At 69.7% G+C, this 110,763-nt stretch carries 108 protein-coding genes, 1 rRNA gene and 2 pseudogenes (1 of these 111 only partly in view); 58 read left to right on the forward strand and 53 right to left on the reverse strand.

Annotation, left to right across the window (positions count from 1 at the left end; genetic code table 11):
- The 9 genes from rrf to ACIQ8J_RS07375 all read left to right on the forward strand — a co-directional run.
- A 5S ribosomal RNA gene (gene rrf / locus ACIQ8J_RS07335) occupies window positions 1-96 on the forward strand; the annotation flags it as partial.
- A gap of 75 nt (window positions 97-171) precedes the next feature.
- Window positions 172-816: an HAD family hydrolase gene (locus tag ACIQ8J_RS07340; RefSeq protein WP_403267805.1), complete on the forward strand. Its 645-nt coding sequence runs from the start codon at window positions 172-174 to the stop codon at window positions 814-816.
- A gap of 43 nt (window positions 817-859) precedes the next feature.
- Complete coding sequence (locus tag ACIQ8J_RS07345) at window positions 860-2,065, forward strand: MFS transporter (protein WP_403267808.1); 1,206 nt, start codon at window positions 860-862, stop codon at window positions 2,063-2,065.
- The gene (locus tag ACIQ8J_RS07350) at window positions 2,034-3,209 is read left to right on the forward strand and encodes an acetoin utilization protein AcuC (RefSeq protein WP_403267811.1); all 1,176 of its coding nucleotides are present in this window, start codon (window positions 2,034-2,036) and stop codon (window positions 3,207-3,209) included. Before ACIQ8J_RS07345 ends, ACIQ8J_RS07350 begins: the two co-directional genes overlap by 32 nt.
- Window positions 3,210-3,373: 164 nt before the next feature.
- Window positions 3,374-4,189, forward strand: coding sequence for a phosphatase (locus ACIQ8J_RS07355; RefSeq protein ID WP_403267814.1), 816 nt, complete (start codon window positions 3,374-3,376; stop codon window positions 4,187-4,189).
- Window positions 4,190-4,317: 128 nt separating this feature from the next.
- On the forward strand, window positions 4,318-4,530 hold the full coding sequence (locus ACIQ8J_RS07360) for a helix-turn-helix domain-containing protein (RefSeq protein ID WP_159030439.1): 213 nt from the start codon (window positions 4,318-4,320) through the stop codon (window positions 4,528-4,530).
- Window positions 4,531-4,650: 120 nt separating this feature from the next.
- Window positions 4,651-4,749, forward strand: coding sequence for a 30S ribosomal protein bS22 (locus ACIQ8J_RS07365; RefSeq protein ID WP_003948845.1), 99 nt, complete (start codon window positions 4,651-4,653; stop codon window positions 4,747-4,749).
- A 180-nt stretch (window positions 4,750-4,929) separates the two neighbouring features.
- The gene (locus tag ACIQ8J_RS07370) at window positions 4,930-6,012 is read left to right on the forward strand and encodes an NAD-dependent epimerase/dehydratase family protein (protein WP_403267817.1); all 1,083 of its coding nucleotides are present in this window, start codon (window positions 4,930-4,932) and stop codon (window positions 6,010-6,012) included.
- A gap of 14 nt (window positions 6,013-6,026) precedes the next feature.
- The gene (locus tag ACIQ8J_RS07375) at window positions 6,027-7,082 is read left to right on the forward strand and encodes a lysophospholipid acyltransferase family protein (RefSeq protein WP_403267820.1); all 1,056 of its coding nucleotides are present in this window, start codon (window positions 6,027-6,029) and stop codon (window positions 7,080-7,082) included.
- A gap of 117 nt (window positions 7,083-7,199) precedes the next feature.
- Here the strand turns inward: ACIQ8J_RS07375 and ACIQ8J_RS07380 are convergent, their stop codons facing one another.
- The 3 genes from ACIQ8J_RS07380 to ACIQ8J_RS07390 form a co-directional block, all read right to left on the reverse strand.
- Window positions 7,200-8,372: a DUF5667 domain-containing protein gene (locus ACIQ8J_RS07380; protein WP_403267823.1), complete on the reverse strand. Its 1,173-nt coding sequence runs from the start codon at window positions 8,370-8,372 to the stop codon at window positions 7,200-7,202.
- Between the two features lie 228 nt (window positions 8,373-8,600).
- Window positions 8,601-9,389 carry an ECF subfamily RNA polymerase sigma factor, BldN family gene (locus ACIQ8J_RS07385; RefSeq protein WP_053724590.1) on the reverse strand — a complete coding sequence of 263 codons (789 nt, stop codon included), beginning with the start codon at window positions 9,387-9,389 and terminating at the stop codon, window positions 8,601-8,603.
- Between the two features lie 321 nt (window positions 9,390-9,710).
- Entirely contained in the window at window positions 9,711-10,652 is a 942-nt protein-coding gene (locus ACIQ8J_RS07390; RefSeq protein ID WP_403267826.1) for an HAD family hydrolase, read from the reverse strand.
- Between the two features lie 131 nt (window positions 10,653-10,783).
- Between ACIQ8J_RS07390 and ACIQ8J_RS07395 the strand changes: the two genes are divergently transcribed.
- The 7 genes from ACIQ8J_RS07395 to ACIQ8J_RS07425 all read left to right on the forward strand — a co-directional run bounded on the left by ACIQ8J_RS07395 (window position 10,784) and on the right by ACIQ8J_RS07425 (window position 19,622).
- On the forward strand, window positions 10,784-11,080 hold the full coding sequence (locus ACIQ8J_RS07395) for a glutaredoxin family protein (protein ID WP_403267828.1): 297 nt from the start codon (window positions 10,784-10,786) through the stop codon (window positions 11,078-11,080).
- A 332-nt stretch (window positions 11,081-11,412) separates the two neighbouring features.
- Window positions 11,413-12,186, forward strand: a complete 774-nt coding sequence (locus ACIQ8J_RS07400) for a redox-sensing transcriptional repressor Rex (RefSeq protein ID WP_403267830.1) — start codon at window positions 11,413-11,415, stop codon at window positions 12,184-12,186.
- Window positions 12,183-13,787, forward strand: coding sequence for a glutamyl-tRNA reductase (locus tag ACIQ8J_RS07405; RefSeq protein ID WP_403267832.1), 1,605 nt, complete (start codon window positions 12,183-12,185; stop codon window positions 13,785-13,787). Before ACIQ8J_RS07400 ends, ACIQ8J_RS07405 begins: the two co-directional genes overlap by 4 nt.
- Window positions 13,784-14,743, forward strand: coding sequence for a hydroxymethylbilane synthase (gene hemC / locus ACIQ8J_RS07410; RefSeq protein WP_403267835.1), 960 nt, complete (start codon window positions 13,784-13,786; stop codon window positions 14,741-14,743). Before ACIQ8J_RS07405 ends, hemC begins: the two co-directional genes overlap by 4 nt.
- Window positions 14,740-16,386: a uroporphyrinogen-III synthase gene (locus ACIQ8J_RS07415; protein ID WP_403267838.1), complete on the forward strand. Its 1,647-nt coding sequence runs from the start codon at window positions 14,740-14,742 to the stop codon at window positions 16,384-16,386. Before hemC ends, ACIQ8J_RS07415 begins: the two co-directional genes overlap by 4 nt.
- Before the next feature lie 209 nt (window positions 16,387-16,595).
- On the forward strand, window positions 16,596-17,585 hold the full coding sequence (gene hemB, locus ACIQ8J_RS07420; RefSeq protein WP_403267840.1) for a porphobilinogen synthase: 990 nt from the start codon (window positions 16,596-16,598) through the stop codon (window positions 17,583-17,585).
- Between the two features lie 300 nt (window positions 17,586-17,885).
- The gene (locus ACIQ8J_RS07425) at window positions 17,886-19,622 is read left to right on the forward strand and encodes a DUF4157 domain-containing protein (protein ID WP_403267842.1); all 1,737 of its coding nucleotides are present in this window, start codon (window positions 17,886-17,888) and stop codon (window positions 19,620-19,622) included.
- A gap of 58 nt (window positions 19,623-19,680) precedes the next feature.
- Here the strand turns inward: ACIQ8J_RS07425 and ACIQ8J_RS07430 are convergent, their stop codons facing one another.
- The 6 genes from ACIQ8J_RS07430 to ACIQ8J_RS07455 all read right to left on the reverse strand — a co-directional run bounded on the left by ACIQ8J_RS07430 (window position 19,681) and on the right by ACIQ8J_RS07455 (window position 24,045).
- On the reverse strand, window positions 19,681-20,787 hold the full coding sequence (locus tag ACIQ8J_RS07430; RefSeq protein WP_403267845.1) for a hypothetical protein: 1,107 nt from the start codon (window positions 20,785-20,787) through the stop codon (window positions 19,681-19,683).
- A 39-nt stretch (window positions 20,788-20,826) separates the two neighbouring features.
- Window positions 20,827-21,162, reverse strand: coding sequence for a hypothetical protein (locus tag ACIQ8J_RS07435; protein WP_403267847.1), 336 nt, complete (start codon window positions 21,160-21,162; stop codon window positions 20,827-20,829).
- Window positions 21,163-21,598: 436 nt separating this feature from the next.
- Window positions 21,599-21,832: a hypothetical protein gene (locus tag ACIQ8J_RS07440; RefSeq protein ID WP_403267850.1), complete on the reverse strand. Its 234-nt coding sequence runs from the start codon at window positions 21,830-21,832 to the stop codon at window positions 21,599-21,601.
- Window positions 21,833-22,167: 335 nt separating this feature from the next.
- A complete protein-coding gene (locus ACIQ8J_RS07445; RefSeq protein WP_403267853.1) occupies window positions 22,168-22,956 on the reverse strand; it encodes a DUF4253 domain-containing protein in 789 nt (262 codons plus the stop codon).
- Window positions 22,957-23,002: 46 nt separating this feature from the next.
- Window positions 23,003-23,236 (reverse strand): DUF397 domain-containing protein, encoded by a 234-nt coding sequence (locus ACIQ8J_RS07450; RefSeq protein WP_403267855.1) that lies wholly within the window; start codon window positions 23,234-23,236, stop codon window positions 23,003-23,005.
- Window positions 23,233-24,045, reverse strand: a complete 813-nt coding sequence (locus tag ACIQ8J_RS07455) for a Scr1 family TA system antitoxin-like transcriptional regulator (protein ID WP_403267857.1) — start codon at window positions 24,043-24,045, stop codon at window positions 23,233-23,235. Before ACIQ8J_RS07455 ends, ACIQ8J_RS07450 begins: the two co-directional genes overlap by 4 nt.
- A 112-nt stretch (window positions 24,046-24,157) precedes the next feature.
- Here ACIQ8J_RS07455 and ACIQ8J_RS07460 point away from each other — a divergent pair, with 112 nt between their 5' ends.
- Together ACIQ8J_RS07460 and ACIQ8J_RS07465 are read left to right on the forward strand one after the other, a co-directional pair.
- Entirely contained in the window at window positions 24,158-24,640 is a 483-nt protein-coding gene (locus ACIQ8J_RS07460; RefSeq protein ID WP_403267860.1) for an ATP-binding protein, read from the forward strand.
- Between the two features lie 45 nt (window positions 24,641-24,685).
- On the forward strand, window positions 24,686-25,885 hold the full coding sequence (locus ACIQ8J_RS07465; RefSeq protein WP_403267863.1) for a PLP-dependent aminotransferase family protein: 1,200 nt from the start codon (window positions 24,686-24,688) through the stop codon (window positions 25,883-25,885).
- 26 nt (window positions 25,886-25,911) lie between these two features.
- Here ACIQ8J_RS07465 and ACIQ8J_RS07470 read toward each other — a convergent pair whose 3' ends face one another.
- Window positions 25,912-26,607 carry a DUF4232 domain-containing protein gene (locus tag ACIQ8J_RS07470; protein ID WP_403267865.1) on the reverse strand — a complete coding sequence of 232 codons (696 nt, stop codon included), beginning with the start codon at window positions 26,605-26,607 and terminating at the stop codon, window positions 25,912-25,914.
- A gap of 335 nt (window positions 26,608-26,942) precedes the next feature.
- Between ACIQ8J_RS07470 and ACIQ8J_RS07475 the strand changes: the two genes are divergently transcribed.
- Window positions 26,943-28,313 (forward strand): helix-turn-helix domain-containing protein, encoded by a 1,371-nt coding sequence (locus ACIQ8J_RS07475; RefSeq protein WP_403267868.1) that lies wholly within the window; start codon window positions 26,943-26,945, stop codon window positions 28,311-28,313.
- A gap of 33 nt (window positions 28,314-28,346) precedes the next feature.
- Here ACIQ8J_RS07475 and argS read toward each other — a convergent pair whose 3' ends face one another.
- A complete protein-coding gene (gene argS / locus ACIQ8J_RS07480; protein WP_403267871.1) occupies window positions 28,347-30,107 on the reverse strand; it encodes an arginine--tRNA ligase in 1,761 nt (586 codons plus the stop codon).
- A 157-nt stretch (window positions 30,108-30,264) separates the two neighbouring features.
- On the opposite strand from argS, the gene lysS reads away from it, so the two are divergent.
- Together lysS and ACIQ8J_RS07490 are read left to right on the forward strand one after the other, a co-directional pair.
- A complete protein-coding gene (lysS, locus tag ACIQ8J_RS07485) occupies window positions 30,265-31,992 on the forward strand; it encodes a lysine--tRNA ligase (protein ID WP_403267873.1) in 1,728 nt (575 codons plus the stop codon).
- A 140-nt stretch (window positions 31,993-32,132) separates the two neighbouring features.
- The gene (locus ACIQ8J_RS07490; protein ID WP_403267876.1) at window positions 32,133-32,357 is read left to right on the forward strand and encodes a hypothetical protein; all 225 of its coding nucleotides are present in this window, start codon (window positions 32,133-32,135) and stop codon (window positions 32,355-32,357) included.
- Window positions 32,358-32,375: 18 nt separating this feature from the next.
- On the opposite strand, the gene ACIQ8J_RS07495 is transcribed toward ACIQ8J_RS07490, so the two are convergent.
- The 3 genes from ACIQ8J_RS07495 to ACIQ8J_RS07505 form a co-directional block, all read right to left on the reverse strand.
- Window positions 32,376-33,656, reverse strand: a complete 1,281-nt coding sequence (locus tag ACIQ8J_RS07495) for a DUF2637 domain-containing protein (RefSeq protein ID WP_403267879.1) — start codon at window positions 33,654-33,656, stop codon at window positions 32,376-32,378.
- Window positions 33,657-33,759: 103 nt separating this feature from the next.
- The gene (locus tag ACIQ8J_RS07500; RefSeq protein WP_403267882.1) at window positions 33,760-34,533 is read right to left on the reverse strand and encodes a DUF3558 domain-containing protein; all 774 of its coding nucleotides are present in this window, start codon (window positions 34,531-34,533) and stop codon (window positions 33,760-33,762) included.
- Window positions 34,534-34,567: 34 nt separating this feature from the next.
- The gene (locus ACIQ8J_RS07505) at window positions 34,568-35,413 is read right to left on the reverse strand and encodes a DUF3558 domain-containing protein (protein WP_403267885.1); all 846 of its coding nucleotides are present in this window, start codon (window positions 35,411-35,413) and stop codon (window positions 34,568-34,570) included.
- A 200-nt stretch (window positions 35,414-35,613) separates the two neighbouring features.
- On the opposite strand from ACIQ8J_RS07505, the gene ACIQ8J_RS07510 reads away from it, so the two are divergent.
- A complete protein-coding gene (locus tag ACIQ8J_RS07510; RefSeq protein ID WP_403267888.1) occupies window positions 35,614-36,807 on the forward strand; it encodes an RtcB family protein in 1,194 nt (397 codons plus the stop codon).
- A gap of 678 nt (window positions 36,808-37,485) precedes the next feature.
- Here ACIQ8J_RS07510 and ACIQ8J_RS07515 read toward each other — a convergent pair.
- Complete coding sequence (locus tag ACIQ8J_RS07515) at window positions 37,486-38,526, reverse strand: hypothetical protein (protein WP_403267891.1); 1,041 nt, start codon at window positions 38,524-38,526, stop codon at window positions 37,486-37,488.
- A gap of 569 nt (window positions 38,527-39,095) precedes the next feature.
- Between ACIQ8J_RS07515 and ACIQ8J_RS07520 the strand changes: the two genes are divergently transcribed.
- The gene (locus ACIQ8J_RS07520) at window positions 39,096-39,926 is read left to right on the forward strand and encodes a helix-turn-helix domain-containing protein (RefSeq protein WP_403267894.1); all 831 of its coding nucleotides are present in this window, start codon (window positions 39,096-39,098) and stop codon (window positions 39,924-39,926) included.
- A 138-nt stretch (window positions 39,927-40,064) separates the two neighbouring features.
- Here ACIQ8J_RS07520 and ACIQ8J_RS07525 read toward each other — a convergent pair whose 3' ends face one another.
- Both ACIQ8J_RS07525 and ACIQ8J_RS07530 read right to left on the reverse strand, forming a co-directional pair.
- On the reverse strand, window positions 40,065-40,829 hold the full coding sequence (locus tag ACIQ8J_RS07525; protein ID WP_403267897.1) for an SDR family NAD(P)-dependent oxidoreductase: 765 nt from the start codon (window positions 40,827-40,829) through the stop codon (window positions 40,065-40,067).
- A 188-nt stretch (window positions 40,830-41,017) separates the two neighbouring features.
- Window positions 41,018-41,353: a YnfA family protein gene (locus ACIQ8J_RS07530; protein WP_403267900.1), complete on the reverse strand. Its 336-nt coding sequence runs from the start codon at window positions 41,351-41,353 to the stop codon at window positions 41,018-41,020.
- A 403-nt stretch (window positions 41,354-41,756) separates the two neighbouring features.
- Between ACIQ8J_RS07530 and ACIQ8J_RS07535 the strand changes: the two genes are divergently transcribed.
- Window positions 41,757-42,242 carry a hypothetical protein gene (locus tag ACIQ8J_RS07535; RefSeq protein WP_403267903.1) on the forward strand — a complete coding sequence of 162 codons (486 nt, stop codon included), beginning with the start codon at window positions 41,757-41,759 and terminating at the stop codon, window positions 42,240-42,242.
- Between the two features lie 67 nt (window positions 42,243-42,309).
- Here the strand turns inward: ACIQ8J_RS07535 and ACIQ8J_RS07540 are convergent, their stop codons facing one another.
- Window positions 42,310-43,806, reverse strand: a complete 1,497-nt coding sequence (locus tag ACIQ8J_RS07540; protein WP_403267906.1) for an FAD-dependent monooxygenase — start codon at window positions 43,804-43,806, stop codon at window positions 42,310-42,312.
- Between the two features lie 101 nt (window positions 43,807-43,907).
- Here ACIQ8J_RS07540 and ACIQ8J_RS07545 point away from each other — a divergent pair, with 101 nt between their 5' ends.
- Complete coding sequence (locus ACIQ8J_RS07545) at window positions 43,908-44,489, forward strand: TetR family transcriptional regulator (RefSeq protein ID WP_403267909.1); 582 nt, start codon at window positions 43,908-43,910, stop codon at window positions 44,487-44,489.
- A gap of 136 nt (window positions 44,490-44,625) precedes the next feature.
- A complete protein-coding gene (locus ACIQ8J_RS07550) occupies window positions 44,626-45,072 on the forward strand; it encodes a MarR family winged helix-turn-helix transcriptional regulator (protein ID WP_403268824.1) in 447 nt (148 codons plus the stop codon).
- 116 nt (window positions 45,073-45,188) lie between these two features.
- Here ACIQ8J_RS07550 and ACIQ8J_RS07555 read toward each other — a convergent pair whose 3' ends face one another.
- Window positions 45,189-45,944, reverse strand: coding sequence for a Mut7-C RNAse domain-containing protein (locus ACIQ8J_RS07555; protein ID WP_403267911.1), 756 nt, complete (start codon window positions 45,942-45,944; stop codon window positions 45,189-45,191).
- A gap of 133 nt (window positions 45,945-46,077) precedes the next feature.
- Window positions 46,078-46,917 (reverse strand): NAD(P)H-binding protein, encoded by an 840-nt coding sequence (locus ACIQ8J_RS07560; RefSeq protein ID WP_403267913.1) that lies wholly within the window; start codon window positions 46,915-46,917, stop codon window positions 46,078-46,080.
- Between the two features lie 345 nt (window positions 46,918-47,262).
- Here ACIQ8J_RS07560 and ACIQ8J_RS07565 point away from each other — a divergent pair, with 345 nt between their 5' ends.
- Window positions 47,263-47,694 (forward strand): GNAT family N-acetyltransferase, encoded by a 432-nt coding sequence (locus ACIQ8J_RS07565; protein ID WP_403267915.1) that lies wholly within the window; start codon window positions 47,263-47,265, stop codon window positions 47,692-47,694.
- A gap of 136 nt (window positions 47,695-47,830) precedes the next feature.
- Here the strand turns inward: ACIQ8J_RS07565 and ACIQ8J_RS07570 are convergent, their stop codons facing one another.
- The 9 genes and pseudogenes from ACIQ8J_RS07570 to ACIQ8J_RS07610 all read right to left on the reverse strand — a co-directional run bounded on the left by ACIQ8J_RS07570 (window position 47,831) and on the right by ACIQ8J_RS07610 (window position 59,004).
- Window positions 47,831-48,655 carry a DUF6597 domain-containing transcriptional factor gene (locus ACIQ8J_RS07570; protein ID WP_403267918.1) on the reverse strand — a complete coding sequence of 275 codons (825 nt, stop codon included), beginning with the start codon at window positions 48,653-48,655 and terminating at the stop codon, window positions 47,831-47,833.
- The gene (gene mgtA / locus ACIQ8J_RS07575) at window positions 48,624-51,293 is read right to left on the reverse strand and encodes a magnesium-translocating P-type ATPase (RefSeq protein WP_403267920.1); all 2,670 of its coding nucleotides are present in this window, start codon (window positions 51,291-51,293) and stop codon (window positions 48,624-48,626) included. Before mgtA ends, ACIQ8J_RS07570 begins: the two co-directional genes overlap by 32 nt.
- Entirely contained in the window at window positions 51,277-51,630 is a 354-nt protein-coding gene (locus ACIQ8J_RS07580) for an ArsR/SmtB family transcription factor (RefSeq protein WP_403267923.1), read from the reverse strand. Before ACIQ8J_RS07580 ends, mgtA begins: the two co-directional genes overlap by 17 nt.
- A 67-nt stretch (window positions 51,631-51,697) precedes the next feature.
- Window positions 51,698-53,734 (reverse strand): ABC transporter permease, encoded by a 2,037-nt coding sequence (locus ACIQ8J_RS07585; RefSeq protein WP_403267926.1) that lies wholly within the window; start codon window positions 53,732-53,734, stop codon window positions 51,698-51,700.
- 200 nt (window positions 53,735-53,934) lie between these two features.
- Window positions 53,935-54,747 (reverse strand): molybdate ABC transporter substrate-binding protein, encoded by an 813-nt coding sequence (gene modA, locus ACIQ8J_RS07590; protein WP_403268827.1) that lies wholly within the window; start codon window positions 54,745-54,747, stop codon window positions 53,935-53,937.
- A gap of 199 nt (window positions 54,748-54,946) precedes the next feature.
- Window positions 54,947-55,342 carry a molybdopterin-binding protein gene (locus ACIQ8J_RS07595; RefSeq protein ID WP_403267928.1) on the reverse strand — a complete coding sequence of 132 codons (396 nt, stop codon included), beginning with the start codon at window positions 55,340-55,342 and terminating at the stop codon, window positions 54,947-54,949.
- A 318-nt stretch (window positions 55,343-55,660) separates the two neighbouring features.
- Window positions 55,661-56,060, reverse strand: a pseudogene (locus ACIQ8J_RS07600) (transposase); the annotation flags it as partial.
- 18 nt (window positions 56,061-56,078) lie between these two features.
- Entirely contained in the window at window positions 56,079-56,999 is a 921-nt protein-coding gene (locus ACIQ8J_RS07605) for a hypothetical protein (protein WP_403267931.1), read from the reverse strand.
- 208 nt (window positions 57,000-57,207) lie between these two features.
- The gene (locus ACIQ8J_RS07610; RefSeq protein ID WP_403267934.1) at window positions 57,208-59,004 is read right to left on the reverse strand and encodes a histidine decarboxylase; all 1,797 of its coding nucleotides are present in this window, start codon (window positions 59,002-59,004) and stop codon (window positions 57,208-57,210) included.
- 534 nt (window positions 59,005-59,538) lie between these two features.
- Between ACIQ8J_RS07610 and ACIQ8J_RS07615 the strand changes: the two genes are divergently transcribed.
- Together ACIQ8J_RS07615 and ACIQ8J_RS07620 are read left to right on the forward strand one after the other, a co-directional pair.
- Complete coding sequence (locus tag ACIQ8J_RS07615; RefSeq protein ID WP_403267937.1) at window positions 59,539-59,877, forward strand: hypothetical protein; 339 nt, start codon at window positions 59,539-59,541, stop codon at window positions 59,875-59,877.
- Window positions 59,878-59,903: 26 nt separating this feature from the next.
- Window positions 59,904-60,620 (forward strand): glycosyl hydrolase family 18 protein, encoded by a 717-nt coding sequence (locus tag ACIQ8J_RS07620; protein WP_403268829.1) that lies wholly within the window; start codon window positions 59,904-59,906, stop codon window positions 60,618-60,620.
- Here ACIQ8J_RS07620 and ACIQ8J_RS07625 read toward each other — a convergent pair.
- Window positions 60,598-60,768: pseudogene (locus ACIQ8J_RS07625) on the reverse strand (DUF3631 domain-containing protein); the annotation flags it as partial. The gene ACIQ8J_RS07620 and the pseudogene ACIQ8J_RS07625 overlap by 23 nt on opposite strands.
- A gap of 203 nt (window positions 60,769-60,971) precedes the next feature.
- Window positions 60,972-61,409, reverse strand: coding sequence for a hypothetical protein (locus ACIQ8J_RS07630; protein ID WP_399054262.1), 438 nt, complete (start codon window positions 61,407-61,409; stop codon window positions 60,972-60,974).
- A 321-nt stretch (window positions 61,410-61,730) separates the two neighbouring features.
- On the opposite strand from ACIQ8J_RS07630, the gene hemL reads away from it, so the two are divergent.
- The 8 genes from hemL to ACIQ8J_RS07670 all read left to right on the forward strand — a co-directional run bounded on the left by hemL (window position 61,731) and on the right by ACIQ8J_RS07670 (window position 70,023).
- Complete coding sequence (hemL, locus tag ACIQ8J_RS07635; protein ID WP_403267940.1) at window positions 61,731-63,053, forward strand: glutamate-1-semialdehyde 2,1-aminomutase; 1,323 nt, start codon at window positions 61,731-61,733, stop codon at window positions 63,051-63,053.
- Window positions 63,050-63,736, forward strand: coding sequence for a histidine phosphatase family protein (locus tag ACIQ8J_RS07640; RefSeq protein ID WP_403267943.1), 687 nt, complete (start codon window positions 63,050-63,052; stop codon window positions 63,734-63,736). Before hemL ends, ACIQ8J_RS07640 begins: the two co-directional genes overlap by 4 nt.
- Window positions 63,737-63,978: 242 nt before the next feature.
- Window positions 63,979-65,223 carry a hypothetical protein gene (locus ACIQ8J_RS07645; RefSeq protein ID WP_403267946.1) on the forward strand — a complete coding sequence of 415 codons (1,245 nt, stop codon included), beginning with the start codon at window positions 63,979-63,981 and terminating at the stop codon, window positions 65,221-65,223.
- Window positions 65,224-65,300: 77 nt separating this feature from the next.
- The gene (locus ACIQ8J_RS07650) at window positions 65,301-65,909 is read left to right on the forward strand and encodes a TlpA family protein disulfide reductase (protein ID WP_403267949.1); all 609 of its coding nucleotides are present in this window, start codon (window positions 65,301-65,303) and stop codon (window positions 65,907-65,909) included.
- A 7-nt stretch (window positions 65,910-65,916) separates the two neighbouring features.
- Window positions 65,917-66,678, forward strand: a complete 762-nt coding sequence (locus ACIQ8J_RS07655) for a cytochrome c biogenesis CcdA family protein (protein ID WP_403267952.1) — start codon at window positions 65,917-65,919, stop codon at window positions 66,676-66,678.
- Between the two features lie 3 nt (window positions 66,679-66,681).
- The gene (locus tag ACIQ8J_RS07660; RefSeq protein WP_403267955.1) at window positions 66,682-68,412 is read left to right on the forward strand and encodes a cytochrome c biogenesis protein ResB; all 1,731 of its coding nucleotides are present in this window, start codon (window positions 66,682-66,684) and stop codon (window positions 68,410-68,412) included.
- Window positions 68,409-69,494, forward strand: coding sequence for a c-type cytochrome biogenesis protein CcsB (gene ccsB, locus ACIQ8J_RS07665; RefSeq protein WP_403267958.1), 1,086 nt, complete (start codon window positions 68,409-68,411; stop codon window positions 69,492-69,494). Before ACIQ8J_RS07660 ends, ccsB begins: the two co-directional genes overlap by 4 nt.
- 25 nt (window positions 69,495-69,519) lie before the next feature.
- The gene (locus tag ACIQ8J_RS07670) at window positions 69,520-70,023 is read left to right on the forward strand and encodes an SRPBCC domain-containing protein (protein WP_403267961.1); all 504 of its coding nucleotides are present in this window, start codon (window positions 69,520-69,522) and stop codon (window positions 70,021-70,023) included.
- Between the two features lie 21 nt (window positions 70,024-70,044).
- On the opposite strand, the gene ACIQ8J_RS07675 is transcribed toward ACIQ8J_RS07670, so the two are convergent.
- The gene (locus ACIQ8J_RS07675; RefSeq protein ID WP_403267964.1) at window positions 70,045-70,302 is read right to left on the reverse strand and encodes a PLD nuclease N-terminal domain-containing protein; all 258 of its coding nucleotides are present in this window, start codon (window positions 70,300-70,302) and stop codon (window positions 70,045-70,047) included.
- 88 nt (window positions 70,303-70,390) lie between these two features.
- On the opposite strand from ACIQ8J_RS07675, the gene ACIQ8J_RS07680 reads away from it, so the two are divergent.
- From ACIQ8J_RS07680 to ACIQ8J_RS07690, 3 genes are all read left to right on the forward strand, one after another.
- A complete protein-coding gene (locus ACIQ8J_RS07680; RefSeq protein ID WP_403267967.1) occupies window positions 70,391-71,848 on the forward strand; it encodes a menaquinone biosynthesis decarboxylase in 1,458 nt (485 codons plus the stop codon).
- A gap of 79 nt (window positions 71,849-71,927) precedes the next feature.
- Window positions 71,928-72,830, forward strand: a complete 903-nt coding sequence (gene mqnP / locus ACIQ8J_RS07685; protein ID WP_403267969.1) for a menaquinone biosynthesis prenyltransferase MqnP — start codon at window positions 71,928-71,930, stop codon at window positions 72,828-72,830.
- Between the two features lie 189 nt (window positions 72,831-73,019).
- The gene (locus ACIQ8J_RS07690; protein WP_403268830.1) at window positions 73,020-73,766 is read left to right on the forward strand and encodes a UbiX family flavin prenyltransferase; all 747 of its coding nucleotides are present in this window, start codon (window positions 73,020-73,022) and stop codon (window positions 73,764-73,766) included.
- Here ACIQ8J_RS07690 and ACIQ8J_RS07695 read toward each other — a convergent pair.
- Entirely contained in the window at window positions 73,763-73,888 is a 126-nt protein-coding gene (locus tag ACIQ8J_RS07695) for a hypothetical protein (protein WP_403268871.1), read from the reverse strand. The two genes, ACIQ8J_RS07690 and ACIQ8J_RS07695, sit on opposite strands and share 4 nt — an antisense overlap.
- A gap of 142 nt (window positions 73,889-74,030) precedes the next feature.
- Here ACIQ8J_RS07695 and ACIQ8J_RS07700 point away from each other — a divergent pair, with 142 nt between their 5' ends.
- The 7 genes from ACIQ8J_RS07700 (at window position 74,031) to ACIQ8J_RS07730 (ending at window position 79,990) form a co-directional block, all read left to right on the forward strand.
- A complete protein-coding gene (locus ACIQ8J_RS07700; RefSeq protein ID WP_053728817.1) occupies window positions 74,031-74,480 on the forward strand; it encodes an Lrp/AsnC family transcriptional regulator in 450 nt (149 codons plus the stop codon).
- A 55-nt stretch (window positions 74,481-74,535) separates the two neighbouring features.
- A complete protein-coding gene (gene mqnE / locus ACIQ8J_RS07705; RefSeq protein ID WP_403267972.1) occupies window positions 74,536-75,699 on the forward strand; it encodes an aminofutalosine synthase MqnE in 1,164 nt (387 codons plus the stop codon).
- A gap of 11 nt (window positions 75,700-75,710) precedes the next feature.
- Window positions 75,711-76,235, forward strand: coding sequence for a GNAT family N-acetyltransferase (locus tag ACIQ8J_RS07710; RefSeq protein ID WP_403267975.1), 525 nt, complete (start codon window positions 75,711-75,713; stop codon window positions 76,233-76,235).
- Window positions 76,236-76,323: 88 nt separating this feature from the next.
- Window positions 76,324-76,620 (forward strand): DUF4229 domain-containing protein, encoded by a 297-nt coding sequence (locus ACIQ8J_RS07715; RefSeq protein ID WP_403267978.1) that lies wholly within the window; start codon window positions 76,324-76,326, stop codon window positions 76,618-76,620.
- 417 nt (window positions 76,621-77,037) lie between these two features.
- The gene (locus tag ACIQ8J_RS07720; RefSeq protein ID WP_403267981.1) at window positions 77,038-78,387 is read left to right on the forward strand and encodes a dicarboxylate/amino acid:cation symporter; all 1,350 of its coding nucleotides are present in this window, start codon (window positions 77,038-77,040) and stop codon (window positions 78,385-78,387) included.
- A gap of 189 nt (window positions 78,388-78,576) precedes the next feature.
- Complete coding sequence (locus tag ACIQ8J_RS07725; protein ID WP_403268832.1) at window positions 78,577-79,170, forward strand: TetR/AcrR family transcriptional regulator; 594 nt, start codon at window positions 78,577-78,579, stop codon at window positions 79,168-79,170.
- Window positions 79,171-79,564: 394 nt separating this feature from the next.
- Window positions 79,565-79,990 carry an RICIN domain-containing protein gene (locus ACIQ8J_RS07730; protein WP_403267984.1) on the forward strand — a complete coding sequence of 142 codons (426 nt, stop codon included), beginning with the start codon at window positions 79,565-79,567 and terminating at the stop codon, window positions 79,988-79,990.
- 57 nt (window positions 79,991-80,047) lie between these two features.
- On the opposite strand, the gene ACIQ8J_RS07735 is transcribed toward ACIQ8J_RS07730, so the two are convergent.
- Both ACIQ8J_RS07735 and ACIQ8J_RS07740 read right to left on the reverse strand, forming a co-directional pair.
- A complete protein-coding gene (locus ACIQ8J_RS07735) occupies window positions 80,048-80,290 on the reverse strand; it encodes a DUF397 domain-containing protein (RefSeq protein ID WP_403267987.1) in 243 nt (80 codons plus the stop codon).
- Entirely contained in the window at window positions 80,287-81,144 is an 858-nt protein-coding gene (locus tag ACIQ8J_RS07740; RefSeq protein WP_403267990.1) for a Scr1 family TA system antitoxin-like transcriptional regulator, read from the reverse strand. The genes ACIQ8J_RS07735 and ACIQ8J_RS07740 overlap by 4 nt, the downstream gene beginning before the upstream one ends.
- A 121-nt stretch (window positions 81,145-81,265) precedes the next feature.
- On the opposite strand from ACIQ8J_RS07740, the gene ACIQ8J_RS07745 reads away from it, so the two are divergent.
- Both ACIQ8J_RS07745 and ACIQ8J_RS07750 read left to right on the forward strand, forming a co-directional pair.
- Window positions 81,266-81,706 carry an ATP-binding protein gene (locus ACIQ8J_RS07745; protein WP_403267993.1) on the forward strand — a complete coding sequence of 147 codons (441 nt, stop codon included), beginning with the start codon at window positions 81,266-81,268 and terminating at the stop codon, window positions 81,704-81,706.
- A gap of 69 nt (window positions 81,707-81,775) precedes the next feature.
- Window positions 81,776-82,816 (forward strand): hypothetical protein, encoded by a 1,041-nt coding sequence (locus tag ACIQ8J_RS07750; protein WP_403267995.1) that lies wholly within the window; start codon window positions 81,776-81,778, stop codon window positions 82,814-82,816.
- Window positions 82,817-83,004: 188 nt separating this feature from the next.
- Here the strand turns inward: ACIQ8J_RS07750 and ACIQ8J_RS07755 are convergent, their stop codons facing one another.
- The 4 genes from ACIQ8J_RS07755 to ACIQ8J_RS07770 all read right to left on the reverse strand — a co-directional run bounded on the left by ACIQ8J_RS07755 (window position 83,005) and on the right by ACIQ8J_RS07770 (window position 86,827).
- Window positions 83,005-84,408, reverse strand: a complete 1,404-nt coding sequence (locus ACIQ8J_RS07755) for an MFS transporter (RefSeq protein WP_403267997.1) — start codon at window positions 84,406-84,408, stop codon at window positions 83,005-83,007.
- A 53-nt stretch (window positions 84,409-84,461) separates the two neighbouring features.
- Entirely contained in the window at window positions 84,462-85,172 is a 711-nt protein-coding gene (locus ACIQ8J_RS07760) for a tRNA-dependent cyclodipeptide synthase (protein ID WP_403267999.1), read from the reverse strand.
- Between the two features lie 7 nt (window positions 85,173-85,179).
- A complete protein-coding gene (locus tag ACIQ8J_RS07765; RefSeq protein WP_403268002.1) occupies window positions 85,180-85,800 on the reverse strand; it encodes a 2OG-Fe(II) oxygenase in 621 nt (206 codons plus the stop codon).
- Window positions 85,801-86,296: 496 nt separating this feature from the next.
- The gene (locus tag ACIQ8J_RS07770; RefSeq protein WP_403268004.1) at window positions 86,297-86,827 is read right to left on the reverse strand and encodes a DUF4188 domain-containing protein; all 531 of its coding nucleotides are present in this window, start codon (window positions 86,825-86,827) and stop codon (window positions 86,297-86,299) included.
- A 97-nt stretch (window positions 86,828-86,924) separates the two neighbouring features.
- Between ACIQ8J_RS07770 and ACIQ8J_RS07775 the strand changes: the two genes are divergently transcribed.
- Entirely contained in the window at window positions 86,925-87,566 is a 642-nt protein-coding gene (locus ACIQ8J_RS07775) for a MerR family transcriptional regulator (protein WP_403268006.1), read from the forward strand.
- A 75-nt stretch (window positions 87,567-87,641) separates the two neighbouring features.
- On the opposite strand, the gene ACIQ8J_RS07780 is transcribed toward ACIQ8J_RS07775, so the two are convergent.
- The gene (locus ACIQ8J_RS07780) at window positions 87,642-88,793 is read right to left on the reverse strand and encodes a lipase family protein (RefSeq protein WP_403268009.1); all 1,152 of its coding nucleotides are present in this window, start codon (window positions 88,791-88,793) and stop codon (window positions 87,642-87,644) included.
- A gap of 91 nt (window positions 88,794-88,884) precedes the next feature.
- Window positions 88,885-89,892 carry an AraC family transcriptional regulator ligand-binding domain-containing protein gene (locus ACIQ8J_RS07785; protein ID WP_403268012.1) on the reverse strand — a complete coding sequence of 336 codons (1,008 nt, stop codon included), beginning with the start codon at window positions 89,890-89,892 and terminating at the stop codon, window positions 88,885-88,887.
- Window positions 89,893-90,070: 178 nt separating this feature from the next.
- Here ACIQ8J_RS07785 and ACIQ8J_RS07790 point away from each other — a divergent pair, with 178 nt between their 5' ends.
- The gene (locus ACIQ8J_RS07790; RefSeq protein ID WP_403268015.1) at window positions 90,071-91,816 is read left to right on the forward strand and encodes an AMP-dependent synthetase/ligase; all 1,746 of its coding nucleotides are present in this window, start codon (window positions 90,071-90,073) and stop codon (window positions 91,814-91,816) included.
- Window positions 91,817-92,090: 274 nt separating this feature from the next.
- On the opposite strand, the gene ACIQ8J_RS07795 is transcribed toward ACIQ8J_RS07790, so the two are convergent.
- Complete coding sequence (locus ACIQ8J_RS07795; RefSeq protein ID WP_003967102.1) at window positions 92,091-92,294, reverse strand: cold-shock protein; 204 nt, start codon at window positions 92,292-92,294, stop codon at window positions 92,091-92,093.
- 271 nt (window positions 92,295-92,565) lie between these two features.
- Here ACIQ8J_RS07795 and ACIQ8J_RS07800 point away from each other — a divergent pair, with 271 nt between their 5' ends.
- Entirely contained in the window at window positions 92,566-93,432 is an 867-nt protein-coding gene (locus ACIQ8J_RS07800) for a menaquinone biosynthetic enzyme MqnA/MqnD family protein (protein ID WP_403268018.1), read from the forward strand.
- Between the two features lie 35 nt (window positions 93,433-93,467).
- On the opposite strand, the gene ACIQ8J_RS07805 is transcribed toward ACIQ8J_RS07800, so the two are convergent.
- Window positions 93,468-94,517 (reverse strand): alpha/beta hydrolase, encoded by a 1,050-nt coding sequence (locus tag ACIQ8J_RS07805; RefSeq protein WP_403268021.1) that lies wholly within the window; start codon window positions 94,515-94,517, stop codon window positions 93,468-93,470.
- Window positions 94,518-94,956: 439 nt separating this feature from the next.
- Between ACIQ8J_RS07805 and ACIQ8J_RS07810 the strand changes: the two genes are divergently transcribed.
- From ACIQ8J_RS07810 to ACIQ8J_RS07820, 3 genes are all read left to right on the forward strand, one after another.
- Entirely contained in the window at window positions 94,957-96,774 is a 1,818-nt protein-coding gene (locus tag ACIQ8J_RS07810) for a protein kinase (protein ID WP_403268835.1), read from the forward strand.
- A gap of 134 nt (window positions 96,775-96,908) precedes the next feature.
- Window positions 96,909-101,378: an FtsK/SpoIIIE domain-containing protein gene (locus ACIQ8J_RS07815; protein ID WP_403268024.1), complete on the forward strand. Its 4,470-nt coding sequence runs from the start codon at window positions 96,909-96,911 to the stop codon at window positions 101,376-101,378.
- Window positions 101,375-101,827 carry an RDD family protein gene (locus ACIQ8J_RS07820; protein WP_403268027.1) on the forward strand — a complete coding sequence of 151 codons (453 nt, stop codon included), beginning with the start codon at window positions 101,375-101,377 and terminating at the stop codon, window positions 101,825-101,827. Before ACIQ8J_RS07815 ends, ACIQ8J_RS07820 begins: the two co-directional genes overlap by 4 nt.
- Window positions 101,828-101,981: 154 nt before the next feature.
- Here the strand turns inward: ACIQ8J_RS07820 and ACIQ8J_RS07825 are convergent, their stop codons facing one another.
- The 8 genes from ACIQ8J_RS07825 to ACIQ8J_RS07860 form a co-directional block, all read right to left on the reverse strand.
- Entirely contained in the window at window positions 101,982-102,242 is a 261-nt protein-coding gene (locus tag ACIQ8J_RS07825; RefSeq protein WP_403268030.1) for a WXG100 family type VII secretion target, read from the reverse strand.
- Window positions 102,243-102,384: 142 nt separating this feature from the next.
- Window positions 102,385-102,834, reverse strand: coding sequence for a hypothetical protein (locus ACIQ8J_RS07830; protein ID WP_403268033.1), 450 nt, complete (start codon window positions 102,832-102,834; stop codon window positions 102,385-102,387).
- Window positions 102,835-102,843: 9 nt separating this feature from the next.
- Window positions 102,844-103,299 carry an RDD family protein gene (locus ACIQ8J_RS07835; RefSeq protein ID WP_403268036.1) on the reverse strand — a complete coding sequence of 152 codons (456 nt, stop codon included), beginning with the start codon at window positions 103,297-103,299 and terminating at the stop codon, window positions 102,844-102,846.
- Between the two features lie 2 nt (window positions 103,300-103,301).
- Window positions 103,302-103,565 carry a hypothetical protein gene (locus ACIQ8J_RS07840; protein WP_403268038.1) on the reverse strand — a complete coding sequence of 88 codons (264 nt, stop codon included), beginning with the start codon at window positions 103,563-103,565 and terminating at the stop codon, window positions 103,302-103,304.
- Between the two features lie 18 nt (window positions 103,566-103,583).
- Window positions 103,584-104,465, reverse strand: a complete 882-nt coding sequence (locus ACIQ8J_RS07845; protein WP_403268041.1) for a hypothetical protein — start codon at window positions 104,463-104,465, stop codon at window positions 103,584-103,586.
- A 61-nt stretch (window positions 104,466-104,526) separates the two neighbouring features.
- Window positions 104,527-105,612, reverse strand: coding sequence for a hypothetical protein (locus tag ACIQ8J_RS07850; protein WP_403607767.1), 1,086 nt, complete (start codon window positions 105,610-105,612; stop codon window positions 104,527-104,529).
- Between the two features lie 137 nt (window positions 105,613-105,749).
- Complete coding sequence (locus tag ACIQ8J_RS07855; RefSeq protein WP_403268046.1) at window positions 105,750-106,799, reverse strand: hypothetical protein; 1,050 nt, start codon at window positions 106,797-106,799, stop codon at window positions 105,750-105,752.
- On the reverse strand, window positions 106,787-107,443 hold the full coding sequence (locus ACIQ8J_RS07860) for a hypothetical protein (protein WP_403268050.1): 657 nt from the start codon (window positions 107,441-107,443) through the stop codon (window positions 106,787-106,789). Before ACIQ8J_RS07860 ends, ACIQ8J_RS07855 begins: the two co-directional genes overlap by 13 nt.
- Before the next feature lie 716 nt (window positions 107,444-108,159).
- Between ACIQ8J_RS07860 and ACIQ8J_RS07865 the strand changes: the two genes are divergently transcribed.
- Window positions 108,160-108,615 (forward strand): hypothetical protein, encoded by a 456-nt coding sequence (locus ACIQ8J_RS07865; protein WP_403268053.1) that lies wholly within the window; start codon window positions 108,160-108,162, stop codon window positions 108,613-108,615.
- Window positions 108,616-108,765: 150 nt separating this feature from the next.
- Here ACIQ8J_RS07865 and ACIQ8J_RS07870 read toward each other — a convergent pair whose 3' ends face one another.
- Both ACIQ8J_RS07870 and ACIQ8J_RS07875 read right to left on the reverse strand, forming a co-directional pair.
- Window positions 108,766-109,131 (reverse strand): hypothetical protein, encoded by a 366-nt coding sequence (locus tag ACIQ8J_RS07870; protein ID WP_403268056.1) that lies wholly within the window; start codon window positions 109,129-109,131, stop codon window positions 108,766-108,768.
- Between the two features lie 192 nt (window positions 109,132-109,323).
- Window positions 109,324-109,584, reverse strand: a complete 261-nt coding sequence (locus ACIQ8J_RS07875; protein ID WP_403268059.1) for a WXG100 family type VII secretion target — start codon at window positions 109,582-109,584, stop codon at window positions 109,324-109,326.
- Between the two features lie 235 nt (window positions 109,585-109,819).
- Between ACIQ8J_RS07875 and ACIQ8J_RS07880 the strand changes: the two genes are divergently transcribed.
- Both ACIQ8J_RS07880 and ACIQ8J_RS07885 read left to right on the forward strand, forming a co-directional pair.
- Window positions 109,820-110,080, forward strand: coding sequence for a WXG100 family type VII secretion target (locus tag ACIQ8J_RS07880; protein WP_403268062.1), 261 nt, complete (start codon window positions 109,820-109,822; stop codon window positions 110,078-110,080).
- Window positions 110,081-110,119: 39 nt separating this feature from the next.
- Window positions 110,120-110,763: the 5' portion of a hypothetical protein gene (locus tag ACIQ8J_RS07885; protein ID WP_403268065.1), read on the forward strand. The gene runs 142 nt beyond the window's last position; the window shows 644 of its 786 coding nt (coding positions 1-644); it begins with the start codon at window positions 110,120-110,122; its stop codon lies beyond the right edge, outside the window.

The raw sequence follows: 110,763 nt of genomic DNA on the forward strand, positions 1-110,763 counted from the left end.
GAAACGCCCGGTTACATTCCGAACCCGGAAGCTAAGCCTTTCAGCGCCGATGGTACTGCAGGGGGGACCCTGTGGGAGAGTAGGACGCCGCCGAACAATTTTTGGGGAAAGCCCCGCACCAGGATCCTTCGGGATCACGGTGCGGGGCTTTTCTGCGTTTAAAGTCGAGTCATGCGCTATGACCTCATCATCTTCGACAACGACGGCGTGCTCGTGGACAGCGAGCCCCTCTCCAACACCATCCTGGCCGGATACCTCACGGAACTCGGCCATCCCACCTCGTACGAGGAATCCCTCCGCGATTACATGGGGGCCGCCGTTCACCGCGTACACGATCTGGTCAAGGAGCGGACCGGGGAATCGCTGCCCGCCGACTTCGACGAGATGCTGCACGCCCGGGTCTTCGCCGCCTTCGAGCGGGAGCTGCAGCCCGTAGCGGGGGTCACCGACGTGCTCGGGAAGCTGGTCGCGGACGGGGTGCCGTACTGCGTGGCGTCGTCCGGGACTCATGAGCGGATCCGGGTGGGGCACCGCACGACCGGGCTTGACGAGTGGTTCGAGGAGGAGTGGGTGTTCTCCGCGGAGGACGTCGGGCGGGGCAAGCCGGCGCCGGATCTGTTCCTGCACGCCGCCGAGCGGATGGGGGTCGCGCCCGAGCGGTGTGTCGTGGTCGAGGACAGCCGGCTCGGGGTCGAGGCCGCGCGGGCCGCCGGGATGGCCGTGTACGGGTTCACCGCGATGACGCCCGCCGAGCGGCTTGAGGGTGCCGACGGGTACTTCGAGAACATGGGACAGCTGCTCGGATTGCTCGTGTGATCCATCTACCCAGGAGTAAGTAGCAGCCCTAGGCTGTGCGGCCATGACAGACGCACGCCTGCGGCACGGCAGGGCGTCCCTGGCGGTGAGTTTCTTCGCGCAGGGCATGGCCTTCGCCCTCCTGGTGACCCGCATACCCGCGATCCAGGAGCGGTACGGGATCTCCGACGGGCTGCTGCCCGTCTTCCTTGCGGCCGTGCCGATCCTCGCGGGGGTCGGCAGCGTCTGCACCGAGCAGTTGATCAAGCGGGTCCGGCCGAGCGTGGTGCTGCGGTTCGCCCAGCCCGCGGTGCTCCTGGCGCTGCTAGGCGTCGGCGCGGGCGACCGGATGTGGCAGGCCGCGCTGTCGCTCGGCGCGTTCGGGCTTTCGGTGGGGGCGCTCGACGCGTCCATGAACATGCTGGGGGTCAGCCTCCAGCGGGCGTACGGGCGCAGCATCATGCTGGGCTTCCACGCCTCGTACAGCCTCGGGGGGATCGGGGGCGCCTCGCTCGCCTGGGTGGGGGCGCACTGGCAGCTGCCGCTGCTCGTGTCGTACCTGCCGGTCGTGGCCGTGCTGCTGCCGGGGTGCCTGGTTGCCGGCCGGTGGTACGTCGACGGGGAGCCCGGCGTCGCGGAAGCGGAAGTGGAGGGCGCTGCCGGGGCGAAGCCCGTTGTCTTCCGGCTGCTGCTGCCGCTGTGCCTGGTGATGAGCTTCGCGTACATCGGGGACTCGACCGTTTCCAACTGGAGCGCGAAGTACCTCCAGGACACGCTGGGCAGTTCCGAGCAGCTGTCGACCGTCCCGTACAACGTCTACATGGTCACCACGCTGCTCGGGCGGGCCGCCGGGGACTTCGGGGTGCGGAGGTTCGGGGCGGTGGCGGTGGTGCGGCTGGGGACGGTGCTCGCGGCGGCCGGGTTCGCCGTGGTGGCGGCCGCGTCCGGGCCATGGGTGGGGATGGCCGGGTTCACGCTGCTCGGGTTCGGGCTGTGTGTGATCGTGCCGCAGACGTTCGCCGCGGCCGGGCGGCTGTTCCCGGGCGCCAGTGATGCCGCGGTCGCCCGGCTCAACGTCTTCAACTACGTCGGGTTCCTCGTCGGCTCGCCGCTGGTCGGTGCGCTCGGTGACGCCTGGAGCTACCGGGGGGCGATGCTCGTGCCGATGGTTCTGGTGCTGCTGACGCTGGTGTACGCCCGGTCGTTCGGCTCGGAGGCCGCCCGATACGGTGGCGGGCATGAGCGGCCGCGCACTGTTGATGTGGGATGAAGCTGTCACGCGTTACGACTTCGGACCGAGCCATCCGATGGACCCGGTCCGGCTCGCGCTGACCATGGGTCTGGTGCGGGCGTACGGACTCGACAAGCAGCTGGACGTGGTGGCCGCGCCGCCCGCCGGGGACTCCACGCTGCGGCTGGTGCACCGCGAGGACTACGTGGAGGCGGTGCGGGCGGCCTCCGCGAACCCGCGGGCCGCGGACACCTCGTACGGGCTCGGGACGGTGGACGACCCAGCCTTCGCCGGGATGCACGAGGCCTCCGCGCTGATCGCCGGGCAGTCGGTCGCCGCCGCCGAGGCCCTGTGGGCGGGGGAGGCGGCGCACGCGGTGAACTTCGCGGGCGGGCTGCACCACGCGATGCCGGGCGGGGCCGCCGGATTCTGCATCTACAACGACGCCGCGCTCGCCATCGCGCGGCTGCTTGAGCTGGGCGCCGAGCGGGTCGCGTACGTGGATGTCGACGTGCATCACGGGGACGGGGTGCAGGCGGCGTTCTGGGAGGACCCGCGGGTACTGACGATCTCGCTCCACGAACATCCCCGGCTGCTGTTCCCCGGGACCGGGTGGCCGGAAGAGACCGGTGCGGACGGGCCGGGCGAGGGCTGTTCGGTCAATCTCGCGCTGCCGGCCGGGACCGGGGACGAGGGGTGGCTGCGGGCCTTCCACGCGGTGGTGCCGGAGCTGATCGCCGACTTCCGGCCGCAGGTGCTCGTCACCCAGCACGGGGCCGATACGCACTTCGAGGATCCGCTCGCCCATCTGGCCGTCTCGCTGGACGCGCAGCGGGCGGTGCAGGCGGCCTGCCATGAGCTGGCGCACGAGTACGTCGAGGGGGCGAAGTGGCTCGCGCTCGGCGGCGGGGGATATGCGGTGGTGGATGTGGTGCCGCGGTCCTGGACGCATCTGGTGGGGATCGCGGGGCATGCGCCGATCGACCCGGAGTCGGTGATTCCGGCGTCGTGGCGGGATGAAGTCTTCGCGCGTACGCGGGAGTTGGGGCCGGGGCGGATGACGGATGGGCGGGTCGTGTCGTGGCGGGGGTGGGATGCGGGGTACGACCCCGCGGATCGGCTCGACCAGGCGGTGCTCGCGACTCGGCGGGCGGCGTTTCCGTTGCGGGGGTTGTTGGCGTAGGGCCGGGGGCTCCGCCCCCGAACCCCCGCTCCTCAATCTCCCCCAAGGCCTAAAGGGCCAGGGGGACCCCCATGAGGGGCTTGATAACACGCCTTGTTACGCCAACTGTGCGTTCTCCGGGCCGTTTTGGCACCCCGTACGGGCCGCTGCGGGAGCATCGTCGGGTGTTGAGTACCGGGGCGCTGCGGGCGCATCTTCTGGCGGCCAGGCTGGCCGGGTCCGTGGCCACCTCTCGGGAGGAGAGTCTGCGGAGTTACCGGCTGTTCGCGGCCCGGGATCCGCGGGTCACTCTCGGCCTTGATCCCGAATGGCGTTGGGGCGAGCGGGACTTGCTGCGGCTGATGGCGGACAAGTGCGGGGTCAGCGACGATCCGCTGCACGTCAGCGGGCCCGATGTCATCGACCCGGAGCGGACGCTGGCCGGGCTCGACGCCTTCGCGGCGCGGCTCGGGGCGGTCGCCTCGCGGCGGGGCGCGGTGCTGCTCGGGACCGGGCATCCGCACCGGCTGCTCGGGTTCTACGCCGCGCTGGCGGACGCTTTGTCGGCGGCGGGATGTCCTGTCCTCACCCCCGCGCAGGGTAGCTCTGTCGACATAACGACCCGGTTCGGGGTACGTACGTACAACCTTGACTACGTACGGGGAGTCGCGCTGGTGCGGGAACCCGGGGCACCGGGAGCCGGGGGCGCGCCCGGCGCGCACACCCATTCACCGCTCCCGGTTCGGGTCGCGCTGGGGGTCGCGGCGGGGGGTTTCGGGCGGGTCCCGGACCTCGTGATCGGAGATCACGGATGGGTCTGCGGGGCAGGTCAGCTGGGCATCGAGGCGGTCGGTCTGGCGGACACCGACGACCCCGCGCTGTTCGTCGGCGAGGCCGAGGGGCGGGTGTCCGTGGCCGTTCCGCTTGATGACGCTGTGCGGTCTGATTACTACCGGCCGCTTACTCGCTATGTACTCAATCGAGCGTGTCTGTCACAGTAGGCGGCCGATGGCAGCTCCTCTTCCCCACTCGCACCACCCGCCCCTAGTCTGGGGAGTGAGCGCACAGCGACGTTGAGTCACCGGAGGGGAAGCCGGTGCGCGTTGGGTGCGGAAGGTACAGGTGGGTCATGGCTGCTGGGAGTGACAGGCCTCTCAACGAGGTCAAGTTCCTGACCGTGGCGGAAGTCGCCTCGGTGATGCGAGTGTCAAAGATGACCGTGTACCGCTTGGTGCACAGCGGTCATCTGCCGGCGATCCGGGTGGGCAGGTCCTTCCGGGTTCCGGAACAGGCAGTTCACGAGTATCTCCGCGAGTCTTTTGTGGGGGTGGAGACGGCCTGAGGGAGTCACTCGCTCCCCTCGGATTACGTCCCTCACTCGGCGGCAGGTAGGCTAGGCCGACGTAGGTCGTGTGGGCCCAGACGCCCCGCACCGAGTGAGAAGAAGTGAGCGAGGGTAGTCGTGGGCTCTGTTATCAAGAAGCGGCGCAAGCGGATGGCCAAGAAGAAGCACCGCAAGCTGCTCAAGCGCACGCGCGTTCAGCGTCGCAACAAGAAGTAAGCGAGCGCTGTTCGTGAATTCGCAGCCCTCCCGCCGCATTGTCGGTGGGAGGGCTGCGGCGTTCGCGGAGGCAGTTTCTCGGCCACGCGCCGGTACGTGGTCATCGCCGCGCAACATCCAGCCGCTACGGTGGCGCAGAGGGTGCAGGGGCGTACCGAAGGCCGAAGGAAGGCGCTGATCTTGGGGAAGGTCGTGCTCGTCACCGGAGTGGCCCGGCAGCTGGGTGGTCGCCTGGTGCGGCGGCTCCAGCGGGACCCGGAGGTGGACCGGGTGATCGCGGTCGATGTGGTCCGGCCGGGGCACCGTTTGGGTGGTGCCGATTTCGTTCAGGCGGACATCCGCCAGCCGGCGATAGCGAGAGTGCTCGCCGAACACGGCGTGGACACCGTGGTGCACATGGATGTGACCGGGACGCCGCTGAGCTCCGGCGGCGGGCGTGCCACGGTCAAGGAAACCAATGTCATCGGCACCATGCAGCTGCTCGGTGCCTGTCAGAAGTCGCCGACGGTGAAACGGCTCGTGGTGAAGTCCAGTACGAGCGTGTACGGGTCGGCGCCGCGTGATCCCGCGGTGTTCACGGAGACGACGCCGCCCAAATCGTTGCCCAGCGGGGGCTTCGCGAAGGACGCGGTCGAGGTCGAGGGATATGTGCGCGGATTCGCGCGCAGGCGGCCCGATGTGGCGGTGTGCGTGCTGCGCTTCGCGAACATCCTGGGTCCCGACGCCGACTCGCCGCTCGCCGAATACCTCTCGCTGCCGGTGCTTCCGACGGTGTTCGGCTACGACCCGCGGCTCCAGTTCGTCCACGAGGACGATGTGATCGACGTGCTGCGGATCGCCTCGGGCGAGCCGCGCCGCTCCACGCTCAACAGCGGGACCTTCAATGTGGCGGGGGAGGGCGTGCTGTTGCTGTCCCAGTGCTCGCGGCGGCTCGGGCGGCCCACGGTGCCGGTCCTACTTCCGGCGGTGCGCTGGGTCGGCACGGCGCTCCGGACGGTCGGGGTGACCGATTTCTCGCCGGAGCAGATTCGTTTGCTCACGCACGGCAGGGTGGTCAGCACGGTCCAGATGCGCGAGACGCTGGGGTACGAACCCAAGTACACGACGGCCGAGACCTTCGCGGACTTCGCGCGCAGCCGGGGCCCCGGGCTGCTGCCGCCGGAATCGCTGGCCAGGGTGGTGGACCGGGTGTCGGGGCTGCCGTTCGCGCCCTTCCCCGGCGCGGCCCTCGCCCACGCCACCACCCCTTCGAACGCGGAATGAGGAGCGCACCAACGATGGCGGATGCCAAGGTCATCCCGTTCGACGACGACCGCTCGCGCCAGAGCGCGCAGCGCACCGGCCGTAGGCGCCCGGTCCCGGGCCGCCGCAAGGCCGACCCCGTGGCGCAGCCGCTCGACAGGCCCGCGGCCCCGGTCAGTGCCCTGCCGGGGGCGCAGGAGGCCGTCGAGGAGGCCTCGGGGGCCACCGCGGCGGCCCCCGAGGAGCAGCGCGGCGGCTGGGACCGGCGTATCGCGGGCGGCCTGTCGTTCCTGCGGCGGCGGATCACCGGCGAGTACGACGTCGACGAGTTCGGCTACGACAAGGAGCTCACCGACCAGGTCCTGATGTCGCTCCTGCGGCCGTTCTACGACAAGTACTTCCGGGTGGAGGTGAAGGGCGTCGAGAACATCCCGGCCGAGGGTGGGGCGCTGGTCGTCGCCAACCACTCGGGGACGCTGCCGCTGGACGGGCTGATGATGCAGGTCGCCGTCCACGACCACCATCCGGCCGGGCGCCATCTGCGGCTGCTCGCGGCCGACTTGGTGTTCATGCTGCCGGTCGTCAACGAACTGGCCCGCAAGGCCGGGCACACCCTGGCCTGCGCGGAGGACGCCCAGGCGCTGCTTGAGCGGGGCGAGGTCGTCGGGGTGATGCCGGAGGGCTTCAAGGGCATCGGCAAGCCGTTCGGCGAGCGGTACAAGTTGCAGCGGTTCGGGCGGGGCGGGTTCGTGTCGACCGCGCTGAAGGCGGGCACGCCCATCGTGCCGTGTTCGATCGTCGGGGCCGAGGAGATCTACCCGATGATCGGGAACGCCAAGACGCTGGCCCGGCTGCTCGGCTTCCCGTACTTCCCGATCACGCCGACGTTCCCGTGGCTCGGGCCGATGGGTCTGGTGCCGCTGCCGACGAAGTGGACGATCCAGTTCGGCGAGCCGATCCCCACGGACGGGTATCCGCCGGAGGCGGCGGAGGACCCGATGCTGATGTTCAACCTGACGGACCAGGTGCGGGAGCAGATCCAGCACACGCTGTACAAGCTGCTGGTGCAGCGGAGGTCCGTGTTCTTCTGATGCGCGCCGCTGGGCGTTCGGCTGAGTGTTCTTCTGATGCGTTCTGCTGAGCGCGGGCGGGGCCGGAATCGACGGAGGGGCCGGGTTTCCCCGGCCCCTCCGTGCGTGACTCCGTGCCTATTCCGCCTTGTCCGCGTCGATGCCGAGGCCCGGTAGCAGGCCCGGCAGCAGCGGGGGCAGGGTGACGTCCGGGACCGGGGGTTTGACCGGTTGGCCGGGCTGGCCGGGGGTGGTGCCGCTGGTGCCCGGCTCGAACAGGCCGCCCGTGTTGCCGAGCAGCCCGCCGTTCGACGGGGAGCCGGAGGGCCGCGGCTTGCCGCTGGTGCCGGGTGTGCCGTGGCCGGAGGAGGCGCCCGAGGACGGGGTGGACGGCTGGGTGCTGCCGGAGGAGCCGGCGGGGTGCGAGGAGTCCGTCCGGCCGTGCGTCTGGGACGACGCCTTGGGCAGCATCGACTGGAGCGGCCCGACCTCCTGGTCTATGGCGGCGAAGACCGAGCTCACCTTGTCGCCGACGTCGGTCAGCTGGGCGGGCAGCTTGCCGCGGAGCTTGCTCCAGCTGTCGCGGTGCGCCTGGGCGAAGGAGTTCAGCGCCGCGATGGGGCCGATCGAGCCGTCCCGGGCATACGCGTCGTGCAGCAGGCGGTGGCCCTCGGAGGCGTCGTGCTCCATGCCGCTGAGGGCACGGCGGACCTCCCCGAGCTGCTCGTGGTCGAGGTCGCCCGCGCGGCCCCGTTCCATGAGGCGGCGCGCCTCGGAGAGCCGGGTGGACGCCTGGTCGAGGTAGAGCTCGCCCCGGGCGGCGTCGTCGTCGGCCAGACCGAGCTTGAGGTCTTCCATGCCGCGTTTCAGCCCGTACAGGGAATCACCCGGAAGGGCGTCGGAGCTGGCAGCGGCCACGCCGCTGAACGCGCCCGCGGCCACACCGATGCTGAGCCCGCCCGCCGCGATGCCCTTTGACCAGCGGGAGCGGGGTCGCAATTTCCGGAGCGACGCCGCCCGGTGGGCGCCGCGGCCGGTCCGCTGCTCGGGCACCTGAGGGTCGGCGGCACTGCCGCCGGCGAACATCCGCTCCATCTCGGCCATGAGCAGCGCCCGCTGCTCCACCTTGACCTGCGGGTCCATCTCCGGTTTCGGCAGTTCGCCGAGCCCACCCGCCAGGGTCAACATCCTGCCGGTGTCGGCCTGTTCGGCCCCACCGGTCTCGGGTGTCTCCTGGTCGGCCGCCGAGGCTTCTTCCAGGGCCTGGGCGAAGGCGTTCGCCCGCCGGTGCGCCGATACGTTCGCGATCACTGGCGGCACCTCCTCTCGTCATCACGGTCGACTCCCCAAGGGGCCTGAAGGGTTGCACGCCTTGAGCACATCCACACGATCGAGTGAGCGGCTGTGGACATGGCGTGACCACAGGGAGCCTTCATCCCGCACAACGACGGACGCGGCACTTGGGTTACGGACGGAAGATGATCGGACCACAGCGTCATCAGAGGCTCACCGACGGTGAGTTGGGCCCGTCCGGGCGGGTCAGCGGGCGTCGTCCGGGAGGAGCCGGGCGAGGGTGCGCACGGCCCGGTACTGGAGGGTTTTGATCGCGCCCTCGTTCTTGCCCATGACGCGGGCGGTCTCGGCGACCGAGAGGCCCTGGAGGAAGCGCAGGGTGACGCACTCCTGCTGCTGGGGATTGAGCTTGCGTACGGCTTCGAGCAGGGCGGCGTTGGAGAGGGACTCCAGGACGGAGTCCTCCGGGGAGCGCTCGACCTCGTTGGCGTCGAGCATCTCGCCGGTGGTCACTTCCAGTCGGAAACGGCTCGACTTGAAGTGGTCGGCGACCAGGTTGCGCGCGATCGTGACCAGCCAGGCGCCGAAGTCGCGGCCCTGCCAGGTGAAGGTGGAGATCCGGCGCAGGGCGCGCAGGAACGTCTCGCTGGTGAGGTCCTCGGCCGTCGCCTTGCCGCCGACGCGGTAGTAGATGTAGCGGTAGACCGTGTCGCTGTACTGGTCGTAGAGCCGGCCGAAGGCGTCGGCCTCGCCGGCCTGGGCGCGTTCGACGAGATCCATCATGCGGGCGCTGTCGCTGTCGGCGGTGGGCCGGCGGGCGGTGGGCGTCGCGGACGTGCCCGTGCTGCGGCCGCCGCTCCGTCTACCGACTGCGGCACCACCGTCGGCGAGGGCATAGCAGGGCCCGACGGGTGTTGCGGTGGCGAAGGCAGGGGCGCCGGCGTACGCGGTGGGGACGAAGACGCGCAGGCGGTCGACGACCGCCCCGCGCAGCGTAGCCAGGCCCGAGGCGTCAACCCCGACGTGTGGGTACACGGGACTCCCAGAGGCAGAGCTTCCATCACGTGCAGTGCGGAACCGTTCACCCATCGTGGCGATGTGCGGGTTCCGGATTGCGTCTGAGGAGAATAACGCTTCGTGCAGGGAGCGCTACACCCAGTTGCTCAAATCGTCGATTCCGTCGCTTCTGTTACGTCTATGCGTCTGTTCAAGTCGCGCATCGTGAGCAGAAGTTGATCGATTTGCTTCGTGATCTGTCCGTGACGGAGATCTGTTGTGCCCGGGTGTCGGCAACGGGGCTGGCGGGCCAGGGGGGATGGGGACGAAACCCCCGCAATCGAATATTGAGGCGGCCGACTACCGCCGGCGGCGGTGCAGGGCGACGGCGGCGGCCGTGCCGCCCGCGAGGGCGCCGACCCCGGCGGCGGCCGGGATGCCGACCTTCGCGGCCTTGCGGCCGGTGCGGTAGTCGCGCAGGCGCCACTCGCGGGCGCGGGCGTGCTTGCGGAGTTTGGCGTCCGGGTTGATGGCGTAGGGGTGGCCGACGAGCGAGAGCATCGGGATGTCGTTGTGCGAGTCGCTGTACGCGGCGCAGCGCGACAGGTCGAGCCCCTCGGCGGCGGCCAGCGCGCGGACCGCCTCGGCCTTGGCGGGGCCGTGCAGGGGCTCGCCCACCAGGCGTCCCGTATAGACGCCGTCGACGGACTCGGCGACGGTGCCGAGCGCGCCGGTCAGGCCGAGGCGGCGGGCGATGATCGTGGCGGTCTCGACCGGGGCGGCCGTCACCAGCCAGACCTTCTGGCCGGCGTCGAGGTGGGCCTGGGCGAGGGCGCGGGTGCCGGGCCAGATGCGGTCGGCCATGTACTCGTCGTAGATCTCCTCGCCGATCGACATCAGCTCGGAGACGCGGTGGCCCTTGACGATGGACAGCGCGCTGTCGCGGGCGTCCTGCATGTGCTCGGGGTCCTCGACGCCGGCCAGCCGGAACCAGGCCTGCTGCCAGGCGAACTTCGCGAGCTCGCGGCGCTGGAAGAATTTCCGCTTGTACAGGCCCCGGCCGAAGTGGAAGAGGGCGGCGCCCTGCATCACGGTGTTGTCGAGGTCGAAGAAGGCGGCGGCGAGGTCGTCCCCGACGACGGGGAATTCCGGCTCCGAGGCCTTTTCGGCGGCTTCGGCGCTCGCCAGCTCTGCCAGTTCCTGCGAGGACTTGCGGGCTGCCTCGGCTGCGGCCTCGCCGGCCAGCACGCTGCGTGCTGTCGCCGAGCGCCTACGAGGGGTGAGCCATCCCAGTACGGCCATGTCGTGAGCATAGCCAGTCTGTTCGGAAGTACCCGACTCGCCGGGATGCGATGGCGTGAACTCTCTGCGGCCGCCGCGTTAAACGGACGATCCGGGCTTATGGGTCCGCTCGGGGGTGCGGGGGTTGGAGAATGGGAGGCATGAGTTTCTTGCCGCGACGTACGAAGAAGCAGCCGGGGCGCAGCCCCGCCGAGCGGATGGTCACGCTGATCGGGAAGCCCGGCTGTCATCTGTGCGACGACGCACAGGAGGTGATCGAGGCCGTGTGCGCCGAGACGGGCGCGTCCTGGGAGAAGAAGGACATCACCCAGGACGAGGCGCTCCACAAGGAGTACTGGGAGCAGATCCCGGTCGTGCTGGTCGACGGCGAGCAGCACACCTTCTGGCGGGTGGACCCCGTCCGTCTCAAGGGCGCACTGGCCGGCTGAAGCGAGCCCTGGAGCAGTTCCGGGCGGTGGGCGGCTGAGCAGCGAGATGATGGGGATCGTGATAGTTGCGGTTACCATCATGGTCGTTTTGCTGTGGTTCGGGGGTATCGCTGTGAGGAGAGTGTGCGGCTTTGCCCCCTTCGGGTCCTGAACGGACTGAACCCGTCTGCGGTTCCGCGATTCTCTCGTCAAGTCGCGTGAGCCCGGTCACTTTGCTCGGACAAAGCGGACACCATCTTTGTGCACGCGTTCACAAAGACATAGCCTGCATCCGACGGGGCGGCCCTGGGACGTGTGGCCGCCTGCAGCCCCGCTCATCCCGCAGGAGCACCGTGGCAACTGGCCGAACTCACCGACCGGCGACCCGAAGCCGAGGAATCCCCGAGGCCACCGTCGCCAGGCTTCCGCTGTACCTGCGCGCGCTCACCGGTCTTTCGGAGCGCTCCGTGCCGACGGTCTCCTCCGAGGAGCTCGCGGCCGCCGCCGGGGTCAACTCCGCGAAGCTGCGCAAGGACTTCTCGTACCTGGGCTCGTACGGCACCCGCGGTGTCGGGTACGACGTCGAGTATCTCGTCTACCAGATCTCCCGGGAACTGGGGCTGACCCAGGACTGGCCGGTTGTCATCGTCGGTATCGGCAACCTCGGCGCCGCGCTCGCCAACTACGGCGGCTTCGCCTCCCGCGGTTTCCGGGTCGCCGCGCTGATAGACGCCGACCCCGCGATGGCCGGGAAGCCGGTCGCCGGGATGCCGGTGCAGCACACCGACGACCTGGAGAAGATCATCAGCGAGAACGGGGTCTCGATCGGGGTCATCGCGACCCCGGCCGGCGCCGCTCAGCAGGTCTGCGACCGGCTGGTCGCGGCCGGGGTGACCTCCATCCTCAACTTCGCGCCGACGGTCCTGTCGGTGCCCGAGGGCGTCGACGTGCGCAAGGTCGACCTCTCCATCGAGCTCCAGATCCTTGCCTTCCACGAGCAGCGCAAGGCCGGTGAGGAAGCGGCCGTCGCCGAGGCCGCCGCGGCCGTGGTGCCGCCGGTGCGCGGCGGCGTGGGCAATGGCCGGAAGGGACCGGACGGGGACATGCCCGCCGTGATGCCGGCATGAGCCTCCTGGTCGTCGGTCTGAGCCACCGCAGCGCCCCCGTGAGTGTCCTGGAGCGGGCCTCCCTCTCCACGGACGCGCAGGTCAAGCTGCTCCACGACACCCTCGCCGCCGAGCCCGCCGCCGAGGCGGCCGTGCTCGCCACCTGCAACCGGATCGAGCTGTACGCGGACGTGGACAAGTTCCACGCCGGTGTCGCCGAGCTCTCCACGCTGCTCGCCCGGCACAGCGGCGTCGGCCTCGAAGAGCTGACCCCTTATCTGTACGTCCACTACGAGGACCGGGCCGTCCACCACCTCTTCTCGGTGGCCTGCGGCCTCGACTCGATGGTCGTCGGCGAGGGCCAGATCCTCGGGCAGATCAAGGACACCCTCGCGCTCGGCCAGGAACTGCACACCGCGGGCCGCCTGCTGAACGACCTGTTCCAGCAGGCGCTGCGGGTCGGCAAGCGCGCCCACAGCGAGACCGGCATCGACCGGGCCGGGCAGTCGCTCGTCACCTTCGGTCTGGAGCAGCTCGCCGCGGGCGAGGCCGTCGAGGACTGGGCCAAGGGCAAGCGGGCGCTGGTGATCGGCGCCGGTTCGATGTCCTCGCTCGCCGCTGCGACGCTGGGGCGGATCGGCGTCAGCGAGATCGTCGTCGCCAACCGGACGCACGCCCGCGCCGAGCGGCTGGTCGAGATCCTCGGCGAGGCGGGCACGGCCGCGCGCGCGGTGGCGATGGCCGATGTGGCACGCGAACTGACACGAGTCGACGTGGCGGTGTCCTGCACCGGCGCCACCGGTCTGGTGCTGACCGGCGAGGCCGTGGCCTTCGCGGTGGGCGAGGAGCTGACGGCGGCCGAGCCGGCCGCATCGGCGGGCGCCGGCGCGGCGGCCGCGGGCTGCCCCGTGGACTTCTCCGGCACGGCGGCCGCGGGTGCCGCGGTGGCCGGGTTCGGGGTGGTGGACGGGGCGCTTCGGGCCGATGGCGCGGCCGCCGCGACCCCGGGTGTCGACGCCGACTCCCTTGAGCTGCACGGCAGTTGGGCCGAGAACACCCAGCGGCGTCTTTCCCGCGCCGCGCGGGGCGTTCCCGTACCGGCCGGGCCCGTGCGCCTGGCGCTGCTCGACCTCGCCATGCCGCGGGACATCGACGCCGCCGTGCACCGGGTGCCCGGGGTGCGGCTCGTGGACATCGAGTCGCTCGCCGAGGCGTCCGCCGACGCGCCGATGGCCGCCGATGTGGACCAGGTGCGCTCCATCGTCTCCGACGAGGTGGCCGCCTTCGGCGCCGCCCAGCGGGCCGCGCACATCACGCCCACCGTCGTCGCGCTGCGCGCCATGGCCGCCGAGGTCGTGGCCAGCGAGGTCGCCCGCCTGGAGGGCCGGGTCCCCGGGCTCGACGACAAGCAGCGCGCCGAGGTCACCCAGACCGTGCGCCGCGTGGTGGACAAGCTCCTGCACGCACCGACCGTGCGGATCAAGCAGCTGGCCGCCGAACCCGGCGGCGCCGGGTACGCGGACGCGCTGCGCACCCTGTTCGACCTCGACCCGGAGACGGTGGCCGCCGTGTCCAGGGCCGATCTGAACGACGCAGAAGTCAAGAACCGAGGGCGGTCATGACCGAGAAAGCATTGAGGCTCGGGACCAGGCGCAGCAAGCTCGCCATGGCCCAGTCCGGGCATGTGGCCGACGCCGTACGGCAGTTGACCGGGCGCCCCGTCGAGCTGGTGGAGATCACGACGTACGGGGACACCTCCCGCGAGCACCTCGCGCAGATCGGCGGCACCGGTGTGTTCGTCGTCGCGCTGCGCGACGCGCTGCTGCGCGGCGAGGTCGACTTCGCGGTGCACTCGCTGAAGGACCTGCCCACCGCCCAGCACCCCGACCTGGTCCTTGCCGCCGTACCGGTCCGCGAGGACCCGCGCGACGTGCTGGTCGCCCGCGACGGGCTGACCTTCGCCCAGCTGCCGGACGGGGCCCGTATCGGCACCGGTTCGCCGCGGCGGATGGCGCAGCTCAACGCGTACGCCCGCAGCCACGGCATGACGATCGAGACCGTGCCGATCCGCGGCAACATCGACACCCGCGTCGGATATGTGACCAAGGGCGAGCTCGACGCGGTGGTCCTGGCCGCCGCCGGGCTCAACCGCATCGGACGCATCGACGTGGTGACCGACTTCCTGTCGGTCGACACCGTTTTGCCCGCCCCCGGCCAGGGGGCACTGGCGATCGAGTGCACGGCAGCCAATGCCGACCTCGCCGCCGCGCTCGCCGAGCTCGACGACCCGTTCACCCGGGTCGCCGTGACCGCCGAGCGGTCCCTGCTCGCCGCGCTGGAAGCCGGCTGCAGTGCACCTGTGGGTGCGCTCGCCGACCTTCTGGGCGACGGACAGGCTGTTCATGAGATGCGCCTGCGTGGAGTCGTCGGTACCACCGACGGTTCTTCGCTGGTGCAGCTGTCCACCACCGGTCCCGTACCCACGTCGCACGACGAGGCGATGGCTCTTGGACGCGAACTCGCGGACGAGATGCTCGCCAAGGGTGCGGCCGGTCTTATGGGGGAGCGAGCACTTTGAGCCCCACCACCAATCCCACCGCTGCCGGAATCGTCACCTTCCTCGGTGCCGGGCCCGGAGACCCGGGACTGCTGACGCTGCGCGCCGTGGAGGCGCTGGCGTCGGCCGATGTCCTGATCGCCGAGCCCGCAGTGCTCGACGTCGTTCGCGCGCATGCGCGGGCAGGTGTGGACACGCCCCAGCTGACGGTGGTTGACGAGGCGTCGACGACCGCCGGAATCCCGGTGTTGCGGGACGCCGCCAATCTTGTCATGGAGGCCGCGCGCTCCGGCAGGCGGGTCGTCCGTGCGGTCTCCGGCGACCCGGGCCTGGACGGCGACGCCGCCGGCGAGATGCTGGCCTGCGCCTCCGAAGGCATCCCCTTCGAGGTGGTGCCGGGCGTCGCGGCCGCGGTCGGCGTGCCCGCGTACGCCGGTGTGCCGCTGCGCGGCGCGGCCGGCGCGGACGTCCGCTTCGTCGACGCCCGCACCGCTTCCGAGCGGTGCTGGGCCGAGGTCGGCGCGAGCGACGGGACGGTGGTGGTCTCCACCACCCTGGAGACCGTCGCGGCCGCGGCCGGCGAGCTGGTCTCGGCCGGGCGCAAGCCCGACACCCCGATGTCGGTGACGGTCGCCGGCACCACGACCAGGCAGCGGACCTGGAGCGCGACCCTCGGCACGGTCGCCCAGGTGCTCAAGCAGGCGAAGGTGCTGCCCTCGCCGGACGGGCACCAGGCCGTCATAGCCGTGGTCGGCGAGCGCAGTGCCCCTGCTCAGCGCGACCAGCTGTCGTGGTTCGAGTCCAAGCCGCTGTTCGGCTGGCGTGTGCTCGTACCGCGTACGAAGGAGCAGGCCGCCTCGCTCTCCGACCAGCTCAGGTCGTACGGAGCCGTGCCGCACGAGGTGCCGACGATCGCCGTCGAACCGCCGCGCACGCCCCAGCAGATGGAGCGCGCGGTCAAGGGCCTGGTGACCGGCCGCTACGAGTGGATCGCGTTCACCAGCGTCAACGCGGTGAAGGCGGTGCGCGAGAAGTTCGAGGAGTACGGGCTCGACGCGCGCGCGTTCGCGGGGATCAAGGTCGCCGCGGTGGGCGAGCAGACGGCCGCCGCGCTGGTGGAATTCGGCGTGAAGCCGGATCTGGTGCCGAGCGGCGAGCAGTCGGCGGCGGGCCTTCTTGAGGACTGGCCGCCCTACGACCCGGTCTTCGACCCGATCGACCGCGTCTTCCTGCCCCGCGCCGACATCGCCACCGAGACGCTGGTGGCGGGCCTGATCGAGCTCGGCTGGGAGGTCGACGACGTCACGGCCTACCGGACGGTGCGGGCCTCGCCGCCGCCGGCCGACACCCGTGAGGCGATCAAGGGCGGCGGTTTCGACGCGGTGCTGTTCACGTCGTCCTCGACGGTGCGCAACCTGGTCGGCATCGCGGGCAAGCCGCACAACGTGACGGTGATCGCGTGCATCGGCCCCGCCACGGCGAAGACCGCGGAGGAGCACGGGCTGCGGGTGGACGTCATGGCCCCGGAGCCGTCCGTCCACAAGCTGGCGCAGGCACTGGCGGACTTCGGCGCGGCGCGGCGCGCGGCGGCGGTGGAGGCGGGGGAGCACGTGACCCGGCCGAGCGAGCGCAGGCCGGGGGCGCGGCGTCGGCGTACGACGTAGTCGGCCCGGCCCTCAAACTCCCCCAAGGCCTTAAGGGCCAGGGGGGACCCCCATGACGGGCTGGGAATGCCGCTCAGCGGCAATATCCAGCCCCTCCGGCGATTGAGGAGCGGGGTCTGGGGCAGAGCCCCAGCAGCCGTCTTCCGGCGGGTCTCGGGAAGGGGCGGGGTGGGGAATTCGTACCCCTGCGGCGGGCGTAGCGTAGGGGCATGACTGTGTACGGATCCTTTCCCGGGGCCCGGCCCCGGCGGCTTCGGACCACGCCCGCCATGCGGCGGATGGTCGCGGAGACCCGGCTGCACCCCGCCGACCTCATCCTCCCCGCGTTCGTACGGGAAGGGATCACCGAACCCGTCCCGATCCAGGCGATGCCCGGCGTCGTGCAGCACTCCCTGGACACCCTGCGGAAGGCCGCCGTCGAGGCCGCCGCCGCCGGGGTCGCCGGGATCATGCTGTTCGGCGTGCCGGAGGACGCGAAGAAGGACGCCGTCGGGACCGCGGGCACCGACCCCGACGGCATCCTCCAGGTCGCCATCCGCGCCGTGAAGGAAGAGGTCGGCGACGAGCTCGTCATCATGTCCGACCTGTGTCTGGACGAGTACACGGACCACGGCCACTGCGGAGTCCTGGACGAGGACGGCCGCGTCGACAACGACGCCACGCTTGAGCGGTACGCGGAGATGGCCCAGGTCCAGGCCGACGCGGGCGTCCATGTCGTCGGGCCGTCCGGGATGATGGACGGTCAAGTCGGCGTCGTCCGCGACGCGTTGGACCAGACGGGCCACGAGGACGTGTCCATCCTGGCCTACACCGTGAAGTACTCCTCCGCCTTCTACGGCCCGTTCCGCGAGGCCGTCGGCTCCTCGCTGCGGGGTGACCGCAAGACGTACCAGCAGGACCCGGCCAACACCCGTGAATCCATGCGGGAGTTGGCGCTCGACCTCGCTGAGGGCGCCGACATGGTGATGGTCAAGCCGGCCGGCCCGTACCTCGACATCCTGGCCAAGGTCGCCGAGTCGGTGGACGTGCCGGTCGCGGCGTACCAGATCAGCGGCGAGTACGCGATGATCGAGGCCGCCGCGGAGAGGGGCTGGATCGACCGCGACCGAGCGATCCTGGAATCCCTGACCGGCATCAAGCGGGCGGGGGCGCACATGATCCTCACGTACTGGGCGACGGAGGTCGCACGCGGGCTCTGAGCCCGGGGGATGTGAACGCGGCTGCTCGGCCCACTACTTGCTGTCCCGCCTGCCCGCCGCCGGGTAGGCGGGACAGCCGTGTCATCAGGCCATGGGGGTTCGCTCCTCAAAGACCTCACCCGAACCGATTGATCACGACTCGATACCCGCCCTAACAGCGTGGCGCGGCGGCGTTAGGGGGACGTTGGCGGGTGGTGAGAGGGTCGGCTGCGGCTGCGGCTGCGGGTGTCGGGCTCCCCGTCTCGGCCGGCACAGCACCGCAGGCTCCCATGCCGGACGTGGTGCCTCCGAAAGGACCCTATGTACGCCAGCGAACAGGCCCGGACCTCCGAGGGCAACAAGCCCGCCCGCAGCGCCGCGAGGACCGCAGCGCCGGGCAGCAGGGCCCCTGCCGCTCTCCTCGCCCTGCAGAGCACGGCGGGCAACGCCGCCGTCGTCCAGATGCTCCGCCGGTCCGGCCACGCCTGGGCCCAGGAACAGCACCAGCACGGTGCCGGCTGCGGCCACCAGCAGACCGAACAGCCCGCTGTGCAGCGCTCCGCCGTCCACGACGTCCTGCGTGCCCCCGGCCGCCCCCTCGACGACGCGATCCGCACCGACATGGAGGCCCGGCTCGGGGCCGACTTCTCCGACGTGCGCATCCACAACGACAGCGCCGCCAAAGCCTCCGCCGCCGAGGTCGGCGCCCGCGCCTACACCTCCGGCAGCCACGTCGTCATCGGTGACGGCGGCGCCGACAAGCACACCCTCGCCCACGAACTCACCCACGTGATCCAGCAGCGCCGCGGTCCGGTCGCGGGAACGCCCACCGCCGACGGGCTCCGCGTCAGCGATCCGTCGGACGCCTTCGAGAGGGAGGCCGAGGCCCGAGCGACGCGCGCGCTCTGCGGCCCGTCGCCGGAGCGGACCGCTCCGGACGAGCCCGCTCGCCAGGACACCGCCCATGGCCAAGTGCAGCGCGTACCCGCTCCCACGGACCGCTCCGTCCAGCGCCTCACCATTGACGACGCACCTTCGTCGTGGCACGGCCAGGTGGTGCGGCGCTCGGGCGAGGGGGTCGACGGAGTCTTCTTCGTGGGCCCGCCGGGGGCGCAGGTCGTGGTCAAACCGCTGTCGTCCACGGGCAATGTGGAATACGCCCATCGGTTTCTTGAGCACATGGACATCCGGGCGCCCCGGATCAAACGTCATGCGGTCACCTCACCCGAGGGACAGGCGCTCCGCGCCCTCCTGATGCAAAACCAGGGAGCCGGCCGGACCCCCGAAGAGATCCCGAATCAGCTGGGCACGGCTCAGGCATTCCTGGTCATGGAGACGGCCCCGGGAGCCACGCTGCAAGGCATGGGCGCCGGTGCGGCAGTGGGATTCCTGGGCGACGAGGCAGCCTTGCGGCAAACCGGCCGCACGATGGTCGCCGACGCCTTCCTCGGCAACGACGACCGGGTGGTGGGTGGCCGGGTCAACCTCGGGAACTTCCTCTACCAGGCCGCGACAGACATCGCTCCGACGGCACAGCTCACTGCGATCGACAACAACTCCCGGTTCACGGCCCCGGTGGTCCTTCCCACCCGGGCGGGCGGCAAGAGGCTGGACGACAGGCTCGCGGCGAAGCTCGGCTACCTCCAGATGCTTCGCGCTCCCGCCCACGACAACGCGTTCATCAACAGGTTCCTCCAGAGGTTCCGTCAGGCCCACCACGACAGCCCTGAGGTCACTGGGATTCTGGACGACACCGCGCAGTCGGGCCCGATCAAGGACCGGATAGGAGAAGGGCTCACAGCCGCCTTCGCCGATCTCGCGACCGTCTTCACCGACCACCAACTCCTGCTGCGTGCCATCGGTTCGAGTTACGACGAGGCGAGCGCCGCGGACCGGTCCGTCTCCGGAGCCAAGGCCGCCGCGAAATACGTCGCGGACACCCAGAACGGCCTGACGCATGATCAGGCGGTCGACCAGCTGATCGGCTACGTGGAGAAGCGCTGCGCCAAGGACAAGCTGCCCACTGGCCTCAAGTGGATAGGCCAACTGGTCGCCTGATCTTCGAGGCGGCGACTGTGCTCGGGCCGCCGAGGTGGCCGAGCGGCGGTAAGTCCCTTTATATCTGCGCGAGTTGGCGGGCCGTCGTCAGTGAGCCCAGCAGCAGCGGGATGCACTCCTTGGCGGTGGCGACGTACACCGGGGTGTCGCCGTCGCGGCACTCCACCACCAGCCAATTGCCATTCAGATGGAGGTCTTTGGGGTCCGTCCGGTACGGCGGGCGGACTCGCAGCGGTTCCAGCGTGCCCGGCACGATCCGGGGGCGGACCCGGTAGTTCGGGTCGGGGATGATCGACAGGCGGCCGGCCTCGGCCACCAGGAAGCCGCCGCCCAGACTGCCTCCGTACGGGACGTCGCCGCGCACGAACCCCGGGAAGACGGCTTCCTCGGTGGGGACAACCGTCTGGACGGTGACGGTGTCCGTGGTCTTACGGGCGTTCGCGCGGCGGAGCAGTACGGCGGCGAGCGCGCAGCCCGCCACGACGACCGCCCCGGCCACCCCGTGGACCAGGAGTCCCGTCCGCCACCCGTTGGTGAACCACGGGATCAGGGCGCCCGCGCCGACGAGTGCCAGCGTGCCCGTTGCCACGACCGCCGGCTGCCATGGGTACCGGAGCCGGGTGGTGGCGTAGCCCCGGACCCACCACAGTGCCGTCAGCAGGGCCCCCGCCCCGAACGTGCCCAGGGCCAGCCCCCAGGCCAGGAACAGCCGGTAGCTGCCGCGCGGGTCGGCGTACGTGTACCAGCGGGCGTTCGCCCAGTCGAGGTACCGGACCGAGCCCTCCCAGTACGTGACGTGGATCCGCTTCCCGGCATAGGTGTCGGACGAGTCCGGCGCGCTTCGCCGGATGTGGAGGACGGGCGTCTCGCCGTCGGCGTCCTTCACGTACATCCAGTAGTTCGGCGTCTTGCCGCGCCCCTTCTGGGTGCGCTCGATCACCGCCGGTACGGAGCGCAAACAGTCCGTCGCGGTGGTGCCGGGCGCACAGTCCTGCGCCGCCCTGAACGCCCGCTCCTCGTCCAGCGATCCGCGCATCGTCACGAGCAGCAGCCAGGCCGCCACCAGCAGCAGGACGGTGCCGACAACCGTCGAGCCGATGACCAGCGTGCGGTTCTTGGGCGGCAAGGACGCGGCTGGGGCGGCTTCGGTCGCTGCTTCTGTCATGCGCTCATGCATGCGTGCATGATGCTCCCGGATGATCGATCATTGCGTCAGGGGGGTGTTAAAGCGTCCCCGGGGTACACGACGATCACCGCCCGGAGCCAGCCCCGCCCGAGGGTCCAACTCTCCTGGTTCTGAAGGAGGTTGGCGTACATGCCGATCCTGTCCTCCTCCCGCCCATTCCGGAGGCGAGGGCTGCTGAGAAAGCCCTTCGAAGAGGTATGCGTAGATCTCGCGAAGGCACTCGTACAGCGTGTCCGGGTCGGGGAACTCGATATCTGTCAGGCGCTCGTAGTCGGCAACTGCCAGTTTCCTTTCGCGCAGTACTTCGCTGAGCCCGATCTGCACGTCCTGGACGAAGTTCTCGCTGAACGCCATCAGGGTGGGTGAAGGTCAGTGCGGACTCCAAGTGCGGCAAGCTGTGCCGGGCCTTGGCCGACGTGCGCAGGAAGGTGCCGCACCAACCCGGCAGGCAGGCGGCGCGGCGCGGGCCGCTGGCGTGTCACTTCCTGGAGTCTGGTGATCGCCTCGTCGACGGTCTCGTCCCGGTTGGCGTACCACCCGTGCGGTAGTCCGGTAGCGGCGTCTCTTGCCAGGCTTCCCAGCGGCGATGAGCCATCGGGTGCGTTGCGTCCAGCTCCATCGCAGGAAGCAGTATCGGCTTCAACTCCTCGATGGCAGCGTCCACATGGACATTGACCGCCCACCCTCGTGAACCCCATGGGCGGGGCTTACCCGGCGCGACTGACGCTGCTGATAGCTGTCTCAGGGCACCCCCCAACGCGTGGCTGGGAGATTCGCGGCTGCCCGTTGATCAGCTGACGCTCATGCCGCGCTCAGGCCATTGCTTTCTTTCCTCGAAGACAGCATTAATCTTGCGGGAGGCATTGAGATACGCATAGTTGACTTGGTCGTCGCCCGGCGTCGATGTGCGGGTTTCGGTGTTCATGATGAGCTGCCGTGTCATTTCCTCGGGATCCTCGCCGAAGGCGTAGCAAATTGAATCCGACTGTTCGGATATTTTTTTGAAGTAAATCAAGGAGGCCATTGCTATTCGCCCTCCAGGCGGCTGTGGATACCGAGGCCGCCCTTTCCGACCTGGAACCAGTTCCACTCAAGCGTGTCCGGCTCCATCAAATCGTGCTTCTGAAGCACCGTACTCATGCGCCCCGCGGTCCTGAGCGCGGACTCCAGACCGCTTCACCACGTCGTCCAGGTACCAGAACCAGGAGCCGCACTCCCTCGGCGCACGCATCGGCATAGCTATCGAACTTTCCCCGAACCCCGCGCCCCATACGCCCCACCGGTCAGGGGTCAATCTTCCTCGAACCCGCGTTGCATACGCAACGCGGTTCCGGGCCCATTGGCATGGATCCGGCCACGTCAACGGTTTGCTGCCCCGTCAGTTCCACGGTTCCACCGGAAGGCCCAACTCCCCGTACTCATCAGGGAGTTGGCGTGCTCGTACAGGTCGGTTTCTATCGCGTCGGGGCAGAACGCGAAGTGTTCCGCCGCGAGGATCAGTGCCTCCTCGCGGTTCGTGGGTGGGGCCGCCACCGACAGCGTCAGGTGGTCGCTCGTCAGGCCCACCACCCGTATGCCGAACCTGTCTTCCCAGGAGCGCAGTACCGCGCACAGCCTCGCCACGTCCTCCTCGTGGTTCAGCGGGCCGGTCCAGCCGATGGCCGCCGGTATGTCGGCGCTGCGGCGGGCCGGGACCAGGGCCAGGCGGGCGCCCTTCAAGGGGCCCTCGACCGTCGCCGTTCCGGCGATCTCCGCCGCCTTGCGGTCCGGGTCCTCCTGGAGTGCGGGGGCGAGTGCGAGGCCGGGCCACTCTTCGCTCTCGTAACCCAGCTCGTCCTCTGCGTACGTCTCCCAGAGGCCGGCCAGCACGTCCTCGGCGTCGTGGTCGCCCGGGTACGACGTGTCGTCCAGGGTCAGTCCCCAGTCCGCCAACTCCCGTATGCCGCCCAGCAGTACGGGGTGCAGCCCGGCCGCTCGGCGTGCCGGGGACAGCCGTGCCCAGTCCTCCGGGCCTGCCGGGTCATCGGCGTACCACAGCAGTGGCTCGCTCGCCGGGCCGAACAGCCTGCCGGGCGGCAGGTCGAGGCCCAGCGATTTGCCTGTCGGGTCGTCGGTCAGGTGGGGGAGCGGGTTCGGGAGCATCGCCATGTCCCGAATGTAAGTCCCGCCACTGACAACGCCCCCGGCGAAGACCTCAGAGCCCCGATACGAAGCCCTGCCACGTGGTGGGGTTCAGGGTGAGGGTGGGACCCTCGGGGGCCTTCGAGTCACGGACGTGGATGGCGGAGGGGTGGGTCGCCACCTCGACGCACTCGCCGCCCTCGCTTCCGCTGTAGCTTGACTTCCGCCAGACACAGGCGACTTCGAGGCATTCGCCGCCCTCTTCACTGCTGTAGCTGGACTTGAACCACTCCAGTGCGTCGCTCATCGCTCTCCTAGCAGCCGGTCCAACAGGCCCATCGACGCTTCGGTGTTGAGGGCCTGTGTTCGCAGCATCGCATACTTGCGCGCCAGGATGCTTACCTCATCGGGGTCGGCCACGAACTGGCTGCCACGCTGGGTCTCGGTGTAAGCGAGGTGCTGGTGTTGTGGGGTTTCCAGCAGGATGAATGGCCCTGCCAATCCCGCATGCGTCGTGCGGCCGAGCGGCATGATCTGGAGGGCCAGGCCCGGTAGTTCGGCGCATTCGCGGAGGTGGCGGAGCATCCCCCTGTGCACCGCGTCACCGCCGAGCCGGTCGCGAATGATCGCCTCGGAGAGGACGAAGCTCAGTGAGGGCGGCACCTTGCGGTGCAGTATGGCCTGGCGGTCGAGGCGGGCGCCGACCTGATAGGTGATCTCGTCCTCGCTGTATGCCGGTACGCGGCTCTGGAACACCGCGCGGGCGTACTCCTCGTTCTGGAGCAGGCCCGGCAGCACCTGATTCGCATAGAAGCTGAGCGCGATCGCCACCCGCTCCTCGTCCATGTACTTCTCCGCCCACAACGGATAGCGATCCACCTCCGGCATGTTCTCGACCGCCACCGTGAGCGCGCCCTTGGTGTCCAGCAACGCGTCGAGTTCACTGGCGAGTTCAGGTTTCAGGACTCGCCGCCCCTGCTCGATCGAGGCGATCGTCTCCGGTTCCGCACACACCCGATCCGCGAGCTGTCGCTGGGTGTAACCGGCCGCCTGCCTGAAACGCGCCACCTGCGCGCCCACCATGCGCATCGCAGATGCGTTCTTCCTGGGGTGCATGACTCCCAACTCCCCACCTGCGAAGGCGCGTCATGCACATCGGACCCGTACAGAATTCTTGTACGGGTCCCATCCCTCCGGCATCAGGCACCCGCTCCGCCACCCTCCCCCCATGAGCGAGATGACAGAGAGCGAATTCCGCGAGCGCTTCTACCCTCGTCGGCGTCAATCGATCCCCGCCGCACGGGAGTTCGCCGAAGGGGCCGTTGCTGATTGGGGGTTTGTGCACCGGCTCGATGACGTATTGCTGTGCGTCAGCGAGCTCGCCACCAACGCGTTGGTGTACGGGGTGCCGCCGGGGCGGGGGTTTCTGCTGAGGCTGGAGCTTTGTGACGGGGCCGTGTTGCGGGTTGAGGTGCATGACAGCGGGGGCGGGGTGCCCCGGGTCGTGGACGTGGCGGACGAGGGTGGGCGGGGACTGCTGCTCGTGGCCGCGATGGCCGACAAGTGGGGGGTGGGGGAGCGGGATCCGGGGAAAGTGGTGTGGTGCGAGTTCGTCTGCCCCGGCGGAGGCCCCGGGGGAGGCTCCGGCGGAGACGCCGACGGTGGTTCGGATGGTGGGATGGCTGGATGGTGGTGGCCGGGATCTGCGTAGGGTGCTGGGTAGTTGGACGTCCGAGCAACTGACAGGAGCCGCCCCATGCCCGCCGCCTCATCGGCCGCCGCCGTGCCCGCGCTCGCCGCTCGCGCGGCATTCGTCGGGGCCTCTCCCGTACGGGAGATCCTGGCGTTGACCGCCCGGCCCGAGGTGATCTCCTTCGCGGGCGGTCTGCCCGCGCCCGAGTTGTTCGACGTGGAAGGCATCGCCGACGCCTTCCGGGCCGTGATGGAGGAACAGGCCGAGACGGCACTTCAGTACTCCACGACCGAGGGCGCCCCCGCGCTGCGGGCCGCCACCGCCGCGCGGCTCGCCGGGCGGGGGCTCGCGACCGGCGCCGACGACCTGCTGATCACCACCGGTTCGCAGCAGGGCCTCACCCTCCTCGCCGCCGCGCTGCTCGAACCCGGTGACGTGGTGCTCGTCGAAGATCCTTGCTATCTGGCCGCGTTGCAGGTGTTCGGCTTCGCGGGCGCCCGCGTCGTCGCCGTGCCCTGCGACGAGGACGGGCCCGACCCGGCCGCGTTCGACGCGCTGGTCGCGAGCGAGCGGCCCAAGCTGTTCTACTCCGTGCCCACCTTCCAGAACCCCACCGGCCGCACCATGAGCGCCGGGCGGCGCCGGGCGGTCGCCGATGTGGCCGTGCGGCGCGGGCTGTGGATCGTGGAGGACGACCCGTACGGCGAGCTGCGCTACGAGGGCGAGGCCGTGCCGTGGATCTCGTCGTACGAGGACGCCGCCGACCGGACCGCGCTGCTCGGCAGCTACTCGAAGATCATGGCGCCCGGTCTGCGCATCGGCTGGATGCGGGCACCGCATGAACTGCTGCGCGCCTGCGTCATAGCCAAGCAGGCCTCCGACCTGCACACCCCGACCGTGAACCAGCTCGCCGCCGCCCGCTACCTCGCGGACCGGGACCTGGACGCACACGTCGCCCGGGTGCGGGCCGCCTACGGCGAGCGCAGGGACGCCATGCTCGCGGGTCTCGCCGAGGCGCTGCCCGAGGGCTCGACGTGGAACCGGCCCGAGGGCGGCATGTTCCTGTGGGCCCGGCTGCCCGACGGCAGCGACGCAACTGCCCTGCTGCACAAGGTGGTTGAGCACGATGTCGCGTACGTCCCCGGCGCGCCCTTCTTCGCCGGTGCGCCCGACGCGGCCGCGCTGCGGCTGTGCTTCGTGACCTCGTCGCCGGACGAGATCAGGGAGGGCCTGGCCCGGCTGGGGCGCGCCCTCAAGGGCTGAACTCCCCACGCACGCGGGGCCGTTGACTACCAGGCCTCGATCGCCGACAGGTCCGACTGCCAGTAGGTGGCCATGGCCTGGCTGTCCACGACGGACACGCTCTTGGCGAGCGCGGCGTACGCGGACGGGCCCGTGGATTCCATGCCGACCCGGCCGCGGAAGTACACCACGACCTGACCGGCGTTGTACGCCTTGCTGCCGTCGTCCTCGCCCTGGGTGCGGACCATCGCGTACGCCGACCCGCCGGGGGCCAGTGTGACCACCGCCTGGGGAATGGTTTCCTTGTCGACCGCGATGGGGGACTGGGCGTTGGAGAAGCCGACGGCGGGGGCGTCGTAGGCGTTGCACGCCGTCTTGCCGGTGTTGGTGACCGTCAGGAGGATGTGGTTGATCGGGCGGGTCACCGGGGTCGCGGTCAGCTTCACGTTGGCGCCGGTGCAGGCCGTCTGGGTGGCGCCGCCCCCGGACGAGGGCTTCTTCGTGGTCTTGCCCGTCGACTTGGCGGGGGCGGCGCCGTGCTTGCCGGTGCCGGAGCCCGAGCCCGTGCTGCTTCCCGCCGTGGCGGACTGGCCGGCGTCGGCCGCCGGGGCCGGGGCGGAGGACGAGGTGGACGGGTTGTCGCTCGCCTTCGCGGAGTCCGAGCCGCTTGAGCAGGCGGTCAGGGCGAGGGCGGCGACGAGGGTGGTGGTCGCGGCGGCGGCGATGCGGAAGTTGGTGCGCATGATGCTTGGTGCTCCCCGTGTGAGTACGTCCGCTTGACGGCGTGAACGCGTCAGTGGCGGTAGTGATTGATCAGCGTGATGACGATGGCGATGGACGCGGCCAGGACGACGACGGCCATCGAGTCCGCGAGGTTGAACCGGATGCGGAATCGCATGGAGTGCTCCCGGAGCGAGCTGTTCGGCTGCTTGCTGCAACTACCTTGCGGGGCGGCCGGACGGCCCCGCAACGAGCGAGGGACAATGGGGGAAGCTGGAACGCTGGAATCCCCTTTGACCTGGGGAAACAACCTGTCCCTGGAATGCGTTCCTGGGATGGACGGGGAGGGAACCGGGGCATGGCGACAACCGAGTCCGAGCAGTTCGCGGCGCTGCTGCGGGAGTTGAAGGACCGCTCGGGACGCAGTTACGGAGTCCTCGCGGGCAAGCTCCACATGAGTACGTCCACGCTCCACCGGTACTGCAACGGCGACGCGGTTCCGAACGAGTACGCCCCCGTCGAGCGGCTCGCCCGGCTGTGCGGGGCGACCCCCGAGGAGTCCGTCGAACTGCACCGGCGCTGGATCCTGGCCGACGAGGCGCGGCGCCGCTCGCGCGGGGCGAACGCGGCGCCGGTGGCCGCCGAGACGGTTCCCGTTCCTGAGCCTGCCATCGTTCCCGAGCCCGTCACCGAGCCCGCTCCCGCCACCCAAACCGCTCAAGTCCCGGCCGCCTCGCCCGACCCTGACGAGGCCGAGCTCCCCGCCGTCGTCCCGGCCACCTCGGCCGCCCCGCACCGTACGCGCGGATCCGGACTCGTACCCGGACTGCGGCTCGGCAGGAAGAAGACCCGGCTGGTGCTCATCGGGTCGGCCGTCGTCGCGCTCGCCGTGCCCGCCGTCGCCGTCGCGAGCCTGTCGGGGCCGGACGGCAAGGACGGCAAGAGCGTCACGGTCGCGGACGCGAAGCAGAGTGCCGGGACTGCGCTGAAGAGCCCCGCCGGGCCCCCGCCGAGCGCCTCGCCCAGCCCGTCGGCTTCGCCGTCGCCGAGCCCGTCGGGCTCCGCCTCCCGTCCGGCGCCGTCGCCGAAGGTGGGCGTCGCCGGAACGCCGGTCAAGGTGGGCATCAGCTCGTACGACTGGGACCAGCCGTGCGGCAAGTTCTACCTGCTCGACCAGAAGCCCAGCGCGGTGCCGCCGCCCCCGCCGAACGTGCAGGACCGGCGCGCCTGGGCGCGGGCGCTCGGAGGGGTCGACGGCGGGGACCTGAAGCTGGAGCTGACCGCGACCGGAAAGAGCCCGGACGCGGTGGTGATCACCGGGGTCAACGTCCGGGTGGTGGGGCGCGAGGCGCCGCTGAGCTGGACGGCGTACTCGATGGGTGCGGGCTGCGGCGGCGGGGTCACCCCGCAGACCTTCGACATCAACCTGGACGCGGCGCAGCCGGTCACCAAGCCGGTCGCAGGGGTTCAGGGCGACACGAAGATCCCGGCCCGCGACTTCCCCTTCAAGGTGTCCACGACCGACCCCGAGGTCTTCGACCTGAACGTGCACACCGAGGCGCACGACGTCAGCTGGTACCTGGAGGTCTCCTGGAGCAACGGCGACCGCTCGGACAAGATCCGCGTGGACGACAACGGGAAGCCGTTCCACACCAGCGCGGTCAAGGGCCGGCCGGCCTTCGAGTACCGCACGGACACCAACGTGTGGGACCGGCTGGACATCGGGTGAACCGGCCGGTCCCGCACGGGAGTTGCTAGGCCCCTAGAGGCGCTCGGGCGTCCGGATGCCGAGCAGGGCCATGCCCTGGTGGAGCGTCCGGGCGGTCAGGTCGCACAGGAACAGGCGGTTCTCGACCTGCGCCTCGGTGTCGGCCTTCAGGACCGGGCACTGGTCGTAGAACGTCGTGTACAGCGAGGCCAGCTGGTACAGGTACGCGGCCAGCTTGTGCGGCGCGTACTCGGCCGTCGCCTCCGCGAGGAGGTCGCCGAACGCGTCGAGGTGCAGGCCCAACGCCCGCTCCGCCGGGGCGAGTTCGACCTCGGGGTGGGCGACCGGGCCCGCGCCTTCGGCCTTGCGCAGGATCGACTTGATACGGGCGTACGCGTACTGGAGGTAGACGGACGTGTCGCCGTTCAGCGACACCATCTGGTCCAGGTCGAACTTGTAGTCCCGGTTCGCCGACGTCGACAGGTCCGCGTACTTCACGGCGCCGATCCCGACGTACCGCCCGTTCTCGACGATCTCCTCCTCGGACAGGCCCACCTTCTCGGCCTTCTCGCGCACGACGGCGGTGGCCCGCTCGACGGCCTCGTCCAGGAGGTCCTCCAGCTTGACCGTCTCGCCCTCACGCGTCTTGAACGGCTTGCCGTCCGCGCCGAGCACCGTGCCGTAGCCCATGTTGTGCGCGGTGACGTCGTCGCTCAGCCAGCCCGCCCGGCGGGCCGCCTCGAAGACCATCCGGAAGTGCAGCGACTGCCGTACGTCCACGACGTACAGGAGCGTCGTGGCGTGCAGGTCGAGGACGCGGTTGCGGATCGCCGAGAGGTCGCTCGCCGCGTAGCCGAAGCCGCCGTCCGCCTTCTGCACGATCAGCGGCACCGGCTGGTCGTCCTTGCCGCGGATCTCGTCGAAGAAGACCACGAGCGCGCCCTCGGAGCGGACCGCGACACCGGACTCCTCCAGGAGCCGGGCCGTCTCGGCCATCATGTCGTTGTACGCGGACTCGCCGACGATCTCGTCGTCGCGGATCTCCATGTCCAGCTTCTCGAAGACCGAGTAGAAGTAGACCTTCGACTCGTCCACGAAGCGCTGCCACAGGTCGAGCGTCTCCTTGTCGCCGGACTGGAGGGCGACCACCCGCTTGCGCGCCCGCTCCTTGAACTCCTCGTCGGAGTCGAAGACCGCGCGCGAGGCCTTGTACACCCGGTTCAGGTTGCTCATCGCCTGCTCGCCGTCGACGTCGGACGCCGGGGCCAGCTCGCCGGGGTTCTCGATCAGGTGCTGGATGAGCATGCCGAACTGGGTGCCCCAGTCGCCGATGTGGTGGCGGCCGATCGTCTGCTCGCCGGTGAAGTCGAGCATGCCGCGCAGCGCGTCGCCGATGACCGCCGAGCGCAGGTGGCCGACGTGCATCTCCTTGGCCACGTTGGGCTGGGCGTAGTCGATGACCGTGACGCCCGGGTCGGCCTTGAGCGGCACGCCGAGCCGGTCGTCGGCGGCGCGCGCGGCCAGCGTCTGGGTGATCGCCTTGTCGGTGAGCGTGATGTTGAGGAAGCCGGGGCCCGAGACCTCGACGTCCTTGAGCAGGTCACCGGCGTCGAGCACGTCGGTGACCTTCGTCGCGAGCTCGCGCGGGTTGCCCTTCAGCTTCTTGGCGAGTGCCAGGATGCCGTTGGCCTGGAAGTCGGCCCGGTCGCTTCGTCGCAGCAGCGGGTCGGTGGAGCCGGCCTCCGGCAGCGCAGCCGAGAGGGCGTCCGCCAGGCGCTGCTGGACCGTGGAAGCGAGGGAATGGACCGAGGCCATGAGGTGCCGTTCCTGTCGAGGGTGACGATGATTGCCCCCCGATTCTCCCACGCGGGCCCCCGCCCTTTCGCCCGGATAACGGGCAACCCCGGAGGAGCTCGTTCCGTCTGGGAGAATGGGCGTGCCAGCCCCTCCGAGGCATACGAGAAAGAAGGACGTGCCGACCGTGGCTCAGAGCAGCACCGAGACCGACTGGGTCTCCCGTTTCGCGGACGATGTCATCGCCGAGTCGGAGCGACGTGCGCCTGGCAAACCGGTCGTCGTCGCGTCCGGACTCTCCCCCTCCGGCCCCATCCACCTGGGCAACCTGCGCGAGGTCATGACCCCGCACCTGGTCGCGGACGAGATCCGCCGCCGCGGGTACGAGGTCCGCCACCTGATCTCCTGGGACGACTACGACCGCTACCGCAAGGTGCCGAGCGGCGTCCCCGGTGTGGACGAGTCGTGGGCCGAGCACATCGGCCGCCCGCTGACCTCGGTCCCGGCCCCGGCCGGCTCCGCGCACCCGAACTGGGCCGCGCACTTCAAGGCCGCGATGATCGAGGCGCTGGCCGAGCTGGGCGTCGAGTACGACGGCATCAGCCAGACCGAGCAGTACACGACCGGCGTCTACCGCGACCAGGTCCTGCACGCGATGAAGCACCGCGGTGACATCGACGCGATCCTGGAGCAGTACCGGACCAAGAAGGCCCCGGGCAAGAAGTCGCAGAAGCCGGTGGACGAGGCCGAGCTGGAGGCCGCCGAGGGCTCCGGCGCCGCGGCCGAGGACGACGGCACGGGCTCGACGGGCTACTTCCCGTACAAGCCGTACTGCGGCGGCTGCAACAAGGACCTCACGGTCGTCTCGGCGTACGACGACGACACCACGGAGCTGACCTACACCTGCTCCGCGTGCGGCTTCTCGGAGACCGTCCGGCTCAGCGAGTTCAACCGCGGGAAGCTGGTCTGGAAGGTCGACTGGCCGATGCGCTGGGCGTACGAGGGCGTGATCTTCGAGCCGTCCGGTGTCGACCACTCCTCGCCCGGCTCCTCCTTCCAGGTCGGCGGACAGATCGTCTCGATCTTCGACGGCGTGCAGCCGATCGGCCCGATGTACGCCTTCGTCGGCATCAGCGGCATGGCCAAGATGTCGTCCTCGAAGGGCGGCGTGCCGACCCCGGCCGACGCGCTGAAGATCATGGAGCCGCAGCTGCTGCGCTGGCTGTACGCGCGCCGCAGGCCCAACCAGTCCTTCAAGATCGCCTTCGACCAGGAGATCCAGCGGCTCTACGACGAGTGGGACAAGCTGGAGGCGAAGGTCGCCGACGGCTCGGTGCTGCCGGCCGACGCGGCCGCGTACGCCCGTGCCGCCCGCACCGCCGCCGGTGAGCTGCCGCGCACCGCGCGCCCGCTGCCGTACCGCACCCTCGCGTCCGTGGTCGACATCACCGCGGGCCACGAGGACCAGACCCTGCGCATCCTCAGCGAGCTGGACCCGGCCAACCCGGTCACCTCCCTGGACGAGGTGCGGCCGCGTCTTGACCGCGCCGAGAACTGGATCACCACCCAGGTCCCGGCCGACCAGCGCACCCTGGTCCGCGAGGAGCCCGACACCGAGCTGCTCGGCTCGCTCGACGACGCGGGCCGCGAGTCGCTGCGGCTCCTGGTCGAGGGCCTGGACTCGCACTGGTCGCTCGACGGGCTCACCACGCTCGTCTACGGCGTGCCGAAGGTGATGGCGGGCCTGGCCCCCGACGCCAAGCCCACGCCCGAGCTGAAGGTCGCCCAGCGCACCTTCTTCGCGCTGCTCTACACGCTCCTGGTGAGCCGCGAGACGGGGCCGCGCCTGCCCACCCTGCTGCTCGCCGTGGGCGCGGACCGGGTGCGCAAGCTGCTCGCCGCCTGACCTCCGCACGTCCGAGGGCCGTCATCCGTTTCCGGGTGGCGGCCCTCGCCGTATCTGCGGGCGTACTGCATCTTTGGGTGTACTGCGGATTCCGTCCCGGGCACGAGGAATCGGGCCCGGCGGCGCGAGACCGTGGAGCCATGAACGCGAACATCACCAAACAGGTCGTCGGGCCCATCGGCTGGGTCGTCGGCATCCAGGGCGTACTCGGCTTCGCGGGCGCGCAGTTCGGCAACGGGCCCTGGGGCTTCCTGCACAAGATCACCGACATCCCGACGGCCGGCTATCTGGCACTCGCCGTGCTGGGTGCCGCGGTGGCCGTCTGGGCGGAGATGGGCAAGAAGGCGCCGCAGAAGGCTTCTTGACGTACCGTCAGGAAATGCTCAGGCGATGTGGTCCTCGGTCAGCTCGGCGTCGTAGCGCTGCTTGAATCCGGGGATCAGGCCGCGCAGCAGGGCGGTGCTGCGGGGGTGGGTCACGCCGTGGCCGTCCGAGAGGTGTATGTCGAGGACCTCGACGCTCGGGTAGTCGTTGTGCTGGTGCGCGTACTGGCGGAACACCACGTACGCCATCTCGGCGAACTCCGCGTCCTCCAGGGAGGGTTCCGCGGCCTTCTCGGGCTCCTGCTCCTGCACCGGCTGCGGCTGGGCCGCGCGCGGGCCGGGCACGCCGAGGCGGCGCTCGCGGCCGGGGCCCGCCGGGACCATCACCGGCTCCGGCTCCGGCTGGGGTTGCGGCTGGGGCTCGGCTTCGACGAAGTCCGGGTCGTACGTGCCCTCGTACGCCTCCTGCGAGATGTGCTGGGCGGCGAACCAGGGGCTCTCGTGCGTGGTGGGCTGCTCCGGGGCGGGAGCGGGGTCGTGGACGGGGGTCTCGACCGGCTGCCCCTCGGGGGCGGAGTGCGCGTGCGCCGGGGGCAGCTCGGGCTGCTGCTCCTGCTGGTGGAGCACCACCGGCGGGGGCGGCAGGAGTACGGGTTCGACGCCGGCGGCGGCGAGTCCCGCGGGGGCGGTCTCGGCGAGCGGGACGCCGTACTTCGCGAGCCGCAGCGGCATGAGGGACTCGACGGGGGCCTTGCGGCGCCAGGCGCGGCCGTAGACGGACTGGAGGCGGGCCCGGTAGACGAGGCGGTCCTGTTCGAGCTTGATGACCTGCTCGTAGCTGCGCAGCTCCCACAGCTTCATGCGCCGCCACAGCCGGAAGGTGGGTATGGGCGAGAGCAGCCAGCGGGTGAGGCGGACGCCTTCCATGTGCTTGTCGGCGGTGATGTCGGCGATCCGGCCGACCGCGTGCCGGGCCGCCTCGACGGAGACCACGAACAGCACGGGGATGACCGCGTGCATGCCCACGCCCAGCGGGTCCGGCCAGGCCGCGGCGGCGTTGAAGGCGATGGTGGCGGCCGTGAGCAGCCAGGCGGTCTGGCGAAGCAGCGGGAACGGGATGCGCAGCCAGGTCAGCAGCAGGTCGAGGGCGAGCAGCACGCAGATGCCCGCGTCGATGCCGATCGGGAAGACGTAGGAGAACTTTCCGAAGCCCTTCTGCAGCGCGAGCGCCCGGACCGCCGCGTACGATCCCGCGAACCCGATCCCGGCGATGACCACCGCGCCCGCGACCACCACTCCGATCAGAATGCGGTGCGTACGTGTCAGCTGAGTCGCGGCCACCCGCGTCCCCTCCCCTTGTCAAGCAACTGGCGGGCACAGCCTGGCACATGCGTACGGAGTCCGGCCCACAGGGGAGGCCGGACTCCGTACGGTCGCGCTGGGACTACTTGTTGTTCGCGGCGGCCACCGCCGCCACGGCCTCCTTGGCCGTGGCGGTCGCGCCGTCCTGCACGTCGTTGGTCTGCGGGGCGTCCGCGCCCTGGTAGCCGGTGCCGTTGTAGTCGAGCGAGACGACGGCGTTGGCGCTGCGGACCACCACGACGGCGTACTTGAAGTCCGCGTCGGTCTTCTTCAGGTCGAAGGTGATCGCCGTCGCCTGGTCGCCGAGGCCGGAGACCGGGGAGGTCTTCACGTTCTTCGCGTCGGCCGTCGCCCGCGCGGCCGAGACGGCCCGCTCGAACTGCTTCTGCGCCAGCGAGTCGCCGCTGCCGAGGCCCGGCGTGGAGTCGTAGCGCTTGAGGTCGACGTCGAGCCAGCGGTAGAGCGAGCCCTGGACGCCCTTGTCCTCAAGACCGTTCCAGGTGCAGCTCGCCTGGGCCTGCGGGTCCGAGGTCTTGCCCACCTCGCCCGCCTTCGTCTTCGCCTTGGGGACGTACTTGTCGATCGACGCCGCCGTGACCGACTTGCACGGGTCGGGCAGCTTGGCGAACTTCGCCGGCGCGGGGGCGGACGAGCCGGACGGCGAGGCCTGCTTGCCGCCGGAGGCGGAGGAGGACGCGGACGCCGAGTCCTTCTTCGTGCCGCCGCCCGAGCCGGAGGAGCAGCCCGCCGCGACGAGCATCACAGGGACGGCGGCACAGGCGAGGACACGGGCGAGCCGGATGCGCGGGGCCGGGGCGTGGGCCTTCTCGGGGGTGGCCGGGGCTGATCGGTGCATGATTCCTTCGCTCTTCGTTCTTCGCGCTGGCGCGCTATTCGCTGAACTGCTCGACGAGCTTGCCGGCCAGGGCCTGGGCCTGCTCCTGCAGCTCCTTGCTGTCGGGGACCGCGACGGATGCCGCGGCCTGTGCGGTGTACTCGATGGTCACGATCGCGTTGGACGTACGGAAGACCACAGAGACGGTACGCCGTCCGGCCTCGGTCCCGCCGTCGGAGCCCACCGGGGACGACACCTCGTTCAGGAACGCGGCGTCGCCGAGGCCGCTGAGCCGGCGCGGCTGAAGCCCGTCCCCGCCGGTGCCGGCCGAGGCACCGGGCGGGCTCGGGGTGGTGCCGGCTGCCGGGCTGCCGCTGGAGGCGGCCGACGGGGCGGCGGAGGCGGGCGAGCCGGACGGGCTCGGGGCGGCGGACCCGGTCGGCGCGGGCGCGGAGCTCTGGGGAGCGGGCAGGTTCGCCGCGGTCTCCTTCTTCCCGTACAGCTGCTTCGCGGTGTCGTCGTCGCTCACCGCGGGGTCGTACGACACGACCCGCTCGAAGTCGACCGTGAGCCTGCGCACACCGTCGGGCGTCTCGTCCTTCCAGCGGCAGCCGACCCGGCGGTCGGTGTCGTAGGTGAGGTCGGCGGTGCCCGCGTACTCCTTCGCCGCGTCGGCCTCCGCCAGCGTGGCCGCGCCCGGCAGCATGGTCTTGAGCACGCCCTTGTTCACGGCGCGGCAGGGCTCGGGCAGGGTGCGGTACTTGCCGGGCGGCGCGGGGGCGGTCTTGGGCGCGCCCGCCTTGGAGTCGGTGGCGGAGCCGTCGGTGCCGGAGGCCGCGGAGCAGCCGGACACGAGCGCCACGAGGAGCGCGAGACCGGGCACGTACGCCTTTCGCTGCACGGTTTCCAGGCTCCTTTCAGCAGGACGACGTAAGAAAAAGCGGTTGCCGCCCGAAGGCGGTGGCCGGACACAATGTGTATCGCACGCGCACCTGTGAACGCCGGTCCACTGTCCTGGTTGTGGACCTTGGCTCCAGTTTTTGCCATACGTGCGTTTTAAGGCTTTTGTGTAGATATCAGCTTTCGGGGGATCGAGGAATCATGTCGTACGTGGAGATGCCCGGGGCACGGGTGCCGATCAGGATGTGGACCGACCCGCAGTCGGTGGACGAGGGGGCCCTGCAGCAGCTGCGCAATACCGCCACGCTGCCGTGGATCAAGGGCCTCGCCGTGATGCCGGACGTCCATTACGGCAAGGGCGCCACGGTCGGCTCGGTCATCGCCATGCAGGGCGCGGTGTGCCCGGCCGCGGTGGGTGTCGACATCGGCTGCGGCATGTCCGCGGTCAAGACCTCCCTGACCGCCAACGACCTCCCCGGCGATCTGTCCCGGCTCCGCTCGAAGATCGAGCAGGCCATCCCGGTGGGCCGCGGCATGCACGCCGACCCGGTGGACCCGGCCCGGCTGCACGGGTTTCCGACGGCGGGATGGGAAGGGTTCTGGGAGCGGTTCGGGGGGATCGCGGAGGCGGTCAGGTTCCGGGAGGAACGGGCCGCCAAGCAGATGGGAACGCTCGGATCCGGCAACCACTTCGTCGAATTCTGTCTGGACGAGTCGGGTTCGGTCTGGCTGATGCTGCACTCCGGGTCCCGGAACATCGGCAAGGAGCTCGCCGACTTCCACATCGGCGAGGCGCAGAAGCTGCCGCACAACCAGGGACTGGTCGACCGCGACCTCGCCGTCTTCGTCGCGGACACCCCGCAGATGGCGGCGTACCGCAACGACCTCTTCTGGGCGCAGGAGTACGCGAAGTACAACCGGGCGATCATGATGGCGCTCTTCCAGGACGTGGTCCGCAAGGAGTTCAAGAAGGCGAGGGCGACCTTCGAGCCGGTCATCTCCTGCCACCACAACTACGTGGCGGAGGAGCGGTACGACGGCATGGACCTGCTGGTCACCCGCAAGGGCGCGATCCGGGCGGGCTCCGGCGACTTCGGGATCATCCCGGGGTCGATGGGCACGGGTTCGTACATCGTGAAGGGCCTCGGCAACGCGGCGTCCTTCAACTCGGCCTCGCACGGCGCGGGCCGCAGGATGAGCCGGAGCGCGGCGAAGCGGACGTTCTCGACGCGGGACCTGGCGGAGCAGACGCGGGGCGTGGAGTGCCGCAAGGACTCCGGCGTCGTGGACGAGATCCCGGGCGCGTACAAGCCGATCGAGAAGGTCATCGACCAGCAGCGCGACCTGGTGGAGGTCGTGGCGAAGCTGAAGCAGGTGGTGTGCGTCAAGGGCTGAGTTCCGGTGTCCGAACACAGGCTCTGGAACGCTCTGGGGGTGAGGGGAGCGCGGCGGGGCCGGGGTGCTGTGGAGGCGGGGAGCGCGGCCGGGCCGGGGGCTTTCGCCCCCGGCCGCCGCCTCTTCCCGGCCCGCATGCCGGGAAAGCGCCGGAAGGGCGCGCGGCTGTGCCGTCGGCGAGCCGAGGGGCTGCCGGGCACTGCCCGTATCACGAGGACGTACCGGGGAGGGGTCCGGTTTTGTCCGGGCGGCCGTGGCAGAAGCCGCTCGGTGTCCGCGGGACGCCCGGCAGGGCATCGTCTGCCCATGCCCTGCACTGCCGGTTCTGGCGTGACGCGGACAACGTCCTCGTGACAGCGGACGTACGGCGATCCAGCTCAACCCTTTACGGGGTGTGCAGTTGATCGTCCTCACTCAGCATGCAGGAAGCGGGCGGGGTTTTCCGCTGAAGATTTATCCGCTGAAAAGCAGGATGGGAAAAGATCCGGCCCGGCGGGCGCGATAGGGGCGGGTGGGCCGGTCGAGACGCGGGTGGCGGGTGCTGGTGTGCTGGTAGGTGCTGGTGCGAGGCCGGTGGGCTTGCGGGGCCGGTGGGCCTGTGGGGTGCGCCGGGGACGCGGGACGGTCTCCTGGGCGTGCAGGGGTGCGCGGGGCTCTCTTGCGGGGGCGCCCGGTGGTTCAGGCGGTGGCCTGGTCGCGGTGGGGCGGGGGGTCGTCGATGAGGCGCTCGTCGGACAGGGCCCACTGATAGGTGAGTTCCTGGAGCGTGGACGCGCCGAACAGCTGCCGCAGCGTATGCACCTCCTTGGACAGGCTGCGCAGCCCGATCCCGAGCCGCTGCGCCGTGAGCCGCTGCTCGATGCCCCGCGCCATGTCGCGCAGGATCTCTCGCTGGAGCAGCGTCGTGCGCGTACCGGAACGCTCGGCCGAGCGGGGCGCGCCGGTCCGCGGGTCGCCGTTCCAGGGGTCGGCGCGCCGCCACCCCTCCTCGAAGACCTCGGCGATGAAGGCGACCACGGCCCGGTCCCGTACGTGCCAAGAGGCATGGCTGGGTGCGGAGTTGACGATGTGGTCGGAGATGAACGCCTGCCGGCGGTCGATGACCACACAGCGCTGGAACTGGGTGACCTGGGTACGGAACTGGGCGCCCCGGCCCGCCATCGCCGTCACGTACGCGCGGGTCACCGCGTCGTCGCGGCCGGTGTCCAGGAAGAGGGTGCGGATGCCCACCCCGCGGGTGAGCGCCGCGCCGTCCCGTTCCTCGGCGGCCGCCAGCTGCGCCGGGGTGCGCGGGCCGGCGGGCTGCGCGGTCAGGAGTTCGCCGCGGGCCTGGCCGACGGCCTGCTCGATGCGGGCGTTGACGAGTTCGGGCTCGGCGAGGAACTCCGAGCCGCGGCCCGAACGCCACTTCGCCCGCTCGAAGTGCAGACTCAGTTCATCGGTGAGCTGCGGGATGCGGGCCATGTGCGCGGCCTTGGCCGCCACCCGCCGCAGCTCGTCGTCCAGGCGGCGCCGGCCCGCCTCCTGGGGGTCGAGCGCGATGGGCAGGTGCGGCAGCCGCGGATCGGTGGTGACCAGGCCCCACTCGGCGAGCTCCGCGAGCGCCCGGCCGTCCCGCTCCGGGTCGATGTGCTCATGACGGGTGACCCGGCCGTAGACATCGACGGCTTCGGGCGACAACCCACCGGCGGCGGCCGCCCAGTTGTCCGGTTCGCCCATAACTGCCCCCGTTGTGCCGCTGCGTGTGTGCGCCCGGCGTACGCGCGCACCCCGCTACCGCTTGATCCATGCATGGCTCATCAGCCAGCGTACCTGTGGGGTCTCTCCTGGCGGGTGCCTCGGCGGCCGGCCCGAAGCGGCGGGCGCCAACGCTGTGCCCGGAGGGGCCGACCGTACCCCGACCCGTCCACGAAAGGGCACGCCTCGCCAACCACCTCCCGGCCTTCGCCCCGGCCGTGATGGCCGCCGCCCTCACCCCGCCCGCAGTGACCGCGGTGCCAGCCCCCGACGATCTCGTCCGGGGCCGTTGCGCTGTCGGCGGCCCATGCCCCCGCTGGTCCACGCCGGTCGAACGGCGCTCTTCGACCACCCGGTGCACATCGAGGAATCGATCCGCTCCGACAATGGGACGTACGCCGAACATTGGATGTGCACCGACAACCCGGTGTACGCCGATCACCCGGCCCGGAGCTGATGGCAGAGTCGGGACCGACAGTCGGGAGCGGCCGTTCCAACCGCGCGGCCATCGGCGAAGCTGCCGGCCGCCCGTATCCGGGGGAGAACCACAGATGGACAAGCCCGCTCTGCGCTCTCTGCTGCGCGAACGACGTGCGCTGATCAAGCCCGAGAGCCATGGGCTGAGCAGGCCCACCCGGCAGGGACGGCGGGCGCCCGGCCTGTCGCAGGCCCAGATCGACCAGATCCTGCACCGCGCCCCGGACACCTACGGGCGTCTGGAGTCCGGCCGCTACCCCAACCCGCCCGCGGACCTGCTCCAGGATGTGGCCCGACTGCTCGGCATGAACGAGCAGGAGTGGATCGCGCTGTGGCGGTACTGTCTGGGCCAGGACCCACCGTTCCCCCTGAACTCGCAGTCCGGAGAAGAGATCCCCGGCGTGTGGCAAGAGGCCGTCGATGGCATCGGGCACATGGCGTACGTCAATGACCGGTCGTGGAACCTGCTGGCCCACAACAGCCGCTGGACCGAGATGTTCCCCGGCCGGCTGGTGCCGCAGAACACCATGCGGTGGATGGCGCTCGATCCGGGCGCCCGGGAGACCCTCACCGACTGGGAGCATTCCTGGGCGCCGCTGGTGCTGCCCCAGCTGCGGGCCGCGCTGGCCGCCGACCCCGCCGACCAGACGCTGGCCCAGATCGAGAAGGAGGTCCTCGCGGACCCCCTCGCCGCCGGCATCTACAACCGGGCCAGCGCCTATCTCCATCTCGACGGCGACGAACGGCCCCTCAACCACGCGATCCTCGGGCCCGGCTGGGTGACGATGTGCGCCGCCCAGCCGATGGCCGCGCCGGGCGCCCGCCTGATCATCCTGGTGTTCCACGCGGGCGAGAAGCGGCGCCACACCCGGACACCGATGCTGCGAGCGACGCAGGTGCGGTAGGGGGAGAGCGGGGGTGGGGCGCTGGAGGGGGTCGGGTCGGGCGGGGCGGGGCTGACTGGCCGGGGCGGATCGAACTGGGCCGGGACGGTCGGGGCGGGCCGAATGCTCCCGGGCTTTGGTGCAGGGGCCCGGCTCGGCCTACAGCTCGCGGTGGACCTTGGTGTTGGAGGCCTGGGCGCGGGGGCGGACCACCAGCAGGTCGATGTTGACGTGGCTGGGCCGGGTGACCGCCCAGGTGATGGTGTCGGCGACGTCGTCGGCGGTGAGCGGCTCGGCCACGCCCGCGTACACCTTGGCGGCCTTCTCCGTGTCGCCGCGGAAGCGGGTCGTCGCGAACTCGTCCGTCTTCACCATCCCCGGCGCGATCTCGATGACCCGCACCGGGCGGCCGACGATCTCCAGCCGGAGGGTCTCGGCGAGCACGCGGGCACCGTTCTTCGCGGCGACGTAGCCACCTCCGCCCTCGTAGGTGGCGTGGCCCGCCGTGGAGGAGAGGATGACGACCGCGCCGTCGCCCGAGGCTTCGAGCGCGGGCAGCAGGGCCTGGGTGACGTTGAGCGAGCCGATGACGTTCGTCTCGTACATCTGCCGCCAGTCGTCCGGGTTGCCGGTGGCGATGGGGTCGGCGCCCAGCGCGCCGCCCGCGTTGTTGACGAGCACCCCGATCGCGCGGAAGGCGGTGGCGAACTCGTCGACGGCGGCGCGGTCCGTCACGTCGAGTGCGTACGCCGTCGCCTGGTGGCCCGCCTCGTTGATCTCGGCGGCCAGCGCCTCGATGCGGTCCTTGCGGCGGGCGGTGAGCACCACGCGGTAGCCGGCGGCGGCGAGTTGTCGGGCCGTGGCGGCACCGATCCCGCTGCTCGCTCCGGTGACGACGGCGATCGGGGTCCCGGCGGCAGTCATGTCGTGCTCCTCGCGCGTGTGGTGACCGGCGCTGCGGTCGAGGGTGGGGCGGTTGAAGATGCGGTGGTTCAGGGTGCGGTGGTTCAGGGTGTGGCGGTTCGAGATTCGGCCGTCGAAGAGGTGATCGAAGCCGACATGCGGCCAGGATAGGCGGGGTTCGGTGGTCGGGGTCGGGAGGGGAGCGGCTCTCAGCGGCCGCGTGGGGCGTACATGATCACGGCCATGCCGGCCAGGCAGATCAGCGCGCCGGTGATGTCCCAGCGGTCGGGGCGGTACCCGTCGGCGACCATGCCCCAGGCGATCGAACCCGCCACGAAGACACCGCCGTACGCGGCGAGGATCCGGCCGAACTCGGCGTCCGGCTGGAGCGTCGCGACGAATCCGTAGATGCCGAGCGCGACGACTCCGGCGCCGATCCAGATCCAGCCCCGGTGCTCCCTGACGCCCTGCCAGACGAGCCATGCCCCGCCGATCTCGAACAGGGCGGCCACGACGAACAGAAGAGCTGAGCGGGCGACAAGCATGTGCCCAGGGTGACATGTGACGGGGTGGCGCTCCTGGAAAATAAGGTATGAAAGGTACCTTTCGCTCATGTTGGTTCGTGTGATGAGCAGATTCAGCAGGGCTGGTGGATCGGGCGGATCCGGCAGGTCCGGCAGATCCGGTAGGCCCGGTGGCTCCGGTGGCTCCGGTGGCTCCAGTGGGTCTAGTAGGTCTAGTGGGTTCAGCAGGCCCGGTGGAGACTGCAGGTCCGGCGGAGCCTGTGGGTCTGGCGGAGTGTGTGGGGCCGGCGGAATCGGCAGGTCTGGCGGAACCTGTGGGTCTGGCGGCGTCGGCAGGTCCAGCGGCTTCGGCGGGCCGGGCAAGGTCGCCGGAGCTCTCCGGCCGGCCGGGGCCCGCCGCACTCTGGCAACGGTCGCCGTCGCCGTGCTGGCGGCGGCGACGCTGATCGCCACCGGTACGCCCAGCGGGGCGGCCGGCCTCGATCGTGGTGTGGGGCCCGCTCCTGGGGTGGCCGGGAGCGCCGGGGCCGAGGCGGATGTGTCGTATCACGGTCACGTCTCCCTCTGGAACGGGCGGGTCGGTGTCTGGCTGGAGACCGCGAACCACGGTCCTGTCGCGGTCCCCGGCGCCACCGTGCGGCTGCGGTTCTCGGTGCCTCTCGCGGCCGGCGTCAGCCTGCCGCCGGCCTGTCTGCGGACCGGCCGGTCGACGGTGCAGTGCAGCACCGGTCCGATGCGGGCGGCCGGGACCGGTGCCCAACTCGCCCTGGACCTGGCGCTCGTCGGCAAACCGGCCCAGGTGACCGTCGACATCGGCACCGTCTGGAACGGCGGCCTGAGCGACCGCAACCCGGCGAACAACACCCATCATGTGCTGGCGCTGGCCACGGGCGACCCGTACACCTTCTGACGGCTGGGCGGCGGGCGGCGCGGGGGTCAGCCGACCCTGAACCCCGCCCCCGGGCGACCGCCCGCCGTTACGCGCACCCCGTCCAGCGGGCGAGAGCCGCATCCAGGCCGGGCGCGTCCGGGCGGTCGCTCGCCCAGGCCACGTATCCGTCGGGGCGGACCAGGAGCGTGCCGCGGCGCTCGCTCTTCCAGTGCGCGCATATCGCCCCCGACGGCGCTGCCGCCCCGCCGTCCCGCGGAGTCACCAGGACGAACTCGCCCCGCCGCAGCACCTCGTAGAGGCGGCCCTCGGCAAGGTCCAGGTCGGGGGCGCGCTTTCCGGTGAGCGGGTGGGATCCGCGCTCCGCGTGGTACGAGACGCCGAGGCCGCTGATCATTCCGATGGCCCGGTCGGCGACGGGCCGTACGACGTTGAGGAAGCGGGTGAACAGGGAACGGGCCGCCCGTTGCAGCGGGTTGTGGGCCATGGCGAGCCGCACGAGCGAGCCGCTGCTGCGCAGCACCGTCGCGCCGACGGGGTGGCGTTCCGCCTGGTAGCTGTCGAGGAGGTCCTCGGTATCGGCGGTGCGGCCGCGCAGCACGGCGGCGAGCTTCCAGGAGAGGTTCGCCGCGTCCTGGAGGCCGGTGTTCATGCCCTGGCCGCCGGCGGGGGAGTGGACGTGCGCGGCGTCCCCGGCGAGGAAGACGCGGCCGACGCGATAGGCGGGAGCCTGGCGCTCGTCGCTGTGGAAGCGGGAGATCCAGCGGGCGTCGTGCATCCCGTAGTCGGAGCCGAGCGCCTCGCGGGCGACCGTGCGGAGCTCATCGAGGTCGACGGGCGCACTGTCGGGGACCTGGCGCTTCCGGTTCCAGCCCATGACCCGGTAGTAGCCGTCACCGAAGGGGGCGATGAAGGCGAAGGAATCCCGCGAGCCGTTGACAGTGAGCAGCCCTTCCGGCTCCTCGGTGAGACGCACGTCGGCCAGCATGATCGAGCGGATCACGGACACCCCGGGGAACGGCAGGCCGAGCGCCTCGCGGACGCCGCTGTGCACTCCGTCGGTCCCGACGAGATAGCGGGCCCGGACCGTGGCCGGCTGCGCGGTGGCGGTGTCGCGCAGCTCGGCGGTCACCCCCTCGGTGTCCTGACGGAGCCTCAACAGCTCGGCCCCGTAACGGAATTCGGCACCGCTGGACAGCGCCCGCTGCTCCAGCACGTGCTCCACCTCGTACTGCGGGGTGATCAGCACGTACGGGAAACGCGAGCGCAGCCGGGTCAGGTCGAGGGAGAGGCGGCCGAACAGCCGCAGGTGGTCGATAGTCCTGCCTCGTTTGACCAACTCGTCGGCCAGGTTGCGGGCGTCGAGCATTTCCAACGTGCGCGCGTGGACGGCGAAGGCGCGGGTCATGTTGCTGACCCCGTGCGCGCGGCGCTCGACGACCGTGACACGCAGCCCCGTGGCGGCGAGGTCGCCCGCGAGGAGCAGTCCGGTCGGGCCCGAGCCCACGACGAGGACATCGGTAGTGAAGGTGTCTTCGGGGTCGGTGGAGCGGGTGGAACCGGTCGAGCTGGTGGTGCCGTTCATGGCTGCCTCCTCGGTGCCAACGCTTGTTGGTCAACGCTTGTTGGCAAATGTAGAACCATCGGGACTGGTATGTCAACGGTTGTTGGCCTACAGTTGTTGGCATGACGACCGAAGTTCCCGCCGGAGGCCCCCGCCGCAGCTCAGGAGCCACCAAGGCCGCGATCCTCGAAGCCGCCCGCGAGCGCTTCGCGGCCGATGGTTACGAGCGCGCGACCATCCGGGCCATCGCCCGCGACGCGGGGATCGACCCGTCGATGGTGATGCGCTACTACGGGAACAAGGAGGGCCTGTTCGCCGCCGCCTCCGAGATCGACCTGCGCATGCCGGAGCTGGGGTGGCTGCCCGGCAAGCACCTCGGCGCCGTGCTCGTCGAGCACTTCCTCGACCGCTGGGAGGCCGACGACGTGCTCACCGCGCTGCTCCGGGTCGGAGTCACCAACGCGGCGGGCGCCGAGCGGGTGCAGCTGGTGCTCGCGGAGCAACTGGTGCCGGTCGCCGCCGGCGTCTGCCCCGATCCGGCCGACGCCCCGCGCCGGGCCGCCCTGGCCGCCTCGCAGATACTCGGCATGGCGATGGCCCGCTATGTGCTGCGCTTCCCGCCCGCGGTCGCCATGTCACGCGAGGAGGTGATCGCCTGGCTGGCCCCCACGATCCAGCGCTACCTCACAGCGGACACCCCCTGACCCGGCCCCGCGCAGGCCCCCGCCCGGCGGAGGCCCTGGCGCGCGCTGCCCTCGCGCGAGTCCTGCGCCGTACACTTTCTGCATGGCACAGAAGAAAACCGGCCAGGATCGGGGGCACACCGACCGGGCCGGGCTGATGCGGGACCTGGGTGTCGTGTCGCGCCGTTACATGGCCTCGTACGTGCTCTTCAACCAGGCCCTGGCCGACAGTCTGGGCCTGCACCCGACGGATCTCCAGTGCCTCAACCTGCTGGGTCTGGAAGCGGGGCCCGTCACCACGGGGCGGATCGCCGAACTGACCGGGCTCACCACCGGTTCCGCGACCCGGCTCGCGGACCGCCTGGAGAACGCCGGATATGTGACGCGGCGCCGGTGCACCGAGGACCGCAGGAAGGTTCTCGTGGAGCTCGTGCCCGAGCGGATGGCGGAGTTCGGCAAGGTCTGGGGCCGGCTCAACGGCGCCTGGTGGGAGATGTTCGACGTGTACGAGGACGACGAGATCGCGCTCATCGCGACCCATATGCGCCGGACCATGGAACTCAGCGCGAGCCAGATCGAACGCCTCAGGAGCGGTGTGTTCTGACGGAAGCGCGTCGGCCCGGGGCTTGGAGCCGGTGTCAAAACTCCGCCCGGTCTGCGGCGTGATCCGGACGTGTCCCAGACGCAGGTGATCCGGACGGGGCCCAGACGCGCAGGCTCCTATCCGGCCCGGTCCGCCGGGCATGCTCCCGCCGCGCCGAACTCCCGTACCGCGTCGTCGACGATCGCCTCCAGCCCGGCGTGGTGGGCGCCGCGCCAGTACACGCGGTCGCAAACGGTGCACTCGGCGAAGACCTCATAGGTGGTGCGGGTGCCGTGTTCCAGGCGGTCGCCCACCGAGTCCTTGTCCGCGTTCCGCAGCGGTGCGTTGCAGGCGGTGCAGCGGGTCCAGGGCGCGAGGGCGGGCGCGAACCGGCCCAGTACGTCCCGGAGTTGCTCCTCGGGGCGGTGGCTGTAGACGTACGCCCCTGCCCACAGCTCCCTGCGGTGCAGCAGCCCCCGGTCCCGGGACAGCATGACGCGCTGCTCCCGTGCGGAGAGCGCGGCGAGCGCCGGGTCGCCGATGTCCTCGCTCTCGTACGCCGCGTCGACGCCGAGCAGCCTCAACCGCCGGGCCAGCGTGCCGAGATGGACATCGAGCAGGAAGCGGAGCGGGGCCCCCGGTACCTGCTGCGGGCGCTCGACGGCGCGTACCTCGACGACCTCTCCGGCGGCCGGAATGTGGGAGACCGCGACCTCGCGGCCGTCGGCGAGCAGCCGGCCGACCTCGGTGAGCGGGACACCCAGCGATTCCACGACGTGGCCGAGGGTGGACGCGCCGTCGGTCACGACGGCGCTGCGTCCCTCGCGGCGCTTCGTCGGGACGAAAAGTCGCAGCTCAGGGGCGAAGTCGAGGTGGATCTCCGGTCCGTTCACGCCGTCAGGATCGCATTGGCACGGGTGTGGGGACCAGGGATTTCGCGGCGCGCCCCGGCGCTCGCGCCGGAGCACCGGGGGCACGGAGCCTCCGGCGCGAGCACCGGGATTCGCCGGGAGGGGCGCCGGTGGATCAGGGACGGAAGGCGTCCGTGTTCTCGCCGGCCCAGGCCGCGAAGGTGCGGGCCGGGTGGCCGGTCAGCTCTTCGACGGTCGTCGTGACGGAGTCGGGGCGCCCCTCGCTGGCGGCGAAGTAGCTGAGCAGCGAGTCGGCCACGCTCGGAGGTATGTACTCGGCCATCGACTCCTTCCAGGCCTCGCCGCTCACGGTGTTCACGGTGATCGGCCGACCGGCCGCCTCGGCGAGTGCCGCGACCTGCTCGGCGGCGCTGAGGGAGGCGGGACCGGTGAGGTGGTAGGCCCGGCCGCGCAGTTCGGGAGTGGTGAGAACGGCGAGCGCGGCTTCCGCGATGTCCGCCTCGTGGATGGGGCTGGACTGGGCCTCGGGGTAGGGGAGGTCCACGGTGCTGGTCGACTTGATCGCCCAGGACCAGCCCAGCGCGTTACCCGCGAAGGCGCCCGGCCGCAGGAAGGTCGACTCGATGCCGGACGTTTCGAGGGCACGCTCGACGCCGCTGTGCATCGCCGCGATGGCGTTGGTGTCGGCGTCGGGCTGGAGGACGGAGCTGGAGGAGAGCAGCGCGATGTGCTGGACTCCGGCGGCCTTCGCCTCGGCGAGGAACGCCTCGATGTGCTTCGGGTTGGCGTAGAGGAAGACCGACTCGACGCCGGCCAGCGCGGCCGGGAAGGTCGCCGGGTCGTCGAGGTCGCAGACGACGCGGTCCACGCCGTCCGGGAGGGTCAGCTTGTCGGGGCTCGCTGAGGCCGCGCGAACGCTGAGGCCGCGCTCGCGCAGCAGCGGGATGAGGGTTGCGGCGACCTTGCCTCGGCTGCCGGTGATCAGAACCGTCATGGTGGAAATACCCTTCGGGAAAAGGAAGTTGACGCCATACAGCGGTCAGCGGTGTTGACGCGCAGAGGTCGAGCGGGCGTCTCGGTCGGTCGTCGGCCGGTGGGGTGCTGAAGCGGCGGGTCCGGTCGGCGGACGCGGCTGCGACGCGTGAGGCTGGTGGGCGTGGGCAAGCGGGCGGCTTCCGGTGGCTCGGCGCCCTGGGCATCATTCTGCATCGGACAGAATCTGCGTTACGCAGTTAAATATCGGTGAAGGACGCCTGTCCGTCAAGCGGTTTCGCCGCCCGGCGCGCGCAACGGGCCGGGCGGGGGTCGAGGGCCTTCGAGGGGCCTCTACCCTTCCCGCATGAAGATCACCGACCTTGAGCCGGGCGACCGGCGTCTGACGGACGACCTGCTGCCGGTGCTGCGTGAACTCCGCCCGAACCTCACCGAGGACCTCTTCGCCGAGATCTACGGGGAGGGGCACGGCCAGGGGCTGCGTTTCACCGCCGCGTACGGCGACGACGGGGCGTGCGTCGGCGCCGCCGGGTGGCGGATCGTCGTCAACACCAGTGCCGTCCGGAAGCTGTACGTGGACGACCTGGTCACCGCTGCCACGGCCCGCTCCACCGGGGTGGGGCACGCCCTCCTCGCGCACCTGGAGAGCCACGCGAGGGCGGCCGGCTGCACGTCCCTCGGCCTCGACTCGGGAACCCACCGCACCGACGCCCACCGCTTCTACTTCCGCGAGCGGATGGCGGTGACGGCCTTCAACTTCTACAAGCGGCTGGACTGAGCAGCTGGGCTGAGGGTGCCGGGTGGAGGTCGCGGGCCGGTGGGCAGGCGGAGGTCGCGGGTTCGGAGTCAACTCGTCACGGAGTGTGTCGCTCATGTTCGGAACTGTAGGCGCCGGGTCTGACAACGGCCTGTGATCAGGGGCGGGAGGCCGCTGGGCGCAGGGCCGAGGGCGGTGCGCCCAGCGTCGCCGTGAAGTCCCGTACCAGATGGGCCTGATCGGCATAGCCCAGCTCGTCGGCCAGCCGGGCCCAGTCGACGGTGGCGGCGGACTCGGCGTGTTCGAGTGCCTCGTGGATGCGGTAGCGCAGGACGACCCACTTCGGGCCGACGCCCACGCAGGCCGCGAAGAGGCGTTGCAGGGACCGGGCGGACAGTCCGGCTTCGCGGGCGAGCGCGTCGACCCGGCGGACCGTCCGGTCGTGGCGGATGCGGTCGACCAGCTCCATCGCGAGCTCCGCCTGTGGATCGGGCCGGGAACCGAGGCCCAGCAGAAAGCCGTCGAGGGCCGCCACCCGGTCCTCGTCCCGGTCCGGCGAGAGCACCGCCGTGGGGTCGGCGGCCGGGAACACCGGGTCAGCCGGGATCACCCGGTCCGTCCACTGCGAGACGGGGAACCCGGGCGCGAAGGGCCGGAACCCGCCCGGCCGGAACTGGATTCCGCACACCCGGCCACGGCCCGACAGCTTCCGCGTGGCGAGGGCGAGGCCCACCCCCGACAGTTCCAGGAAGTCGGGGCGCCCGTCGTCGTACCGCTGGAAGACCAGGTTGACGCAGGGGTGCGGCACCACGTGTGAGGCGTACGGCTGGGGAAGATCCCAGTCGATCAGCCAGTAGTGCTCCAGGTACGGGCGCAGCGCGGGCGCCGGTTCGTGGCGGCGGAACCGTACGTGCGCGAAGAGGTCGGCGGCGTCGACGATGCCCCGGGTGTCACGTCGTGGTCCGGGCCTGTGCGCTGCCATGGGCCGATCCTACGGAGTCGTCGTCTCCTACGGAGTGCTGGTGAGCCGTGCCCATTCGGTCGAACCAGTACAGCGCCGCCGCGTACAGGGCGAGCACCAGGGCGAGCAGCGGGTAGTACGCCAGGGGCAGCGCGCCCATGCCGATCAGCGGCCCCACGGGCGAGAGCGGGAGCAGCAGACCGGTCAGGGCGAGGAGCCCTGCCGTGACCGGGACCCCGCCGCCGCGTCCGGTACGCAGCAGGACCATCACCAGCGCCTGGGTCAGCAGGTTCTCCGTGAACCAGCCCGCGTGGAAGGCGGTCTCGGCCCGGGTGTGGCTCACCGCCCAGGCGAGCACGGCGAAGGTCGCGAGGTCGGCGGCCGCGTTCAGGACGCCGAACCCGGTGACGGAGGCGAGGACCTCGCTCGGGCGCAGCTTCAGCGGGCGGCGCAGCGCCCCGGCCTGCGGGCGGTCGTACGCGAAGGCCAGCTGAGCGGCGTCGAAGCACAGGTTCTGGACCAGGACCTGGGAAGGCAGCATCGGCAGGAACGGCAGCAGCAGGCCGGCGGTCAGCATCGCGATGACGTTGCCGAGGTTTGAGGAGAGAGTGATCCGCAAATAGGTCGCGATGGTGGCGCCGCAGCTGCGGCCCGCCATGATGGCGTCGTCGAGCAAGGTCAGGTCGTTCGCCGCGAGGACGACGTCGGCCGTCTCGCGGGCCACGTCGACCGCGTCGGGCGGGCAGATGCCGACGTCGGAGGCGCGCAGCGCGGGCAGGTCGTTGACGCCGTCGCCGAGGAATCCGGTGACATGTCCGCGCTCGCGCAGGACCCGTACGATCCGGGCCTTGTGCTCGGGGGAGCAGCGGGCGAAGACAGTCCTGCTGTCGGCGAGTTCACCGAGTTCGGCGTCGGTGAGGGCGTCGAAGGAGGCGGCGGTGACGACCTCGCCCGGCGGCAGGCCGAGTTCGCGGCAGGCGCGGGCGGCCGTACCGGGGTGGTCGCCGGTCAGCACCTTCACGGCGACCCCGCTGCGGATGAGCGCGGCGAGCGCGTCGGCCGCCGTCTCCGCTGTCGCGTCGCGCAGCCCGACCAGGCCCTGGAGGCTCAGCCCGCGCTCGTCGGCGGTGGTGTACGGGCGCGTGGCGGCGGGCCGTTCGGCGAGCGCCACCGCGAGGACGCGCAGGCCGTCAGCGGCGAGGCGGTCCGCGAGCGCGACCGCCCGCTCCCGCTCGTCGGCCGTGAGGACGCACCGTTCCAGTACGTCCTCCACGCCGCCCTTGACCACCAGGGTGTGGCGGCCGAGCCGGTGCGGGGTCCTGACGACGGCGGTGGAGAGACGGCGTACGGGATCGAAGGGAAGGGCGGCGACGGCGTCGTACTCCAGCGCGTCGAGGCCCTCGGGAAAGCGTTCCTCCGCGGCGTCCAGGAGGGCGGCGTCGAGGGCGTCGGCGGCGGGCAGCTCGGCGAGCTGCAAGGTCCACAGGCTGTTGACGGCGGCCCAGTGCAGTACGGAGTCGTCGGGCGCGCCGGAGGTGTCGAGCGTGCAGTCCAGGACCGGCCGGTCCTGGGTCAGGGTGCCCGTCTTGTCCAGGCAGACGACGTCGACGGCGCCCAGGTCGTGCAGCGCGGGCAGCCGTTTGACGATCACCTGGTGGGTGCGGGCCAGCGCCGACGCGCCGCGTGCCAGCGTGGTCGTCACGATCACGGGAAGCATCTCGGGCGTGAGCCCGACCGCCACCGCCACCGCGAACGGCAGCGTCTCCAGGCCTCGGTCGCGGAGCGCCGCGTTGGCCATCAGGACCAGAGGCGGAGTGAGCAGCATGAAACGGATCAGGATCCAGGAGATGCCGTACACCGAACGATCGAAAGCGGTCGTGCGGCGATCGTTCCCCGGCAGCTTGTCGCCCGTCGCGAACCGTGTGTCCGCACCGGTCGCGATCACCACACCGGTGCCACTGCCGGAGGCCACACTGCTGCCCTGGAAGCACACCTCGGGCCGGTCGAAATCCTGGGCGCCGAGCGTCCGCTCGCGCGATGCGACGGACAGCGGGGCATCCGCCGCGCCCGGCGCGGGCTCGTCCACCGGGTACTTGGGCACCGGCGCGGACTCCCCGGTCAGCGCGGCCTGATGCATCGTCAGCCCGGTGGCCCGCAGCAGCCGCAGGTCCGCCGGTACGAGATCGCCGGGAGCCAGCCGCACCACATCGCCCGGCACCACCTGGTCCACGGGGATCTCGCGCGACGCCGGCACCGCGGCCTCGTCCGCCCTGCGCAGCACGGTCGCGGTGCTCGCCACCAGCTCCCGCAGCCCCGCCGCCGAACGGTCCGCGCGGTGCTCACCGGCCGCCCGCAGCGCACAACTCACCACCACCAGGACCGTGATGACCGCGGCCGTGGCCCAGGCGGCGACCGCCGCGGAGACCAGCGCCAGGCAGGCGAGGACCGCTGTGAACGGGTCGCGGAGACTGCGGAGAAAAAGAATCGGCAGGGACGGAACTCGGCGCGTGGGCAGGACGTTCTCCCCATACCGCACGAGTCGTTCCTCGGCTTCGGACTCCACCAGTCCCCGTGGCCCCGAGCCCAGCGAACGCAGCAGCTGCAAAGGAGTGCTCCTTGACAACTGCAGAGAAGAGATCCGCTCAGGCGCCCAGGTCACGGACGAGTCCCGACGGTCCCGGCAACTTCACGCCCTCGCCCAGCCGGGCGACCAGCCAGCACACCATCTGAGCCACATCGGGATCGTCGACGAGATAGACGACCCGGCGACCCTCCCGCCGGGACCGGACGAGCCCCGCGAGTTTCAGCTTCGCCAGATGCTGACTGACGGCCGGCAACGCACCGCCGACCCTCTCGGCCAGCCCCGACACATCGGACTCGCCATGGCTCAGCGCCCACACGATGTGCAGCCGCGCGGGCGAGGCAAGGAGTCCGAAGACCCCCGCTGCCTCGCCGAGCACCTCGGCCGACGGGTCGGTGTTCGTCCTCGTCACCATCGCCTCCCGTCTCCTCGGTGTGGTGGCTGTTCCTGTCGCCCCGGGGAGCCAGTCTAGGGGCGACCTCTCACAGCGACACGAGGGTCACCTCGGTCGCCTTCACGCTCGACCACACGGCCGCGCCCTCCACCAGGCCCAGCTCCGCGGCGGCCTCCGGGGTGATTTCCGCGATCAGGTCGGGCGACTCGGCGGACCCGATGAGCACCCGCAGCCTGCTCCCGCTCGCCGTGATCTCCCGCACAGTGCCGGGCCAGACATTACGGGGGCTGCCATCGGGGCGCTTGCGGTGCACGGACACCGACTCCGGCGCGATGATCGCCAACGCCCGGCTGCCCTGGGGCAGTTGCTCGGCCGCCACGATCCGCCCGCCGCCGGCCAGTGCGAGCCCGTCGCCGCTCGCCTCCCCGGCCCAGGCGTTGCGCCCCAGCATCCGGGCCACCCACGGGGAGCGCGGGTGGCGGGTGACCTCGGCGGGCGGTGCGTCCTGAAGGGTGCGCCCGGCATCCAGTACGAGGACGCGATCGGCAAGCGAGACCGCCTCGACGGGGTCGTGGGTCACGATCAGGCAGACCCCGCCGAACCCGTCGAGGTGGGTGCGCAGTGTGTGGCGGACGTTGGCGCGCGTCGTCTGGTCGAGCGCCGCCAGCGGCTCGTCCAGGAGCAGCAGCCGCGGGCGGGCGGCAAGCGCTCTCGCCAGGGCGACGCGCTGCGCCTGGCCGCCGGAGAGCTGTGCGGGCCTGCGCTGGGCAAGGTGGCCGACACCGAGCCGGTCCAGCCAGCGCTGGGCGGCGGCGCGGGCCTCGGTGCGGGAGACGCCCTGGGCGCGCAGCCCGTACGCCGTGTTGGCGAGCGCGCTCAGATGCGGGAACAGCGCGCCGTCCTGGGGGACCCAGGCGACCCCGCGCTTGTGCGGCGGCAGCCCGGTGACATCGAGGTCGCCCAGGCGCAGTTCGGCGTGGGCGCGCGGGGTGAGTCCGAGCAGGGCACGCAGCAGGGTGGTCTTGCCGGCACCGTTCTCGCCGACGACCGCGACAGTGGTGCCGGGTTCGGCATCGAGGGTCAGCTCATTGAAGCCGGAGACATCGGCGTGCAGTCCCCAACTGGGCGTCGGCTCAGTCGAGTTGGGGTCTGCCCCGGCCCCGCCCGCCGCTCCGGGGTCGTCCGATCCGGCTCGCGCGGATCCGGCCGCCCCCAGGCGTACGGATCCGGCTGCTCCCGCCCGTACGGATGCGGAATCCGGCTGCCCCGGGCCGGAATCCGTCGGGGTGTCCGGGACGGCGGGAGCGGCGGGTGAGCCGCTCCGTAGTGAGGCGGGGCCGAGCCAGCGGCCGCGCAGGGTCACGAGTACCGCCATGGCGATGGCCAGCAGGAGCAGGGAGACGGAGGTCGCGGCCTGGGGGGAGTCCTGGAGGAGGAGGTAGACCTGGAGGGGCAGGGTCTGCGTGGTGCCGGGGAGGTTGCCGGCGAAGGTGATCGTCGCGCCGAACTCGCCGAGCGCTCGGGCCCAGGTGAGAGCGGCGCCGGCGGCGAGGCCCGGCGCGACCATCGGCACGGTCACGGTGAGGAAGACCCGCAGCGGGGAGGCGCCGAGCGAGGCGGCGGTCTCCTCGTAACGCGGCCGCAGTCCGCCGAGCGCGCCCTCCAGGCTGATCACCAGGAACGGCATGGCGACGAAGGTGGCGGCGACCACCGCGCCGGACGTGTGGAAGGGGAGGGTGATACCGAAGGTGCCCTCCAGCCAGGGGCCGAGCAGCCCGCGCCGTCCGAAGCCGAGCAGCAGCGCGACACCGCCCACCGTCGGCGGCAGCACCATCGGCAGCAGGACGAGCGAGCGCACCAGGGCCTTGCCGGGGAAGTCGACCCGGGAGAGCAGCCAGGCCAGGGGCACACCGAGGAGAAGGGAGAGTCCGAGTGCCCAGAAGGAGACGACCAGCGAGAGCCGCAGGGCTTCGGTGACGTCGGGGCTGGTCAGGTGGGTGCCCAGTTCGCCCCACGAGGTCCGGGTGAGGATACCGAGCAGTGGCATCAGCAGGAACGCGATGGCGAGCAGCGCGGGCACCGCCAGTGCGACGGGTGTGCGCGGGCGGCTGCTGCTGCGAGTCATGGCTGGCCCCGGTGTCCTGATGGCTACGGCGTCCTTATGGCTATGGCGCCCTGGCGGTCACGCCGTCCTGACGGCCGCGACGCCCTGACGGTCATGGGGCGACGACGGCCGCGGGTCATGCCGCCGGTCACGGCGCCCTGATCGTCATGGGGTCTGCCCGTCCCCCCGTGAACAGGCAGACCCCATAAGGGAGTTGTGGCTTACGGCTGCTGGAAGCCGGCCTTCTGGAGGATCTTCTGCGCCTCGGGGGAGGACAGCCATGTCACGAACGCGGCGGCGGCATCGGCGTTCTTCGAGGCCTTGAGGGTGGCGGCCGGGTACTTGGCGACGGCGTTCTGCGCGTCCGGGATGTCGACCTCGTCGACCTTGCCCTTCGCGGAGGCGGCGTCGGTCTTGTAGACGATGCCCGCGTCGGCCTCGCCCAGCTCGACCTTGCTGAGTACGGCGCGGACGTTCGGCTCCTGGGAGACCGGCTTGACCGTGATCTTCTGGGCGTCGAGGACCTGCTTGCTGTAGCGGCCCACCGGCACCTCGGGGGCGGCGAGGACGACCTTCAGGTTGGTGTCGGCCAGGTTCTTGAGGCCTGCGACCTTCTTCGGATTGCCCTTGCCGGTCGCGATGACCAGACGGTTCCTGGCGATGACCGACGGGCTGCCGGTGTCCGCCTTCAGGCCGTCCATGGTCTTGGTGTCGGCGGTGACCAGCGCGTCGGCGGGGGCGCCCTGCTTCACCTGGGCGGCGAGCTCCTGCGAGCCGGCGAAGGAGAACTTCACCTTGGTGCCCGGGTGTTCCTTCTCGTAGGCCGCGCCCGCGGTCTTGAAGACGTCGGTGAGCGAGGCCGCGGCGAGGACGGTGAGCTGCGCCTTGGGTGCCGAGCCGGAGCTGCCCGACGGGGAGGCGGTCTTCGCGCCGCCACCGGACTTGTCGCTGCTGCAGGCCGCGGCCAGCGGAATGAGCAGGGCGGCGGAGACGACGGCCGCGGCGGCACGGCGACGCTTGGTGCTGAGAGCCATGACAGACATGGGTGGAACTCCTTCGGATGCTTGTCGAGCCGCGCCGGAGGTGAGGGGTTCCCCGCTCGAAAGTCATGGGAGAGCTGGGGGAAGGGCGACGCCGCGGGGACGTACGTAGGTGGCCTTGGTTCGGCCTGGGGGTGTCGGGCGGGGCATGGCACGGGGTGTGTCGCCCGGCACGGCACCCCGCCGGGTACCTCTAGGTGCGGTCGATGTGCACGCTGGTGGACTTCACCCGCGCGGTGGCCTGCATGCCCACCTCCAGACCCAGCTCCTCGACGGCCTCCCGGGTCAGGAGGGAGACCAGCCGGTGCGGACCGGCCTGGATCTCGACCTGGGCCGCGACATCGCCGAGCTTGACGGCGGTGACGATGCCGGGGAAGGCGTTGCGGGCGGAGGTGTAGGGCTCCTCCTCCTCACCATTGGCGGACTGGCCGACCTCGATGGAGAAGGCGGCCAGATCGCGCCCGTCGATGAGTCGGCGGCCGGCCTCGTCGCGATGGGTCGTGACGCGGCCGCCGTCGGCCCAGCGGCGCACGGTGTCTGGACTGACGCCGAGCAGACGCGCTGCCTGGCCGATGGTGTAGGACTGCATGTGCGACAAGATAGGCGGCCCGGCCTCGCATATACAAAGAGTCCGTCGGAAGGTACGTCGCACGTGCGAAGCCGAGTGGACGAAGGTCCAAGCCGCTGGCGGCCGCCTCGGAGCCGGGCCCCGAGAGCCACGCCGAGAACCCAGCCGCGCGAGAACCGGGCCCTCGCGGCACCGGCCCGCAGGCCGGACTTGCAAGCCCGGTCCGGCGCGCCTATGCCCCGCAGGTCGGCCCGGCGGATTCGGCCTTCGCGGCCCCGGCCCCACAGGCTGGCATTCTTTTTCCAGAAGGGTGGACTTCTGGATCTCTACCATTGAGCAGAAACTCAAACGGTTCTCGTTGAGGGGGTCGCGGACGTGGGGGCCGTGGAAGTAGCCGCGGACGATGTGGGGCCGGCATTGGCGTCGGCGGAAGAACCGGCGGGTCTCGGTGGCGAGTCGGGTCCTGGTTCCGGGCCCGGTGGCTCTTGGGGAGGCTGTGCTTCAAGTCCGCGTTGACGAGCTCGTCAGGGTTCAACTCGGGCGAGTACGGCGGCAGGTGGCCCAGCTCGATCTCCTCGGCATGATCGGCGAGCCAGTCCCGCACCGTCTTCGAGCGGTGCGCTGAGTGCCCGTCGACCACGAGGCGGATCTTGTGGTCGAAGTGGCTGACGAGCCGGGTGAGGAAGCGGCACATCACAGCCGAGTCGAAGGTCTCGGTGAAGACCATGAAGTGCATGCGGCGAGGACGGCCCGCGGGCTATTCGAGCGGGGTCCTGGCGAGGACCTCACGCAGGACCGGCCACGAGAGGTCGGAGTACGTGGTGAACTTCTCCTTCGTGCGCTTGGTCTCATGGATGTACTCGAAGACTTCGCGGGTGAGGTCGGCTCCCTCGTACGCGTCCAGGTGCACCTCCTTCTCATTGAGATACACATGGAAACTCGCCCCGAATTCGGCGCTGTCGTTCATGAGTCCGTCACTGCTCATGGCTCCGCCGTCCATCGGGCAGAACACCTTGTGCACGGCGTACGTGTCTCGGGTCAGCCACGCGCACTGGCCGGGTGTGAGCGTCACCAGCCCGCGCTTCTCGGCGTCCCAGTCCAGCGTTTTGTACGACATGACGTCGAGCTGTCCGGCGAGACAGTAGATGATCCCCGTTGTGTTGCCGTGCGAGTGGATCGGCGAATAGTGCTGCGCCGGCCAGATCTCCAGGACCACCGGTGAGCCGTATTTCGCGTTCTTGTCGAAAGCCGGCTCCGGGACTCCGTGCCGCTGTCTGGCCAGGCTGTCGTACAAGCCCTTGCCGGTGCAGGCCACCCGGATGTACGGCGGATGGCTGCGGTCGCCCTTCTTGCCGTAGACCTTGTCGTGCAGGATCTGCCGCAGCAGCCGGGGCGTGCTGTCCGTGCGGGGGTCGAGATGCCAGCGGATCGCCTGGATCTCCCAGGCGGAGAGCCGGATGCTGGCGGCCTTGTGGGCGAGGTCCATGACGGCCGGGGGAACCATGAGCTGGCGGACGTACTCGTCGAACGAGGACGGCTGGGAGATGACGAGCGCCGGTTCGATCCGTTCGGCCTGGATCCGCAGTCGCCGTTCCTGCTCGTTCGTGACGTAGAAGGGCGGCGGCGGCTCCATATAGGTCTCGGCCGACACGGTGAGGGTGGGGGGTGTTTGCGTCATGACGGAATTGTCGACGCCGGCGGAGACGGAAAAGGGCCGATGTTACTGATAAGGGGAATTTACCGGCCCCTTCCTGTCGCTGCGGAACCGATCCTCCGGCGTCACACACAGCTGCGACAAAGACCCCGATCGAGTGGTATCGCGCGGAGTGTTCACGCGAGGGAGCCCTTCCGGGCCGGGCTGGGGAGAACTCCCTCGCGGGTCACGCCTATTCCATGCCACGTCCGCTGAGGGGAACGCCGCCCAGGGAGATGAATCCATCGGCGAGGTGCACTGCGGGAAGGGCGGCCAGCTGGGCATCCCAGGAGTCCTCCACCTTGATCGGCGGAGTGGGCTCGATGAAGGCGTCACTGGTCTGGAGGTCGTAGACGAGTTCGTCGATCTCCTCGCGTGTGGTCGACGGCATGACGAACGCGTGGACGTGATCGCCGACCTCGGACATCGACCACTTGGCGAGCAGGCGCGTGTTGGGGCGGCGGAATCGGACGCTGAAGGACCCGGGGGTCCGCGCGACCTCAAGGGAGGGCGTGATGTCGAGTCCCTTGAGCCGGCGCTCCATGTACTCCGCCAGTTCCATCGCGATGCGGCAGCGCTCGACCTGGTCGCTGTAGGAGAGCTGGGCCAATTGGTTCCACATCACCAGAGGGGAGAACCCGTTGCGCGAGCCGGCGAAGGTGGTGTCCTTGGAGCCGATCACCGGCACTTCCGCGGGCGGTGCCATCTGGTATTTGACCTTGGTCATGTACAGGCTGCAAGGCCAGGGGACGCCGGGCCATTTGTGGCCGCTCATGGAGATGGACGAGACCATGTCGACCTTCTTGCCGTTCTTCACCTTCGCCCGCAGACCGAAGTCGAACTCCGGGAGCGTGATCTCGGGGGTCCAGTTGAAGACGTGCGGTTCTTTCGAGGCCATCCGCATGAACGGTCCGTACCCCGCGCCGAGCGCCCCGTCGACGTGAATCCAGAAGCGGCGACGCGTCACCTTCATTCCGCGTCCGTAGGTCAATTCGTGCTCAAGGTGCTTGTCCTTGAAGAGCGGGAGCAGCTTGCCGCAGATCTCCTCGACGTTGTCATGCGCGCCCTTGAAGGTGCTGCCGTAGTTGAGGCTCACCAGGATCGGGTGCCCCTTCTTCACGAAGAAGTCGACGAGGCTGACGAGTTTCATGATGTCGACCTCGCCGTTGGCGTCGGAGGGAACGCCGTCCCGGCAACTCTCCCAGCCGCCGTCGACGGGACACTCGTCGTTCTTGATGTACTTGAACTTCTGCGCCGCGCCGTAGACGTTGTACATCCCCAGCACCCTCATCCCCTTGCCGAAGGAGTAGTGGGTGTCCTGCGAGTAGAAGACGACGGGGGTGAAGAACTTCTCGTTCTCGCCCGACATCTGGGGCTCCACATAGGTGAGGGTTTCCCCGCTGTCGGAACTGGTCTTCAGGAGCGCCTTGCCCGAGAGGTAGTCGCGTGCGTTCCACAACGCGTAGAGGTTGGCCTCGGTGGAGCCCATCGAGGTCATGTACCCCCAGTACGACTCCCCGTCCTTGGGGTTGTGCGGCCATTTCGCGTGCCACAGGGACGCGAAGTAGTCCAGCACCGCGCGCTCGGCGACCCGGGTGTTGGGCTTGTAGCCGCCGCGGTCGAACGGATCACCCATGTTGTTGACGTGGAAGTCCAGGAACCGCGAGAGGTCCCGCCTGCTGCCGTCGGTGTCCTGGCTGAACTGGTAGCCCAGCATGTGGTCACGCTTGTAGGTGAGGTACTTCTCCATGGCGTCCAGAGCCTTGCGACGCTGGACCTCGGTGAGGGCATGACCCGCGATCTGGAAGTCGCGCGCGTCGATTCCCGGCTCCTTCGGGTATTCGTGGGCGGGGTCCTTGAGCGGTCCGCTGACCAGCCCGGCCTGGCCGTTGTGGAGTCCCTGGCTCTGCAGGATCTCCTCCCAGGTCTCGTGGTCGGGACCGAACGGAATGTTGGTGACAGTTTCTGGGCCGGACTGATCGACCGTCATGCTGCGTGCTCCCATCGGCTCGTGGTGCGGTCCTTCGCACCTGGCAGCCAGCGTGGGCATCCACCGCTCCGACTATGCCGCAGACACTTTCGAAAAGTCCCGCATTCCCCCCGTATGGTCGAACGTATGTATGGTTGAAATCGAACGTGTGTATAGAACTTGGCGCCCGCCCAGGCGTCGCCGGTATACGCCGCCCCGGTGCTTGGGTGTGCCGAGTTGCCGGGTGCGGCCCAGTGGATACCAAGGTTTCGGTTCGGGGTGACAGTGATCTTGGTGGCGGGTGTATCCCGTTGGCATTGAGCCCGCTGCTTGGCGGTCAGACCCCCCATCGGGATACCGCACAGACCGATCGTGTTCGCGCATCCCAATGAGGGGCCGAGTCGTCGCGGGGCGCCGGGCGGTGTGAGGACCGGTTGGGGGCGCTCTCCTGAAAGGACGACCAGGATGGCCCGCTCCGGTAGGTAGTGATGCGCCGGACAGGGCGCCGTACGCACATCGGCGGGCGTCATGGGGGCGAGCGACCGGAGGTCGCCAGTGGACACGGTTCAGTACCACGGCCACTACCCGCAGTGGGCGGTCTACGCCCGGAAGTTCTTCCTGCGGGACCTGCATGAGAACGGCACGGCGGAGCGGCTGACGATCCTCAACTATGCCTTCGCCAACATCTCCTCCGACACCCCGATCCATTCCGGCTACAGAGCCTTCGCCGCGACCGCGCCGAACAAGAACCCGGGCCACGCGGACGGCGGCAAGGACGTCGGGGACGCCGACGCCGACTGGGTGAGGCCGTTCCTGGCCGCGGAGTCCGTCGACGGCAAGGCCGTCCCGACTGGAACAGCCCCAACCACCTCAAGGGCGACTTCAACCAGCTGAGGAAGCTCAAGGCCAAGCACCCGGAGCTGAAGGTGCTGATCTGGTTCAGCGGCTGGACGTACTCCCGGAACTTCTCGCAGGCAGCCAGGCCCGAGCACCGCAAGGAGTTCGTCAAGTGCTGCATCGACCTCTGCATCCGGGGCAGCCTGACCACCAAGATCTGGACGGACACCAAGAGCTTCCCGGGACAGAAGCGGGCGGTCTACGGAGGTGACGGCGTGGCCGCCGGGATCTTCGACGGCATCGACAGCGACTGGGAGCGGCCGGGCACCGACAAGGGCCTGCCGGGCAACCTCCACAGCGACGACGACAAGAAGAACCTCCCGCTGCTGCTGACGGAGTTCCGCGAACAGCTCGACGCCTTGCCTGCGCGGCAGGACGGCGGCAAGTACCTGCTGACCGCCTTCCTGCCGGCCGACCCCGCGCTCATCAAGGCGGGCTGGGACGTGCCGGAGGTCGTGAAGTACCTCGACTACGGCGATTTGCAGGGCTACGACCTGCACGGCGCGTTCGAGTGCCGGGAGAGCTGCTTCAACAACCACCAGTCCGCGCTGCACCTGATCGACGGTGACCCGAGCCCCGGGAAGCTGTCGGTGGAGACGGCGGTCGACGCCTGGGCGAAGGCAGGGGCGCCGGTTGCTGGGCGGGGGCGGGGATGTGTCGCTCGCAGGCGTCGAGGAACCTGTTTCGGGCGTACGGCTTGGCCCGCTTGCCCTTGTCGAAGCGGTGGTTGGGCGGGCTGATGCCGAACTCCCGCAGCAGGGTGGGCAGATGGCACAAGGTCAGGCCCTTGGTGCCGTACTCCGGCCACGGGGACTCCGCATCCTCATGGAGCGCGGCGAGCAGAATCCGGGTGCTCAGCACATCGGGGCTGTCCGCCTGTACACGCATCTGCTGCCCGCCAGTGCAGGCCCGTACGCGCAATGGGATCGATGCGGCGTTTGTCGGCGACAGCGCGGCCGACACTCAGGGCACAGCAGGGCAGCAAACCAACGGCATGTGCCCTCAATGTGCCCTCGCCTCCTGACGGCTGCCCTCGGGCAGGCGGGGCGCAGCACCTGGAAGGGGCTGCGCAGATCGCCTGAACCCGCAGGTCAGGGCCACACCAAGCAGTAAGCCTGATGCCCCGCGTCGTGCAAACGGTGTGAGAAGTCCTGCCATTCGTGCAGGAGTTGGTAGACGTTGAAGGCGTCGCGTGGGCCGCCGCGGTCGGGGACCGTGGACCAGATGAAGGCGGCGGCGCCGACCGACTCCTCGCCGACGCCGCGCAGCGGGTCGACGACGGTCATGGGGAGCTTGACCACAGCGTAGTCGGGGTGCAGGACGACCAGTTCCAGGGGCGGCACCTTGTGCAGCGGTATGCCCTGGATGCCGGTGAGGACCATGGCGGCCACCGTCTCCGGTTTGATCTTGGTGAACATGCCGCCCATGCCCAGCTCGTCACCGCCGAGTTCCTCGGGGCGCATGGTCACGGGCACCCGGGCCGCCGTGGCGCCGTCGGGGGCGCCGAAGTACTTGTAGGTCACCCCCATCCGGCCACTCCCGTTCCCCGCCCCTGCGCCGCCCGCGACCCGTTCGATCCGGTCCTGGGCGTCGCGTCGCCGGTGCCGTCCCCGACGGTGGGCGCGCTCGGGACCCCGGTCGTCGGTCCCTTCGCCCAGTCCGCCACCGCGATGCATATCTTTCACCCGACTGCTTGTAGCCCGACTGCTTTGTAGATGGCGCGGCCCCCACCGCGCAACCCGATGATCCGCCGATGCAACTCGATCATCTGCGGATCATCGTGTCATTGACCTCCCCCGCGCGGGTGCGGTGAAACACCAGTCCGCAAGAACGTCCGGCCCTCTGCCACCATGGCGTGTGTGAGCTATCCGTACGAATACGACGCCCCAGTTTCGCAGAACCTCTTCGACCGCGCTTCCGCCGTGACGCCCGGCGGCGTGAACTCCCCCGTCCGTGCCTTCCGCGCCGTGGGCGGTACGCCCCGGTTCATGGTGTCCGGTACGGGTCCCTACCTGACCGACGCCGACGGCCGCGAGTACGTCGACCTGGTGTGTTCCTGGGGTCCGATGATCCTCGGGCACGCACACCCCGAGGTCGTCGCCGCCGTGCAGGAGGCCGTCGCCCGCGGCACCTCCTTCGGTACGCCCGGCGAGGGCGAGGTCGCGCTCGCCGAGGAGATCGTCGCCCGGGTCGAACCGGTCGAGCAGGTCCGCCTGGTGTCCTCCGGCACCGAGGCGACCATGTCCGCGATCCGCCTGGCCCGCGGCTTCACCGGCCGCGCCAAGGTGATCAAGTTCGCCGGCTGCTACCACGGTCACGTGGACGCGCTGCTGGCCGCCGCCGGTTCCGGGGTCGCCACCTTCGGCCTCCCGGACACCCCCGGGGTCACCGGTGCCCAGGCCGGCGACACGATCGTGCTGCCGTACAACGACCTGGACGCGGTGCACGCCGCCTTCCACGCGCACCCCGGCGAGATCGCCTGTGTGATCACCGAGGCGTCGCCCGGCAACATGGGCGTCGTACCGCCCAGGGACGGTTTCAACGCCGGGCTCAAGGCGGCCTGTGCGAAGAACGGCGCGCTGTACATCTCCGACGAGGTGATGACCGGGTTCCGTACGTCCAAGGCCGGCTGGTTCGGCGTCGACGGCGTCAGGCCGGACCTGATGACCTTCGGCAAGGTCATGGGCGGCGGCTTCCCGGCCGCGGCGTTCGGCGGCCGCGCCGACGTGATGGGCCACCTCGCTCCGGCGGGCCCCGTCTACCAGGCGGGCACCCTCTCCGGGAACCCCGTCGCCACCGCCGCCGGCCTCGCCCAGCTGCGGCTGCTCGACGACGCGGCGTACGCCAAGGTCGACGCCGTGTCGAGCGAGATCCAGGCGCTCGTCACGGCCGCGCTCAGCAAGGAGGGCGTCGCCCACCGGCTGCAGACCGCGAGCAACATGTTCTCCGTCTTCTTCACGGACGCCGAAGTCCGCGACTACGACGACGCGAAGAAGCAGGAAGCCTTCCGCTTCAACGGGTTCTTCCACTCGATGCTGTCGCAGGGCGTCTACCTGCCGCCGTCGGCCTTCGAGTCCTGGTTCGTGTCGACCACCCACGACGAGCGCGCGATCGAACGCATCGCGGCCGCGCTGCCCGCCGCCGCCCGTGCCGCAGCGGAGGCCACCGCATGAGTGACAGCAAGAGCGACATCACCGTCGTGCACCTGATGCGCCACGGCGAGGTGCACAACCCGGACGGGGTGCTCTACGGGCGCCGGCCCGGCTACCACCTCTCCGAGCTCGGCCGGCAGATGGCCGACCGGGTGGCCGAGCACCTTGCGGGGCGCGACGTCACCCATGTCGTCGCCTCCCCCCTGGAGCGCGCCCAGGAGACGGCGACCCCGATCGCCAAGGTGCACGGCCTGGACCTGGCCACCGACCCGCGGCTCATCGAGGCGGGCAACGTCTTCGAGGGCAAGACCTTCGGGGTCGGCGACGGCGCGCTCCGCAAGCCCGCCAACTGGAAGCACCTGACGAACCCATTCAAGCCGTCCTGGGGCGAGCCGTACGTCGAGCAGGTGGTACGGATGATGGGCGCGCTGGACGCGGCGCGCGACGCGGCGCGCGGTCACGAGGCGGTGTGCGTCAGCCACCAGCTGCCGATCTGGATCGTGCGCAGCTTCGTGGAGAAGCGGCGGCTGTGGCACGACCCGCGCAAGCGGCAGTGCACGCTGGCCTCGCTGACCAGCTTCACCTATCAGGGTGACCGGATCGTGTCCGTGGGCTACAGCGAGCCCGCCCGCGATCTCGTACCGGCGCATCTGCTGGCCGGTGCCAAGCCGGTCAAGGGCAAGTCGAAGGCCTTCGGCGCCTGACGCCCGCCCCCCTCCGGCAGCCGGACCCGCCCGCTCCGGGCGGCCCGGCGGCCCGTGCCGCCACCGCCCGACCCGCCGTCCCGTCCCCGCTCAACCTCTCGTACGGTTTACGAAGATTTGTGCGGTAAGGGGGGAACCATCCCGTTCCTCCCGGCATCCCACACATTGTCCAACTGCGGTGACGCGCTTGGGCTTCGTGGACGACGAGACGACGGTGCGACGCGATGGGGACGGACGGACACATGCGGGAGATCGGTCGGAACTTCAGCCGAAGGGGCATGCTCGGACTGGGTCTTGGGGCCGCCGCTGCGGCTGGGCTGGCCGGCTGCGGCCAGAACGGATCGGGCGGCGGATCGGGTGGCAAGGGCGACGACGCGGCCGCCAAGAAGGCCGACGCGAAACTGATAGGCGACGGTTCCACATCGGACACCGGCAAGCAGCCGCACCAGCCCGACAAGCCCGTCCCGCTCGAACCCGGCCAGACCCCGCCCCAGTTCGTCGTCTTCTCCTGGGACGGCGCCGGCGAGGTCGGCAACGGCCTCTTCCCGCGCTTCCTCCAGCTCGCCAAGGACCACGGCGCGGGCATGACGTTCTTCCTCTCCGGGCTGTATCTGCTGCCCGAGGAGAAGAAGCGGCTCTACCAGCCGCCGAACAACCCCGTCGGCGCCTCCGACATCGGCTACCTCTCCGATCCGCACATCAAGGAGACGCTGAAGTACGTCCGCCAGGCGTGGACCGACGGCCATGAGATAGGCACCCACTTCAACGGCCACTTCTGCTCCGGGCGCGGCACCGTCGAGCACTGGACCCCGGCCCAGTGGCAGAGCGAGATAGACCAGGCGATCGACTTCGTCACCAAGTGGAAGACCAACACCGGCCTGACGGACGAGGACCCGCTGCCGTTCGACTACCGGCACGAGCTCGCCGGCGGCCGCACGCCCTGTCTGCTCGGCCAGGACAACCTGCTGCCCACCGCGCAGAAGATGGGCTGGCGCTACGACGCCTCCTCGCCCGGCGGGCTCCAGGTGTGGCCGGTCAAGCGGCACGGCCTGTGGGACCTGCCGCTCCAGCAAATACCCTTCCCCGGGCATTCCTTCCAGGTCCTCTCGATGGACTACAACATGCTGTACAACCAGTCGAAGAATTCGACCAAGGCGCCGCCGTCGAACTATCCCGGCTGGCGCAAGCAGGCCACCGATTCCTATCTCGCCGGATTCAAGCGCGCCTACGAAACCAATCGCGCGCCGTTCCACATCGGAAACCACTTCGAGCAGTGGAACGGCGGCATCTACATGGACGCCGTCGAGGAGGCGTTCAAGGGCATCGCGGCGCAGCGGGACGAGAAGAAGGATGTGAGGCTCGTCTCCTTCAAGCAGTACGTCGACTGGCTCGACGTTCAGGACCCGAAGGTGCTCGCCAAGCTCCGTACGCTCGACGTGGGACAGGCCCCCGCCGGTGGCTGGAACGCGTTCATGAAGTCTGTTTAGACGCTCCTGACAAGGGGCTTTCCGGGCAGTCAGGGGGGCGCGGAAGATCCCCGGAACCGCCATGCGAAACTTTTCACATGTCCGTGAGTCCTGCCTTCCGACGCCGTCGCACCCTGACGCTGGCCGCGGTTGCCGCGGCCGCCGGTGCGCTGACCCTGGCGGCCTGCGGTTCCGGCGGTACGTCCGGTGGTTCCGGTGACACCAAGTTCGTCACCGGCACCGGCGGCATCTCCACCGTGGCCAAGGGCGACCGCAAGAACGCCCCCGAGCTGTCCGGCGACACCGTCGACGGCAAGCAGTTCGACGTCGCCAGTCTCAAGGGCAAGGTCGTCGTCCTGAATGTGTGGGGCTCGTGGTGCGCGCCCTGCCGGGCGGAGGCGCCGTATCTGGCCAAGGTCTCCAAGGAGACGAAGGCCAAGGGCGTCGAGTTCGTCGGGATCAATACCCGTGACACGGACAAGGGCCCGGCCCAGCAGTTCGAGAAGCAATTCGGCGTCGACTATCCGAGTCTGTACGACCCGATCGGCAAGCTCATTCTGCGTTTTCCGAAGGGCAGCCTGAATCCGCAGGCCATTCCCTCGACCATCGTTCTCGACCGGAACGGAAAGATCGCCGCACGCGCCCTGATGGCGCTGGACGACACCAAGCTGCACCAGATGATCGACCCGCTGATCGCGGAGAAGTGATCTTGTGATGGCACTGGCCGCCGTCGGCGGAATGAACGAGACGGTGTTCAGCGGGGCCCTGCTCGTGGCCCTGCCCGTCGCCGTACTCGGCGGCCTTGTCTCGTTCTTCTCGCCCTGCGTACTGCCGTTGGTCCCCGGCTATCTCTCGTACGTCACCGGAGTCACCGGAACCGACCTGGCCGAGGCGCGGCGCGGCCGGATGGTCGCGGGCGCGAGCCTGTTCGTCCTCGGCTTCACCGCGGTCTTCGTCTCCGGCGGCGCGCTGTTCGGCTACTTCGGCAAGAACCTCCAGGACCACGGGGACACGCTCTCCAAGATCCTCGGGGTGCTGATGATCCTGATGGGCGTCTTCTTCATGGGGCTCATGCCCTGGATGACGCAGCGCGAATTCCGTGTCCACAAGCGGCCGGTGACGGGTCTGGCGGGGGCGCCGGTGCTCGGCGCGCTCTTCGGCATCGGCTGGACGCCGTGCCTCGGGCCGACGCTCACCTCAGTGAACGCGCTGGCGATGGACCAGGCGAGCGCGGGGCGCGGGGCGATACTGACGGTCGCGTACTGCTTCGGCCTCGGGCTGCCGTTCGTGCTGGCGGCGGTCGCCTTCCGCAAGGCGCTCGGCGCCTTCGGCTGGGTCAAGAAGCACTACGCATGGGTGATGCGGATCGGCGGCGGCATGATGATCGTGACCGGGGTGCTGCTGCTGACCGGCGCCTGGGCGGAGCTCGTCCAGCAGGTGCAGGGCTGGTCCCAAGGCTTTCAGGTGGGTGTCTGACGCATGAGCAAGACCGAATCGACTCCGGGGCCCGACCTCGGCGAAGCCGGGCCGGAGCCCGATCTCGGCGCGGCCGGGGCGCAGCTCTCGACCGCCCCCACCGAGGAGCGCTCCAACGCCCCCGTCGGCATCGGCGTCATCGGCTGGATCCGCTGGTTCTGGCGGCAGTTGACGTCGATGCGGGTCGCGCTGATCCTGCTCTTCCTGCTGTCGCTCGGCGCCATCCCCGGCTCGCTGATCCCGCAGACCAGCGTCGACGAGATGAAGGTCGCCGACTTCCAGAAGCGGCACGACACCATCTCGCCGATCTACGAGAAGCTCGGCCTGTTCCACGTCTACAGCTCGGTGTGGTTCTCCGCGATCTACATCCTGCTGTTCATCTCGCTCATCGGCTGCATCGTGCCGCGCACCTGGCAGTTCGTCGGCCAGCTGCGCGGTCTGCCGCCGGCCGCGCCCGGCCGCCTGACCCGGCTGCCCGCGTACACGATCTGGCGGACCGAGGCCGAGCCCGAGCAGGTCCGCGAGGCCGCGCTCGCGATGCTCAAGAAGCGCCGCTTCCGCTCCCGGATCAGCGGGGACGCGGTCGCCGCCGAGAAGGGCTACCTGCGCGAGGCCGGCAACCTGGTCTTCCATGTGTCGCTGATCGTGATCCTGGTGGCGTTCGCCACCGGGCAGCTCTTCAAGTCAGAGGGCCACAAGCTCGTCGTCCAGGGCGACGGGTTCTCCAACACGCTCACGCAGTTCGACGACTTCAAGTCCGGCTCGCTGTTCAACACCGAGGACCTGGCGCCGTTCAGCTTCACCCTGGACCGGTTCGACGCGACCTATGAGCGCACCGGGCCCGAGAAGGGCACGGCCCGCGAGTTCAAGGCCCACCTCACCTACTCCGAGGGTGCCAACGGCAAGCCCCAGGAGAAGACCGTCGAGGTCAACAAGCCGCTCGACGTGGACGGTTCGAAGGTCTACCTGCTCGCGCACGGCTACGCGCCGACGGTCACCGTGAAGGACGGCCGGGGCCAGGTCGTCTTCCACGGCGCGGTGCCGCTGCTGCCGATGGACAACAACATCACGTCCAGCGGCGCCATCAAGGTGCTCGACGGCTACCGCGACGCCAAGGGCAACAAGGACCAGCTCGGTTTCGCCGCGTTCTTCGTGCCGACCTTCGGCGGCAGGGGCACCGGCCAGATGTTCTCGCAGTTCCCCGCCCTCGACTTCCCGGTCCTCAACATCGGCGCCTACCACGGCGACCTCGGCGTCGACTCGGGCCTGCCGAAGAACGTGTACCAGCTGGACACGAGCAGCCGTTCCATCAAGCCCTTCAAGGACGCCAAGGGCAACATCCTCAAGAAGCTGCTGCTGCCGGGCGAGAGCCTGGACCTGCCCGACGGCGCCGGGTCGATCACCTTCGACAAGGGACCCGGCGCGATCAAGCAGTGGGCGAGCTTCCAGATCTCCCACCAGCCGGCCAACGGTCTCGCCCTCACCGGCGCGATCGGTGCCATCGCCGGACTCGCCGGCTCCCTGTTCATCCAGCGGCGCCGGATCTGGGTCCGGGCCGTCACGGGCGACGACGGAGTCACCGTCGTCGAGATGGCCGGGCTCGGCCGCAGTGAGTCCGCGAAGCTACCCGAGGAGCTGGCCGATCTCGCGGTCACGCTCATCCCGCAGGCGCCGACCGCGCCGGATCCCGAACCCGAATCCTCAGTTGTTCCTGCCGAAGGGGCTGAGAAGTGAATCTCGCCGCCGCCACCAATGAGAGCCTGGCGCACACCAGCAACTACCTGATCTATTCGTCGATGGCCGTGTACCTGCTGGCCTTCTTCGCCAACATGGCCGAGTGGCTCTTCGGCAGCCGCAGCAAGGTCGCCCGCACGGCGGCCGCGCTGACCGGTGCCGCGCAGGACGGCCAGGGCACCGTCAAGGTCGAGGTCGCCACCAAGAACGGCGGCACCGCCGTCCTGGAACGCCCCAAGATCGTGACGCGGTCCGTCTCCGGCGCCCGCGACGTCCCGGACGGCCCCGGCGCCTCCGGCGGCGACGAGAAGGGCGACCTCTACGGCCGCATCGCCGTCTCGCTGACGGTCCTCGCCTTCCTCATCGAGTTCTGCGGTGTGCTGACCCGCGCGCTGTCCGTGCAGCGGGCGCCGTGGGGCAACATGTACGAGTTCAACCTGACCTTCTCCACGGTCGCGGTCGGCGTGTACCTCACGCTCCTCGCCCTGAAGAAGAACATCGGCTGGCTCGGCCTTCCGCTGGTCACCACGGTCCTGCTGGACCTCGGCCTCGCGGTCACCGTCCTCTACACCGCCAGCGACCAGCTCGTTCCCGCGCTGCACTCGTACTGGCTGTGGATCCACGTCTCCACCGCGATCTTCTGCGGCGCGGTCTTCTACGTCGGCGCGGTCGCCACGATCCTGTACCTCTTCCGCGACAAGTACGAGACCAAGCTCGCCGAGGGCGGCACGCCCGGCAACTTCGCGACCTCGGTCATGGAGCGCCTCCCGGCCGCCGCCTCGCTCGACAAGTTCGCGTACCGCGTCAACGCGGCCGTCTTCCCGCTGTGGACGTTCACGATCATCGCGGGCGCGATCTGGGCGGGCGACGCCTGGGGCCGCTACTGGGGCTGGGACCCCAAGGAGGTCTGGTCCTTCATCACCTGGGTCGCGTACGCCTGCTACCTGCACGCCCGCGCCACCGCCGGCTGGAAGGGCCGCAAGGCCGCCACCGTCGCGCTGATCGCGTTCGGCTGCTGGCTGTTCAACTACTACGGCGTCAACATCTTCGTGAACGGAAAGCACTCCTACGCAGGCGTGTAGTCCCGTACGGAGAGAGACTGGTGCCATGACCGAGTTCCTTGGTTATGGCACCAGCGCGTTTCAGGACGGTGCCTGGCTGCTCCACTACGAGCTGCATCTGCCGCATCCCGTGGACCAGGTCTGGGCGGCCGTCACGACGCCCGAGGGGCTGCCCGGCTGGCTCGCCGCCGCCGATGTCCTCGAACCCCGGCTCGGCGGCGCGGTCACGCTGCGCTGGCTGAACGACGGGGCCGACGGGGTGCACAGCGGGACCGTCACGGCCTGGGACGCCGAGCACGTCGCCGAGTACACGGTCGACCTGCACGGCCGCATCCGCTTCCACCTGGAACCGGAGGGCCCGGACGCCACCGTCGTCCGCTTCACCAACGAGTTCCCCGGCAGCGAATCGCTGCGTCTGGACTGCCTGGCCGGCTGGCACAACCACTTCGAGTTCCTCGCCGACGCGCTGGACGGGCGGCCCAAGGACTGGTCGTCCTGGTCGACGGAGCGCTGGCGGGAGCTGAGGGACACCTACGTCAACCGGTCGTAGCGGCGACGACGCGGGGGATCCCTACGGCTCGTCCCTGTTCAGGGAGGCCAGGAACTCCGGGTTGTCGTCGGGGGCGACGTACCGCGCGGGCGCCCGCCGCACCTTGCCGGCCACCAGCCAGGCGACCGGGCCGACCAGGACCTCGCCGAAGAGCAGCACGATGATGATCCACACCACCTTGGGCAGGCCCTTGACGTCCTGTTCCGGAGTGTTGAGGCAGTCGATGAACGCGTAGATCCACAGCGCCAGGACCAGCAGGAACGGCAGATACCTGAGCATGGTTGGGCGGTCCCCCCGGGAGCGGTTGCGGGCCGTGCCTCGGCCCCGGTGACAGGCCCAGGGTATCGGGTGCCCGATACTTGACCCCATGGCTTACGACGATCTCCGCTCGCTGCTCAGGGCGCTGGAGCGCGAGGGCGACCTCAAGCGCATCAAGGCCGAAGTCGACCCGTACCTCGAAGTCGGCGAGATCGTCGACCGGGTCAACAAGGCGGGCGGCCCGGCGCTTCTGTTCGAGAACGTCAAGGGCGCCGCGATGCCGCTGGCCATGAACGTGTACGGGACCGACCGGCGCCTGCTCAAGGCGCTGGGCCTCACGTCGTACACGGACATCAGCGACAAGATCGGCGGGCTGCTCAGGCCGGAGCTGCCGCAGGGCTTCGTCGGGATCCGGGAGGCCTTCGGGAAGCTCGGCTCGATGGTGCACGTGCCGCCGAAGAAGGTGAAGCAGGAGAGCGCGCCCGTCCAGGAGGTCGTGCTCACCGGGGACGACGTCGACCTCGACCGGCTGCCCGCGCTGTTCACCTGGCCCGAGGACGGCGGCTCGTTCTTCAACCTGGGGCTCACCCACACCAAGCACCCCGAGACCGGGGTACGCAACCTCGGCCTCTACCGCCTCCAGCGCCACGACAAGCGCACCATCGGCATGCACTGGCAGATCCACAAGGACAGCCGCAACCACTACGCGGTGGCCGCCAAGAAGGGCGAGCGGCTGCCCGTCGCGATCGCCTTCGGCTGCCCGCCGGCCGTGACGTACGCCTCCACCGCGCCGCTGCCCGGGGACATCGACGAGTACCTGTTCGCCGGGTTCATCCAGGGCAAGCGGATCGAGATGGTCGACTGCAAGACCGTGCCGTTGCAGGTCCCGGCCAACGCCGAGGTCGTCATCGAGGGCTGGCTGGAGCCGGGCGAGATGCTCCCCGAGGGCCCCTTCGGCGACCACACCGGGTTCTACACCCCGCAGGAACCGTTCCCCGCGCTCACGATCGACTGCGTGACGATGCGCAGGCGCCCGCTGCTCCAGTCCATCGTGGTCGGCCGGCCGCCGACCGAGGACGGTCCGCTCGGCCGGGCCACCGAGCGGTTCTTCCTCCCGCTCCTCAAGATCATCGTGCCGGACATCGTGGACTACCACCTGCCGGAATCGGGCGGCTTCCACAACTGCGCGATCGTCTCGATCGACAAGAAGTACCCCAAGCACGCGCAGAAGGTCATGCACGCGATCTGGGGGGCGCACATGATGTCGCTCACCAAGCTGATCGTGGTGGTGGACGCCGACTGCGACGTGCACAACCTGCACGAGGTGTCCTGGCGGGCCTTCGGGAACACCGACTACGCCCGCGACCTGACCGTCGTCGAAGGACCGGTCGACCACCTCGACCACGCTTCCTACCAGCAGTTCTGGGGCGGCAAGGCGGGCATCGACGCGACCGCGAAGTGGCCCGAGGAGGGCTACACCCGCGACGGCGGCTGGCCCGCCATGGTCGAGTCGGACCCGGATACGGCGGAACGGGTGACGAAGCGTTGGAAGGAATACGGGCTGTGAGGCGGAGGCAGATGATGGAGAACGGCAGCGCGGAGCCGGGGTTTCCCCGCCTCCGCGGCGGTGAACCGGGGTACGGCCTGTGAGCAGCGCCGCCGCAGCGGTCCCGCAGCCGGGCCGCACCAGGGCGTTCCTGCGCCTCGTCATGATCGAGCACTCGGTCTTCGCGCTGCCCTTCGCCTACACCGCCGCGCTGACCGCGATGTTCCAGCTGGACAAGAGCGTCCACTGGGGTCGGCTGCTCCTGGTCACGGTCGCCATGGTCGGGCTGCGCACCTTCGCGATGGCCTGCAACCGGATCATCGACCGCGAGATCGACGCCCGTAACCCGCGCACCGCGGGCCGCGAACTGGTCACCGGCGCGGTGTCGGTGCGCTCCGCGTGGACGGGGGCGCTCATCGCCCTGGTCTTCTTCCTCGGCGCGGCCGCCGCGCTGAACCCGCTGTGCCTGGCGCTGGCCCCGGTCGCGGTGATCCCGATGGTGGTCTATCCGTACGGCAAGCGGTTCACGAACTTCCCGCAGGCCATCCTGGGCATCGCGCAGGCGATGGGCCCGGTCGGCGCCTGGATCGCGATCACCGGGGCATGGTCCTGGGACGCGGTGATCCTCGGCCTCGCCATCGGCATCTGGATCGGCGGCTTCGACCTGATCTACGCCTGCCAGGACGTCGAGGCCGACCGCGGCCACGGCGTGAAGTCGGTCCCGGCCCGGTTCGGCATCCCGGCCGCGATCTACGGTGCCCGCGGCTGCCACACCGTGACGATGGCGCTGCTGGTCTGGTACGCGCTTGCGACCGGTGCCGGATTCTTCTTCTGGCTGGGCCTGCTGATCGTGCTCGGGGCCTTCCTCTACGAGCACACCCTCGTCAAGCCGCACGACCTGTCCCGCCTCAACCGGGCGTTCTTCCAGGTCAACGGCTTCATCGGGATTGCCCTGTTCGGGTGCGCGCTGCTCGATCTCCTGGTGCGGGGGCTGACGGTCTAGGGGGTGTCCGGCGGATCATGGCCGGGGTCGCGGCGGCTGGCACGGCACCTCGCCGCGTTGCCGAAACGTCCCCATAGCTCCGCTATGAAGACGCTCCGGCGCCTTGCGATGCACCGCACCAGCCGCCGCGCCCTGTCCGACCCTGATCCACCGGACACCCCCTACGGCACCTGGCCCCGCCCCGCCGCCATGCCGCCGGATAGGCTCGGACACGTGGAGCACGTGAACGTACACAGTCAGCAGCGCACCCCCTGGGTCGTCGGGGTGTCGGGTGCGTCCGGGACGCCGTACGCGGCGGCGGTGCTGCGCGGGCTGCTCGCGGCCGGGGAGAGCGTCGATCTCGTGGTGTCGCGGGCCTCGCGGCTCACCCTGCTCGACGAGACCGGCATCGCGTTCCGGGACGCGCACTGGCAGGACGATCTGAGGGCCTGGCTGGCGCGGGGCGCGGACGGGAAGCCGGACGCGTTCGAGGTGAGCACGGAGGGCGTACGGCACTGGGCGGCGGGGGATCTGGCCGCCGGGCCCTCGTCGGGCTCGTACCCCGTGAAGGGGATGCTCATCGTGCCGGCGTCGACGGCCTGTGTGGCCGGGGTGGCGCTGGGGCTCTCGAAGGATCTGCTGCAGCGGGCCGCGAGCGTGACGCTCAAGGAGCGGCGGAAGCTGGTGGTGGCGGTGCGTGAGACGCCGCTGAACGGCCAGACGCTCAAGCATCTGGTGACGCTGGACGAGGCGGGCGCCGTGGTGCTGCCCGCCTCTCCGGCGTTCTACGCGGGGGCGACGCACATCCAGGATCTGGTGGACTTCGTCGCGGGGCGGGTGCTGGATGCGGCAGGGGTGCCGCACGGCTTGTACCGCCGTTGGGAGGGAGAGATCGGAAGGGGGTCCCCCCTGGCCGAGCGAGGCCGAGACCTTGGGGGAGGCTCCCGCCGGGGTTAGCGCTTCTTGGCGGCGCGCTTCACGGCGCGGTGCTTCGTCGCGGACGGCTGGTGGGCACGAGAGCGGTTGGCCAGGTCCTGAAGCTCGCGCATCCGGGCGTAGGCCATCTCGATCGTGTACACGGTGACAACTCCTGAAAGATCGTCTTTGATCTGCTGGAAATTTATCCACACAGCTGCATGAATCGCAGGGTGTTGACCCTGCATGCCTTAGATTCTACACGTAAACTCGCGGAATCGCTGAACAATGGAAGGCTTCAGGCATATGGACGCCGTCGATAGGCAGCTCATCCAGGCACTGCGCGAGAACGGCAGGGCCTCGTACGCGGAACTGGGCCGGCTCGTCGGGCTCTCCGGCCCCAGCGTCACCGACCGCATCAACCGTCTGGAGGCGGCCGGGGTCATCACCGGATACCGCGCCACCGTTGACGCGGCCTCGCTCGGTCTCGGGGTCACCGCGCTGATCGGCATCTCGCTCTCCGACGCCGCCGACCACGAGGACGTGGCCCGGCGACTGCGCGACCTCGCCGAGATCGAGGACTGCTGGTTCATCGCCGGCGACGACTCGTACATGCTCAAGATCCGGGCCGGGGACGTCGACGGCCTGGAGAAGACGATCCGCCGGCTCGGCTCGACCAAGGGCGTCTCGCGCACCCGCACCACGATCGTGCTCTCCACGAAGTGGGAGAACCGGGTCGGAGAACTGCCCGAGTAGGTCGGGGCGTACCTTTGGTGGAGCCTGAAAGACACACGTATGGGAGGCGGCCTTGATGGACGCGGGACTCAAGCGCGAGCTGGAGCAGAAGGTCCGGGCCGGTGAGCGGCTCAGCCGCGAGGACGGCATCGCGCTCTACGCGTCGGACGATCTGGCCTGGCTCGGCGGGCTCGCCCACGAGGTGCGCACCCGCAAGAACGGCGACGTCGTCCACTTCAACGTGAACCGTCACCTCAACATGACCAACGTGTGCACGGCGTCGTGCGCGTACTGCTCGTTCCAGCGCAAGCCGGGCGAGAAGGACGCGTACACGATGCGCATCGAGGAGGCCGTCCGCCTCGCCAAGGCGATGGAGAACGACAACCTCACCGAGCTGCACATCGTCAACGGGCTGCACCCGACGCTGCCTTGGCGCTACTACCCGCGTTCGCTCAAGGCCCTCAAGGAGGCGCTGCCGAACGTCGGGCTCAAGGCGTTCACGGCGACCGAGATCCACCACTTCGAGACGATCTCCGGGCTGAGCGCGAGCGAGATCCTGGACGAGCTCATCGACGCCGGTCTGGAGTCGCTGACCGGCGGCGGTGCCGAGATCTTCGACTGGGAAGTGCGCCAGCACATCGTCGACCACAAGACCCACTGGGAAGACTGGTCGCGCATCCACCGCCTCGCCCACGAGAAGGGCCTCAAGACCCCTTCGACCATGCTGTACGGGCACATCGAGGAGCCGCGCCACCGCGTCGACCACGTGCTGCGGCTGCGCGAGCTCCAGGACGAGACCGGCGGCTTCCAGGTCTTCATCCCGCTGCGCTACCAGCACGACTTCGTGGACATGCAGGACGGCAAGGTCCGCAACAAGCTCCAGGCGCGCACCACGATGGCGACCGGCGCCGAGGCCCTGAAGACCTTCGCGGTCTCGCGCCTGCTCTTCGACAACGTGCCGCACGTGAAGTGCTTCTGGGTCATGCACGGCCTCCAGACCACCCAGCTCGCGCTCCAGCACGGCGCGGACGACATGGACGGCTCGGTCGTCGAGTACAAGATCACGCACGACGCCGACAACTACGGCACGCCGAACAAGCTGACCCGGGACGACCTGCTCGACCTCATCCGCGAGGCCGGCTTCCGCCCCGTGGAGCGCAACACGCGGTACGAGATCATCCGCGAGTACCCGGGCCCGGACGCGGAGCTGCGCGAGACGCCGCAGCCGATGCGCTTCTGAGCGAGGGCTCCATGGCACTCGCATTCCGGCTCGACCCGGCGGTCACGCCCGCCCTGCGGGACGGGATCCTCGACCTGTGGACCGAGGTGTCCAACGCGGACGGGGCCGTCGGATTCGTACCGCCGGTCACCGTCGAGGACGTACGGCCCGAACTCGTCAAGCACTTCGTGGCCATGGCCGAGGGGCGGATGCGGCTGCTCGTCGGGTACGACGAGGACGGGCGGGTCGCCGCCACCGCGTTCATCGCGTACAACACGCACCGCCTGATGCGGCACTGGGTGTGGCTGTACACGGTCATGGTGCACCCCGGCCACCAGGGCAAGGGGTACGGGCGCGACCTGATGGCGGCGACCGCCGATGCCGTACGCGGCTTCGACGGCGTCGAGGCGATCCGGCTCACCTGCCGGGGCGGGACCGGCGTCGACCGGTTCTACGCCTCGTGCGACTACAAGGAGGTCGGGCGGGTGCCCGGCGCCATCCGGGTCGCCGACGGGGACAACCGGGACGACATCATCATGCTGCTCCCGCTGCGCTGAGCCCGTGGGGCAGGGCGCCCGCCCAATAGATCCAATTGCGGGCGTGCTTCACTAGTCGGGCAGGGTCACCGTAGAGAGAAGGTCAGTCGTGAACGCCGCCAAGCCGAGCGCCACCATCTGGTACACCATGCTGCGCGTGGGGATCTTCATCGGCAGCCTGGTCTTCGTCGGCCTGCTGGTCCAGTTCGGTGTGCTGCCCAAGGGGCTGGGTCACGCCAACTTCATCTGGGTCATCCTGCTCGCGCTCGTCATCTCGGCGCCGCTCAGCTTCGTGCTCCTGCGCAAGCAGCGCGACGCGATGTCCGCCCAGCTCGTCACCAAGGTCGAGCACGCCAAGGCGAAGCTGGAGGCGAACCGTTCGCAGGAGGACGGTCTCGTCCAGTAGACGTAAGGCACCTCACACCTTCCTACGGCCCCGCCCCGAAGCCACCGCTTCGGGGCGGGGCCGTCGCCATTTCCGGCCGCGGGGCGGCAAGTTCACGCCGAACCCGGAGCGGGGTTCGGGTCATCCCGGGTAAAAGAACTGCTTTGAGGTTCTCAAAGTTCAAGTGTTAACGTGTTCGACATGACGACAGCAGCAGTGCACCAGCACCCCACCGGCGGAGCCGTTCCGCTCGTGGCGCGTCTGCATGTCGACCTCTGCCGCTGCATGTCCGCGGTCTGTTGCCGCGACGTCTGACCCCGGCATCATGCGGCGGTGTCCCCAGCCTTCTGCGACCGGTCCTCACCGACCAGTCCTCTGTGAACGGGCGCCGCGCTCTTCTTCGAACGTCTCCGTCTCCGCTCACCCGGGAGTGTGTCCGTGTCCGCGTCCACCGCGACCACCGACGAGAAGCCCAAGCGCGGCTTCTCCATATCGTCCAAGTTCCCGTTCTGGGCCCAGATCATCGCGGGTCTCGTCCTCGGCGGCCTGCTCGGCTGGCTCGCCCGCAGCCAGGACATCGGCTGGCTCAAGGACACCCTTGAGCAGATCGGCAGCATCTTCGTCCAGCTCCTGAAGCTGGCCGTCGCGCCGCTCGTCTTCTTCGCGATCCTGGTGTCGATAACCAACCTGCGCAAGGTCAACAACGCCGCCCGGCTGGCCTCGCGCACGCTGCTCTGGTTCATGATCACGTCGCTGATCGCGGTGGCCATCGGCCTCGCCATCGGCCTGCTCACCAACCCGGGAGCCGGCACCGGCCTCACCCCGAAGGACGGCAAGCTGCCCAAGCACACGGGCTCCTGGCTGGACTTCCTCACCGGCATCATCCCGACCGACATCATCACGCCGTTCACCCAACTGAACGTGCTTCAGATCGTCTTCATGGCCGCCGTCGCCGGTATCGCGCTGCTCCAGCTCGGCGAGAAGGCCAAGCCGATCCTGACTCTCAGCGAGGCCGTTCTGGAGCTGCTCCAGAAGGCCCTGTGGTGGGTCATCCGGCTCGCCCCGCTCGGCACCCTCGGCCTCATCGGCTTCGCCATCGCGGACTACGGCTGGGACCTCATCGGCAAGTACGCCACCTTCACCGCCGACGTCTACATCGGCTGCGCCCTGGTGATGTTCGGCGTCTACCCGCTGCTGCTCGCCACCGTCGCCAAGGTCAACCCGGTCCAGTTCTTCAAGGGCGCCTGGCCCGCGATCCAGCTGGCCTTCGTCTCCCGCTCCTCGGTGGGCACGATGCCGCTGACGCAGAAGGTCACCGAACGGCTCGGTGTTCCCAAGGAGTACGCGTCCTTCGCGGTGCCGTTCGGCGCGACCACCAAGATGGACGGCTGCGCGGCGATCTACCCGGCGCTCGCCGCGATCTTCATCGCCCAGATCTTCGATGTGCACCTCGGCGTCGGCGACTACGTCCTGATCGCCTTCGTGTCGGTCATCGGCTCGGCGGCCACGGCGGGCCTGACCGGCGCCACGGTCATGCTGACCCTGACCCTCTCCACGCTGGGCCTGCCCCTGGAGGGCGTGGGCCTGCTGATGGCGATCGACCCGGTGCTGGACATGATGCGTACGGCTACGAACGTGGCGGGGCAGTCGCTGGTGCCGGTCGTGGTGGCGGCCCGGGAGAACATCCTGGACCGCGATGTCTTCAACGCGGTGCATCTCTCGCCGGTCGACGACGAGTTCGAGACCCGCGAGGCGGAGCAGAAGGTGGCCGTTCCGGCCGCTGCCTGAGCACCTCACTTGATACGCCCGCTGATACGCCCGCTGATACGCCCGCGCCCCGCCTGCCGGGGGCGCGGGCGTTGGCGTCGGTGAGCGACGGGGTGATTACCCTTGCGCCGGGGCACATCGTCGGGAGGGGCGGTTCAAGTGGGTGGGGGCAAGGGGAGGCGGCTGCCGCGTGCCGTGCGGGAGCAGCAGATGCTGGACGCCGCCGTACGGACCTTCGGGCAGCGCGGCTACCGAGCCGCCTCGATGGACGAGATCGCCGAACTGGCCGGTGTGTCCAAGCCGCTCGTCTACCTGTACCTCAACTCCAAGGAAGACCTCTTCACCGCCTGCATCCGCCGCGAGGCGCAGGCCCTGGTCGCGGCCGTACGGCGCGGCGTGGACCCGGGGCTCACCGCCGACGGACAACTCTGGTCAGGGCTACGGGCGTTCTTCACGCACACCGCCCAGAACCCCGACGGCTGGTCCGTGCTGCACCGCCAGGCGCGTACGCACGGCGAGCCGTTCGCCCGTGAGGTCGCCGTGATGCGAGATGAGATCGTGGCGTTCGTGACCGGGTTGATCGCCGCAGCGGCAGCCCAAGAGACCGACTGCGCAACGGAGTTGGCGCAGCGCGATGTGGCGGGACTTGCCCAGGCCCTGGTCGGCGCGGCCGAGTCGCTGGCCGGCTGGGCGAACGAGACCGAGTCCGTCACCGCCAAGGAGGCCGCCGCGACCCTGATGAACTTCGCCTGGGCGGGTCTGGGCAACCTGATGCGCGGAGAGCGCTGGTCGCCCAGGCGTTGAGGTGGGGTCCTGGCGGGCGCTGATTGTCCAGGGCTGCGCCGCGCCCTGTGCGGTGTGGGCGGCGGCCTCGCCCCCGAGACGCAAACCGGGCGGAGTCCCACACCTCGCCATGGCCGAGCAGGGATGCCGCGTCGCGGTGTGGCGCGGAAGCGGCTTGACGCGGACGCGGGGCCGGTCCGGGGGCGGTCGGGCCCGGATGCGGAAGGCCGGACGGGCTGATTCCCGGTGGTGCATGGTGCTGTCCCCGGCGTACTTATGCGCCCAAGTCCCTTATAAGCAAGCCATGTTGATTGATGCGGGACCGACCGGATCCGCCCGTTACGCTCCGACCACTCCGCTCTTAGGGTGAGGGAGCTCGATCAGACCCGTACACCGTCCTGACCTGGAGGCTTTCATGCCGATCCTGCCCGATGGCGAGTACCTGATCAAGAACGCCGCCGAAGACCTCTACGTCGACGTCTCCGGCGGGAGCCCGCTGCCCAACACGCCGATCATCGGCTGGCCGCTGAGCAAGGAGCCCAACCAGAAGTGGCGGCTCACCTGCATCAACGGCATCAACGAGTACCAGATCAGGAGCTCGCTCAGCAGCGGTGAGGCGTTCTTCGGACTGAGCGCCCTGCGCATCTACCCGCCGCGGGTCGGGGTGCAGCCGTTCCCCGAGCGGTGGTCGATCGAGCCCGTCGGCGAGAACCTGTTCCGCATCGCCTTCCCGTACATGGACGGCGTCGTGACGCTGCCCGACGGCCAGAAGGGCACCCAGCTCACCGTCCAGCCCTTCGAGGGCCTCCGCTTCCAGAAGTGGACGTTCGAGCAGGCCTGAGTCGGGCCGAGGCGCGGCCGCACCCCTACCCGAAGGGGGTGCGGCCGCGCCGTCGCGTCACCGAGTGGCGTACGCGGTGAATGCCGCCCATGCCCCGGGTGCAACGGCCAGTTGAGGACCCTGCGGGTCCTTGGAGTCCCGGATGTGGACGGTGGAGGGGTGCGCGGCGATCTCCACGCACGCCCCGCCTTCGCCGCTGCTGTAGCTCGACTTCCGCCAGGCGTAGGCGAGTTCTATGCACTCGCCGCCTCCGCCGCTGCTGTACGTGCTCTTGAACCAGATCGGTTCGGTGGTGTTCATAGTTCCCCCAGCATCTTCTCGATCAGGGACAGAGACTCCTGTGGCGTGAGAGCTCGCGCTCGGATGATCCCATAGCGGTCGCTGAAGACGCGGACTTCCTCCGGGTCGGTGATCAGCCGCGGGTGGCCGTAGATCTCGGTGTACGCCACCTGCTGACGCCCCTTCGGGGTGAGAAGGATGAACGACCCGTCCTGGCTGGGATGGTCCTCGCGATCCACCGGCATCACCTGGAGCTCTACTGTCCTCAGCCTTCCGAAGCGCAGTAGCTGCCTCAACTGGTTCGCCTGGACGCCACGTCCGCCCGTGGGGCGCTGCAGTGCGGCCTCCTCCAGTACGAAGCTGAAGGTCGGCCCAGGCCAGTGCTCGAAGAGCTGCTGTCGGGCCAATCGGTCGGCCACTCGCTTTTCGATCGTGCCCTCATCCAACAGGGGGCGTCGGTGGGTGAAGATTGCCCGCGCGTACTCCTCGGTTTGCAGCAAGCCCGGGATGGCCTGCGTGCTGTAGTCGTGCAGCGCCACCGCTTTGGCCTCGGCGTCGGCGTAGTCCCGGAACCAGTCCGGATGCCGGGTCCGGGACCGGGCGAGGGCTGCCCGTACCTCCGGTACCGCCGCCATCAACACCCCGTTCGCGCCTAGGAGTTCGTCTACACGTTCCAGGAACTCCGGCTGCGGGGTGCGTACGCCGCGCTCGATCGCCGAGATCAGGTCCTCTCCGTAGCTGACCATCGCGCCGAGCTCCCGCTGGCTGAGCCCGGCCCGTTCGCGTAGCACCTTCATCTGCTTGCCCAGAGCCTTGAAGAGGTGGGCCGTGCCGTCCGATTCGACCGGGCGCTCCGGTCGAGCTTCCTGATTCATGCCCCGCACCTCCCGGTTACGGCCGACGCCCCGTACAGCGCGCGGCCCGTGGGCGTACAGCTCGCCGGGGTCGTGGTGATACCCCTGTTCAGGCTACGCACACATCGTCACGCTCGGTGACATGAATCCCCAATCCGCCGTCACGGCAACCGAGTTCGTCCAGAGATTCAGCAGTACGCGGCGCGGTGCGCGGCTCGCGCGGTGGCTGGCGGTGCAGCAGTTGGACGCGTGGGGCATCCCGTACGGGAGCCCGCGTTCCGACGCCGCCGCGCTCGTCGTCGCGGAGTTCGCCGCCAATGCCGTGACCCACGGTCACGTACCGGGGCGGGACTTCGAGCTGCGGCTCACGCTGGGGGAGCTGCTGCGGATCGAGGTCGGCGACGCTCGGGGCGAGCGCGAGCCCGCTCCCTCCGCGCCGGTACCGGGCGAGGCCGAGTGCGGGCACGGGCTGCTGCTCGTGGCGGCGGTCGCCGTGGCGTGGGGCGTGAAGGCGCGGCCCGGGGTGGGGAAGGTCGTGTGGGCCGAATTGCATCCGGACGATCAGAGGCGGGGGGTAGTGTAAAGAGAAAGTCAAGAGCGACATACCATGCGGGTGACCGTTACGAGTTTCCAGTGAAACTGGGGGAACCGCATGAAGTTCACGCGTATATCCGCGCTTGTCGCATCTGCCGCCATCGCACCGGCCGTTCTGCTCGCCTCTCCGGCGTTTGCCGACAGCGGCAAGGCGCCCGCCGTTTCGGCGCCCGACGCCGGATCGAAGACCCCCAAGCAGCAGGAGGACGACGACCGGGTCGCGCTCCTGCGCTTGATGGCCGCGAAGGACGCGGGTCCGGTGTTCAAGGAGGCCGCCAGCAGGGCGCTCGACGGCGGGGCGGCCGCGGTGCGGAGGTTCCTTGAAGTGGGCCAGTACGTCGCCCGCGACAACGACAACCGGGTCGCGATCGCCCGGATCATCGACCAGGGTGGCCGCGGCGTACGCCGGGAGGGCGACAAGGCGCTCAACGGCACCCCCGAGGACCGAGTGAAGTTTCTTGAGAAGGGTCAGTACGACGCCCGGTTGGAGGATGACCGCGTGCGCGTCAGCCAGATCATCCATGCCGGCGGGCCCTCGGTGCGGGAGGCCGCAGGCAAGGCTCTGGACGCGAACACCCGCGAGGCCATCAAGCAGTTCCTCGAAGTCGGCCAGTTCGACGCCCGCATCATCGACAACCGGGTGCTGGCCACCCGGATCTACGGCCAGGGCGGCCCGGCCGTGAAGGCGGCCGCGAAGAAGGCGCTCAGGGGCACCCCCGAGGACGTCCAGGCCTTCCTCGACAAGGGGCAGTTCGAGGCGCGCAAGAAGGACGAGGCGGACGCCGCCGCCGCGAAGAACAAGGACAAGGACAAGGACAAGGGCAAGGACACGCCGAAGCCGGACGCCTCCAAGGACGCCGGTAAGGACACCGGCACCGCTGGTGTGACGGAGAAGGGCGACCGGGGCGCGAAGCCGGTCGCCACCGGCTCGGCCACGCCGTCCGCCCCGGCGGCCCAGAACGCCGCTACCGGCACCTCCCTCGCCTCCACGGGCGCCGGGTCCGCGCTGCCGTGGGCCGCGGGCGGCACCGCCGTCGCGCTCGCCGGGGGCGCGGGCCTGCTGGTCGCGGCCCGTCGGCGCCGTTCCGCCGAGGGCTGAGTCAACAGCAAGTCCCGGGCGCCCGGCGGAAGTTGCTGAGCGCCCGGCGGGCAGTGTCGTTCGTCGGCCGCAGGCCGTGTGTGGCTGATCGCGCAGTTCCCCGTGCTCCTTCAGGGGTGCAGGGTTGAGCTGGGAACAAGTCCCGGGCGCTGGCCGGTAGTTGACCCGCGCCCGGGACTTGCTGCGGGTCACTGCGACGTACGCCGTCGCAGCAGCCCGAGTGCGGCCAGTGCCGCCAGCGATGTGCCGGCCACCATCCACATCGCGGCCTGCGTGCCCGAAGTGCCCTCGCCCTGCGAGCGGTACAGGACGATGCCGGCGGCGAGGCCGATCGCGCCGCCCAGGTTGTGGAAGGTCCACGAGGAGCCCATGGCGAGGCCGGCCTGGCGCTCCGGTACCGAGGAGAGCGCCGAGACCGTGGCCGGGCCGAGGACGCAGGCCCAGCCGAGGCCCATCGCCACCAGGGCCACGGCGAGGTAGACCAGCGAGGTGTCCGCGGTCAGCCGGGTCAGCAGGAGTGCCGAGACGACGAACGCGGTGAAGCCCGCGGCGAGGAGCTTCCGCGGGCCGTGGCGGTCGGTCAGGCGGCCCACGAAGGGGGAGAGGGCCGCCATCACGGCGGTGCACGGCAGGAGCAGCGCACCGGTCGCGTAACCGCCGAAGCCGCGTACGTCGTGCAGATACAGCGGCAGCAGGAACAGCACCGTGGTGTAGAAGCACGCCAGCGCGAAGTCGGAGACGAGCGCGGTGAGGAAGGCGTGGTGGCGGAACAGGTGGAAGCTGATGATGGGGTCGGCGGCCCGGCGTTCCACGAAGTAGAAGGCCACGAGCACCACCAGCGCGAAGGCGAGCAGCAGCAGCGTACGGGCGCTGGTCCAGCCCCAGTTGTCGCCCAGGGTGAAGGCGAGCACGACGGCCGGGATACCGAGGCTGAGCAGGACCAGGCCCGGCCAGTCGACGCCTGTCGTGCTCTCCTCGTTGCGGGACTCCCGGACGCTGAACGAGCACAGGGCCAGGGCGACGGCGACCAGCGGGACGTTGATCCAGAACACCCAGTGCCAGCCCAGCGCGGAGACGATCACGCCGCCGAGGAGCGGGCCGATGGCGAGGCCCACGCCGTTCACGCTGTACAGCGCGCCGATGGCCCGGCCGCGCTGGGACTCCGGGAACGCGTTCTGCACGATGGCGCCGGTGGAGGTGTACAGGATCGCCCCGGCGGCGCCCTGCAGGAACCGGAAGGCGATCAGCCAGCCGATGCTGTCGGCCAGGCCCGCGCCGAGCGAGGCCAGGCCGAAGACGACGGCACCGGCATAGAGGACACGACGTCGGCCGTACGTGTCGGCGAGGCGGCCCATGGTCACCATGAACATCGACAGGGCGACGATGAAGATGTTGACGATCAGCTGTAGGTCGGTCACCGAGGCGCCGAGGTCGGACTGGATCTCGGGGGCCGCGGTGTTGACGATCGTCAGGTCGATGCAGCCGAGGAAGCTGATCAGACCGATCCCGGTGAAGGCCCACCACTTGCGGTCGGGCGGGGTGGCCTTCGGCGGTGCCGTCTTCGCCGTCGATGGCGTCGTTGATGGCGTCACAGTGTCGTGTCCTCTGTACCGGATATTGGTGTACCGGATGGTGGCGTTGGTGTTCAGGCGGCCGGCTGCTCGGAAGTGGCAGCCCGCTTCTTGAATCTCAAGGACAGCCAGCCGCCCTTGCCCGGGTATTCATCGGTGACGAAAAGCCGCTGGGTCTCGGCCATGGCGGCGGTCATCGGCTGCGGATAGATGATGTAGTCGTAGCCTTGATGTGCCCACATCGGCATGATGATGGGGCATTCCTCGATGAGGTATTTCAGGCATCCTTTGAATGCCTGATCGATTTCCGCGCCCGGATCGCGAGATGTGAGGCGGTCAATGAACTTTCCAATGGTGGCGTCCACTGCGCTCTTGTATTGCGGATTGTGTTGGTAAGCGTGCTCGATACGCTGTCTGAACTCTCCGTACGAGGGGTCGTCCAACGCCTCATCCCAGCGCAGCACTTGATTGGCCACGGACAGCTGCCCGAGGATCTTCTCATTGCGCTCAAGCCATTCGTCTCCCTGGTGCAGCGCCCGTGTGTAGGCGTCCTCGGGGGACACGTCCAGGTAGTTGGAGCGCTGCAGGGTGTCGGCGACCGCGATGGTCAACTCCTGGAATCCGCTGCGGTTGACGAGTTCCACAGTGGCCCGGAGTTTGTCGCCCTCGTGATAACGCTGGCCGACGCTGACCAGGAGCACGGCCCGTGTTCCGGCAAGGGTGAGCTGCTTGGCCGCCTCGCCGAAATTGGCCTTGGTCCGGCCGTCGATGACGTGGTTGTCCATGCCGGCGTCAGCTCCAGAGCCCGAGCGGGCGGTCGGCGCCGTAGTAGCCGAGGAAGTGCCCCAGGGTGATACGGGGCTCGTCGCCGGAAGGGCGTACCGCGTGGATCTGGCGGGGGTTGAGGAGCAGCAGGTCACCGGGGGCGGGCTTGATGACCTCCCGTGGCGGGCCGAGCTGTTCGCGCTCCAGGCCCCAGACCCGCTCGCCCTTGAGCTCGTTGTACGTCGCCTCGCCCGGCTCGGTGCCCCACAGCTCCAGCTCGCCGCCGGACTGCGGAATGTTGACGTAGATATTGGCCGAGAGCTGCGCCGTGAGTTCGACGGAGTGCTCGGCGGGCAGGTTGCGTTCCAGGGCGTCGGTGTGGGGATTGAGATCCACGTCCTTGTCCTGGTAGCGGCAGATGCCGATGAAGGCTTTTCGGCCTTCGACGTGCAGCAGATTCGTGCCGGTGTTCCAGGTTTCTTCAAGGAGCAGCCGAAGAACGTCACTCGGCGACGCGTAAGGGGCGAAGATGTCCCGCATGCGCTGGATGTTGGCGCGTGCCTCCGCGTGGTATCGGTCGCGCGAGGCGGAATCGCTGATCTCGGAGTAGGCGAAGCCGATCCGCTGGAATGTGGTGTCCTGGCTCAACCCGCCGCGGTCGGGGTGGTCTAAGAGTTTCTCACGTGCCGAGGCCAAGGCTGCGGGATGGATGAACCTTGGTATGTGCACGGCAAGTGCCGTGCCCTCGACCAGGGCAAGTATGTCCTCGTGGGACAGGGTATCGGCCGTGGCGCGCCTGATAGTTGTCATGCCCACCTTCTGGGTAGCAAAAGAAATCTCATTCGGGCTCTCGGCCCTTCCTTGGTAACTACACATGGTTCGATTCGGCGGTGTCAACCATGATCGGTGACGGTTAATGTCTCTGCAAAGAACAATGGCCGAAACGGACATCTGTGGCTGAGATTCCGTTGTCACGCCCGATATGAGTGGCGCATATGTGACGAGAATGTGGGGGTGGAGTGACCGAGGGCGGACGCCGACCGAACGTGAACGCCGAGCCCGAATGCGAACGCCGCCCGTGCCGAGGTCGGCGCGGGCGGCGTTGGGGCGGCCTGATGGCCGCGGTCTCACCGGAGCGGTGTCGTCAACTGGCGGTCCCGGAAGGGTCCTTGGCCGCTGCCTTCGAGCGGTGGGCGAGGCGGTCCGCCGCTCGCCGGCCCCGGCTCTCGATCGGCAGCACCCCCGTAGCTGCCGCGAGGCCGAACGGCGGCATGTCCGCGTAGATCGACTCGTACGAGCCCTCGGGCACGACGTACGTCTCGTGCCACAGCCCCACGTGCTGGCGCAGCTTGCCCTGGCGCTCCTTGTTGTTGAGGATCGCCCACGCCCGGTGGTGGAGCATCTCCGGCGAGTGCGCGTACGCGTAGAGCTTCTCCTTCGACTCCCAGTACTGGACCACGTAGTACGTGCGCGGTGACCCGGTGAGCAGGACGTGGCCGAGCAGTCCGCGGCTCTTGTCCTTCGACAGTTCGCCGAGCATGCGGAACATGGCCAGGGCGATCGGAACCCACTGGTGCACCGCCCAGAAGTGGTTGACGCGCATTCCGATGAGCAGCACCACCGTGTCACCCTCGACGGCGGCGGTCGTGCGGCCCGGGATCGGCTTGGTGAACATGCTGCCTCCAGGATCCTGGCAAGTCCCTTGTTGGATAACGGAGTTATCCATGTCTTGTGTCTTGGATAATGGCGTTGTCCGAGGAAGGGCGCAAGGGATGCGGCTGGCCGAGTTGAGCGAGCGGAGCGGTGTCTCCACCGCGACGATCAAGTACTACCTGCGGCAGGGGATGCTGCCGCCCGGCCGCAAGGTCGGTGCGACCACGGCCGACTACGACGAGAGCCATCTGCGCCGGCTCCGCCTCGTGCGCGCCCTGATCGAGGTCGGCCGCCTCCCGGTGGCCACGGCCAAGGAGGTCATCGGGTACGTCGACGACGACTCCCTGGACCGTACGATGCGCTTGGGCGCCGCCCTGTGGGCGCTGCCGCACGGGCCCGATCCCGATGACAGCGACGAGTCCGTGGGCGCCGCCCGTGCGGAGGTCGACCGGCTGCTCCAACTGCTCGGCTGGTCCACCGCCCGCGAGCTCGGCGAACTCTCCCCGGACCACCGGGCGCTGGTCGTCGCGGTGGCCACGCTCAACCGGCTCGGCTACCCCTGGGACGCCGAACTGATGGCCCCGTACGCCCAGTTGATGCACCAGGCCGCCGTCCGCGACCTGGACTTCGTGGAGACCCATCCCTCCGAGGCGGAGAAGGTCGAGACCGCCGTCGCCGCGACCCTCCTGTTCGAACCGGTCCTGCGTGCCCTGCACCGTCTGGCCCAGCAGGAGGAGTCCGCCCGCCGGTACGGGCTGTGAGCCCCCCCCGTGCAGGGAGCGAGCCCGCCCCCGTCATCGCAGGGGGGCGGGCTCGCCACGTACGTGCCGGGACGCTCAGCAGTTGCCCCCCGCCGGCTTCCCCGCGAAGCGGTCCGCCAGCCAGTTCGCGGCCGGGATCGCGCCCACCGTCACCCCGCCGATGTGGCCGAGCAGCGGCAGCGCGTGCCACTCCACGTTCGCGCCCACGGCGCACCAGTCGGAGCGGAGCTGCCGGCCCACCGCGTACGGGATCAGCTCGTCCACCGTGCCGTGGTACAGGTACACCGGCGCGTCCGGGCGGTGCGTGCCGAGCTTCGACTCGGCCAACCGCGCCTGCCAGTCCGGCTGTTGGAGCGGGTTCTTCACGGTCAGGTCGGTGATGTGCTTGAAGGAGCCCACCGTGGTGTCGACGGCCACGCAGTTGTTCTTGAAGTAGTCGACCAGCACCTTGCCCGCCGGGTTCAGGTACGAGTCCAGCTTCAGCTCGGGGAAGGCCGCGTTCTGGCCCGCCGCCGCCATGAAGATGAGGCCGGAGCCGAGGCCGCCGTCGTTGGAGGCGGCGACCTTCATGAGGTCGGCCGGGACGCCGCCTGTCGCGGTGCCCTTCACCTTCAGCTCGGGGGCGTACGAGTCGTGTAGCTCGGCGGCCCAGCTGCTGGCCTGGCCGCCCTGCGAGTAACCCATGATCCCCACAGGCGAGTTGGCGTCGACGCCGGGGATGCCGAGGCGCTCTGCGGCACGGGCCGCGTCCAGCATGGCGGTGCCCTCGGCGCGGCCGACCGTGTAGGTGTGGTCGCCGGGGGTGCCCAGGCCCTCGTAGTCGGTGACCGCGACCGCCCAGCCCTTCTGCACGACCTGGTTGATCAAGGTGGCCTCGACGGCCGTCCCGTACGGGAAGTTGGCGCTCGGCGCGCAGGAGTCGCCGAGCCCGACCGTGCCGACGGCGTACGTCACGACGGGGCGCGGTCCGGTGCGGCCGTCGTTGGGGACGATGACGGTCCCGGAGACCACGTTCGGGCCGCCCTTGGCTGTGGTGGAGCGGTAAGTGACGTGCCAGGCACGGGTGTTGGTCCACTGGCCGGGCAGCGGATGGAACTCGGTGGGGGACTGGGTGACGAGGTCCCCGGGTGCGGCGGTCGCGGGGTCGTCGGCGAATGCGGTGGGGGTGGCTGCCGAGAGGAGGAGTGCGGCGGTGAGGGCACCGGCGACTCTGGTACGGACGTGCATGCGGCTCTCCCAACGGTCCGGTGGGGCGCGGGCAGTTGAGGAGAAGGTAGTGACTGACCGGTAGGTACGGCGCTGACCGTACCGCTCACCTTCACTGACCCAGGCGATAGGAACCGGGCGTGGTCCCCGTCCAGCGGCGGAAGGCGCGGTGGAAGCTGGTGTCCTCCGAGAAGCCGAGCCGGGCCGCGATCTCCGCGATCGGCTCGCGGCCCTCGGCGAGGCCGGCGATCGCGGCATCGCGCCGTACCGCGTCCTTGAGCTGCTGGAACGAGGTGCCCTCCTGGGCCAGGCGGCGGCGCAGGGTCGCCGGGGACATGGCGAGCCGGGCCGCCGTCTCGTCGAGCGTGGGCAGCCGGGGCGACTCGCGCAGGGCGCCCGCGAGCGCCCGGCGCACCTGCTCGCCGACGGTCGTGCCGTACGCGCGGCGGCTCAGCAGCTCGAAGGGCGAGCGGCGCAGCATCTGGTCCAGGGCGGCCTCGTCCCGTACGAGCGGAGCGGTCAGCCAGTGCGCGTCGAACACCGCCTCGGTGCGGGTGTCCCCGAACCGGACCGGGCAGCCGAACAGCGACTCGTACTCGTCCTTGTGCGGGGGCGGCGGATAGCCGAAGGCGGCGCGGGTCAGCGGGATCCGGCGGCCCACCAGCCAGCTGCACAGCCGGTGCCAGATGATCACGAGGCACTCGGTCAGGAACCGGTCCTCGTCGCGGCCCGCCAGCTCGTTGCGGATCGCGAACACCGCGTCTGCGCCGGTGACCCGGAGGGTGAGGTCGGGGCCGTCGGCGAACAGGCCGTAGAAGGCGGTGCCGCGGCGCATCGCCCCGCCGAGGTCGCGGCAGCCCAGCACCGCGTAGCACATCATCGCGAAGGTGCCGGGGCGGCTGGGGGCGCCGCCGAGCCCGAGGAACTCGTCCCCGGTCGCCCGGTACAGCGCGCGGAAGAGCAGCGCGAACTGGGCCGGGGTGACCCGCGCGCGGTCGTCGCCGAGCAGCAGCGGAGGAATGCCGGACGCCTGGAGCAGCGGCACGGTGTCGATGCCGTGCCGCTCGGCGCCGCGCAGCACGGCCCGCACATGGTGCACGGTGATCGTCGGCTTCGCCATGGTCAACGACGTTAGCGGGGTTGAGCTTTGAGGTCAGCCGGGGTGACGTTTCCCGTCATTTCGTGCTGCCGGGGCCGTACGTACCGTCAGGTCGAGACGCCCGGGGTGAGCGCTGAGGTCAGCTCGGCTGACGCTTCCTGTCATCCCGCGCGGGCCGCCCCGTCCTTACCGTCGGGTCATGACGACCCGGAGTCCGCAGCAGAGCCCGCACCCGCGTCCCGAGACGCTCGCCGTGTTCGCCGAGTGGGCGGCGCGGCGCCACCCCGATGAGCCGGCCCTCCGGTTCCGCGACGCGGACGGGGGCTGGGTCTCGGTCACCTTCGCCGAGCTGCGCGACACCGTGCGCCGCACCGCGCGCGGGCTGCTCGCGCTCGGGATCCGCGCCGGTGAGCGGGTCGCGATCCTCGCCGAGACGCGGCCCGAGTGGACGTACGCGCAGCTGGCCTGTCTGGCGGTGGGCGCGGTGGTGGTGCCGGTGTATCCGACGGCGGGCGACGAGGAGGCCGCCTGGGTGCTCGCCGACTCCGCCGCGAAGGCGGTCATCTGCGAGGGGCCCCGGTCCGCGGCCCGGGTGGAGGCCTTGCGCCAGAAGCTCCCGGCGCTCGATCACGTACTGCTGATGACGGGAGACGGCGCCGGGACGCGGTTCCCGGGCCTGCCCGACGGGTCCGCCGTGCCGCTCGCCGACCTGCTGGCCCGGTCCGAGGCCGTGCGCCCCGGCGACGACGCCGAGCTCGTCTACACCTCCGGAACCACCGGCCTGCCCAAGGGCTGCCGGCTCACCCACGGAAACCTGGGCGCCGTCCAGGACGCGACGCTGCACCTCATCGAGGGCGGACCGGGCGACCGCACCTACCTCTACCTGCCCCTCGCCCATCTCCTCGCTCAGCTGATCCAGTTCTCCACCCTGCTGAACGGCGGCGAGCTCTGCTACTTCGGCGGCCGGATCGAGGACGTGGTGAGCGAGCTCGCCGAGGCCCGGCCGACCCATCTGCCGTCCGTGCCGCGGCTGTTCGAGAAGATCCACTCGGTGGTGCGCTCGCTCGCCGAGTCGCAGGAGGGCGGCCGCGAGCGGTTCGACGCGGCGGTCGCGATCGGCGTCCTCGCGGCGGACGGCCGGCTTCCGCCCGAGCGGCAGGCGGAGTACGAGGCCGCCGAGCAGTCCCTGTACAGCCTGGTCAGGGCGGCCGTCGGCGGCCGTCTGCGGTGGGCGCTGACCGGCGGGGCCCCGATTGACCCGGCCACCCTGGACTTCCTGCGGGCCTGCGGCATCGCGGTCTTCGAGGGGTACGGAATGACCGAGTCCGCGGGCGTGATCTCGCTCAACCACCCCGGGGCGGTGCGGCATGGCACGGTGGGCCGGCCGGTCGAGGGCTGCGAGGTGAGGATCGCGTACGACGGCGAGGTGCTGGCCCGGGGCCCGATGGTCTTCCCCGGCTACCACGCGAACGAACAGGGCACGGCGGACGCGCTGGACGCGGACGGCTGGCTGCACACGGGGGACCTGGGCGAACTGGACGCGGACGGCTATCTGCTGATCACCGGCCGCAAGAAGGACCTGATCATCACGTCCGCCGGGAAGAACCTGACGCCCTCGCACGTGGAGCTCGCCATCGAGCGGTCCGCCATCGTCTCGCACGCGGTGATGGTGGGCGACCGGCGCCCGTATCCGGTCGCGCTGATCACGGTGGACGGGCCGGAGCCGGCCGGGCGGAGCGCGAAGGAGGTCCGCGCGCTGGTCCAGGAGGCGGTCGACGCGGCCAACGCCCAGGTGTCCCGCCCGGCCAGGATCCGCGCGTTCGCCGTGCTGCCGGCGGACTTCACGGTGGAGAGCGGGGAGCTGACCCCGACCCTGAAGGTGCGCAGAAAGGCAGTCCTTGAGCGGTACGCGGCCGAGATCGAGGAGCTGTACCGGCAGGGCTAGGGCGTGTCCGGCGGATCTGGTAGCCCACAGCGGGCGGTGCTCTTTGGGTGCTGGTGAGCGGTGGTCTGGTGCGTGCAGCTGCAAGGCGGAGGAGGGAGTCGACGCGGAGCGTCGGCGAGTGACGACAACGCGGCAGATGGGCGTGCCAGACCACCGCGTCCCAGACAAGATCCGCCGGACACGCCCTAGCCCTGGGGAAAAGGCAGGAGCCCCTGTCCTGAAGGACGGGGGCTCCTTGGGTACTGCTAAGTCAGCGATCGCCAACCCGGGCAGGTTAGGCCGGGGTGACGTTCTCCGCCTGCGGGCCCTTCGGGCCCTGAGTGACGTCGAAGTTCACGACCTGGTTCTCCTCCAGGGAGCGGAAACCAGACGCGTTGATCGCGGAGTAGTGGACGAAGACATCCGGGCCGCCGCCGTCCTGGGCGATGAAGCCGAAGCCCTTTTCAGCGTTGAACCACTTCACGGTTCCGGTAGCCATAAGCCCTCCTTGGGCCAAAGGGTTGCCCTGCTCCAGAACCTGCAAACAAGTCTGAAAACTACAAAAGCCTGCGGGTTACATGCTCCGCAGGCTCTGTACTGCAAGGGAAACCAAACTGCAACTTGCGCTGAGCGTAGCACGCAGAATGTGTGCTGCGGTAGAGGGAAAGATCACGTGATCGGATGCGTTTGGCGGGCCTCTGAGCTGGTGGGGGAGCGACCCACGAGGGCCCGGCGCCGTCCACACTCCGGGACGGGTCTAGCCTCGGCATGTGGACAATTCAACCAGCCCCCAGCACGAAGGCGGCCGGCCGCGCGTCGGTCACATCCAGTTCCTCAACTGCCTGCCCCTGTACTGGGGCCTGGCACGGACCGGGACGCTGCTCGACCTGGAGCTGACCAAGGACTCCCCGGAGAAGCTCAGCGAGCAGTTGGTGAGCGGCGAGCTCGACATCGCACCGATCACCCTCGTGGAGTTCCTGCGCAACGCGGACGATCTGGTCGCCTTCCCCGACATCGCCGTCGGCTGCGACGGGCCCGTCATGTCCTGCGTGATCGTCTCGCAGCGCCCGCTGGAGGACCTGGACCGGGCGCGCGTCGCGCTCGGGTCCACCTCGCGCACCTCGGTACGCCTGGCGCAGCTGCTGCTCGCCGAGCGGTACGGGGTGAGCCCCGACTACTACACGTGCCCGCCCGACCTCGGCCTGATGATGCGGGAGGCGGACGCGGCCGTGCTGATCGGCGACGCCGCGCTGCGGGCCTCGCTGCACGACGCCCCCCGGCTCGGGCTCCAGGTCCACGACCTCGGCCAGATGTGGAAGGACTGGACGGGGCTGCCGTTCGTCTTCGCCGTCTGGGCCGCCCGCAAGGACTATCTGGCCCGCGAGCCCGTCCTCGTACAGCAGGTGCACGAGGCGTTCCTCGCGTCGCGGGACCTCTCCCTGGAGGAGGTCGCCAAGGTCGCCGAGCAGGCCGCGCGCTGGGAGGTCTTCGACGCCGAGCTCCTGGAGCGCTACTTCACGACGCTGGACTTCCGCTTCGGGGCCCAGCAGCTCGACGGGGTGCGGGAGTTCGCCCGGCGGACCGGGCCGACGACGGGGTTCCCCGCCGATGTGACGGTGGAGCTGCTCGCTCCGTAAGGCCTCGTCCGCGCGTCAGGACGAGGTGGCCGGGGTCAGGAGGAGGGGACCGGGGCCAGCATCTGCTTGCTGATCCACTCCATGGTCCCCTCGCCCATGCCCGTCACGTAGGTGTGGGCGTTGTGGGTGCCGCCCTCGATCACCTGGAGACGGGTCTTGACGGGGCCCTTGCCGTACGTGGCGATGAACTTCTGCACGTTCTGGACGACGATGCCCTCCTTGCTGCCCACCTGGAAGGCGAGGGCGACCTCGGGGCCGTTCTTGTCTATCAGGTCCTGGGCGAGCTTCTCCGGGTTGTTCGCCTGCTTCTCGGGCTCGTGGCCGGCCCACAGCGGGGAGTCCGGCACGGTGTCCGGGCCCGAGGCGATCACGGCCTTGAACTGGTCGGGCCGCTTGAGCACCGACTTCAGGCCGACGAAGCCGCCCGACGAGGAGCCCATGAACGCCCAGCCGTCCCGGGACTTGAAGGTGCGGAAGTTGGCCTTCACCAGGTCCGGTACGTCATCGGTCATCCAGGTGCCCATCTTCGGCTGGCCCGGGATGTCGCTGCCGTCGTAGTAGTGCTTCGCGTCCGGGTTGAGGACCGGCATCACGACGATGAACGGCAGGCTCCTGCCGGTCTTCGACCACTCGGTGATGCTGCTCTGGAGCTTGAGGTCGGTGCCCATCCAGTAGTTCTTCGGATAACCGTTTCCGCCCGGCAGCGCGATGAGCACCGGGAAGCCGCTGTTCTTGTACTTGTCCTCGAAGTACTGCTTCGGCGCCCACACCCACACCTTGCCGGTGAACCCGGACTTCGGACCCTTGAGCGTGGTCACGCCGATCTTGGTGCCGTCGGCGAGCGTGCTCTGTGTGGTGAACTCGGCCTTCGGGCCGGTCGGCAGGAGCGTCTGCGCCCCCGCGCCGTTCTTCGCGGAGGCGTCGTCGTTCTTCTGCGGGGCCTGCGAGGCCGAGGACTTGGCCGAGGGGCCGGCGGCCCCCGAGTCGAAGCTGACCGGCTTGCCCTCGTCCGAGCAGCCGGCGACCAGCACGACCGAGCCGATGACGGCGGCTGCTATCAGAGCGGCGGGGCGGCGACGGTTCATTCGGGGCTCCGTGAATCTGGCTGGGGGGTTCGGGCGGTGCGGCGGGCGGTGCTGCGAGCGGCGGTCTTGGCGGTGCCCAGGAGCCTTTTGATGGCTCTTCGGGCGATTACGCACGAACTACACCCGTCAAGAGTGCGGAATGAGTCATTCGGTTCGCCGGGGTGTGCATCGGATCAGTCTCGATCGAGGGTGATCCCGCCCACGTACGGCCCAGGGGGTGTCCGGTGGGTCATGGCCGGGGTCGCGGCGGCTGGCACGGCACCTCGCCGCGTTGCCGAAACGTCCCCATAGCTCCGCTATGAAGACGCTCCGGCGCCTTGCGATGCACCGCACCAGCCGCCGCGCCCTGTCCGACCCTGACCCACCGGACACCCCCTACGCTGCTGTCCGACCGGCTTTTTGACCAGGTTGGCGTTGGGGGAGTACCGCGATGCAGTCGTTGCAGCCGCTGGAAGCAGGCGAACCGCGGACCATCGGGGCCTACCGGCTGCTCGGCCGGCTCGGGGCCGGGGGCATGGGCCGGGTGTATCTGGGCCGCAGCGCGGGCGGCCGCACGGTCGCGGTCAAGGTGGTGCACCCCCACTTCGCCCTTGACGAGCAGTTCCGGGCCCGTTTCCGGCACGAGGTCGAGGCGGCCCGGCGGGTCGGCGGCGCCTGGACCGCGCCGGTCCTGGACGCGGACCCACAGGCGCCGGTTCCGTGGGTGGCGACCGGCTATGTCGCGGGCCCTTCGCTGACCCAGGCCGTCACGGGCCACGGCCCGCTGCCCGCTCATTCGGTACGCGTCCTGGGCGCGGGCCTCGCCGAGGCGCTGGCCGCCGTCCACGCGCTGGGCCTGGTCCACCGCGATGTGAAGCCGTCGAACGTGCTGCTCACCCTCGACGGGCCCCGCCTCATCGACTTCGGCATCGCCCGTGCCACCGACGGCACCGCCTCGCTCACCGCGACCGGCGTCTCCATCGGCTCGCCCGGCTACATGTCGCCCGAGCAGATCCTCGGCCGGGGCGCCTCCGTCACCGGCGCCGCCGACGTGTTCTCGCTGGGCGCGGTCCTCGCGTACGCGGCGACCGGCGAGCCGCCCTTCCCCGGCGACTCCTCGGCCGCGCTCCTCTACAAGGTGGTGCACGAACAGCCCGAACTGGGGGCGGCTCTCGGGGGCGAGCTGCGCGAGGTGGTCGAGGCCTGCCTCGCCAAGGCCCCGGCCGACCGCCCGTCCCCGGGCGCGCTGTCGTCCCGGCTCGCCCCGGCCGGGGCCGCCGCCCTTGTGCGGTCCGGCTGGCTGCCGAGCCCGCTGGTCGAGGAGGTCAGCCGGTCGGCGGTGCGGCTGCTCGACCTGGAACCGGAGGAGACGGCGTGGGGTTCGGGCCCGATCCCGTTCAGCAGCCCGGCGGTGGAAGGGGCGGAGGACGCGGTGCGGGGTTGGGGGCCGACCCCGCACAGCGGCCCGGCGGTCGGTGAGTTCGGGCCGCCGGACGCGTCGTACGGCGGTGTCGACTCCGCGTTTCCCGGACCGCGGACGCCCGCGCTGCCGGCCGGCCCGGCGGACGCCGCGTACGGCAGCGCCGGGCCCGAGTCCTCCGCGGCGCTGATCCCCCCGCGTCCGACCGGCCCGCCGGGCCCGGCCGACCGGGGTCCGCGTGTCGCGCTCTCCGTCGCGACCGCCGCCGAACCGGGCGAACGCGGCCGGGGCCGCAAGGTCAGCTGCACGGTGGCCCTCGCCGTGGCGGGCGCGCTGGCGGCCGTCACGTTCGGGGCGGCGTTCCTCTTCGACCTGCTGCCGGGCGGCAACGCGAACAACACGGGAGCGAAGCCGCCGGCGTCCAGCCCGGCGACCGACTCGGCGCAGCCGCCCGCAAGCGCGTCCCCGTCGGGCTCACCGTCCGAGGGCGGTCAACTGGCCGACGTGCCAAGCGAGTTCATCGGCACCTGGAAGGGCGTGCTCACGCAGGACAACGGCACCTCGGGCTACGCGTACACGGCGGTGATCACCAAGGGCGCGAAGGGCGCGGACGTGGTGCGTACGACCACCACCATCGGCCCGCTCGAATGCCACGGCATCGGCGCGCTGGACTCGGCCACCGCGCGAGTCCTGCACATCACCGAACGCACGGACCCCACCAAGCCGTCGACCATCGGCTGCACGGGCGCCACCGCGGCGATGACGTACACCCTCCAGTCCGACGGCAAGCTCCGCTTCGAGTCCCAGGAGACGGCGGCGGGCAGGCCGACGGGAACGCTGGCGCGGCAGGGCGGCTGAGGCACCGGCCGCGGCCGGGGCGGATCCGCGTCATCGCCATACCCTCGGTCTTCGCGGGCACAGGGAGCCACTAGCCTCGGGTGGGCCAATGCACAGCGATGGGCCGGGCGGGCCGACGGGGGAGGAAGACGACCATGCGAGTCCTGGTGACCGTCGTGCAGGAGGGGGCACCCCCGCACGACATCGTGGTCGACGCCGACGACGACGCGAGCGCACGGGATGTCGCCCAGGCCCTGGCGGCGGCTCCCGGCGCCGGACCCGGGCCGAGCGGACAGCCGCTGCCGGTCGTGGTGGCGCTGCCCGGCACCGTCCTGGACCCGAGGTACGCCGGCCGGAGCGCCGAGCCGACCCTCTGGGCCGACGGCCACCGCTGCGAGCCGAACACCCCCGTCGGCCAGATCCTGCGGGACGGCATGCGGATCTCGGTCGACGACTCCATAGGCCCGCTGCTCCGCAGGGGCGAGCCCGTGGGCCGGTACGAGCTGCGGGTCGCCGGCGGGCCGGGCGCCGGACGGGTCGTCCGGCTCGCGGTCGGCACCGCCACCATCGGCTCCGCCGCGACCTGCACCCTGGCGACCCCCGACCCCGTGCTGTGGCCCGTCGCCGCCCAGGTCACCGTCGACGTCCGGGGCGGGGCCGTCCTCACCCCGCAGAACGGGGTCACGGTGCTGCTCGACGACGAAGCGGTGGAGGGCGCCCACGACTGGCCGCTCGGCGGCGTCGTACGCGTCGGGGACTCGCTGTTCGTCCTCGACCGGGTCGGCGAACCGGACGCGCACCTGTCACCGACCGGCGAGGGCGGACTCGCCTACAACCGGCCCCCGCGCCTCTCGCCGGTGCGGCCGCGGCCGCGGCTCTTCCTGCCGGTGCCGCCGTCCAAGTCCGAACGCGCCCGCTTCCAGATGATCGCCGCGCTCACCCCGATGGTCTTCGGCCTGGCCATGTACTTCATGACCAGACAGGTCTACATGCTGCTGTTCTGCGCGATGACCCCGCTGATGATGCTCGGCCAGTGGTTCAGCGACAACCGCGACGGCAAGCAGAAGAACAAGAAGTCCCTCAAGCAGTACAAGCGGGATCTCGCCGAGCACGAAGCCGAGTTGGCCCGCTTCGGCAAGGAGGACCAGCGCAACCGCCGGACCGACAACCCCGACCCCGCCGAGGTGCTGCTCTTCGCCACCGGCCCCCGGCGCCGGCTGTGGGAGCGCCGCCTCACCGACATCGACGTACTGCGGCTGCGGGTCGGCGTCGGCAGTCTGCCCGCCGACATCGAACTCGCCCACGGCCAGGGCGCGGCCTACGGCGAGGAGAAGCCCCAACCGCCGCTGCTGCCCGACGTACCGGTCATCCTGTCGTTCCCCGAACTCGGCGTCATCGGCGTCTCCGGCGACCGGCCGCGCGCGCTCGCCACCGCCCACTGGCTCGCCGTCCAGGCCGCCGTGCTGCACAGCCCCCGCGACCTCTCGCTCGTACTCCTGTCGGCCTCGCTGCGATCCGGCGCGGACTGGGGCTGGGCGCACTGGCTGCCGCACACCGCGCCGCAGCAGGGCCAGGACTGTGTCGCCCTGGTCGGCTCCGACAGCGAGACCATCGCCCGCCGCGTGAACGAGCTCCTCAACGAGCTGGCCCGGCGCAAGGCCGCCAAGGAGAACTCGGGCAGCATGATGGGCGGCGCCCCCGGCGGCGAGCCGCACGTCCTGCTCGTCCTCGACGGGGCGCGGCTGCTCCGCCGTATGCCCGGCGTACCCCAACTCCTGCAGGAGGGGCCCCAGTACGGGATCTTCGCGCTCTGCCTCGACGAGGACGACCGGCTGCTTCCCGAGGAGTGCAGGGCCGTCGTGTGCTGGACCCCGCAGTCGCCCACCCACGTACGGCTGCGCGGCTCGGGACTCGAAGCCGTCGGCGAGGTCCTCGCGGACCAAGTCGGCCCCGAATGGTGCGAGTTGCTCGCCCGCTCGCTCGCCCCGGTCCGCGACGTCAGCCGCGACGACGCCGGTGGCGCCCTGCCCACCGCGGCCCGGCTGCTCAGCCTGCTCGGCCTGCCCGACCCGACCGGCGCCGACATCGAGCGGCTCTGGCGGGCCGGCGGCTCGACCACGGCGGCTCCCATCGGCATCGCGGCCGACGGCACCTTCACCCTGGACATCCGCAGGGACGGCCCGCACGCGCTGGTCGCGGGCACCACCGGTGCCGGCAAGTCCGAGCTGCTGCAGACGATCATCGCCTCGCTGGCCGTCGCCAACCGCCCGGACGCCCTCAACTACGTACTGATCGACTACAAGGGCGGCAGCGCCTTCATGGACTGCGCCCGGCTCCCGCACACCGTCGGCATGGTCAGCGACCTCGACGCGCACCTCACCGAGCGGGCGCTGGCCTCGCTCGCGGCCGAGCTGCACCACCGCGAGACGATCCTGTTCAACACCGGCACCAAGGACATCGAGGACTACAACGACACCCGGAAGTTCCGGCCCGAGCTGGAGCCGATGCCCCGACTCGTCCTGGTCATCGACGAGTTCGCCTCGCTGGTCGCCGAACTCCCCGACTTCGTCGCGGGACTTGTCGACATCGCCCGCCGAGGCCGCTCGCTCGGGGTGCACCTGGTGCTCGCCACCCAGCGACCGGCCGGCGTGGTCAGCGCCGACATCCGGGCCAACACCAACCTGCGCATCGCCCTGCGGGTGACGGACGGCACCGAGTCCATGGACGTCATCGACGCCGCGGACGCCGGGGCCATCGCCAAGTCCACCCCCGGCCGCGCCTACGTCCGCTCCGGCGCCCAGTCCCTGGTCGGCGTGCAGTCCGCGCGCATCGGCGGCCGCCGCCCGGCGACCGGGAAGAGCGGCCCGAAGGCGACGCTCTCCCCGCTGCCCTGGGCCTCGTTCAGCCGCCCGATGCCCAAGCCGGCGGAGGCGGACGACGACGGCACGATGGTCACCGACCTCGCCGTGCTCGTCGACGCCATCCGGGACGGCTCGCAGAAGATGGGCTTCCCGCCGCCCCGCAGCCCGTGGCTGCCGCCGCTGCCCGAGCACGTCACCCTCGAAGCACTCGCCGCCGCGAGGGGCCCCGCGCCCACCCACGGCGACGTGCCGCCGATCGGGTACGCCCTGACCGACCTGCCCGCCCAGCAGGCCCGCAAGCCGTTCGCCCTCGACCTCGTAGAAGGCGAACACACCATGCTGGCCGGCGGCGCCCGCTCCGGCCGCTCGACGGCCCTGCGCACCCTCGCCGGCGCGCTCGCCAGGACCGCGTCTCCGCGCGACGTACACGTCTACGCGATCGACTGCGGCTCCAACGCGCTGTTGCCCCTGGTGCGGCTGCCGCACGTCGGCGCGGTGGTCAGCCGCGACGAACCCGACCGCGTACGCCGTCTTCTCGACCGGCTGCTCGCCGAGATCAGCCGACGCCAGCAACTCCTGGCCATGGAAGGCGCGTCCAGCACCGCCGAGCAGCGGTCCACGGCCGCGCCGGAGGACCGGCTGCCGTGGATGGTGCTGCTCCTCGACAGCTGGGAGGGCTACTTCTCCACCTTCGAGAACTACAACTACGGCCAGCTCATCGAGCAGGCCCAGCGGATCTTCCGGGAGGGCTCGGCGGTCGGCCTGAAGGTCGTCATGACCGCCGACCGCAGCGGCCTCAGCGGCATGGTCGCCTCCGCCTTCCAGGACCGGCTGATCATGCGGTTCGCCGACCCCAACGACTACTCCATGGCGGGTCTGCAGCCGCGCGAGGTGCCCAAGAACATGCCGCCGGGCCGCGCCCTGCGGATCACCGACACCGGCACGGAGGAGACCCAGATCGCCCTCCTCGACGAGGACCCGGGCGGCCAGGCCCAGGTGCGGGTGCTGCGCGAGATCGCCGAGCAGGCGCGGGCGACCCACGGCCGTACGCCCGCCCGGTTCCGCCCGATGCGGGTGGACGCGCTCCCGGCCCGCATCACGGCCGGGGAGGCGATGGCGCTGGACCCCGACTTCGTACCGCCGTCCGGGCTGTGGGCGCTGCTCGCGGTCGGCGGCGACGAACTGGCCCCCGTCGGCATCGACTTGGAGGAGTCGGGCCCCGGCTTCGTCATCGGCGGTCCGCCGAAGTCCGGCCGCTCGACGGCCCTGATGTGCGCGGCCGAGTCGCTGCTCGCCCAGGGCACGCCGGTGGTCCTGGTCACCCCGCGCCGCTCGCCCCTGCGGGACATGGAGGGGCGCGAGGGGGTGCTCGGCGTCCTCGACGCGGAGGCCAGGGAGGACGACTTGGAGGAGCTCCTGGAGAAGGCGGAGGGCCGCCCCTACGTGCTTCTGGCCGACGACGCCGAACTGCTCTACGACACCCGGCTCGACGAGGCCCTGGAGGCTGTCATCCGCAAGGGCGCCGACGGCGGCCTCGGCCTCATCGCGGCCGGCACGACGGACAGCCTGGCCTCCCAGTACCGCGGCTTCGTCACCGCCGCCCGCAAGTCCCGCAACGGCCTGCTCCTCACCCCCCAGAACTCCCAGGAGGGCGAACTGTTCAACATCCGCCTCCCCTCAAACATCGGCACCGCCCAGCCGGGCAGCGGCCTACTGGTCTCGGGCGGGACGTTCCGGCCGGTGCAGGGGGTGATGCGGGGGTGAGCGCGAACCAGGTGGAGGCGAACGGACTCGTATCGGCGACGATGGCGCGGCGGTACGGAGGGGCGGCGATCGACGGGGTGTTGGCCGTCCTCGCCGGTGCCGTCTGCGGACTCCTGTACATCATGTGGTTCTCGGTGCACCAGCCGGAGCCCGCCGCACCGCCCCTCAAGGGCCTCGCGCTCAGGACCCTCGCGGGTGTGGCCGCCTTCTCCTTCGCGAACCAGGTGCTGCTGACGCAGCTCTGCCGCGCGAGCCTGGGGAAGCTGATGACGGGCACCCGCGTGGTGCGCATCGCGGACGCCGGCCGTCCGTGGCCCTGGCAGCTCCTGTGGCGCTGGCTCGGCGGGGTGCTCTACGGCTGCACGATCGTCCCCCTGGCCTACGCTCTGGGCGGCAGCGAGGCGCCACCGGCGGACTTCGCGGGGGTGCGGATCGTGCGGCGGAAGTGAGTCCGGACCCCTTTTCCCGCAGGGGACGGGCTTCACGGGAGGATCTTCGGCGGTCCACTTCTGCCGAACACCACCGTTCCTCCACGCGTCAGGGCGTCCACCCGAGGAGGCGGACGCCCCGACGAGCGTCATCCCGGAGCCGATCCGGCACGGATCAGGTGGCGCGCTCGATGTTGTCGGCGTTCGTGGACGCGGACTTCTGGGCGTCGTGGAGGGTGTCGACCCACTTGGAGAAGGTGCCGCGGGCGTCCTCCCAGTCCTTGCGGAACTGGTCCGACTTGGGGCCCTTCCAGTAGCCGGTGCTGCCGGACGTCGCCGAGTTCAGGTTGTTGATGAGCGTCTGCAGGTCGCCCGCGCTCCGGCCGAACAGTTTGGCAAGGTCCCTGAGTTCCTTGAGACTTGCACCGCGTTCCATCGCGTTCCTCCCCGTGTCACGGTAAAATAGAACGTCTCGCTGGCGTTGTTGGACGCCACCGCGTCTTCCGTGGCTCCTGTAAAGGTCCGCCGGAACTCGGATTTCCGTGAACGAAGTTGCTCAGGTTGGCAGATGCTTGGTGTCAGTCTGCCTGATAGACGACCACTGGGACGTTCGGTGCAAATGCGTCGACCGCTGCCTGAAGTCGGGCAGGGTCGAGCTTCCAGAATGTGATGGCGCGGCTCGCCATCATGACTTCATAGTCGACATGCGGAGCCAGTTTGGCGGCCCTTTCTGGCGTCAGCCGTCCGTCGTTGGGGCCGGGCAGCGGAGATGCTCCTGCTCGCCGCTGCACGCCAACGTGGTCCAAGGTGGTTCCCGCCGAGTGCAGTTGCCACAATGCCAGTGCAGTGATGTCGGCCCACGGAACAAAGACGGTGTGAGCCTTGTAGCGGAGAGGCGCGCCCCCCAGGGTCACGCCTCTCTCGTCGATCCTGAAGGCGACCAAGCGCTTCCAACCGACGCCACCCATAAGCTGGATGGGGGTGCGAGGAAGGTATGTCTCATACACGGGCGGGATCGAGTCAGGCATACAAGGACCCTACCCAGCGCTGGAACTCACGTCACGCCGACGCATAATTTGCAGCCCTACGGCATCTTGTTGATCAAGGGAGCTGTCCGTCAGGACATGGATAGGGACATAGACGACCATCCAGAAGAGTCCGAAGACCCAGCGCCCCAGCGCCTCGCCGGGGGTGGGGCGTCGGTGGCCGATCGGCGTGACGACTCGAAGCCCTGTCAGGAACTTACCGACGCTTGCCCGTGTAAGTGCTGTAAGGGCCACATGGTTGAGGAATGAGAAGCAGAGGGCCGCTGAGATTCCGACTACCCAGAACAGAGGAGACGTGACTTGGACCGACTCCTCTCCTCTCGTCATGAGCGCCATGAGTATGGGTGCCCCGATGATTCCACTCAAGGCCCCGAGAGCGCCGTCTATGATGAGCGCGAAGAAGCGACGTCCCTCGATGGCCGGGGCAGCATCTTTACTCTGAGCCATGGCTATTTTGCTCCGGCCTTCTTCTTTCCCTCTTCTTCCTGGACCTGCTTGTACACCCTGTCTGCCTCGGCCCTGGCTGCTGTTAGTGAATCGCGAATGGTTTGGTTGTGGCCCTTCCAATCACCGCGGAAATTGTTCCCGGCGGGCCCTTGCCACGTGTCTTCGCCTTTGAGGAGTTCGACGCTGTCCAGGGTACGTTCGATCTCGTCGGCATACCGCTTGATCCGACGTACATCGGCCAGGCAGTCGTCTTCTCGAGCTGTCATAGCGGGGCTCCCTCGGCGCTACTCGCTCTTGGCGAGGATCAGGTTCCTGATGCTGCGGGTCAGTGATCGGTTTCCCACTGCTCGGGCGGTGATGCCCTTCGGGTCGTGCGGCTTGTGGACGAGCACGGTCCAGACAGAGTTCTCCGTGGCGTACGTGGTCAGCAGCGATCCAGGAGGATCGGATAGCACGACGAGCTGCGTCACCACGAGAGCGTTCTCAATCGCGCTGTTCAAGGCTTCGCCTACGCCCGCACTGTCGAGTGCCTGAGGGTCGAGCTGTCGCGCCGGGCCGTCCTCGTCGGCCACCCCGAATGGATCTGTCAGAGCCTGCAGCATCTCAGCAGCGTCGGAAGCCGAGTTGGCGAGTGTGAAGATGTGCATCCCACCGCCCGTGATCCGTTCCACGAGAAGGAGGTCCCGGGCATGCACGTACACGAGGGCGTGGATGCTGCCACGGATGGTTTGCTGCTCCGCCACAACAATATGTCCGGCTGTACGCCGAAGAACCAGCGCGAGGTCCACCTCCGGGGAGATCTTCATCTTCAATGCCGCGCCTGATACCGGGGCATCGTCTTCGGCCTTCTGGTCCTCGGGCCGGTCCATACCCGCTTCCGAGGAAGCACGCAGCACCGCATCAAGCTCCTCAATGTTCTCGACCTCCACGAGGTCGCGCGCGACGAGTGAACGGAGCGCAGTCGCGAGCACCCACTCGCGCTCGGCGTCCGACATCGCGTCCAAATGGGGGGTGGGGGCCACGACATCGACGAGCGAATCGGGGTCGAGTACGGCCAGCTCCTCATCTGTGAATTTGATGAGATGCTGCGTTCCGCCATCGGCCAGAGCCTCGCCGATGAACGAGCGGAACTTGTCCAGCTCCATGTCAAGTTCTTGCTGCGCCACGATATTCATCCTCTGTTTTACGCGCCACCGTCGACAACCCAGTCCCCCATGAGGGGAGTTCTCACCAGAACTTGAGCTTTTTTAGTGTCTTTCCACCCCAGTTTTTTGAGGCTTTCCAGGCCTTGCTTGCGCCCTTCTTGATGTCGTCGCCGTATCTATCCCAGACCATACTTCCCAGGAAGTAGGTGCCGGCGACGCCGAGTGCCACCCAGCCAACGACAGGTACAGCGGCGGCGGCTGCCGTTCCAGCCCCGAACAAGAGACCACCCATGCTGGTGCCGCCCATGACAGCAACGGCGCCCGCGGCCTGAACGCCTCCCATGCCGCGGTCTACCCAGCCTTGTGGGCCTGCGTGATCCGGAAGAACCATTTCCTTAACGCCGGTCACAACGTTGGCAGGGAGCAGTACCTTCTCAGAGAGGAAGCCGACTCCCGGTGCCTTGGTGAAGATTTTGGCCAGCGGGCGCTCAAGGTATTCACCGACCTTGGGAATCTTCCCGACCGCTGGTATCCGAAGCTTGGCACCGATTTTCGCGACGGCCTGCTGCCATTTCCATGGCTCCTTGTACATGTTGCGCAGTCGCTGGTCCTCAAGCAGTTCCTTCAGGAACTCCCCGCGCTTGAGCTTCAGCCGATCGGCGTCCACGCCGAAGTACTTGTTCAGCTCAAACACCGCTCGTGCCCCTGCGACATTCTGTCCCTGCTGCCATCGCTGATACAAGCTGAGAGATGCCTCGACAGCGGTGGGGATCCCCGTGACCTTCAGCGTCTTCTTGGCATCCTGGAAATTCTTGTAGGCGTCACTCTCTGTGGCGCTCTTGTAACGTTTGTAGGCGTCGCTGTCCTTGATGCCGTCTGCGAAGTCCTTGAATTCCTTCCAATCGTCCAGAACACCACTGAGGCTCGCGTACAAGAGATCCGCATCGGGGTCCGCATCCAGGATTCCGATCCGTCGCCTGATGTCCTTGGCCTGGTCGGCCGCCCAAGAGGCCTTCTTGGGGAATTCGGAGAGCCTTCCAGCCTGTCCGTTCCACTGGGCAAGGAGGCTGCTGATGAGGCCGCCTTGGACGGCGAGGGCTCCGCCGGCGACTGAGACGGCGGCAGCAAGGTCCCGTGCTCGATCCTTCTGCAATCCTCGAAAGGACACGGTTGTCGGCTCCCTTATGAGTGGTCTTCCAGATGACGGGCGACTGGCGTGGAACGTCGGGTTCGTGGTGCGGGACCGGCATCGGACCAGATTCCGGAGCATGGTCGGGCGACGCACACACCAGGACTTTCCGATCGTCAGCGGTTGATTGCTTGGATTTCCTGGACGGTGACTTGCTGGTTCTGGCCGAAGGTGCCGTCGGGGAGCTTGCCGCCATTGGTGCCGGTGCCGGTCCACTCGATTTTCCAGGTGACGGTGGCTTTGAGGTTGTAGGGGGCGGTGCTGGTGGCGCGGAGATATTTCACGCCGCAGGGCGGGGTTTTGTCGGCGTCGCCCACTGTGTAGGGGGTGCCGATGGAGCCGTTCGCGTTGATGGGGCATTCGCCGGACGTGGGGAAGATGACGGAGTCGTTGGTGCCGGGCTCAAGCTGGAGGGAGACCGGGGTTGCGGTGGTGGTCGCCGAGATGTTGAGGACCGGGACGGACGCGGTGACCGAGACCGGGTGGAAGTCGGCCTTGTCCAGCCACGCCCAGGTCGGCAGGTTCACCTTGGTGGCGCCGTCAGGCCTAAGGGTGACCTTCGTGGTCGGCACGCGGATCTCGGCGTAGGCGAGTTGGGCGAGGACTTCCGGGGTGACGGCCTCGGGCACGTCCGCCGGGGGAGGGGCGCCCTGGTCGACCCAGAACGCGGGCTTGTTGCAGGAGTCCCAGCCGGGCGGAAAGCTCTCGTTGACGTACGAGTCCCACCAGTAGCCCTTGCCGGACTTGTCCAGGTTGAAGTTGGTGTACGGGTGCCCGTTGACGTATCTGTCGCGCTGCTGGGCGTCCCACACGTAGCCGGTGGATTCGGCGTTCCAGATCGGCTCGACGTATGCCTTGAACTGTTCCGGGGTGTACTTGGGGGCGTACCAGCAGGCCGGGGGCTTCCAGTTGCCGGTGGGGGCGACGGGGCCGACGGCATCACCTGTGCCGTTCTTGGAGCGGTCATAGACCACGCCGCCGGCGGTGGCAGAGATAGTGCCGTCGGGCTTCGAGTTGCCGCCGGTCGGGCTGCCGCCGGTCGGGCTGCCGCCCTTGGCGCCGCCGCCGATCTTGTTGTCGGCGAACGCGGGACCGGCCGAGAGCAGCAGCGACCCCAGAATGGCCGCACTGGCCACCGCGACGTACCGGTTCATCAAGACCGGCACTTCGAACTCCCCCTGGCAGAGATCATCTTGGTGGTGATCCAGACTCCCCGGTCGTTCTTGCGGAGCGCAGTGTTGTAGAGCACGTAGCTGTTCTTGGTGGCAGGCGTCTTGTCGATCTCGCCGGTCGGAATGGCCATGTCGTACGCCTTGCTCTGGTCCTGGCAGTAGGACAGCGAAGCGGTGCCGCGATCGCTGACCGACACGGTCGCGTTGTAGTAGCGGTACGAGCCCGTGACCCGCGACTTGGCCTTGACGTACTCCTGGACGTACCCCTGCGTCGAGGCGGACAGCTCTCCCTCCGAATAGAAGCGGTACGCCTCTTGAAGGGGGTCCTGCTTGACGATGGCGAAGTCGATCGCCTTGACGAACTGCTCGGCGTCGGAGAGAACGGCGTCCTTCGCCACGTCGCCGGTCTTCTGCCAATCGAATGCGTATGAAAGGTCCGTCGGCAGTTCGATTTTCGGCCGGGCGCCGGCGGGAGCCGAGGCAGAGGCGCTCGGTGACGCGGACGCCTTGCCGCCCTGGTCGGCTCCGGCGATCTTGTCCGAGCCCTTGGGCTTGTCGGCGTTGTTGCTGCATGCGGTCAACAACAGGGTGACGGTCGCCGTGACTACGGCGGCGGCCGGCAAAGTGCGACGGTTCACTGGCGCTCCCGGTGAGGCAGGTGTGGCCTGAGGGACCGACGCTAGCGAGACGGCGCTTGGTTCACCAGAGTGAACTTCGGCAGCAACTGGGCCTGTCGGTGTGGAACTGTGAGGTGGCCCTATCCTTTGAGGCGTCTGGACTCCGAGGGAATCCGGGGGCCAGTGTGAACAACGTTCAGGACCTTTGGATCGGGATCGGGTTGGCGCGTGAAAGGCAAACCTTCCAGATCGATCGACTGAAGGCCACCGAGACCGAGTAGGACAGCGTTCGCGCCGGTCGGGACCGTTGGCCCGCGAAGCGCCCGGGTCCTCTGCTCGATCGCCAGGGCGCTCCGCGGACCAACGACTACACGGTCGACTGCGGCTCCAACACATTGCTGGCCCTGGTTCGGCTGCCGCAATGTCGTGCTCGCCGACGAGCCCGGTCCGCTCCGCACGAGGTACGTGGCCGACCGCGAGGTGTGAGCGGTGAACGTGGACTCGCCGCAGACGGTCAGCGAGCGCACCCTTGAGGAGCACATCATCAAGCTGATCAAGCAGCCAGCCGCTTAAGACCGCGTCCATGGGGAGGGAATCATGAGCGATCGCGTCGAAGAGTGCAGGAACAAGATCCTTCAGAGCGTGCAGGACGAAGAGAACAAGAAGAAGACCGGCGCCTCGAAGTAGGTTGTGGTGTCGGAGCTGTCCGCACCACGCAGCCGCTCACGAGGGTCCTGATGACTGATGGCAACTCACCTGTATACGAGGCGCACTTCACTCGTACGCCCTTCCAACTGCTCTGTGGCGCGGGCTGGAAGAAGTTGGTTGCCTTCCGGGTCGACAGCGAGGGGGTGCTGCTCGGGGGAGCTCCTGCGCGGTACGAGCGCCAACTCGCCTTCGTGCCGTGGGGGGACGTCACCACCATGGTGATGTGGTTTCAGCGCACGGCCGGCAACGGGATCAGTCACATCGGTGTGCAGCGCAAGCCCGGGGCGCCTCATCTGGCCGGCATGAACAGCCATCTCAGTCGGCAACGGGCCGAGAAGTTGGCGCCGCATGTCGACTATGAGCTGTTTCTGGCCAGCCGCCCCATCAACTTCTGGCGACTCGACCCCGAACGCCTCCAGGCTGCGGTGGACGCTTTTGCGCCGCATGTTCCCTTGCTCGTGTATTCGCAGCCGCACCTCTCGTAACGAGAGCGGAAGGCTGAGCGGATCGCAGCCGCTGGAGCTCCGTGCGGATCGACACCGGGTCCACGGCCGCAAGCGGGATACGCATGCGGTCGACGAATGCGCTGGTTGCCCTTTGCCTGGTCGATGCTGATCCGGTTTCAGGACTGGATGTCAGCGGTTGATGGCCTGGATCTCCTGCACCGTGACGTCCTGGGGTGTGCCATAAGTGGTGTCGGGCAGGGGGTGTGTGCCGGGGTTTCCCGTGCCAGTCCAGGAGACTTTCCAGGTGACCGTGGCCGTGAACTTGTATGTGCCGCCACCGGTAGCGCGTAGGTAGGTGAGGCCGCAGGGCGGGTTCTGGTTGGCGTCGCCTGGTTCGTACGCGGTGCCGATGGAGCCGTCCGAATTGGGCGCGCACTCTCCGGACGCGGGGAAGAGGGTGGCGTCCTTTGTGCCCGGGTCGAGCTGTACGGAGACCGGCGTCGCGGTGGTGGTCGCACTGATGTTGACGCCGCCGACGTTGAGCTGGGCGGTCACGGAGTACGCGTGGTATCAGCCATCAGGATCCGCCCCAGCGGAGCTATCAGATCCGGTTCATGGGGATTGGCCTTCCCCGTCAGGGGAGTTGAGGCTTGCGGGCCCCGAGCGGTCGGCCAGGCAAGCCACGGGGGCGTCCACCCATGGTGGACGCCCCCGCGATGTTTCGTGATCCGGCTGTGGTGGTGCGGATCAGGTGGCGCGCTCAATGTTGTCGGCGCTGGTCGACGCGGACTTCTGGGCGTCGTGGAGGGTGTCGACCCACTTGGAGAAGGTGCCGCGGGCGTCCTCCCAGTCCTTGCGGAACTGGTCCGACTTGGGGCCCTTCCAGTAGCCGGTGCTGCCGGACGTCGACGAGTTCAGGTTGTTGATGAGCGTCTGCAGGTCGCCCGCGCTGCGGCCGAACAGCTTTGCCAGGTCCCTGAGTTCCTTGAGACTTGCACCGCGTTCCATCGCGTTCCTCCCCGTATCACTTCTCGCTGAGTAAACAGAAAATCCATCTGGTACCAGGCGACGCTATCGCACCTCCCGTACTTCCTGTACAGGCCCGTCGATGGCGAGGCCGCGCCGTCTCCTCCGCGGGCTGGACCACCGGTTCGCCGGGTGAGGAACGGGTTGGAGGTCGCCTGAACTTTGCCGATCCTTGGGGATATGCTGGGTTGCTCATGTGACAGCGGGGGAGGTTGCTATGGCAAATCCAGACATTCAAGAACTCAACAACCGTGCCGCGGAGTTGCGTTCGCTCGCCGACCACGTGGAGTCCCTGATGGACCGGCCGCGCACCCACAGCACCACCATCATGAAGACGTGGGCAGGGCCCAATGCCACCGACGTCCGCGGCAAGCTGAACAGTTGGCGCACCACCTGTTCCACGGTGGCCCAGTCGCTGCGGACCGAGGCACGGCAGGCCGGCCAGGACGCCAAGGACCTGCAGAACCCCAAGAAGTGAGCCGGTCAACCACCGGCCCCTGGGGAGGAATCGAGAGTCATGCCGTCGTACGACAGTTCCCGCGCACGCTTCCGGCTGGCCGACCGCCACATCGCGGTCTTCGCGCATCTGCTGGACGGCGAGACCCCGCCCGAAGAGCTGTGGGAGGGCCTGCTCGAACTGCAGCGGATCGGCCTGGTCGGCGCGGTGGGCGAACTCGCCCCGCTGCTCCGCGACTTGCTCGGCGCGCTGGCCGACCCGATGGCCCTGATCCAGGTGGAGATCACCGGCGAGCACGGCCCGGTGAACCACGGGGTGGTCGTCGGCCAGGAAGCCGTCGTCTCGTACGACGGCTGGCCCGGCGAGGAGGAGTCCGAGTACGTCTCCATCGAGCCGAGCACCCTGGTCTGGGAGCTCGCCCGCAAGGTCAGCCTCCACCGAGGGGAGGCGATGGAGGCGCCCGCGACCGCTCGCATCGAGACGACGATGGGCGCCCTCGACGCGGCGTTCGTCGCCCTCGGCGAGGCGGCCGGCGACGAGTCCGCGGCCCGCGACCTGACCCGCAAGGCCCTGGTCGAGACCAGCGGCCTGGCGGGAGCCGCACTCGACCAGTTCCTGGAGCTGGTCCTCGTTCTCAACGCCACCTGGCGCATCACCACGGCCTGGGACGGCAAGCATCGTGGCGAGCGCTCCGCCATGGTCCG

The organism is Streptomyces sp. NPDC094147 (assembly GCF_044764265.1).
Taxonomy (GTDB): Bacteria; Actinomycetota; Actinomycetes; order Streptomycetales; family Streptomycetaceae; genus Streptomyces.

Bases quoted from the DNA above. Each gene is read 5' to 3' on its own strand.
- ACIQ8J_RS07340 (WP_403267805.1), top strand. From the start codon at position 172: ATGCGCTATGACCTCATCATCTTCGACAACGACGGCGTGCTCGTGGAC.
- ACIQ8J_RS07345 (WP_403267808.1), top strand. From the start codon at position 860: ATGACAGACGCACGCCTGCGGCACGGCAGGGCGTCCCTGGCGGTGAGT.
- ACIQ8J_RS07350 (WP_403267811.1), top strand. From the start codon at position 2,034: ATGAGCGGCCGCGCACTGTTGATGTGGGATGAAGCTGTCACGCGTTAC.
- ACIQ8J_RS07360 (WP_159030439.1), top strand. From the start codon at position 4,318: ATGGCTGCTGGGAGTGACAGGCCTCTCAACGAGGTCAAGTTCCTGACC.
- ACIQ8J_RS07375 (WP_403267820.1), top strand. From the start codon at position 6,027: ATGGCGGATGCCAAGGTCATCCCGTTCGACGACGACCGCTCGCGCCAG.
- ACIQ8J_RS07390 (WP_403267826.1), bottom strand. From the start codon at position 10,652: ATGGCCGTACTGGGATGGCTCACCCCTCGTAGGCGCTCGGCGACAGCA.
- ACIQ8J_RS07395 (WP_403267828.1), top strand. From the start codon at position 10,784: ATGGGAGGCATGAGTTTCTTGCCGCGACGTACGAAGAAGCAGCCGGGG.
- ACIQ8J_RS07405 (WP_403267832.1), top strand. From the start codon at position 12,183: ATGAGCCTCCTGGTCGTCGGTCTGAGCCACCGCAGCGCCCCCGTGAGT.
- hemC (WP_403267835.1), top strand. From the start codon at position 13,784: ATGACCGAGAAAGCATTGAGGCTCGGGACCAGGCGCAGCAAGCTCGCC.
- hemB (WP_403267840.1), top strand. From the start codon at position 16,596: ATGACTGTGTACGGATCCTTTCCCGGGGCCCGGCCCCGGCGGCTTCGG.
- ACIQ8J_RS07425 (WP_403267842.1), top strand. From the start codon at position 17,886: ATGTACGCCAGCGAACAGGCCCGGACCTCCGAGGGCAACAAGCCCGCC.
- ACIQ8J_RS07430 (WP_403267845.1), bottom strand. From the start codon at position 20,787: ATGACAGAAGCAGCGACCGAAGCCGCCCCAGCCGCGTCCTTGCCGCCC.
- ACIQ8J_RS07435 (WP_403267847.1), bottom strand. From the start codon at position 21,162: ATGGCGTTCAGCGAGAACTTCGTCCAGGACGTGCAGATCGGGCTCAGC.
- ACIQ8J_RS07440 (WP_403267850.1), bottom strand. From the start codon at position 21,832: ATGGCCTCCTTGATTTACTTCAAAAAAATATCCGAACAGTCGGATTCA.
- ACIQ8J_RS07445 (WP_403267853.1), bottom strand. From the start codon at position 22,956: ATGGCGATGCTCCCGAACCCGCTCCCCCACCTGACCGACGACCCGACA.
- ACIQ8J_RS07450 (WP_403267855.1), bottom strand. From the start codon at position 23,236: ATGAGCGACGCACTGGAGTGGTTCAAGTCCAGCTACAGCAGTGAAGAG.
- ACIQ8J_RS07455 (WP_403267857.1), bottom strand. From the start codon at position 24,045: ATGCACCCCAGGAAGAACGCATCTGCGATGCGCATGGTGGGCGCGCAG.
- ACIQ8J_RS07460 (WP_403267860.1), top strand. From the start codon at position 24,158: ATGAGCGAGATGACAGAGAGCGAATTCCGCGAGCGCTTCTACCCTCGT.
- ACIQ8J_RS07465 (WP_403267863.1), top strand. From the start codon at position 24,686: ATGCCCGCCGCCTCATCGGCCGCCGCCGTGCCCGCGCTCGCCGCTCGC.
- ACIQ8J_RS07470 (WP_403267865.1), bottom strand. From the start codon at position 26,607: ATGCGCACCAACTTCCGCATCGCCGCCGCCGCGACCACCACCCTCGTC.
- ACIQ8J_RS07475 (WP_403267868.1), top strand. From the start codon at position 26,943: ATGGCGACAACCGAGTCCGAGCAGTTCGCGGCGCTGCTGCGGGAGTTG.
- argS (WP_403267871.1), bottom strand. From the start codon at position 30,107: ATGGCCTCGGTCCATTCCCTCGCTTCCACGGTCCAGCAGCGCCTGGCG.
- ACIQ8J_RS07490 (WP_403267876.1), top strand. From the start codon at position 32,133: ATGAACGCGAACATCACCAAACAGGTCGTCGGGCCCATCGGCTGGGTC.
- ACIQ8J_RS07500 (WP_403267882.1), bottom strand. From the start codon at position 34,533: ATGCACCGATCAGCCCCGGCCACCCCCGAGAAGGCCCACGCCCCGGCC.
- ACIQ8J_RS07510 (WP_403267888.1), top strand. From the start codon at position 35,614: ATGTCGTACGTGGAGATGCCCGGGGCACGGGTGCCGATCAGGATGTGG.
- ACIQ8J_RS07515 (WP_403267891.1), bottom strand. From the start codon at position 38,526: ATGGGCGAACCGGACAACTGGGCGGCCGCCGCCGGTGGGTTGTCGCCC.
- ACIQ8J_RS07520 (WP_403267894.1), top strand. From the start codon at position 39,096: ATGGACAAGCCCGCTCTGCGCTCTCTGCTGCGCGAACGACGTGCGCTG.
- ACIQ8J_RS07525 (WP_403267897.1), bottom strand. From the start codon at position 40,829: ATGACTGCCGCCGGGACCCCGATCGCCGTCGTCACCGGAGCGAGCAGC.
- ACIQ8J_RS07530 (WP_403267900.1), bottom strand. From the start codon at position 41,353: ATGCTTGTCGCCCGCTCAGCTCTTCTGTTCGTCGTGGCCGCCCTGTTC.
- ACIQ8J_RS07540 (WP_403267906.1), bottom strand. From the start codon at position 43,806: ATGAACGGCACCACCAGCTCGACCGGTTCCACCCGCTCCACCGACCCC.
- ACIQ8J_RS07545 (WP_403267909.1), top strand. From the start codon at position 43,908: ATGACGACCGAAGTTCCCGCCGGAGGCCCCCGCCGCAGCTCAGGAGCC.
- ACIQ8J_RS07550 (WP_403268824.1), top strand. From the start codon at position 44,626: ATGCGGGACCTGGGTGTCGTGTCGCGCCGTTACATGGCCTCGTACGTG.
- ACIQ8J_RS07560 (WP_403267913.1), bottom strand. From the start codon at position 46,917: ATGACGGTTCTGATCACCGGCAGCCGAGGCAAGGTCGCCGCAACCCTC.
- ACIQ8J_RS07565 (WP_403267915.1), top strand. From the start codon at position 47,263: ATGAAGATCACCGACCTTGAGCCGGGCGACCGGCGTCTGACGGACGAC.
- ACIQ8J_RS07570 (WP_403267918.1), bottom strand. From the start codon at position 48,655: ATGGCAGCGCACAGGCCCGGACCACGACGTGACACCCGGGGCATCGTC.
- ACIQ8J_RS07580 (WP_403267923.1), bottom strand. From the start codon at position 51,630: ATGGTGACGAGGACGAACACCGACCCGTCGGCCGAGGTGCTCGGCGAG.
- ACIQ8J_RS07585 (WP_403267926.1), bottom strand. From the start codon at position 53,734: ATGACTCGCAGCAGCAGCCGCCCGCGCACACCCGTCGCACTGGCGGTG.
- modA (WP_403268827.1), bottom strand. From the start codon at position 54,747: ATGGCTCTCAGCACCAAGCGTCGCCGTGCCGCCGCGGCCGTCGTCTCC.
- ACIQ8J_RS07595 (WP_403267928.1), bottom strand. From the start codon at position 55,342: ATGCAGTCCTACACCATCGGCCAGGCAGCGCGTCTGCTCGGCGTCAGT.
- ACIQ8J_RS07605 (WP_403267931.1), bottom strand. From the start codon at position 56,999: ATGACGCAAACACCCCCCACCCTCACCGTGTCGGCCGAGACCTATATG.
- ACIQ8J_RS07610 (WP_403267934.1), bottom strand. From the start codon at position 59,004: ATGACGGTCGATCAGTCCGGCCCAGAAACTGTCACCAACATTCCGTTC.
- ACIQ8J_RS07630 (WP_399054262.1), bottom strand. From the start codon at position 61,409: ATGGGGGTGACCTACAAGTACTTCGGCGCCCCCGACGGCGCCACGGCG.
- hemL (WP_403267940.1), top strand. From the start codon at position 61,731: ATGGCGTGTGTGAGCTATCCGTACGAATACGACGCCCCAGTTTCGCAG.
- ACIQ8J_RS07640 (WP_403267943.1), top strand. From the start codon at position 63,050: ATGAGTGACAGCAAGAGCGACATCACCGTCGTGCACCTGATGCGCCAC.
- ACIQ8J_RS07645 (WP_403267946.1), top strand. From the start codon at position 63,979: ATGCGGGAGATCGGTCGGAACTTCAGCCGAAGGGGCATGCTCGGACTG.
- ACIQ8J_RS07650 (WP_403267949.1), top strand. From the start codon at position 65,301: ATGTCCGTGAGTCCTGCCTTCCGACGCCGTCGCACCCTGACGCTGGCC.
- ACIQ8J_RS07655 (WP_403267952.1), top strand. From the start codon at position 65,917: ATGGCACTGGCCGCCGTCGGCGGAATGAACGAGACGGTGTTCAGCGGG.
- ACIQ8J_RS07660 (WP_403267955.1), top strand. From the start codon at position 66,682: ATGAGCAAGACCGAATCGACTCCGGGGCCCGACCTCGGCGAAGCCGGG.
- ACIQ8J_RS07670 (WP_403267961.1), top strand. From the start codon at position 69,520: ATGACCGAGTTCCTTGGTTATGGCACCAGCGCGTTTCAGGACGGTGCC.
- ACIQ8J_RS07675 (WP_403267964.1), bottom strand. From the start codon at position 70,302: ATGCTCAGGTATCTGCCGTTCCTGCTGGTCCTGGCGCTGTGGATCTAC.
- ACIQ8J_RS07680 (WP_403267967.1), top strand. From the start codon at position 70,391: ATGGCTTACGACGATCTCCGCTCGCTGCTCAGGGCGCTGGAGCGCGAG.
- ACIQ8J_RS07690 (WP_403268830.1), top strand. From the start codon at position 73,020: ATGCCGCCGGATAGGCTCGGACACGTGGAGCACGTGAACGTACACAGT.
- ACIQ8J_RS07700 (WP_053728817.1), top strand. From the start codon at position 74,031: ATGGACGCCGTCGATAGGCAGCTCATCCAGGCACTGCGCGAGAACGGC.
- mqnE (WP_403267972.1), top strand. From the start codon at position 74,536: ATGGACGCGGGACTCAAGCGCGAGCTGGAGCAGAAGGTCCGGGCCGGT.
- ACIQ8J_RS07710 (WP_403267975.1), top strand. From the start codon at position 75,711: ATGGCACTCGCATTCCGGCTCGACCCGGCGGTCACGCCCGCCCTGCGG.
- ACIQ8J_RS07725 (WP_403268832.1), top strand. From the start codon at position 78,577: ATGCTGGACGCCGCCGTACGGACCTTCGGGCAGCGCGGCTACCGAGCC.
- ACIQ8J_RS07730 (WP_403267984.1), top strand. From the start codon at position 79,565: ATGCCGATCCTGCCCGATGGCGAGTACCTGATCAAGAACGCCGCCGAA.
- ACIQ8J_RS07735 (WP_403267987.1), bottom strand. From the start codon at position 80,290: ATGAACACCACCGAACCGATCTGGTTCAAGAGCACGTACAGCAGCGGC.
- ACIQ8J_RS07740 (WP_403267990.1), bottom strand. From the start codon at position 81,144: ATGAATCAGGAAGCTCGACCGGAGCGCCCGGTCGAATCGGACGGCACG.
- ACIQ8J_RS07745 (WP_403267993.1), top strand. From the start codon at position 81,266: ATGAATCCCCAATCCGCCGTCACGGCAACCGAGTTCGTCCAGAGATTC.
- ACIQ8J_RS07750 (WP_403267995.1), top strand. From the start codon at position 81,776: ATGAAGTTCACGCGTATATCCGCGCTTGTCGCATCTGCCGCCATCGCA.
- ACIQ8J_RS07760 (WP_403267999.1), bottom strand. From the start codon at position 85,172: ATGGACAACCACGTCATCGACGGCCGGACCAAGGCCAATTTCGGCGAG.
- ACIQ8J_RS07770 (WP_403268004.1), bottom strand. From the start codon at position 86,827: ATGTTCACCAAGCCGATCCCGGGCCGCACGACCGCCGCCGTCGAGGGT.
- ACIQ8J_RS07775 (WP_403268006.1), top strand. From the start codon at position 86,925: ATGCGGCTGGCCGAGTTGAGCGAGCGGAGCGGTGTCTCCACCGCGACG.
- ACIQ8J_RS07780 (WP_403268009.1), bottom strand. From the start codon at position 88,793: ATGCACGTCCGTACCAGAGTCGCCGGTGCCCTCACCGCCGCACTCCTC.
- ACIQ8J_RS07785 (WP_403268012.1), bottom strand. From the start codon at position 89,892: ATGGCGAAGCCGACGATCACCGTGCACCATGTGCGGGCCGTGCTGCGC.
- ACIQ8J_RS07790 (WP_403268015.1), top strand. From the start codon at position 90,071: ATGACGACCCGGAGTCCGCAGCAGAGCCCGCACCCGCGTCCCGAGACG.
- ACIQ8J_RS07795 (WP_003967102.1), bottom strand. From the start codon at position 92,294: ATGGCTACCGGAACCGTGAAGTGGTTCAACGCTGAAAAGGGCTTCGGC.
- ACIQ8J_RS07805 (WP_403268021.1), bottom strand. From the start codon at position 94,517: ATGAACCGTCGCCGCCCCGCCGCTCTGATAGCAGCCGCCGTCATCGGC.
- ACIQ8J_RS07815 (WP_403268024.1), top strand. From the start codon at position 96,909: ATGCGAGTCCTGGTGACCGTCGTGCAGGAGGGGGCACCCCCGCACGAC.
- ACIQ8J_RS07825 (WP_403268030.1), bottom strand. From the start codon at position 102,242: ATGGAACGCGGTGCAAGTCTCAAGGAACTCAGGGACCTTGCCAAACTG.
- ACIQ8J_RS07830 (WP_403268033.1), bottom strand. From the start codon at position 102,834: ATGCCTGACTCGATCCCGCCCGTGTATGAGACATACCTTCCTCGCACC.
- ACIQ8J_RS07835 (WP_403268036.1), bottom strand. From the start codon at position 103,299: ATGGCTCAGAGTAAAGATGCTGCCCCGGCCATCGAGGGACGTCGCTTC.
- ACIQ8J_RS07840 (WP_403268038.1), bottom strand. From the start codon at position 103,565: ATGACAGCTCGAGAAGACGACTGCCTGGCCGATGTACGTCGGATCAAG.
- ACIQ8J_RS07865 (WP_403268053.1), top strand. From the start codon at position 108,160: ATGACTGATGGCAACTCACCTGTATACGAGGCGCACTTCACTCGTACG.
- ACIQ8J_RS07875 (WP_403268059.1), bottom strand. From the start codon at position 109,584: ATGGAACGCGGTGCAAGTCTCAAGGAACTCAGGGACCTGGCAAAGCTG.
- ACIQ8J_RS07880 (WP_403268062.1), top strand. From the start codon at position 109,820: ATGGCAAATCCAGACATTCAAGAACTCAACAACCGTGCCGCGGAGTTG.